Genomic DNA, 114,381 nt, shown 5'->3' with positions numbered 1-114,381 from the left:
ATCGCATTGGGGTGAACGGCGACGTCGGAATTGTAGGAGGCGTTCAGGCTGGTTGCGACTACCAATTTGCCAGCAACTGGGTGCTCGGGATCGCCGGCGATTTCACGGCCACCGATCTTCACGGCACCGCCAACGATCCCTTCTTCGCCGGCAAGACCGGCGCGCCCGCCACTCTATCGAGCCGCACCGATTGGGTCGCCAGCGTCACGGGTCGGCTCGGCTACACATGGGATCGCTTCCTCGCTTATGGCAAGGGCGGCGTCGGATTTGCGCATGACCGGTACAGTCTGAATAATTTCCCGACGATGGGGGGCTTCGTTTGTCCTGGCGTGGGATTCCTCGTTTTTGATCCCTGTAATTCAAGCGCCAGCACCGATCGCGTGGGCTGGGTGGCAGGTGCCGGTGTCGAATGGGCCTTCGCTCCCAACTGGTCGGCCTTGATCGAGTACACTCACTACGGCTTCGACAGCAAGCGCGTGGGATTCGCCAATCCGGTCGCCGCCACCACCGCATTGATCGATATTCGTCAGGACATCGACATCGTAAAGGTGGGCATCAACTATCGGTTTGGCGGATCACGCGTCGTCGCGAAATACTGATTGATCGCGTAAGGAGACAAGGGAGCGGCCGGGGCTCAACCCCGTGCCGCTTCCATGCGTTTCACGATGCGCTGCCCGATCGGGCTCTTCAACCAGGCCTGGAAACCGGGCCTGTCCCAGGTCATCCGACGCAACACCAGAAGTGATCCATCCGTGTGCGATCGCACGGGATTGTCGGGTTCTGGCTCGAGCGTCCAGCCGAGCTTCGACAGATACTCAATGGTGGTCTGGTTTCGCTCCAGCACGAACGCGCGGATGCGGCTCAGCTCGAGATCGTCGAACACGAACTTGAGCAGCGGGATGAAAGTGTTCACCGTCGCTCCGGCATTGCGATGTTCTTTTTCTCCGATCACGGCGCTGACCAGCGCTTCGCTGGCGGGCGCATCGATGTCGAGGCGGATGAAGCCGACATGCGCGCGGCTGCCGCGCTCGAACATCCCGAGCAGAAGCCGTTCGCGCTGATCGAAGGATTTGATGTATTCGACGATGTCGGCCTTGGTCATCGCACGCGGCGACGTGTTGAGCACGTGCACCGTCCAGGGATCGGAGAGCCAGTCCGCCCAGCGCTGCGAGGCATCATCCCGCTTGATCGTGCGCAGGAAATAGCGGCCGGCCGGAAACCACAATTGTTGCTTGGTGAGACGTTCGGCTTTGGCTGGCATGCTGCATCTAAGCAGCTTCGAGTCCGGCGAGCAATTTCAGAGCACGCGGACCAAGTTGCATTGATCCTGCCCAACTGCTCAAACGCAAACGGGCACGTTTTCGCGTGCCCGTTCGAAACTCTATCCGCGCGGAAAGCGCGTGTGCTCAGTGCACACTCACCGCTTGCAGCTCGTTGCTCCAGGCGTTGGCGATCGCGGCTTCGCGGCTGTCGGTCAGCATGATCGGCGTGCCGTCGGCGGCGTGGAGCGCGAACAGCTTGAGGCCTGGCGCAATCTTGGGCGCCTCGGGAAACAGGCCCGGTACGTCCTCGGAACGGATCTGCTTCACATAGGCGATATGACCTTCGCCCAGGGTTGCCAGCGTCTCCGGAGAGACATTCTTGGCTTCGTATTCGAACGCAACGTGACCTTCACTCATGGTCTCGACTCCTCTGGAACACTAAGCGGTCGAGTCCGCTACTCGTTCCATTATTCGTGCTCATTGATAGCGATTGTCTTAACGATCCTCTCCGGTTCAGGCCGGGCAAGATCGATCGACAACAGCCCGTTCTTCAGATCCGCGCCCAGCACCAGCATCCCCTCCGCCAGCACGAAGGTGCGCTGGAAGTGGCGCGCGGCGATGCCGCGATGGATGTATTGCCGGGACTTGTCGTCCTGCTGCCGTCCGCGGATCACGAGCTGGTTTTCCTCAATGGTTACATCGAGTTGGTCGCGGGTGAATCCGGCGACCGCCAGCGTGATGCGCAAACGCTCGGGCTGGTTGTCCGCGCCACTGCACCTCTCGATATTGTAGGGAGGATAGCCGTCGGCGCCTTTGACGACCCGATCGAGCACCCGCTCGATCTCGTCGAAGCCCAGCAGGAAGGGACTGGAGAGCGTTGGAACACGAGACATAGTTTACAAAGTCCTCTCGAAGCGACTTTGGTGCATCAGGGCCCGCGAGCGGCACCCCTTGATCAGCAATATGGGCATGTTCCCCTGCGGGTTCAAGCAGGTAGCGGGAAGCTGTGGATGGCCCGATTTCACCATCGATAGGCTCGATATAGCCTCAGGTGCGCCATGGCCGGGCTCGTCCCGGCCACCACGACCTTGCTCGCGGCACTGAGAACGTGGATGCCGGGGCGATCCGGGCGGGGCGAATTCGCGAGAAAATTTCTCCAATGAAAACAGGCCCTGCTCTACTGTGCATGGGGTTGTTTTCGTACTCTGGTTTCGGAACCAGCTCAGGCCTCGAGCCGCTTCCGCCCGTCGGCGCTGAACAGATGCAGCTTCGCCCGCGCTGCGGCGACGCGGATCCTCTGGCCGATGGCGGGCGCTTCCGTTCCGGGAATGCGGACGATGATCTCGCCGGGCGGCAGCTCGCCCGGGGTCGCGGCGACGCGCTGGTCTTCCTCGGCCCGCGCGCCGTAGATGAAGGTCTCCGCGCCCACGCGCTCGATCGCCTCCACGGTCAGCGGCAAGGCGACGCCGCCGGCCGGGGTCTGGTCGGTGATGACGAAGTCTTCCGGGCGGATGCCGAGGATGCCGGCGTCCGCGGCGTTGCTGCCGGCGAGCTGCGATCTGATCTCCTCGGGACGTGTCGACATCAGATTCATCGGCGGCGCGCCGATGAAGGAGGCGACGAAGGTCGTCGCCGGCTTCTCGTAGATCGCCAGGGGATTGCCGACCTGCTCAACCTGGCCGCCGTTCATCACGACCAGAATGTCGGCGAGCGTCATCGCCTCGAGCTGGTCGTGGGTGACGTAGATGGAGGTCGTGTTGAGCCGGCGCTGCAATTTACGGATCTCGACGCGCATCGCGATGCGCAGCTTTGCATCGAGATTGGAGAGCGGCTCGTCGAACAGAAAGACCTTCGGTTGGCGCACGATGGCGCGGCCCATGGCGACGCGCTGGCGCTGGCCGCCGGAGAGCTGGCGCGGCTTGCGCTCCAGCATGGCGGACAGTTCGAGCACGCGCGCGGCTTCCTCGACGCGGGTCTTGATCTCGGCTTCCGCCATGCCGCGGTTGCGCAGGCCGTAGGCCATGTTGTTGTAGACGCTCATATGCGGATAGAGCGCGTAATTCTGGAACACCATCGCGATGTCGCGATCGGCGGGCTCGATCTGGTTGACCACGCGCCCGCCGATGTCGATCTCGCCGCCGGTGACGGTCTCCAGCCCCGCGACCATGCGCAGCAGCGTGGACTTGCCGCAGCCGGAGGGGCCGACCAGCACGCAGAACTGTCCGTCGCCGACATCGACGTCGACGCCCTTGATGGCCTCGAAGCCGCCGGGATAGGTCTTGCGGACGTTGCGCAGGGTGACGTTAGCCATAAGTCTCTACTTTTCCGTCTCGACCAGTCCGCGCACGAACAGCTTCTGCATGACAACGACGACGAACACCGGCGGCAGCATGGCGAGCACGGCGGTCGCCATCACGATCGGCCATTCGGTGAGCGCATCGGTGGTGGTGATCATCTTGCGGATGCCGATCTGGATGGTCTGCATGTCGTCGCGCGTGGTGATCAGCAGCGGCCAGAGATATTGATTCCAGCCGAGGATGAACAGGATCACGAACAGCGCCGCCATGTTGGTGCGCGATAGCGGCAGCAGCGTATCCCAGAAGAAACGGAACGGGCCGGCGCCGTCGATGCGCGAGGCTTCCAAAAGCTCGTCCGGTACGGTCATGAAGAACTGGCGGAACAGCAGCGTTGCGGTCGCGGATGCGATCAGCGGCAGCGACAGGCCGGCATAGCTGTCGAGCATGTGCAGGTCGGCGACGATCTTGTAGGTCGGATAGATGCGCACCTCGACCGGCAGCATCAGGGTGATGAAGATGATCCAGAAGATCGCCATCCGGAACGGAAAGCGGAAATAGACGATCGCATAGGCCGAGATGATCGAGACCGCGATCTTGCCGATCGCGATCAGCATCGCCATCACCAGCGAGTTCAGCATCATGTTGCCGACTGGCTCGCGGGTGGAGCCGCTCGTGCCGACGAAGATCGTCTGGTAGTAGGTTTCGAGGAAATGGCCGCCCGGCAGCAGCGACATCTGGCCGTTGGCGATCACGGCGTTGTCCTGCGTGGAGGCGACGAAGGCGAGATAGACCGGGAAGGCGACGATCGCGATCCCGATCCAGAGGATGATGTGGGCGATGTAGCGCCGGAAGCCCTCTTCCTCCACCATCAGTAGGTCACCTTGCGTTCGACGAAGCGGAACTGGATTCCCGTCAGCACGATCACCATGATCATCAGAATCACCGATTGCGCGGCAGAGCTGCCGAGATTGCCGCCGAGCAGGCCGTCGGTATAGACCTTGTAGACCAGCGTCTCTGTCGACTTGCCAGGCCCGCCGCGGGTCATGGTGTCGATGATGCCGAATGTGTCGAAGAAGGCGTAGACGATGTTGACGACCAGCAGGAAGAAGATGGTCGGCGACAGCAGCGGAAAGGTCACGGTCCAGAACCTGCGCATCGGGCGCGCGCCGTCGATTGCGGCCGCCTCGAGCACGCTGCGCGGGATGCTCTGGAGGCCGGCGAGGAAGAACAGGAAGTTGTAGGAGATCTGTTTCCAGGCGGCGGCGAGGATGATCAGCGCCGCGGCCTGATCGCCGTCGAGCAGCGGATTCCAGTCGATGCCCAGGGCGCGCAAGTACCGCGCGAGCACGCCGAGCGAGGGATGCAGCATGAAGATCCAGAGCACGCCGACGACCGGCGGCGCCACCGCATAGGGCCAGATCAGCAGCGTGCGGTACAGCGTTCCGCCGCGCAGCGGCTTGTCCGCCATCACGGCGAGCAGAAGCGCGAAGGACAGCGAGGATACCGCAATGGCGAACGAGAAGAAGAAGGTCCGGACGATCGCCTCGAAATAGGCGCGCTCCTTGAACAGGTCGAGATAGTTCTCGAACCAGACGAAGCTGGTCGACAGGCCGAAGGCATCCTGGAGCAGGAAGGACTGGATCACCGCCTGCAAGGCCGGCCAGTAGAAAAAGATCAGCACGATCGCGAGCTGCGGCGCAACCAGCGCGTAGGGCAGCAGCTTTGATTGGAAAATGGCTTGCTTTTGCATGATGCCCGCAGGAGCGGCAGGCCGGCATCCCGGCCTGCCGTCGGTCGCCTTACTTCACGGCGGTCTTTTCGAACTGACGCAGCATCGTGTTGCCGCGCTCGACGGCGGCATCCAGCGCCTGCTTGGCGGTCTTCTTGCCGGCGAGCGCCTGCTCGATTTCTTCCGCCCAGACGTCGCGCAGCTGCACCATGTTGCCGAGGCGCAGGCCGCGGGAATTCTCGGTCGGCTCCTTGTTGGTCAGCTCGAGCAGCGGCGTCTCGAGATAGGGCTGATCCTTGTAGAAGCCCTCGGCTTTGGCCTTGTCATAGGCGGCCTTGGTGATCGGCAGATAGCCGGACGATTTGTGGATGAAGACCTGGCGATCGGTATCCGAGAGGAAGGTCAGGAATTTCGCCACGCCCTTGTATTCGTCGGCCGACTTGCCGCCCATCACCCAGAGCGAGGCGCCGCCGATGATCGAGTTCTGCGGTGCGCCCTTCGCGTCGGGATAATAGGGCATCGGCACCGCGGTGAAGGCGAACTTGGCTTGAGCCTTCACGTTGCCGAAGAAGGCCGACGAAGTCAGGTAGAGCGGGCATTCGCCGGACGTGAAGCGGCCTTCACCGGTGTTGGTGCGCCCAGCATAATCGTAGGTCTTGTCCTTCTGGAGCTCGACAAGGTTCTGGAGGTGCTTGACCTGCAGCGGCCCGTTGAAGGAGAGCACCGTGTCGAAGCCGTCGAGGCCGTTGGCCTTGCTGGCGAGCGGCACGTTGTGCCAGGCGGAGAGCTGCTCGAGATTGACCCAGGTGACCCAGGAGTTGGAGAACCCGCAGGTGGCATGGCCGGCCGCCTTCAGCTTCTTCGCCGCGTCGAACACTTCGGGCCAGGTCTTGGGAATCTCGACATTGGCCTTCTTCAGCGCGTCGAGATTGACCCACATCACCGTGGACGAGGAGTTGAAGGGGAAGGACAGCATCTCGCCCTTCGAGGTCGAGTAATAGCCGGTGATCGCGGGCAGATAGGCCTTGGGATCGAACTTCTCGCCGGCGTCCTGCATCAGCTTGTAGACCGGTTTAACCGCCCCGGTCGCGGCCATCATGGTCGCGGTGCCGACCTCGAACACCTGCATAATGTGCGGCGCGTTGCCGGCACGGAACGCGGCGATGCCGGCGTTCATCGTGTCGGCGTAGTTGCCCTTGTAGGTCGGGACCACCTTGTAATCGCTCTGCGCGGAGTTGAAGTCGCCGGCGAGCTTGACGATGACGTCGTTGTTCGCGCCGGTCATGGCGTGCCACCACTGGATTTCGGTGACGGCCAGCGCCGGCGAGGCCGCCATGCCAACGGCGACTGCGAAAGCCGCACCAAAGTGTCGAAGAGCCATCAAGAAAACCTCCCTTGCCCGTCACTAAAGAAGCGCTTGCGCTAGCAGCGCCATATGACGTTCACATGACTGTGTAAGCGGGAGAAACGAAAGCGGCAAGCGCAGGGAATGGGAAGCCGGAAAATAGGCGAATGCCGACGGCAGCCTTTTTCGTTCGCGCTGCACGTGCGTGCCTGCGCCGCAATGCGGCATGGATATCGGATGGAGAAGGCCGGCGACTTAGCGCTTGCGCTCGGGGCCGCAGACCGTGCCCTTCTCCAGCATCGAGTCGATCTCGGCCTGGGCGTAGCCGAACTCGCCGAGCACCTCCGTCGCGTGCTGGCTGAATTTCGGCGGCACGCGGCGCAGGCTCGGCTTGGTGCGGTCGAGCCGGATCGGCGAGGCCACGCCCTTGTACCAATCCTTCTCGATGATATCGCCGCGCGCGACGGTGTGCGGGTTGGCCAAGGCCTGATCGATCTTCTGCACGGGACCCGCGGGCAGGCCCGCCGCGAGCAGGCGGTTGCACAGCGGCTCGGCCTCGTGCTGGCTGAACACCGCGGCAAGCTCGGCGCGCAGCGCCTCGCGGTTGGCGATGCGGTCCTTGTTGCGGGCGAACCGCGGGTCGGTGCCGAGCTCGGGCTTGCCGATCTCCTTGACGAGCTTGCGGAACGTGCCGTCGTTTCCGACGCCGATGAAGATGTCGTCGGTCTTGGTCGGGAAGATCGCGTAGGGCACGAGGTTCGGGTGCTCGTTGCCGGTCAGCGAGGGCGGCTTGCCATGCATGAAATAATTCGCGGTGTGCGGATGCATGATGGCAAGGCCGGTCTCGTACAGCGTCGTCTCCAGGAACTGGCCCTTGCCCGACCGCTGCCGCTCCGACAGAGCCATTAGGATACCGATCGCCGCATAGAGGCCGGTGGTGATGTCGACCAGGGGCACGCCGATCCGCATCGGCCCGCTCTCGGGCGAGCCGGTCGCGGCGATCATGCCGGTCATCGCCTGGATGATGGCGTCATAGCCGGGATTGCCGCCGCGCGGACCGTCGGCGCCGAAGCCGCAGATCCGGCAATGCACGAGGCGCGGAAATTTCTTGCTGAGGATTTCGTTGCCGATGCCCCATTTCTCCAGCGTGCCCGGCTTGAAATTCTCGATCAGGACGTCGGCGGTCTCCAGCATCTTGAGCAGCACGGTACGGCCGCCCTCGGCGGCGAGGTCGAGGCCGATCGAGCGCTTGTTGCGGTTGATGCCGATGAAATAGGCCGCGTCCTCCTCGTGGAAAGGAGGGCCCCATTCGCGCACCTCGTCGCCCGCAGGCGGCTCGACCTTGATCACGTCGGCGCCATGGTCGGCGAGGATCTGGGTGCAGTAGGGACCGCCGAGCACGCGCGTGAGATCGATGACGCGCAATCCGCTCATGGCACCCAGAACGGCTTCAGAACCCGCGGCTTCAGAACTCATGCCTTCGCTTCCCCTGTGTCGACAATTGATTACAGGCCTAGCGAGGTTCGTGCATACCAGCAATGGCCCCGCGGGCAGGGGCGTATGCGCATTCCCCGGAATGGCAAATCGGCGGAAGCGGCCGGCCCGATGGGGATCCCGGGCCAGCCAATTCGCACGTCGGTCAGACGACCGTCAGGCGAACGTCGACGTTCCCGCGCGTGGCATTGGAGTACGGACACACCTGGTGCGCCTTCTCGACCAGCGCTTCGGCCTCGGCGCGGGCGAGGCCCGGCAGCGAGACGGCGAGGTCGATGTCGAGACCGAAGCCGCCCTCCGAGCGCGGGCCGATGCCGACGGTCGAGGTCACGGAGGCATCGGCCGGAACCTTGGGGCCGCCCTGCGAGGACACGAACTTCATCGCGCCGATGAAGCAGGCGGCATAGCCGGCCGCGAACAGCTGCTCCGGATTGTTGCCGGCGCCGCCGCCGCCGCCGAGCTCCTTCGGCGTGGTCAGCTTGACGTCGAGCGCGCCGTCGAGGGTTGCCGCATGGCCGTCGCGGCCGCCGGTCGCCTTGGCGCTGGTCTTGTAGAGGACGTTCACGGACATTTTCATCTCCCTTGGGGGTTCGGGTGGACAGGGTCCATATCGCAGACAATTAGATTGCGCGCAATCTAAATCGTTGGGTCTCACATTTAATTGTTCGCAATTGAATATGCGGCCGCCCGCCCCCACAATGCGGCAAATCCCTGTGAGATTCTCCATGGCCCGGAAACCATCGGCGGCGGACGCCCCGCTGCGGCTCGACAACCAGATCTGCTTCGCGGTCTATTCGGCCACGCATGCCTTCAACCGAGTCTACAAGCCGCTCTTGGACCGGCTCGGCCTGACCTATCCGCAATATCTGGTGATGCTGGTGTTGTGGGAGCGCGACGACGTGCCGGTGAAGGACATCGGCGAGAAGCTGTTCCTCGATTCCGGCACGCTGACGCCGCTGCTCAAGCGGCTCGAGGCCGCTCATCTCGTCAAGCGCACGCGGTCGAAAGAGGACGAACGTCAGGTGCTGATCGCCCTGACGCCGCAGGGCCACGCGCTGAAGGACAAGGCGCGCGCCGTGCCGCAATCGATCCTGGCGGCGTCGGATTGCTCGGTGTCGGAACTGGTCGCGATGAAGGACGAGATCGTCGCGCTGCGGGATCGGCTGAATGCGGTGATCGGGGAGTAGGGGGATCGGCCTAGGACAGCCGCTTCTTCGTGAAGGCGCGGCCCGAGTGGGATTTCAGATACGCCTCAAACGCGAGCGCTTTATGCTTGTCCGCGAAGGCGCAGTACCAGATCAACGTCCAAGGCTTGAACTTGGCGGTGTGGCTGGATTTGCCGGCATTGTGTTCCGGAATCCGCCGCTTCAAGTCTTGCGTGGCGCCGATGTATTCCTGCTCGGGAAATTCGATGCTGCGGAGGATGTAGACGTACCACATTGACGGCTATCGCCTGGGTGGTCGTTAGGTGGGGCCTCACTGGTCCGTCTTCGCCCTTCGGGCTTCGCCGGACACCACGCTTCGCCCTTCAGGCTCCCCGTGGCTGCGCCACGCGTAGCCCGAAGGGCGAAGCGTGGTGGAGCCAGGCGGGATCGAACCGCCGACCTCTTGCATGCCATGCAAGCGCTCTCCCAGCTGAGCTATGGCCCCTTAACCCTGAACGGGGTGAATCTGGTGGATCACCCCCTACCGGCGAGCCTTTCCGACTCGCGCGGTGCACCCTTTTTCACAGATCAGGACTGATCTCAAGTCTCTTCATCACCTCCGACATCACCAATGATGTCGGTCACGTCCTCATCGCCCTCTTCCTCGTCGGCAATAAAGGTCGAATCATCGTCATCGTCGTCGTCGAGGGTCTCGTCGACCTCGATGTCGTCCTCGGATTCGGGCACGACGGCCTTGACCTTGCCGGTGTTCTCCTCGGCATCGGCTTCCTCGAGCGAGACCATCTCTTCGGCCTCGGCCGGCTCCGGCGTAGTGTCCTGGGCCATGTTGCGCTCGGCGCCGCGGGACGCGCGTGCGGGGGCAACGGGCGCGATAGGCACCACCTCGCCGGTATAGGGCGAGATCACCGGATTCTTGTTGAGGTCATAGAACTTCTTGCCCGTGGTCGGGCAAATGCGTTTGGTTCCGAGTTCGGACTTGGCCACGGCAGGAATCCTGGGAATGTCTGAAAAGCGGTGCTTCACTTGGCTAGTTGGCGGCCCGCTGTCAATAGCGCATTACGGGAGAACGACATGCCCGTGACGGGGCACGGACCATGTGGTACCTGCGCCCCAGCGCCTCAGGGCTCATCCAAGGACACAATCTTGACTCATTCCGACCAACCGAGGCCGCTGCAGTCTCGCGCCAGCGGTCCCCTGACCGGGAAAGTACGGGTGCCCGGGGACAAGTCGATCTCGCATCGGGCCCTGATCCTGGGTGCGCTCGCGGTCGGCGAAACCAGGATTTCTGGCCTGCTAGAGGGCGAGGACGTCCTCAACACCGCCAAATCCATGCAGGCGCTGGGCGCCACGGTCGAGCGGACCGGCGATTTCGCCTGGAAGGTGAACGGCGTTGGCGTCGGGGGCTTCGCGCAGCCCAAGGCGGCGCTGGATTTCGGCAATTCCGGCACCGGCTGCCGGCTGGTCATGGGTGCCGTCGCGGGCTGCCCGATCTCGGCGGTGTTCGACGGGGATGCGTCGCTGCGCAGCCGCCCCATGCGCCGAATCCTCGATCCGCTCGAAAAGATGGGCGCCAAGGTCGTCTCGGGCAGCGAGGGCGGACGCCTGCCGCTGACCCTCCAGGGCGCACGCGATCCCCTGCCGATCACTTACAAGACCCCGGTCGCCTCGGCCCAGATCAAGTCGGCCGTGCTGCTGGCGGGCCTGGCCGCGCCGGGCACCACTACGGTGATCGAGAGCGAAGCCAGCCGCGATCATACCGAGCTGATGCTGAAGCACTTTGGTGCCGACATCACTTCAATTCAGGAAGGCCAGCACGGCCGCCGCATCACGCTGGCGGGCCAGGCCGAACTGCACGGCGCCAATGTCGTTGTGCCCGCGGATCCCTCCTCGGCAGCTTTCCCGGTCGTCGCCGCGCTGATCGCCGAGGGATCCGACGTCGTTCTGTCCGACGTCATGACCAATCCGCTGCGCACCGGCTTGTTCACCACACTGCGCGAGATGGGCGGCTCGATCGAGGAGAGCGAGGTGCGCGGCGACGCCGGCGAGCCGATGGCGCGCTTGCGCGTGCGCGCATCGAAATTGCGCGGCGTCGAAGTGCCCCCCGAGCGCGCGCCCTCGATGATCGACGAATATCTGGTGCTGGCGGTGGCCGCGTCCTTTGCCGAAGGCACCACGATCATGCGCGGCCTGCAGGAGCTGCGCGTCAAAGAATCCGACCGCCTGGAGGCCACTGCCGCGATGCTGCGCGTCAACGGCGTCAAGGTCGAGGTGTCAGGCGACGACCTCATCGTCGAGGGCCGCGGTCACGTTCCCGGCGGCGGCGTTGTCGCCACCCACATGGACCATCGCATCGCGATGTCGGCCCTGGTGATGGGCTGTGCCTCCGATCAGCCGGTGGGCGTCGACGATACCGCTTTCATCGCCACCAGTTTCCCGGATTTCATTCCGATGATGCGTTCCCTCGGGGCCGAGTTTTCATGAGGCCGCGGCCATGAGTGCAGCCTTCGACCGCGACGCCTTGCTGGATGCTTTCGATTCGATCGGCCGCGCCGCGGCCGATGCGGGAACCAAGCTTCAGATCGCGGTCTATGGCGGCTCCGCCCTCATGCTCGCCAGCAATTTTCGCTTTGCGACCGAGGACGTCGACGTATCGAAGCTCGAGCATCCGCTGCCAGACTGGCTGGAAAGAACGACGGCCGAAATTGCTGCCAAAAATGGATGGAGCGCCGACTGGTTCAATGATCATGTGGCATTCCACCTCAGCCCCCTCGCCGATCACGCCGCGGATCATCTGGAATTCGGCACTTTTCCGCGCGACGGCACGCCGCCAGGACTTGAGGTCTCGGTGCCCTCCGCCGCATATCTATTGGCGCTGAAATTGAAGGCGTTCCGGATCACGGACCCAGTTCGCGGAGAGACGGAGCGGCTGGATATTTTGAACTTGATGAAAGTGGTTGGAATCTCGACCGTGGAGGAAGCCATCGCGCTGCTCGGCCGGTATTTCCCGGTGAGCGCGGCATCTTCCGAGAAGCAGCGTTTCCTGCTGAAAAACATGGACGTGGCGGGAGGAGCGGATGCGCCCGAATACCCTCGCTGAAGCCGTCGATCGCATTTGCGCCGGTGCGCCGCAGGACACGACGTTGGCCGAATTCCTTGATGCCTTCGAGCTGGTGGGGACAGGCCTTGCTCAATATGAGGCGATCGCGGACGAGCCGGTACTGACGCGGAACGAACGGCTCGACGCCTTGGTCGGGGCGATTGCCGAATATCTGGCCAAACAACGTCGCCTTGGCCGGGTGCCGGCGTGGGTTTGCGATCCGGCTCGGCGCCTTGCAGAACCATGGTTCACGGCGTCGTCGCCATCCGACGCGATGCGCGAATATCTCACCTTTGCGAGTCCCGCCGAATTCGCGTCTCGCAACATTTTCACCGAAGAACGGCCATTGCGACGCGCCCGCGGGCCCCAGACAGCCAAGGTTTGAGTCACATGATCATCGCCATCGACGGGCCTGCGGCCTCGGGCAAGGGGACGCTCGGCAAGCGTCTTGCCCACCATTACGGTTATCGTCACCTCGATACCGGCGTGATCTATCGCGCGGTCGCCTATGCCCTCATGCAGTCCGGCCACGATCTCAACGACGAAGCGGCCGCGGTGCAAGCCGCTTTGGAGCTCGATCCCGAAAAATTCGGCAATCCGGCCCTGAAAACCCAATTGGCCGGCGAGGGTGCCTCGATCGTGTCGGCAATCCCAAGGGTCCGGGAAGCCCTCCTCAATTTCCAGCGGCAATTCGCCGCCGATCCGCCCGGCGCGGTGCTGGACGGCCGGGACATTGGAACCGTGATCTGCCCGCATGCCGACGTGAAGATCTTCGTCGTCGCCGACCCCAAGGTCCGCGCCCGCCGCCGGACCATGGAGGCCCGGGCGAGGGGCGAGGATGCGGACGAGGCCGCTGTGCTTGCCGACATCATCCAGCGCGACGAACGCGACAAGAACCGGCCGATTGCGCCTTTAAAACCGGCCCCGGATGCTTACTTGCTAGATAACTCTCAACTGGATATAGAAGGCGGCGTCCGGGCCGCCATCGACATTATCGAGGCCGTCCGAGCGGGCCGGTCGCGGGGTTAAGCCGCAGCCGTCATTGGAGGAAGTGCCCGCTCCCGCTCTTTGAGGTCGACACGTCAGGTCCCCGTTTGGGGCCGACGCGATCGAGGCTCCGGACAAAGAATTTTCCACGTATCGAACGCGCGGGCCTCAGCCGGCCCGTTTCCGCTGTTTCGGCGCCGCGCCGGAGCAGCGAGCGGTCGCTCGAAGGTTTTGCGGACCTTCCGACACTGCGCGTGCGATGCGCCCATGAACCCAACGGCCGGCACGACATCCGCAACTGGAGAACAAATGGCTTCGACTTCTGCTGATACCTATAGCCCCTCGCGCGACGATTTCGCAGCGATGCTCGACGAGTCCTTCGCAGGCGGGAACCTGCAGGAAAGCTCCGTCGTCAAGGGCAAGGTGGTTGCAATTGAAAAAGACATGGCCGTCATCGACGTCGGCCTGAAGACCGAGGGCCGTGTGGCCCTGCGCGAATTTTCCGGCCCCGGCCGCGACAGCGAGATCAAGGTCGGCGACGAGGTGGAAGTGTTCCTCGATCGCATCGAGAACGCCCTCGGCGAGGCTGTCCTCTCGCGCGACAAGGCGCGCCGCGAGGAGAGCTGGGGCAAGCTCGAGAAGGCGTTCCAGAACAACGAGAAGGTCAACGGGGTCATCTTCAACCAGGTCAAGGGCGGCTTCACCGTCGACCTCGACGGTGCCGTGGCCTTCCTGCCGCGCTCGCAGGTCGACATCCGTCCGATCCGCGACGTTGCGCCGCTGATGAACAACTCGCAGCCGTTCCAGATCCTCAAGATGGACCGCCGCCGCGGCAACATCGTGGTGTCCCGCCGCACGGTTCTCGAAGAGACCCGCGCCGAGCAGCGTCAGGAGCTGGTGCAGAACCTCGAAGAGGGTCAGGTCATCGACGGCGTGGTCAAGAACATCACCGATTACGGTGCGTTCGTTGATCTCGGCGGCATCGACGGCCTGCTGCACGTCACCGACATCGCGTGGCGCCGCGTCAACCACCCGACCGAGGTGCTCTCGATCGGCCAGACCGTGAAGGTCAAGATCATCAAGATCAACCACGAGACGCACCGCATCTCGCTGGGCATGAAGCAGCTGCTGGACGATCCGTGGCAGGGCATCGAAGCCAAGTACCCGCTGGGTGCCCGTTTCACCGGCCGCGTCACCAACATCACCGACTACGGTGCGTTCGTCGAGCTCGAGCCGGGCATCGAAGGCCTGATCCACGTCTCCGAGATGTCGTGGACCAAGAAGAACATGCACCCCGGCAAGATCGTGTCGACCTCGCAGGAAGTCGACGTGCAGGTGCTGGAAGTCGATTCCGTCAAGCGCCGCATCTCGCTCGGCCTCAAGCAGACCATGCGCAACCCCTGGGAGGTCTTCGTCGAAGGTCACCCGACCGGTTCGGTGGTCGAGGGCGAGGTCAAGAACAAGACCGAGTTCGGTCTGTTCCTGGGCCTGGAAGGCGACGTCGACGGCATGGTCCATCTCTCCGACCTCGACTGGAAGCTTCCGGGCGAGCAGGTGATCGACAACTACAAGAAGGGCGACATGGTGAAGGCCGTGGTGCTCGACGTGGACGTCGAGAAGGAGCGCATCTCGCTCGGCATCAAGCAGCTCGAAGGCGACCCCTTCGCCGAGCCGGGCGATGTCAAGAAGGGCGCGGTCGTGACCTGCGAGGTGCTCGAAGTGAAGGACAGCGGTATCGAGGTGAAGATCGCCGGTACCGACTTCAGCACCTTCATCAAGCGCTCCGAGCTCGCGCGTGACCGCAACGACCAGCGCGCCGAACGCTTCGCCGTCGGCGAGAAGGTCGATGCCCGCGTGATCCAGTTCGACAAGAAGGCCCGCAAGGTCCAGGTGTCGATCAAGGCGCTCGAAGTCGCCGAAGAGAAGGAAGCCATCGCGCAGTACGGCTCCTCCGATTCGGGCGCGACGCTCGGCGACATCCTTGGCACCGCGCTCAAGAACCGCGACAGCAAGTAAGCGAGACTTTCGTCTCGCTGCATCGAAGCCCCGGCGTGAGCCGGGGCTTTTTTGTTGCTGTCACCAGAAATTCCGCTGTCGGCCCGGACAAGCGCAGCGAAGCGGAGCGCTGATCCGGGACCCATAACCACAGGGAGAAGTTTGACGAGGATTCGGAGTTACCCGCTTCCTCCGACAAATACGCCCTGGGGTATGGATCCCCGCCTTCGCGGGGGTGACGACTGAGTTTGCGGCGGCTTGCTCACCCCGCCATCACAGCCTTGTTTTCTTCAAATTGCGCCGCAATTGATGTATCCAGATAAGCCGTTGGTCACGCCGTGACGGCACAACGCGCCCAATCTTTCATTTGGAGATATCTCGATGTCGCTCGATTCTGACATCATCGTGGATCGCCGCAGGATCCGCCGCAAGCTGACGTTCTGGCGCGTGATGGCTGCGTTGATCGCGATCGCGGCGATTGCGAGCGTTGCGCTGATCGCGACCCCAGGCGCGCGCGGCACCTTCGCATCTGCCGGCTCGATCGCGCGCGTCAACATCGAGGGCCTGATCCGCAGCGATTCCGAACGCACCCAGGCGCTGGAGCGGCTGGAGAATTCGCAGGCTGCTGCCGTCATCGTGCACATCAACTCGCCGGGCGGCACCACTGCCGGATCCGAGCAGCTCTATGACTCGCTCACCCGGCTGAAGGCGAAGAAGCCGCTGGTCGTCGTGGTCGAGGGCCTTGCCGCCTCCGGCGGTTACATCACCGCGATCGCGAGCGACCATATCGTCGCCCAGCAGAGCTCGCTGGTCGGCTCGATCGGCGTGCTGTTTCAGTATCCGAACGTCAGCGAGCTGTTGAAGACCATCGGCGTCAAGGTCGAGGAGGTGAAATCGTCGCCGCTGAAGGCCGCGCCCAATGGTTTCGAGCCCACCAGCCCGGAGGCGCGCGCCGCGCTCGACGCGCTGGTGAAGGATTCCTATTCCTGGTTCAGGGGTCTGGTGAAGGAACGGCGTGGCATGGATGACACGCAGCTGGAGAAAGTGGCCGATGGCCGCGTCTTCACCGGCCGCCAAGCGATCGACCTCAAGCTGATCGACCAGATCGGCGACGAGAAGACGGCGGTGACCTGGCTGGTTGAGAACAAGGGCGTGAAGAAGGGACTCAGCGTGCGCGATTACAAGCTCCAGCCGCGCTTGGGCGATCTGACGTTCCTCAGGACGGCCGCTGCCGTGACGCTGGAAGCGCTGGGTTTAGGCTCGATTGCGCAGCAAATCGGTCAAACCGGTGTCGTACAGGCTGTCGATCGGTTCGGAATGGATGGAATGCTGGCCCTGTGGCAGCCGGCCGCGTCAAACTGAGGGAACCAGGCGAGTTCCGAAGGTTTTTCCCGTCTCGCGCGTGCCGGGCCAGCCTGCTTTTTCGGCATTTGTCACGCATTTTCACGACGCTCAACCTTGATTTAGCGTCTTGACAGATCACGGTATTTTCACGGAAATGGTCATCCGACGCTTCCGGGTCCTATCTCTCGATGATCAAATCCGAACTTGTTCAGCGTATCGCCGAGCACAACCCGCATCTGTACCAGCGGGATGTCGAGAACATTGTGAATGCGATTCTCGAAGAGATCGTAGCGGCCCTCGCACGCGGTGATCGTGTCGAGCTGCGCGGCTTCGGTGCCTTCTCGGTCAAGCATCGCCCTGCACGCGCCGGCCGCAATCCGCGCACCGGCGCCCATGTGCCCGTCGACCAGAAGAGCGTTCCATTCTTCAAGACCGGCAAGGAAATGCGCGAGCGGCTGAACCGCGACCATCCGGATCCCGGCGCGGCAGATTGAGCCGGCGTCAGGGGAATCCCGGGGTCGCACACCACGCGGCCGGAAGCTTTGATTCAAGGCGAGCGAAGCGAGATGCGAAAGTTCCTGACCGCGCTGATCGTGATTCCGCTGGGCCTGATCCTTGTGACTTTCGCCGTCGCCAACCGGCAATTCGTCACCGTCTCCTTCGATCCCTTCATGACGGATGATCCGTCTCTTTCGGTCACCCTGCCGCTCTTCCTGCTCCTGACCCTGGTCACCGCCTTCGGCGTTCTGGCGGGGGGATGTGCCGTCTGGCTCGGGCAGCGGCATTGGCGGCGCGCTGCGCGACGGAATGATGCGGATGCCCGGGCGGCCAGGGGCGAACTGGCCGATCTGCGGGCCCGGATGGCCGCAGCAAGGCCCGAAGCCCAGCGCCTCCCGGTCCCCTCGGGGGTCGGCCTTTACGGGCCCATCGGGCGAGACAAGCAGCGCGCGACGTTGTAGAAGCGGCCCGACCTGAAAACCCGCTTCCCGGCCGCCGCTTGCGGCCTCCATTTGCTTTGAGACCATGTCCCTGCTCGTCAAGATCTGCGGCCTGTCCACGCGCGAAACGCTCGAAGTGGCGCTCGACGCGGGCGCCGACATGGTGGGGTTCGTGTTCTTCCCTCCGTCGCCCCGGCATCTGTCGCTCGAGATGGGACGCGACCTCGGCCGGCAAGTGAAACGGCGCGCGCTCAAAGTCGCGCTCACCGTCGATGCCGATGACGCCACCCTCGACAACATCATGGACGTGCTGTCGCCGGACATTCTGCAGCTCCACGGCAAGGAGAGCGTCGCGCGGCTGCGCGACATCAAGCAGAAGTACGGCCGCCCGGTGATGAAAGCCGTACCGGTTGCGACCACTGCCGATCTCACCGTGCTGCCCGGCTATGCCGCGATCGCCGACAGCATCCTGTTCGATGCGCGCGCGCCGAAGGACGCAACCCGCCCTGGCGGCCTCGGCGCGCCCTTCGACTGGCGCCTGCTCGAAAACCTCGATCTCAAATTGCCCTACATGGTCTCGGGCGGGCTTCAAGCCGATAACGTCGCGGAAGCCCTCCGCGTCACCCGCGCCGGTGGCGTCGATGTGTCCTCGGGTGTCGAGAGCGCTCCCGGCGTCAAGGATCCTGACATGATCAAGGCCTTCATCCGCGCCGCGCGCGCCATCCAAGAGTTGAGCGTACGATGAACATCGCCAAACCAAACTCCTACCGCAGCGGCCCCGACGACCGCGGCCATTTCGGCAATTTCGGCGGCCGCTTCGTCGCCGAAACCCTGATGCCGCTAATCCTCGACCTGGAGAAGGCCTACACCGCGGCCAAGGCCGATCCGGCCTTCCAGGGCGCGATGAACGGCTACCTCAAGAACTATGTCGGCCGGCCCTCGCCGCTGTATTTCGCCGAGCGTCTCACCGAGCATCTCGGCGGTGCCAAGATCTATCTCAAGCGCGAAGAGCTCAACCACACCGGTTCGCACAAGGTGAACAACGTGCTCGGCCAGATCATGCTGGCGCGGCGCATGGGCAAGAAGCGCATCATCGCCGAGACCGGCGCCGGCCAGCACGGCGTCGCCACTGCGACGCTGTGCGCGCGCTTTGGCCTCGAATGCGTGGTCTATATGGGCGCCGTCGACGTCGAGCGGCAGCAGCCCAACGTCATCCGCATGGAGATGCTGGGCGCCAAGGTGGTGCCGGTGCAGTCGGGCACGCGCACGCTGAAGGACGCGATGAACGAGGCACTGCGCGACTGGGTCACCAACGTGCACAACACGTTCTATTGCATCGGCACGGTGGCGGGCCCGCATCCCTATCCGACGCTGGTGCGCGACTTCCAGTCGATCATCGGCAACGAGACCAAGACGCAGATGCAGGAGATCGAGGGCCGCCTGCCGGATTCGCTGGTCGCATGCATCGGCGGCGGCTCGAACGCGATGGGCCTGTTCCATCCGTTCCTCGATGATCCCTCCGTCGAGATCTTCGGCGTCGAGGCCGCCGGCCATGGCCTGACCCAGCTGCATGCGGCCTCGATCGCGGGCGGCCGCCCGGGCGTGCTCCACGGCAACCGCACTTATCTGCTGATGGATGCCGACGGCCAGATCCAGGACGCGCATTCGATCTCGGCCGGCCTCGATTATCCGGGCATCGGTCCCGAGCATTCCTGGCTCCACGAGGTCGGCCGCGTGAATTATCTCTCCGCGACCGACGACGAGGCGCTCGCCGCGTTCCAGCTGCTCTCCAAGCTCGAAGGCATCATTCCCGCGCTGGAGCCCGCGCACGCCATCGCCAAGGTGATGGAGCTCGCCCCGAAGCGACCCCGGGATCACCTGATGGTCGTCAACCTCTCCGGCCGCGGCGACAAGGACGTCCCGCAAGTCGGCGACATCCTGAGGGGCAAGAGCAAGTGATCACGCGTATCGACACCCGTTTCGCTGAGCTAAAGAAGCAAGGCCGCGCGGCCTTCGTGACCTATGTGATGGCCGGAGATCCCGATCCGGCGACGTCGCTCGAGATCGTCAAGGCACTCTCGAAATCAGGCTCCGACGTCATCGAACTGGGCATTCCCTTCACCGATCCGATGGCGGATGGTCCCTCGATCCAGGCTGCAGGTCTACGTGCGCTCAAGGTCGGCATGACGCTGAAGAAGACGCTCGATCTCGTGCGCGACTTCCGCAAGGACGACAACCTCACGCCGCTGGTGCTGATGGGCTACTACAATCCGATCTACATTTACGGCGTCGACAAGTTCTTGGCGGATGCCAAGACATCAGGCGTTGACGGCCTGATCATCGTCGACTTGCCGCCGGAGGAAGACGACGAGCTCTGCATTCCCGCGCTGAGGGCGGGCCTGAACTTCATTCGCCTCGCGACCCCGACCACCGACGACAAGCGCCTGCCGGCGGTGCTCGCGAACACGTCAGGCTTCGTCTATTACGTCTCGATCGCCGGCATCACCGGAGCAGCGGCGGCGGACGCGAACGTGGTCGGCGAAGCCGTCGCGCGCATCAAGCGTCATACCAAGCTGCCGATCTGCGTCGGCTTCGGCATCCGCACGCCGGAGGCGGCACGCGCCATTGCCGAGAAGGCCGATGGTTCGGTGGTTGGCACCGCCTTAGTCGATGCACTGAAGAACAGCCTCGATGCCGAGGGACGGGCGACCGCCAAAACCGTTAACGCGGTGGCTGAGCTGACGGCGGCCCTGGCTCAGGGCGTCAAGGGCGCGCAACAGGCGGCTGAATAGGCCATAATTCCGCTGTTCGGGCGGGTGACACGGCGGCTTGCTGAGCAGGGGCCCGGCAGCCATATATCCTTTCAGGCAGCCCTACGCGGGTTCGCACATCGGAGCAAACCATGAACTGGCTTACCAATGTGGTCCGGCCGAAGATCCGCAACATGCTGCGGCGCGAGACGCCGGAGAATCTGTGGATCAAGTGCCCGGATTCCGGACAGCTCGTGTTCTACAAGGACGTCGAAGCCAACCAGTTCGTCATCCCCGGCTCGAACTACCACATGCGCATGGGCGCGGTGGCACGGTTGAAGTCGATCTTCGACAACGAAACCTGGTTCGACGTTGCGCTGCCCGAGGTCACACCCGACCCGCTCAAGTTCCGCGACGAGAAGAAATACGTCGATCGCGTCAAGGACGCGCGCGCCCGCACCAATTTGAATGATGCGATCAAGGTCGGCTATGGCAAGCTCGAAGGCGCTGCGGTCGTCGTCGCCGTGCAGGATTTCGATTTCATGGGCGGCTCGCTCGGCATGGCCGCGGGCGAAGCCATCGTTCGCGGCATGGAGCTTGCGGTCGAGAAGAACTCGCCGTTCATCGTGTTCGCCGCGTCCGGCGGCGCGCGCATGCAGGAGGGCATCCTGTCGCTGATGCAGATGCCGCGCACGACCGTAGCGGTGCAGATGCTGCGCGAGGCAAAGCTGCCCTACATCGTCGTGCTCACCAACCCCACGACCGGCGGCGTCACTGCGTCCTACGCGATGCTCGGCGACGTGCAGATCGCCGAACCCGGCGCGCTGATCGGCTTTGCCGGCGCGCGCGTGATCGAGCAGACCATCCGCGAGAAGCTCCCCGAAGGTTTCCAGCGCGCCGAGTACCTCAAGGAGCACGGCATGGTCGACATGGTCGTGCATCGCCACGAGCTGCGTCCGACCCTGGCGCGGCTCTGCCGCCTCTTGACCAAGGCGCCGGCGCAGGAAGGCGCATCGAAGTCCGTGCTGCCGGTCGCGAGCCCGGCGCAGATCGTCTCGGCCGCCGAGACGGCGCCGGCTGCGCCGCACGCGTGAACGCCTCCCCTGACAGTGCAAAGACAACGCTCGGCGAAGTGATCGGGCGGCTGTCGGTCCTGCATCAGCAGCGCATCGATCTCGGGCTGGAGCGGATGCACCGCCTGCTCGAGCGGCTCGGCCATCCCGAACGCAAGCTGCCGCCGGTGATCCACATCGCCGGCACCAACGGCAAGGGCTCGACGCTGGCCTATCTGCGCGCGACGCTGGAAGCCTCAGGCTTGCGCGTCCACGCCTATACCTCGCCTTACCTCGTCCGCATCAACGAATGCTTTCGGCTCGGCCGCGCCGGCGGCGGGGTGCTCGTCGGCGACGACGAGCTGCGCGCCGCGCTTGAAGAGGTTGAGCGCGTCAATGCCGGTGAAGCCGCAACCGTGTTCGAGCTGAAGACGGCGGCCGCCTTCCACTTGTTCGCGCAGAATCCGGCTGATGTGGTGCTGCTCGAAGTCGGCCTCGGCGGGCGCCTCGATTCGACCAACGTGGTCGACACGCCGGCGGCCTGCGTGATCACGCCTGTTAGCATGGATCACATGGAGTTTCTCGGGGATACCCTGGCGTCGATCGCCGGTGAGAAGGCCGCGATCATCAAGCGCGGCGTGCCCGTGATTTGCGCCGAGCAGGCGGCGGAGGCGATGGCGGTGATCGAGGCGCAGGCCAAACGCATGCGCGCGCCGCTGTTTGCCGCGAACGAGAGCTGGCACGTCAATGTCGAGCGTGGACGTCTGGTCTATTCCGACGATCGCGGCCTGATGGACCTGCCGGCACCGCGCCTGTTCGGCCGGCACCAATTCGCCAATGCCGGGCTTGCCATCGCCACGCTGCGCGCGCTTCCGGATCTGAAGGTCAACCACGCCGCCTTCGAGGCTGGCATCGTCGGCGCGGAATGGCCGGCGCGGATGCAGCGCATCACCTCGGGCGAGCTGCTCTCCTGGGGACCGCAAGGCTCGGAGATCTGGCTCGATGGCGGGCACAATGCCGAAGGCGGCCGGGTCGCGGCGGCAGCGCTGGGCGACCTCGAAGAGCGAGTGTCGCGCCCGCTGGTCGTGATATCAGGCATGATGGCGAATAAGGACGCGCAGGGTTTCCTCGCCAATTTCGCCGGCCTCACCCGTCACATCATCGCAGTGCCGATCCCCGATAACGAGAACGCGATGCCGGCCGACCGTCTCGCCGACGCCGCGCGCAGCCTCGGCATGCGCGTCGAGCCCGCGCCCGGCATCGAAGCCGCATTGCGCGGCCTGGCGAAGCTCGCCTATGAGGTGCCGCCGCGCATCCTGATCACGGGCTCGCTGTATCTGGCTGGCCACGTGCTCGCGATCAACGGCACGCCTCCTGCATGAGTCTCGGTGTCCCGGACGCGCGAAGCGCGAGCCAGGACCCAGAATGCCGCAATGGGCCCCGGCTCTGCAGCGCACCACTGCGCGCTGCGCTGCGTCCGGGGCACGAGAGTTGGGATAACAACAATGCGCTTCGCAGCGATTGCCGACGTCCACGGAAACCATCTCGCGCTTGAGGCTGTCCTCGCCGACATCCGCGCGCTCGGCATTGTCGACATCGTCAATCTCGGCGACATGTTGAGCGGGCCGCTCGATGCACGCCGCACCGTCGAGATCCTGATGCAGCTCGACGCCGTGCACGTGCTCGGCAATCACGACCGCTATCTGCTCGACCGTCCCCCGGAGAAGATGGGCTCGTGGGACCGTCCCGCCTATGAACAGCTCGACGCCAAGCAACTCGACTGGCTGCGCGCGCAGCCGATGACGCGGGTCTTCCGCGAGCAGGTGTTCCTGTGCCATGCGACGCCCGGCAGCGACGAGGTGTATTGGCTCGACACCGTGCACCCTGATGGCACGGTGGCGCTGTCGCCGCTCGATCGGATCGAGCAGCTCGCACAGGGCGTCACGCAGTCGCTGATCCTCTGCGCCCACACCCATCTCGCCCGCGCCGTGCGCCTGCGCGACGGTCGGCTGATCGTCAACCCCGGCAGCGTCGGCAGCCCCGGCTATCGCGACAAGCATCCGTATCCGCACGTGGTGGAGGCCGGTACGCCGCACGCGCGCTATGCGATCCTCGAGTTGGTGAACGGCGCTTGGCAAGTGACGTTCCGCCACGTCACTTATGATCACGAAGTCATGGCCGCGCTGGCGCGGCGCAACGGACAGCCGGAGCTGGCGAATGCGCTGGCGACGGGATGGATTGGGTAGTCACGGCTCGTGTCCCGGACGCGGCGCGGCATGAAATGACGCGAAGCAGAGCCGGGATCCAGGTCGGGGCTTCTAGGCCCCGGCTCTGCAGCGCACCGCGGAAGACGCGCTGCGCTGCGTCCGGGGCACGAGACCGCGTCACTTCAATAACTTCATCGGGTCGGCCGCCTTCTGCTTCAGCTGATCGAATGTGCATTGGCCCGGTGCCTTGTCGGGGCGCCAGCGCAGGATCGAGGTGCCGTGGCGAAAACGCTCGCCGCTGAAATGGTCGTAGCAGACCTCGATCACCAGCTTCGTCTTCAGCGGACACCATTTCGCGGAGCGCTCGGTCGACCACCGGCTCGGCCCGCCCGGCGCGTTGCCGGTGAAGCCGGGCTCGCCGATCAAGGCTTCGAGTCGATCGGTCAAGGCTGGCTTCGCCTCTGCCTTGATCGCCGAGGTGAAGCCGACATGGTGCAGCAAGCCATCGTCGTCGTAGAGTCCGAGCAGCAGCGAGCCGACGACGTTCCGGCCGGCGATCTTGTTGGTGGCATAGCGGAAGCCGCCGACCACACAATCGGCGCTGCGGAATTTCTTGATCTTTTGCATGCCGTCGCGATTGCCCGCCTGGTAGGGCAGGTCGATGCGCTTGGCGATGACGCCGTCCGAGCCGCCGCCGGATTGTGCCAGCCATTTTTTGGCCGTGGCGTAGCTCGTCGTCGACGGTGAGAGACGGAAGAGGCTGCCCTTGAGGGTGGACGTCGCAAAGGCGTCTAGCGCCGGCCGGCGTTCACGCAGCGTCTTCTCTGCCAAGCCTTTGTCTCGCGCCGTCGCGAGCAGATCGAACCCGAGATAGAGCGCCGGCGTTTCCTGCGAGAGCTTCTTCACGCGGCTTGCAGCCGGGTGAATCCGTTGCAGCAGGGCATCGAAGGAAAAGCTCTTGCCGTGCGGCACGACGATCTCGCCGTCGAGCGTGAAGCGGTCCGCGTTCAGCCCCAACGCAGCGTCGACGATTTCAGGGAAATAGCGCGCGAGGTCCTCGCCCGACTTCGAGCGCAGGTCGATGTTGCTGCCGCTCCGCGACAGCAGGCAGCGGAAGCCATCCCATTTCGGCTCATATTGCCATTCCTTGCCGCGCGGAATCTCGTCGACCGAACGCGCCTCCATCGCGACGAGAGAGGTGGCTTTGCGGTCGCGCTTTCGGGGAGGGGCTGGCAAGGGCGGGACTCGTCATACGCTGAACACGCCCCATCAACGCAGAACGGCCGGCATTTCGCCGGCCGTTGTCGAAAATAATTGGAAGCGGCGTGGATCAGACCGCGGAGGTGATCCACTGCTGCAGCTTCGCCTTCGGCGCAGCGCCGACCTGGCGCGAGGCCATCTCGCCGCCCTTGAAGATCATCAGGGTCGGGATCGACATCACGCCATACTTGGACGCGGTCTTCGGGCTCTCGTCGACGTTCAGCTTCACGATCTTGACCTTGTCGCCCATCGCGCCGGCGATCTCGTCGAGGGCGGGCGCGATCATGCGGCAGGGGCCGCACCATTCGGCCCAGAAATCGACGACCACGGGGCCGTTCGCCTTGAGCACTTCGGCTTCGAAATCGGCGTCGGAAACCTTGCTAACGGCCATTGGAGTACCTCACTCGGTTGAAAGAATCGGCGCGATCTGGAATCGCGCCCGGGATCATGGGGTGAACCTATGAACGGCTCCTTGCCGGGTCAAGGACGCTCACACCGAGATGAAGGGATGCCAGCGCCGCGTCCAGCGCGGGGGCCGAAATCTCCATATATTCAAGGGTCTCGGTCCAGAGCAGGGCGGCTCTGACAGGCTTTTGGGGATAAAGCCGCGACAGCACCGCCCGGTACAGCGCAAGCTGCCGGACATAGGCCGCCGGCGCCTCCGTCGCGCTCTTGGGTGCTGCCTGGTTGGTCTTGAAATCGACGATCAGGACCTCGTCGGGGCGGACGACCAGCCGGTCGATCTGGCCCGAGACCAGCGCGGGCGGCCGGCCCGGCCGGTCCAGCTTGCCGGCGATCGCGACCTCGGCCCGGCTGCCGGGACCGAAAACCGCGGCGAAACGCGGCTCGGTGATCAAGGCGAGCACCTTGTCGGCCAGCGCGGTGCGGTCGGCCTCCGGCCAGTCGGAGGCGTTGCGCGCCATGAAGCCGAGCGCGGCCTCGCGGCGGCGCTCGCTGGCCATGTCGGGCAGGGATTGCAGCAGCCGGTGCACCAGCGTGCCGCGTTGCAGCGCGAGCGCGCGGGACTGGACCGATTCGCCCGACCGCACCGCGCGCCCCTCCTCGGCAGGCTGGCCGGACGGGCGCACAGGATCATCGTCGGCGATCTCGCGTGGCGCCGGCAGACGCAGCCAATCGGGCAGGGCGATGGTCTGGTCGACGGACCTCGCCGGCGTGCCCAGCGCTGCGACATCCTCGGGACGGGCGAATCGAGTCACCTTGCCGAGCGGCGTCTCGATCACCTGCTTGTCGAGACCTGAGCTAGCGAGGCCGGTGTCGACGAGGTCGTACCAGCTCAGCTTGCGCACCGTCTTCATGTTGCCGGGCATGCAGCCGCCGACGATCAGACGGTCGGCCGCGCGCGTCATCGCGACATAGAGCAGGCGGCGGTATTCGTCCTCGGTCTCCTCGAGCATCGCCTTGCGCGCCTCGACGACGGGCTTCGGATCGTCGGCCTTACGGCCGGCCCAGACCACGACCTCGCCGCCATTGCCGCGCGGCACCTGGATCAACCGCAGCCGCTGCGAATCCGCGGGCGACGAGGTGGTGTCGACCATGAACACGACCGAGGCCTCCAGGCCCTTGGCACCGTGCACGGTCATCACCCGCACCTCGTCGCGCGAGATCTCCATGTCACGCTTCACCTCGGTATCAGCCGAACGCAGCCAAGCAATGAAGCCCTGCAGCGAGGCCGGCGCCTTGCGCTCGTAGCTCAGCGCCAGCTCCAGGAACTCGTCGAGCGCGTCATTGGCCTCATGGCCGAGGCGGCGCAGGATGCGCGCGCGCCCGCCGTCGCCGCCGAGCAGCCAGGCGTAGAACGCGAACGGCGTCTCCTCGCGCGCCCACATCTCGCAGGCTTCCAGGCAGCGTAATGCCGTGGCGAATTTCTCGCTTGTGCCTGCATGCTCGCCAAGCGCGCGGCGCAGCGAGCCCTTGCGGTCATGGGCCAATTGAAACAGGTCGTCGTCGTCGAGCCCGAACAGCGGGCTTTTCAGTGCCACCGCCAGCGCGAGATCGTCCTGCGGCAGTAGCAGCGCGTCGGCAAGGTTCATCAGATCGATGATGGCGATATGCTCGGTGAGCTTGAGGCGGTCGGCGCCGGCGACCGGCACGCCAGCGTGCTTCAGTGCCTGGATCACGGCATCGAAGGCATTGCCGCGGCGGCGCACCAGGATCAGCATGTCCCCATAACGCAAGGGACGGCGCTCGCCTTCATGCCCCGTCAGCGTGCCGCTCTCGACCAGCCGTTTGATCTCGGCCTGGATGCGGCGCGCGAGCTTCACCTCGGGGCTGGTGACAGCGACGCCGTCGAACGGTGCGCGCCAGCCTTCGATGTCCTGCCGCTCGTCGGCCTCCGCAAGATCCCACAGCTCGATCACGCTCGGCCCGGCATCGGCAAGCGCGTTGTGCAGGGGATGGCCGATCTCGACCGAATGGATGCTCTTGTAGATCTGGGGATCGCGGAAGACGTGATCGACCGAGTGCAGGATCGTGGCGCCCGAGCGGAATGAATATGTGAAGGCGACGGGATCGAACTTCAGCCCGGCCGCGGTGAACTTGCGATGCAGCTCGCGCCGCCGCGCATCGAATTCATGGGGGGCCGCGCCCTGGAACGAGAAGATCGACTGCTTCTCGTCGCCGACCGCGAACACCGTGCGGTTCAGCCCTTCGCGCGCGCCTTCTCCGGCTGTGAACTCGGAGATGATATGCGCGACGATATCCCATTGCCGCGGGCTGGTGTCCTGGGCCTCGTCGATCAGGACGTGATCGACACCGCGGTCGAGCTTGTAATGCACCCAGCCCGAGGCGATGCGATTGAGCATCGCCAGCGTCTTGTCGATCAGATCGTCGTAGTCGAGCAGCCCGCGCTCCTGCTTCTCGCGGCGGTAATTCGCGGCAGCGGCGGTCGCGATGTGCAGCAGGGCCGCGGTACGGTCGCGAACCGTCACGGCGCGACGCTTCTCGATCAACCCTGCAAGGCGCTGCGCCTCGGCTTCGAACAGGCGGGCCACGGACGGATTGTGATCGCAGAACTTCTTGGTCAACACCGCCTTGCGCGGCAGCTTGTCGTCGGTGAGGAAGACGCAGAGATAGGCATCGACCTGCGCGCCGCCGGAAAACACCTTTGCCTCGCGGAGCCGGCCGGCCTGGTCGTTATCGGACTTGCTGCCATCTTCGAGCGCAAAGGCGATGTCGTCCCAGCGCGAGCGCGGCAGGAACGGACCGTCCAGAATTTCCGTTTCGACGTCCTCGATGCGATCACTCACGTCAACGCCCAGCACCGCAGCCATCTGCGCTGCTGCGGATTCGGCATTGCCGGCTTCGTCGGTCCAGGCCATGAAATGGTCGCGGCTGAGACACGCCTCGCGCACGACCTCCTTGAAGGTGACGTCGGCGGCGCTCGCCATCGCCGTCAGCAGGGCGCGGCCGGTGACACTGTCAGGATCGCGCGCGGCCTCCAGCAGCACCTTCAGATTGGCGCGCTCCATCATGTCGGTCTGGTCGCGCTCGTCGATCACGGCAAAGCGCGCGGGAACGTTGGCCTCGAACGGAAACTGCTGCAGCAGGCGGGTGCACAGCGCGTGGATGGTCTGCACCTTCAGGCCGCCCGGCGTCTCCAGCGCGCAGGCGAACAGTTTTCGCGCGTCGCGCCGCAGCTTCGCGCTCGGATGCGGAATGCCGACGGCGCGAATTGCGGCATCGAGCGCGGCATCGTCCAGCGTCACCCAATGACCGAGCGTGATGAACACGCGCTCGGCCATGTTGGCGGCGGCGGCCTTGGTGAAGGTGATGCAGAGGATCTTTTCCGGCGGCACGCCTGCGAGTAGCAGACGGATCACCCGCTGCACCAGCACATGCGTCTTGCCCGAGCCGGCGTTCGCCGACACGAAGGCCGATGCGGTCGGATCGGATGCGCGCGCCTGACGCGCGCGGACTTCGTCGGGAATCGGGCGCGGCGCCTTCACCATTCCTCGATCCCCAATCCGCCGGCCGCCGACCATTCCTTGATGCGCGCGAGGTCATCATAGGCGCCGTAGCGATTCGTCCACATCGGCAGGTTCAGCGAGGTGTAGGGCTGATTGTCGTCCTCGAAGGCGCGGATCAGCGCTTCCAGCTTGGCCCGCGCTTCTGCGGCGGCCGTATCCGGCGGCTGTGGCTCCTCGCTCGGCTTGTACTTGAGCTCGAGGATGCGCTCCTCGCCTGGTGGATTGTTGCCGCTGAGGCGGACATAGACGAGCTGGCTTACGGAGGAGCCGGCATCGATATCGGGGAAGCCGCCTTCGCGCAGGATCGCGGCTTCCAGCGTGAGCTGCGGCGACAGGCCCATGCGGACCTGCTTGCCGGTCGGCGGCTGTCCGGTCTTGTAGTCGAGGATGGCGTAGCCGCCGCCCTTGCGGCGCTCGATACGGTCCGCGCGTGCGGAGAGGCGGAAACTACGCGCGTTGTCGAGCGTGATCGAGATCTCGCCGTGAGTCTCCGCCGTGATGGCCTCGATCGCATCGCGCCGCGCCGCCTCCCATTCGCCGAACCAGCGCGCGATGCGCTGGAAGCGCGGCCACCACAGCGCACGCGCCTCGGGGCGCTCCATCAGTGGTTCAAAATACTTCTGGCCTATCGCGCGCAGCACCCGCGCGGGATCGTCGGGCAGGTGAGCGGCGTAGGTTTCGGTGAACTCGCCGAGCGCATCGTGAATGGCCGAGCCGCGGTCGGCGGCGGACAGCGGCATGTCCACGGGATCAAGCGCATCGAGTCGCAAGATGTGCCTGGCGTAGATCGTGTAGGGGTCGCGCAGCCAATCCTCGATCGCCGTGACCGACATCTTTAGCGGCCGCACGGCGCGCGGCGGGCGCGGCTCGGGTTGCTTGATCGGCTTGACCTCGGCGGGCTGATCCAGAGCGGCGGCGAACTGCACGTATTTTTCGCCGGCGCGGATGGCCGCCTTCCAGAGCTCGTCGCCCGCAACCGCCTCCAGCCGATGCAGGAAGCGCGAGGCGACCGCCGGCGCGCCGCCGGCCTTGGCGGAATGGGTGAGGATGACCTCGCCGCCGCCGAGCAGCTGCGCGAAGTCGTGTGCGGACAGGCCGATGCGGCGCTCCGGCAGATCGAGGCCGAGCTCGTGCCGCATCGGCCGGCTGAGCCAGGGATCAATGCGCGGCGCCGGTGGCCAGACGCCCTCGATCAAGCTGCCGACGATGATGCGGTCGGCCTGCATCAGGCGCGATTCCAAGGGGCCGTAGATCTGCAGGCGGGCGCCCGGTCTGTCCCGCCGCCGCACCGCGCGATCACTGAACGCGGTCTGGAAGACGTCGGGGTAATCGGGCAGCGGCACCATCAGCCCGCTGGTCGTGCCGCCGCGCAGGAGATCGTCGAAGGCACTCGCGAGCGCCAGGCCTTCCCGCTCCTCGAACGCGAGCGAAAGGCCCTGCTCGTCGCGCGACAGCTCGATCATGATCTCGCGATGCCGGTGCGCAAGCTCGGCGAAGTCGTACGGCTTCGATGACGCCAGCCTCTCGATCGGTGCCAGTGCTTTTTGCAAGGTATCGATCAGCGACTGGATGCGATCGAGGTCTTCCGGCTTCAACCGCGCGCGCGGTTCGGCGCGATGCAGCGCGGATGTCTCGCTGCGCCACAGCTTTGCCAGCTCGTCGCGGAAACGATTGAATTCGCGGAGCAAGCCGGCCGTGCCTGCAGGCGGGCGTGTGCCGCGCAACACCGCGAGCTCGAGTCCCTCGATCGCCGCCTTCCATCCGCCGGGCAGCCGGCCGAGCCGGCACAGCGGATGTTTGAGCAGCGCCAGCAGCGTCGGCGGCTCCAGGCCCTTGGTCGCGGCCTCCGCGGTGAGCCGGGCAAACACGCCGGCCGAGGTTTCCATCAGCACGTCGCCGCCGGAATCGTCGAAGGCGAGGTCCCACCGGGTTAGCGCAGCCATCACTCGCCGTGCCAGCGCGCGGTCGGGCGTCACCAGCGCCGCCGATTTGTCGAGATGCCGGGCCTCGCGCATGGCGATCGCAATCGCGAGCGCTTCCATTTCAGGGTTGGGGGCTTCGACGACCTTGAGGTTCGTCATGCCGGCGGCGATCTTCGCGGCGACGTCAGGCTGCTTCAGACGGTCGTGCCAGACTTCCGTCTTGGCCGATGGCCGCATCGATTCCGATGCGAGCAGGTCGCGGCCGCCTTCGGCCGGCGGCTGGATGATCTCGACGTCGCCGCGCTTGATGCCGAAACGGTCCAGCAGCGCATTCATGGCGTATTGCGGATGGTTCGAGGCCGGATGCTCCACGAATTTGCCGAGCGCATCGCGCACGCCGCCGATGCTGCGCCAGGCGTCGTCGTCGAGATCGGTGTCGAGCCCCGGCAGCACCACCGCGCCATGCGGCAGCGATGCGACCGCATGGAGGAATTTTGCGGTCGCGGGCATCGAGCCGGTCGAGCCGGCCGCGATGACAGGCCCGTTCGGATGCGCGATCAGCCGTTTGGCTTCCGCCGCGATCAGGAGATCGCGCCGCGCCGCGGGCTCGATGCGGTTGATCTCGGCGAGATGGCCAGGCCAGGCAATGCGTGCGATGCGCAGGAATTCGAGCGAGTGCTGCCAATAGCGGTCGAGGTTGTCAGGCACGAGTCCGTCGAGCGCGCTCCAGTCTACGCCGCGCGTCACCATGTCGTCGATCAGGCGGGCGAGATCGGACGCCAGCGCCAGCGTCGAGGCGGGCCCGCCGACCACCAGCGGCGACAGCACCGGGCCCTTGGCCCAGGCCGCGACGAGCTGCGCCAGCGTCAGCCGCCGTTCGAGCTCGCCGAGCCGCGGCGGAATGTCGAGCGGCGTCGCACCGGAAAACTGCTCGCCCTCGTCGGCGAAAGCGAGTTCGTCCTCGTCGATGTCGCCGAGCGCGACGATGCGCGGCAGCACCACGGCGTCCGCCTTCATCTCGTCGAGGAAGATCTCGCGCACCACGCGCATCGCGCGCCGGGTCGGCAGATAGAGCGTCGCATCCGCCAGCCGCGCCGGTTCCTTGCGCGCCTCGAAGCCGTCGACCAGCCGGCCGTCGAGCAGCGCCGCGACGACCGTGCGCAGGAACGGAACTGAGATGGGAACGCTGAAAACGCGCATGGGCTGCCTGATTCGAAGATCAGGGCAATATAGGGAGGTGGACTCAAATGGTCATGGGTGCGGGTGAAGTCGTCCCCGCTGTTCGCAAGGACGCCGCTCTCGTGCCCCGGACGCAACGCAGCACGCAGTGATGCGCTGCTGAGCCGGGGCCCAGTCTGCTTTCCGCGAGTGAGAATGAAGTGGAGCGGCACCATAGCGTGTCGAAGACGCGCGTAAACGCGCTTATGGCGCCGCACCGCGTCCGGGACACGAGAGCCGGGCCCTACGCCACGCTCTCCAAAAACGCCTCTTCCGCCGCATGCACCGCGTCGGGCGTGCCGACATGCATCCAGACGCCGTCGAGGCGCAGGCCAAACAGCCGCTCCTGCTCGTTGGCGCGGTCGAACATCTTCGTCAGCGAGAACTCGCCCTTGGGCGCATCGGCGAAGATCGACGGCGACATGATCGCTGCGCCGGCATAGACGAACGGAACGACCTCTTTTTCCTTGCGCTTGCGCAGGGCGCCGTCGGCCAGCATGCCGTAATCGCCGCGGCCGCCATAGCCGATGCTGGTCGCGGTCGGCGCCATCAAGAGCAGGATGTCCATCCGCGCGGGATCGAAATTCTCTGCGAGCCGCGTCAGGTTCGAGCGCACGCCATCGATCCACAGCGTGTCGGAATTGACGTGGAAGAACGGTGCATCGCCGAGCAGCGGCAGCGCCTTGACCACGCCGCCGCCGGTGCCGAGCACCTGGTCGCGTTCGTCGGAGATGGTCACCCGCGGATGCTGGCGCGATGCGGTGTGATCGATGATCTGGTCCGGCAGGTAATGCACGTTGACCACCGCCTCGGTCACGCCGGCCTGGCCAAGCTTGTCGAGCACGTGATCGAGCAGCGGCTGGCCCGCGACCGGCACCATCGGCTTCGGCATCCTGTCCGTCAACGGACGCATGCGCAGGCCGAACCCTGCGGCAAGCACCATGGCTTTGGTCGGTTTGACGGACATCCTTGCTTTCTCAGATCCCTTGATTTCGCTTTCGCGGCAATCCTAGCATGAGCACCGGCCAATCGCACCGCATCCAACCGCCTTAATTGCCCGCCGTGACGGTTGTACGACGGGTGTTGCAGTCATGCTCCAACAGCTGTGGATCGGACCTTTTTCTTCTTGTCGCCCACTTTGAGGAAATTGACGCCGATCTGGTCGCCATTGACCCAGGCCAGCTCGCAGCGGCGGTACGCAAGTCCGGTGGACGACAGGAGCAGAAAAAATTCCTTCAGATGAAGCCCTTCCACCGAGCCGTCGATGGTCAGCTTGGCGCCGGTCTCGGAGACGTCCTCCATGGTGCAGTCGCGCCGCCAGGTGCCGTCGATGCCCATCATCTGGGCCGGAACTCCGCGCTCGAAAATAACCCGGCTATTTCCGCGCTGATCCGCTTTCGCCGCCATCTGCCCCGCTCCAGCCCCGTAATCATCTGGCTCCTCGCCGCCAGAATAGCGACATCTTGGCTAACGGCCGGTAAATCGTATCAGGATCAGCCTTGCGGCGGCGGGACGTTGGCGAGATACCAGTCGCGCAACGGGCCAAGCGTGGGATGCGCCAGCGAGCGCTGGAGATAGGTCCAGATCCGCGGCTGGTGACGCAGATAATGTGGTTTGCCGTCGCGGCGATTGAGGCGAGCGAAGGTGCCGAGCAGGCGCGTGTTGCGCTGCGCCGACATGATGGCGTAAAGCTCGGCGAAGCCGGCGGCGTCGAAGCCGGGGTCGTTCGCGCGGCGCGCCTTGATGTAGCGCGACAGCAGCGTCAGCTCGATATTCTCGGGCACGTCGATGCGGGCGTCCTGGAGCAGCGACACCACGTCATAGGAGTGCGGCCCGAGCACGGCGTCCTGGAAATCGATCACGCCGACGCGCTCGATGCCGCTGCGGTCCCCGAGCCAGATCAGATTGGGCGAGTGGTAGTCGCGGATCACCCACGTCCTCGGCGCCGCTAGCGGTTTCTTGAGCAGCTCGCGCCACATCGCGAAAAATTCGGCCCGCGCCGCTTCGCTCAGCGGCGCGTTGCGGTCGGGCAGATACCATTCCGGCATCAGGCCGATCTCGATCAAGAGCGCGTCGGTGTCGAAGACCGGGATGTCGTAGCTCTGGCCGGCCAGCGGCAGGGTTTCCGGCAGCGACTTGGCGTGCAGCATGGCCAGCACGTCCACCGCAGTTTCGTAACGTTCGGGAATCGGCCGCGGCGGCTCGCCTTCGATCACGCCGTCGCTGCCGAAATCCTCGGTGATCAGGAAGCCATGGTCGAGATCGGAATGATGGATCGCGGGCGCCGAAATGCCCTGTCCGCGCAGGCCTTCGTCGATCGCGACGAAGGGCTTTACATTCTCGGCAAGATGCACCGCGGCGCTGTAGGATTTTCCGTTGTACAGCGCTGCGCCATCAGGCCGCTGCGGAAAGCTCATGAGGATGACGATCTCGTCGTCGCGCAGCAGACGCGCATAGGAGCGGGTCGAGGCATCGCCCGGCATGCGCCTGCGCGTCGCATTCATGTAACCGGAGGCGTCGAGGAATTCGCGCAGCACCTGCAGCCGCGCGACCTGCGCGGCGCACTTGCCGTGACCGGTGACGTCGGCGGCGCGTGCATTCGAGCCCGCCGCCGGCCGATGCGTCAGTGCGATATCGATGCGGTCCTGCGGCATCGCCGAGGGCGCGCGCTCCGGCCATTCGATCAGGATGAGCGTGGCATCAGGCAGCGGCGACAGCCCGATCTCCTCGAGCTCGCTCTCGTCCTCGACGCGGTAGAGATCGGCATGCAGCACCGGGAAGGGCGGCAGCTCGTAGCCCTGCACCAGCGTGAAGGTCGGGCTCGGCACCTCCAGCGCGTCGTCGGCGGCGAGATAGCGGATCAGGCTGCGCGCCGCCGCGGTCTTGCCGGCACCGAGATCGCCGGTGAGGGTGATGACGTCGCCCGCGCCGACCAACAGCGCAAGGTCGGCCATCAATTGCGCGGTGGCCGTCTCGTTGTGAAGCGCGACGGAGAATGTGACGGGGCCGGTCATTCGGCGGCGTCGCGATGCGCCGCCTGGTCGGTCGGGAAATCGCAGATCACGACCGTCCCCCGGCCGACGATCGAATCCACCCGCACCTTGCCGCCATGCAGCTCGACGAAGGAGCGCACCAGCGACAGGCCGAGCCCGGCGCCGCGGTGACGCGACCCCTGCGAGCGGCTTTCGAACCAGTTGAACACCTTGTCCTTCATGTCGGCGGGTATTCCAGGTCCCGAATCTGTCACGGTGAAGACCACGCTGCGTTCGGTGCGGCGCGCGCTGATCCCGACGGTGGAATCCTGTGGAGAAAACCCGACGGCATTGGCGAGGAGGTTATAGAGCACCTGCACCACGCGCTTCTCGTCGCCGACGAAGCTGCCGACATCGGGGGCGATCTCGACCTTGAGGCGGATACGGTCGGTGGCGAGCCGGTCCTGGATGCCTTCGGCGGCGAGCTCGATGGTCTTGCTGACGTCGACCGGACCGAGCTCCAGCTTCATGGCGCCGGCATCGATGGTGGCGAGGTCGAGGATGTTGTTGGTCAGGGCCAGCAGTGCGTTGGTCGATTTGGTGACGTAGTCGAGATATTCGGCCTGTTTCGGCGTCAGCGGCCCGGTGGAGGGATCGCTGAGGAAATGCGCGAAGCCGATGATGGTGGTGAGCGGTGAGCGCAGCTCGTAGGAGACGTGGTGGACGAAATCCACCTTCATCTGGTCCGCAGCCTCCAGCGCCTCGTTGCGCTCGCGCAGCGCGCGCTCGACGTTCTCGGTGTCGGTGATGTCCTGGAACGTCAGCATGGTCGCGCCGTCATGCAGCGGGCGGATCATGCCGTCGAGCACGCTGCCGTCCTTGCGCTCCAGCTTCAGCGGCACGTCGGCGCGGTTCTCGATCGAGGTGATGGCCTCGCGGATCTGGCGCCAGACCGCGGGATCGTCGAACAGCTGATGGCACCAGCCCTCGACGGTCTGGATGTGCGGCTCGTCGCGCATGGCATCGGCGGACAGCTTCCACATCCGGACGAAGGCCGGGTTGAACAGCTGCGCCTTGCCGTTGCTGCCGAACACCGCGACACCCTCGGCGAGGCTGTCCAGCGTCTCGCGCTGGACACGGATCATGCCGTCGAAGCGGCGGGCGAGCTCGAGGCTCTCGGTGACGTCGTCGAACAGATAGGTGACGCCGCCCTCGGGGTTCGGCGTGGTGACGACGGACAGCGCGCGACCGTCGGGCAAGTACCAGGTGTCCTTGGCAGTCTCGACCGCGCGATAGGCCTCGTGCAGCTTGGCCTTCCAGGCGCGGAAGTCCGGCTGCTCGGGCAGCTTGCGCGCGGCGCGGAGCTGGTCGAGCACGCTGGAATCGTCAGGGTTGGCATCGAGGAAGCTGCGGTCGAGGTCCCACAGCCGGCGATAGGAATCATTGTAGAAGGCAAGGCGGCGCTGGCCGTCGAACACGGCGACGCCTGATGACAGCTGGTCCAGCGTGCGGCGATGCGCCTCCGCCATGCGCACGAGCGCCGAGCTCAGCGCATCCGCTTCGCTGGCATCGATGGCGACGCCGACGCTGCCGCTGCCGACATTGACCGCGCGCACGTCGTAGATGCGCCGCTCGCCACTGATGACGATCGGCAGTCGCGAATTGAAGCTGGCGGCATCCTTCAGGCCGCGCTCCATCGCGGTGCGGTCGGCGCTGTCGAGCAGCTCGAGCTTGCGCTCGTGGGCGTCGGTGATGCTGGCGGCCTCAGTCGCGCGGACATAGGCGGGATTGGCATAGGTCAACGCGCCGTTCTCGCTCTTGGCCCAGATCGGCCAGGGCGCGGCTGCGGCCAAGCCGCGCAGCATCTCGGTCTCGTCGGAGAGCGCCTTGTAGCGCAGATGGGTCTCGGCGAGATCGCGTCGCAGACCCGAAAGCTCGCGGATCCGGACGATGGCCTGGCCGCCGATGGCGCGGCCGATGGCTTCGAGAGTATGGCCATGCGCGGTCGTCAGCGTGAGCTGGAACCCGTCGCCGCGCTCGCGCAGTGCATCGACAGCGTGGTCCATCTGCAGCGCCGGTTCCGGCGGCAGCCAGGTTCCGAAAGCGAGCACGCGCTGCGGCGAGGAATCACGCGGCAGCACCATGGCGATGTCGCCGGAAATCTGCGCGCGATTGTCGCCGGCCGGCCAGGAGATCAGGATCTGGGGCTCAGCGAACAGCAGCGCGCCGAACCGGTCGGCCTGGAGCTGCAGTTCCCCGATCCGTGCGCGTAGCCGGGCCTCGTTTTTAGCGGTGCGCACGCGCGTGCGCATCAAAAGGATGGCCGCCATCACCGAGAAGCCGAGCAGGGCCAGCGCGGTGGCGAGCACCGCGAGTTCCTGCCGGTTGAAATCCAGCATGATGGAGAGGGTGTCGATGATGTCGGCGGCCTCAGCCGGCGCAGCCGGCAGCAGAGCCGCCAGAGCGCCTCCCAACAGGCCATTGCGCACGAGCGATGTGCACGACAGCAGCGTCCGACGCATCGACACGATCACGCCTGACATAGTTGCCCCAAGATCGCACGGATTTGCGCGCGACGACCCCCGTCGCGCGCGAATCAAAAGACAATACCCTCACCGTGACTCCGCCGGTAAGAGTCCAGATCGTGAACGTAAACGCGGCCCAAGAAAAATGCAGGATGCGTTGTTCAAGCCACGCAGTTCTTCGGATGATTCGGCTGGGATTGCCGTGCGTTAGCGGCCGGTCGAGCCGAAGCCGCCAGCACCGCGATCGGTTGTCGACAAGGTGGCGACGGGAACCAGCTCAGCCTGCACGACGGGGGCGATCACCACCTGGGCGATGCGCTCGCCGCGCTTGATCACGAATGGCGTCTGGCCGTGATTGATCAGGATCACCTTGATCTCGCCGCGGTAGTCGGCGTCGATCGTGCCGGGCGAGTTCAGCACGGTGACGCCGTGCTTGGCCGCAAGCCCCGAGCGCGGCCGCACCTGGGCCTCGTGCCCGGGCGGCAGGGCGATGGCGAGCCCCGTCGGCACCAGCGCGTATTGGCCCGGCGCGAGCGCCAGCGGCTCGTTCTCCGGCACGGCAGCCATCAGGTCGAGGCCGGCGGCCTCGACGGTCTGATAGGCCGGCAGCGGCAGGCCTTCGGCGTGGGCGAGGCGTTGCAGTTCGACGGTGACCTTCGTGCTCAAGATGCCGGCTCCGGGGATTTGTCGGTTACGCGCCTTGCGACATGCGCGACCAGTTCGATGGCGACCTGTTCCTTGGTCATCACCGGCCAGGAATCAACTGCGATCTCGCCGTCCTTCGCACCATTCTTGCGGCTGATGAGGTGGACGGTGTTGCGGTCGCCCCCCATCACGCCGGTGGCAGGCGAGACGTCGTTGGCGACGATCCAGTCGCAGCCCTTGCGCGCGAGCTTCGACTTGGCGTTGTCGATGAGATGCTCGGTCTCGGCGGCAAAGCCGATCACCAGCGGGGGGCGCTTGTCGGCGAGCTTGGAGATGGTGGCGAGGATGTCGGGGTTTTCGACCAGCTGAAGCGGCGGCATGCCGGCGGAAGACTTCTTCAGCTTCTGCTCGCCTTCATTGGCGACCCGCCAGTCGGCGACCGCGGCGGCGAAGATCGCGATGTCGGCGGGCAGGGAGGCCTGCACCTGCTCCAGCATCTGCCGCGCCGATTCGACATGCTTCACCGTCACGCCGGGGGGATCGTCGAGATCGACCGGGCCGCTGACCAGGATCACCTCGGCGCCCGCCGCCTGCGCGGCGGCGGCGATGGCAAAGCCCTGCTTGCCGGAGGAGCGGTTGGCGATGTAGCGCACCGGGTCGATCGGCTCGTGGGTGGGGCCTGCGGTGATCAGCACGCGCTTGCCGGCAAGCGGCTTCGGCACCGGCGGCCGCAGCAGCCGCTCGGCGGCATTGGCGATCTCGATGGCTTCCGACATGCGGCCGGTCCCGGCTTCGCCGGCTTCCGCCATCTCGCCGGAGTTAGGCCCAATCAGCACCGCGCCGTCGCGCTGGAGCAGGCCGACGTTGCGGCGTGTCGCTGCGTTGTTCCACATCAGCGGGTTCATCGCCGGCGCCAGCAGCACCTTGCGGTTGGTCGCGAGCAGGATGGCGCTGGCGAGATCGTCGGCATGGCCGTTGGCCATCTTGGCCATCAGGTCGGCGGTCGCCGGCGCCACCACGATCAGGTCGCAGTCGCGGGCCAAGCGGATATGGCCGGCGTCGAACTCGCTCTGAGGGTCGAACAAATCGGTATAGACGCGTTCATGCGACAGCGCGCTCACCGCCAGTGGCGTGACGAATTGCTGCGCGGCCTTGGTCAGCACGCAGCGGACCTCGATGCGACGCTCCTTGAGCCGGCGGATCAGGTCGAGCGATTTGTAGGCCGCAATCCCGCCGCCGATGATCAGGGTGACGCTGGCCTCGGGGAGGGTGACGCTGCGCTGGGGCGTCGGGGTGATGGACGCTGCCGGCGGCACGGCAAAGGGCGTCAGCGGCTCCTCGCGGCCCTCGATCAGCTCCCGCAGGATGACCCGGACCTCTTCCTCGACCGACCTGTGGTTCTTGGCCGAGCGCAGCCGCAAATAGGTTTTGACGCCCTCGTCGAGCTTGCGGATGGTCAGGCTTGCCATGACGCCCCTCCAGCACGGAATGATAGCGATGCTATCATTCGTATGATTGCAGTGCAATCATAGATTCCGGACGGCGATCAGGATTCCGATGAAGGTCGCGGCGATGATCCAGAGCGCCACCGTGCGCCAGCGGTTCTTGCGCCCCTCGCTGCGGCCCATCGCGGCGATGCTCTCCGGCGACAGCCGGATGCCCTCGCGGGTCATGGTCTCGAGTTGCTCGAGCACTTTCACCGAGCGCTCGGCGATCTCCGGCAGGCGCATCAGGACCCGCGCGATGTCCCCGGTCCCGGTAAGCGCGCCCTCGATGCGGCCGATCGGCCCGAGATTGCGCTCGATCCATTCGCGCACCACGGGGTCGGCGATCTTCCAGATGTCCAGCTTGGGATCGAAGCCGCGCGCCACGCCTTCGACCACCACCATGGTCTTCTGCAGCAGGATCAGCTCCGGCCGCGTCGTCATGTCGAACAGGCCGGTGACCTCGAGCAGCAGCGTCAGCAGCCGCGCCATCGAGATCTCCTCGGCGGTGCGGTTGTGGATCGGCTCGCCGATGGCACGGATGGCCTGCGCGAAATTCTCGACCGAATGATGCGCGGGCACATAGCCCGCCTCGAAATGCACCTCGGCGACGCGGCGATAGTCGCGGGTGATGAAGCCGAGCAGGATCTCGGCGAGGAAACGGCGCTCCTTCATGCCGAGCCGGCCCATGATGCCGAAATCGACCGCAACCAGGCGGCCGGCGTCATCGAGGAACAGATTGCCCGGATGCATGTCGGCGTGGAAGAAGCCGTCGCGCAGCGCATGCCGCAGGAAGCTCTGGATCACCTTGCGGCCGAGATCGGGCAGGTCGACCTGCGCCTCCGCCAGGCGCTTGTGATCGTTCAGCGCGATGCCGTCGATCCACTCCATCGTCAGCACATTGTGCGTCGTGCGGTCCCAGTCGACGGCGGGCACGCGGAAATCAGGATCGTCGCGCGTGTTCTCGGCCATCTCCGACAGCGCCGCGGCTTCCAGCCGCAGATCCATCTCCATGGCGACCGAGCGCGACATGGTGTTGATGACTTCGATGAGGCGCAGGCGCCGCGCCTCGGCCGAATAGGCCTCCGCCTTGTGTGCGACGAAGAAGAAATCGGAGAGGTCGCGGCGGAACCGCGCGGCGACGTTGGGCCTGAGCACCTTGATCGCGACCGACTTGCGGATGCCGTCGCGCAACACCTCGCCGCGGTGCACCTGCGCGATCGAGGCGGCCGCGACCGGTGGACCGAAGCTCGTGAACACGTCCTTCAGCGGCCGTTCCAGCGAAATGGCGATCGTCGCTTCCGCTTCCGCCTGCGGAAACGGCGGCAGGCGATCCTGCAGGCTTTCGAGGTCGCGCGCCATGATGACGCCCACCACGTCGGGGCGCGTCGCCAGGAACTGACCGAGCTTGAGATAGGCCGGCCCCATCCGCGTCAGTGCGCGCGAAATCCGTGGTCCCTGCTTGACGCCGCGGCGCTCAATGATGCGCGCCAGCTTGAGCGCTAGCTGTCCCGGCGGCGGCACCAGGCTCGGATCGACCGAACCGAACACGCCCTCACGCGCAAAGACGAGCGCGGCGCGGATCAGGCGCGTAATGTGGGTGATGGCAGAGATCACAAACGCCAGCCCGAATGCAGTGCGACGATGCCGCCCGAGAGCGTCTGCCAGCTGACGCGGGCAAAGCCGGCGTCGCGGATCATGTCGGCGAAGACGGCCGGCTTTGGAAACTTGCGGATCGACTCGACGAGGTACTGATAGGACTCGGCATCGCCCGTGACCATGCGGCCGAGCGGGGGGATCACCTTGAACGAGAACAAATCATAGAGCTTGTCGAGCCCGGGCATCTCGACGGTGGAGAACTCCAGACACAGGAAGCGGCTGCCCGGCTTCAACACGCGATAGGCCTCGCGCAGCGCAAGATCGATCTGCGGCACGTTGCGGATGCCGAAAGCGATCGTATAGGCGTCGAAGCTGCGATCGGCGAAGGCGAGTGCTTCGGCATTGCCCTCGACGAAATCGACCTTGCTTTCGAGATGCCGCTTGATGGCGCGCTCGCGCCCCACCGCCAGCATGTCGGTGTTGATGTCGCAGACCGTGGCATGGAAGCCGGCGCCGGCCGCCTTGGCGGCACGAAACGAGATGTCGCCGGTGCCCCCGGCCACGTCGAGCAGCGCGAACGGCCGGTCGCTCCTCGGCGGATCGAGCGCGCTGATCATGATGTCCTTCCAGACCCGGTGCAGGCCGCCGGACATCAGATCGTTCATCAGATCATAGCGCGAGGCCACGCTGTGAAACACATCGTTCACCAGCGTCTGCTTGTCCCCCAGGGGAACGTCCCTGTAGCCAAAATGCGTGGTTTCGCCCGGCCGATCCATTACTCTACTCCACTGGGCGGACCATAGCGCGCCCGCCGCAATGGCGCTATCACACCGCCCTCATAAGGTGAATGCCCGATCATGCCTGAATTGCCCGAAGTCGAGACCGTCCGCCGTGGCCTTCAGCCCGTCATGGAGGGTGCGAAAATCCTGGTCGCGGAGGCCCGCCGGCCGGATCTGCGCTTTCCGTTCCAGCCGGATTTCGTGGCGCGGCTCAAGGGGCAGGTCGTCACCGGGCTCGGACGGCGGGCAAAATATCTCATGGCCGATCTCGCCTCCGGCGACGTGCTGCTGATGCATCTGGGCATGTCGGGCTCGTTCCGCGTCATCAAGCCGGACAACGACGCGCAGCCCGGCGAGTTTCATTATCCGAAGGGCAAGGATTCCGCGCACGACCATGTGCTGTTTCGGATGTCCTCCGGCGCCGACATCGTCTTCAACGATCCACGCCGCTTCGGTTACATGAAGGTGATCGCGCGCAATGCGCTCGACGAAGAGCCGCTGTTGCGCGGGCTCGGTCCCGAGCCGCTCGGCAACGAGTTCGACGCCGCGATGCTGGCGCGGTCCTGCGCCGGCAAGACCACGAGCCTGAAGGCGGCGCTGCTCGACCAGCGCGTGGTGGCCGGGCTCGGCAACATCTATGTCTGCGAGGCGCTGCATCGCTCGCATCTGTCGCCGCGCCGGATCGCGGCGACCTTGTCAACGAAGAAGGGCGAGCCGACCGATCACGCCAAGCGATTGGTCGGCGCGATCCACACCGTGCTGAACGATGCGATCAAGGCCGGCGGCTCCAGCCTGCGCGACCATCGCCAGACCTCGGGCGAGCTCGGCTATTTCCAGCATTCCTTCAAGGTCTATGACCGCGAAGGCGAGACCTGCACGACGCCGCGCTGCGGCGGCACGGTCAAGCGGTTCACGCAAAATGGCCGGTCGACCTTCTGGTGTCCGAAATGTCAGAAGTGAGTGGGGGGCGTGCGCGAAGCGATCCGACCGGACTGGTGACCGGATTGCTTCGTCGCTGAGGTCCTTCCGGATGGTGAAGGCCGGCTGTCGCCTGAGCGATCGCCCCGCTCAGGACGCCAGTGTCGTGGTCTCGTCAGCCGAGAGCTCGGTGGCCGCATGCAGCATGCCATCGGCCGCCGACATGATCTGGTCGATCAGGACGCTGGTCGTGGCTTCGAGCTCGAGGCGGTTTTCGATCCAGCGCCAGAGGCCGCGGATCTCGTCTGCTGACTTGCCGTTCGGCGCGAATTCGCTCACCGCGAGGCCGTTCGCGAGCGAGTCCTGGTGATCGTTGCGCATGACGATCAGCGGCCGCGCGAGCACGTCGGAAAGATCGAGCGCGGCTTCCTCGGCGAGGGTGTTGGCGGCGTTGTCGATGCGCTGGCCGCGGATCGGCGTCTGGTTCAGCACGAAGCTGTAAGGCCGCTTCCAGGCCCGCGCGACGCTGAGCGTCGAGACGGTCGCCTCGATGTCGGCGAGGCTCGGGCGGGCCGGGATCAGGCAAAGGTCGGAATGACGGATTGCCGCGGTGGTGGCGGCGCTGAGACCGGCCGCGGTGTCGACGATCGCGAGTTGGAGGCCGCTGTCGGCCAGCATTTTCAGTCGCGGCGCGATGTCGGCGGCGTGATAGATCGGCTCGACCACGAGATCATCGGTGCTGCGGCGGCGCTGCCAGCTCGACAAGGTGCCCTGCGGGTCGGTCTCGATCAGGCGAACCGTGAAGCCGGCCTGCTTGGCGGCCAGCGCGAGGCCGATGGCGAGCGTGCTCTTGCCGCTGCCGCCCTTTTGGGTGGCCAGTACGATCGTGTGCATTGAAGGTCAATCCTTTGGAGTGCTTGGGTCAGGAAAACGCCACGCGAACGTGCATCGATCTCGATGCTGAGCTCTTCTCGCTCAGGACGTGCCGGCCCGATCCAAAGGGGATCGCGGTGGTCCGAATCAACAGCAACGATAATGGCGGAATAGGGAATGCCAGCTAATCCGTACCAATACTGGACCCGTAGAGGTACGTGAGATGGATGTGGGCCGACCCGTTGATCTCGTGCCCCGGACAAAGCGCAGCGCGAAGCGGTGCGCTGCAGAGCCGGGGCCCAGAAAGCCAAGAGCGCGACTGTTGGCGACATGGGTCCCGGCTCAGCGCAGCAGCGCAAGCGCTGCAGCGCGTCCGGGACACGGGAAGAGAGATGCTTGCAGCGCCCTATTTCCGCACGCAGATCACGCGGACGACGGCGGCTTTCGCATCGCTCGACGTGCCGTTGGCAGTGACGGCGTTCGCCTTGAGGAAATTGCGCACGGTCTCACCCGAGACCATCAGCGCCTGTGAGGCCGGCACCGTCGCGGGCCCTGCGACCATCGCCGGCTTCAATAGCGCGATCCCTGCGAACTTGCCGTCGGCGTCGATCGCCGGGCTGCCGGAGAAGCCGACCGGGGGCGGCGGCGACAGCGCGGCATTGCCGGGCGTCACCGGCGCCAGCGTCGCCTTGAGGCCCGACACGCCGGCTGCGCCGCCCTGGCTTTGTGGATCGGCAATGCCGATGACGTCGATCGTCGAGCTCGCTGCGCCGCCGGCAAGGCTGAGCGGCCTCAGGCCGCGTGCGCCGTAGATGCGCAGCAGCGCGAGATCGTGCTCCTTGCTTTCGGCGACGCGATCGGCATTGCCGTAGCCGCCGATCGTGATCGCGAGGCAGCCATCGGCGAGGAGGCGGTCGGTGACGATCGCGCCGTCGTCGCTGACGACGACGCCGGTGCCGTATTCGACGGTTTTGCGCGGCGGCGGTCCGGCCTGCGGTCCCAGCGGGAACGCAGTGAAGGCGCTCGACATCGCGATCACCACCGGCTCGACCGTATTCTCGGTTGCCTGATCGTAGAGGATCGTCATGGTGCGGACTTCGTCGCCCTTGAACGTGCCGCGGACGTAAAACTTCTTCTGGCCCTGCAATCCCGACAGCACGAAGAAGTCCGGCTTCACCACGGTGTAATCGACCTTGCGCCCGGACGGCTCCTTCTCGAGATCGGCAAGCTTGGCCGAGGTCGGGTTCACCTCCTTGCGGCGGCTGAGAACCACCTGCACCGTTCCTGTCGGCGACGTCCATTTCGATCCGTTGGCGTCGCTTGCCTGCTGCGGCACCAGCTTGCCGGGAATGCCGAGCCGTGCGCCGCTGGTCGGCTCGGTCACGATCTTCCAGCCGACGCTCTCCTGCTTCTTGCGGGCCGTCTCGGCGAGCGCGGCGCGCTCCTGCGGATTGAGCACGCCGGTCGGCTTGCCGCCCTTGGCCTTCTGGTACTCCTTGATGGCGCTGACCATGCGCTCGCTGACATCGCCGGTGATGGCACCGTTATATTGGCCGACCCAGGCGAGGTCGGACTGGAGCGAGAGCCGCTCTGGCTTGGTCATGGCATCGGCCGTTGCCGACGGCGTCTGTGTCGCCGGTGGCTTGACCGGAACGGTCTGCACCGTTTTTGGGGTGGTGCCGGGCACTTGGGACGTCGTCATCTGTGCCTGCGCGCCCGTGGCGGTCGCGAACATCAGTGTTGCCGCAAGCATCGATCTCATGACAAATCCTGCCAGCCCATTGAACGCCAAAACATTGAAAAGCATGCCATTGAAGCACATCTCGTTGGTCGCGAACAATGTAGCGGTGGTTCAGGCCCGAGGCCGGGCCAAGCAAACAGGCCCTCATCCTGAGGAGCGGCCTCTTGGCCGCGTCTCGAAGGATGGCAGCGGGCGAGATCGGGGCCTGCATGGTTCGAGACGCGCGTTCCACGCTCCTCACCATGATGGGAGAGAGCAAGGGCGTGTTAGGAGAGGCGTACGACGATGCTGAGCCCGGACGAACTCGAACGCTATGCCCGCCATATCGTCCTGCGCGATGTCGGCGGTCCCGGCCAGGCAGCGCTGAAACGGGCCTCGGTGCTGGTGATCGGCGCCGGCGGGCTCGGCGCGCCCGCTTTGATGTATCTGGCCGCGGCCGGCGTCGGCACGCTCGGCGTGGTCGATGACGACGTGGTGTCGCTGTCCAATCTGCAGCGTCAGGTGATCCATACGACGCCCGACATCGGCCGGCACAAGGTCGAGAGCGCGGCCGAGCGGATTGCGGCGCTCAATCCGCATGTTCGCTTCGTCGGACATGCCACCTGGCTCAACGTCGACAATGCGCTCAACCTGATCGGCGACTACGATCTCGTGCTCGACGGCTCCGACAATTTCTCGACGCGCTATCTGGTCTCGGACGCCTGCTTCTTCGCGAAGCGGCCTCTGATCACGGCGGCGCTCGGCACCTTCGACGGTTCGCTCACCACCATCCGCGCGCATGAGACGAACGAAGCGCGCGAATTCAATCCGACCTATCGCTGCCTTTTTCCGGAGGCGCCACCGCCCGGCACGGTGCCGGCCTGTGCGGAGGCCGGCGTCATGGGCGCGCTCGCCGGCGTGCTCGGCTCGATGATGGCGCTGGAGGCGATCCGCGAGATCGTCGGCTTCGGCGACGGCCTCGTCGGCCGCCTTCTGATGATCGATGCGCGCGCGATGCGCTTCGAGACACTGCGCTATTCGCGCGATCCCGCCAATCCGCTCAACGGCGATGGGCCTGTGATCACCGACCTCAGCGTCCATCGCACCTGACCGCGGCCGTTACTTCTCGCTGTCGAGATGCGCCATCTGCTCGGCTGCATAGCGCGTGCCCGCAGCAACGTTTGGCGGGAAAGCCTTGGCCAGCGCCGCCAGGTGAGCCTGTGTCAGCGTGACCTTGGTCACGCCGAGCGCTTCGGTGAGGCGGATGCGGGTTCTTGCGCCGACCAGCGGCACGATCTGCTTGCCCTGCGCCGCGACCCAGGCAATCGCAACTTGCGCCGCCGTTGCACCGATTTCGGTTGCGATCGCACGCAGGGAGTCCGCCAGCGCGAGATTGGCGTCGAGATTTGCGCCCTGGAAGCGCGGTGTCATCAGTCGGTAGTCCCTGCCGGCCTTGCCGCTGTCCCTGGTCCAGTGCCCGCTGATCAGCCCGCGCGCGAGCACGCCATAGGCGGTGATGCCGATGCCGAGCTCGCGGCAGGTCTTCAGGATATCGCGCTCGATGCCGCGCTCGATCAGCGAATATTCGATCTGGAGATCGGCGATCGGATGCACGGCGTGCGCGCGGCGGATGGTGTCGGAGCCCACCTCGGACAGGCCGATATGCCTGACATAGCCGGCCTTCACGAGATCGGCGAGGCCGCCGATTGTCTCCTCGATCGGCACGCTCGGATCGAGCCGCGCCGGACGGTAGATGTCGAGATAGTCCGTGCCGAGCCGTTGCAGCGAATACGCAAGGAAGTTTTTGGTCGCGGCGGGCCTCGTGTCCATTCCCGCGAATTCGCCGGCCGGGCCGCGCAGCGCGCCGTACTTGACGCTGAGCTGAACCTTGTCGCGCGGCACAACCCTCAGCGCCTCGCGGACCAGCATCTCATTGTGGCCCATGGCGTAGAAGTCGCCGGTATCGATCAGCGTGATGCCGCCATCGATCGCCGCCTGCACCGTCGCGATGCTTTCGCCGCGATCGGCCGGGCCATAGGCGTCCGACATGGCCATGCAGCCGAGGCCAAGGGCTGAGACGGTGGGGCCGGTCGAACCGAGTTTGCGCTGTTCCATGATGGCTTCTCCTCGAAAAGGCGGCCCACTGCGCCGCGTGACGAGGCCAAATATGCGCCCGCTTGATTGCATGGATAAGCTGGACAATCTGGAATGCCTTGTTCACATTGGCGAACAATGGCCGAGCCTGACCTGCGCGATCTCGATGTCTTCGTGGCGGTGGCCCGCACCCGCAATTTCCGGCGCGCGGCGGTCGAAATTCGCGTGTCGGTATCGATCCTTAGCCAGCGTCTGCGGGACCTGGAGGAGCGCCTTGGTGTCCGCCTGATGAACCGCACCACCCGCAGCGTCGCCCTGACCGAGGCGGGCGAACTATTACTGTCGCGGGTGGCGCCGGCTTTGCGCGATGTCGGCGACGCCCTGGACCAGGTCCGGGGCCTGCGCGAGGTCGCCGCGGGTCGCCTGCGCATCAACGCACCGCCGCCGGCGGTCGATCTGGTGCTGGCGCCGATGGTCGGGCCTTTCCTGCAAGCGCATCCGCAAGTCGATCTCGACATCGTCTCCGAGAGCGGGTTCGTCGACATCGTCAGCGCCGGTTACGACGCCGGCGTGCGCTATGGCGAGCATCTCGCACAGGACATGGTGGCGATCCCGCTGAGCGGCCCGCAGCACTATGTCGTTGTTGCATCGCCCGACTACATCGCGCGGCGGGGCAGGCCGAAACATCCGAAGGATTTGCTGGAGCACGATTGCATCCGCCCGCGCTACTCCAGCGGCGTCATGCACGATCTCGAGTTCGAGAAGGCTGGCCAGATCGTGAAGGTCGATCCGCCGGCGAAGTTGATCTCGACCAACATGAACCTCGCCATGCGCGCCGCGCTGGATGGCGTCGGCATCTGGGCAACGATGGATGGTTATGTGCACGAGGCCCTGAAGTCCGGTGCACTGGTCAGCTTGATGGAAGACTGGTGCGAGCCGTTTCCAGGACCGTTCCTGTACTATCCGAGTCGACGGCAGACGCCGCCGGCGCTGCGCGCGTTCATTGAGTTCGTCGCAGACTGGCGCAAGCGAAATGGACTTCGGTCTTAGATCCTCATGGTGAGGAGCGCGGAACGCGCGCCTCGAACCATGCAGGCCCGGATCTCGCCCGTGGCCATCCTTCGAGACGCCGCTTCGCGGCTCCTCAGGATGAGGACGGAAGCCTTGTCTCGCAGGTAAAACTCAAAGCATGCTCGGCAGCACGCGATCCGGCGGCTTGTGCGCGTCGAGGAAGGTGCGGATGTTGATGATCACCTTCTCGCCCATCTCGACGCGGCCTTCGATCGTGGCCGAGCCCATATGCGGCAGCAGCGTGACCTTGCCGGCCTTGGCGAGCCGTACCAGCTTCGGATTGACCGCGGGCTCGTGCTCGTAGACGTCGAGCCCGGCGCCACCGATCTCGCCGCCTTCGATCAGCTTGATCAGCGTGTCCTCGTCGGTGACTTCGCCGCGCGCGGTGTTGACGATGTAGGCGTCCTTGCGGATCAGCTTCAGCCGCCGCGCCGACAGCAGGTGATAGGTCGCCGGCGTGTGCGGACAGTTCACCGAGATGATGTCCATCCGCGCCAGCATTTGGTCGAGGCTTTCCCAATAGGTCGCGCCGAGCTCCTCGGCGATGACGGGGGCGACGGGGCGGCGGTTGTGATAGTGGATCTGCAGGCCGAAGGCGCGGGCGCGGCGCGCCACCGCCTGGCCGATGCGGCCCATGCCGATGATGCCGAGCCGCTTGCCGCCGATGCGGTGGCCGAGCATCCAGGTCGGCGACCAGCCCGCCCAGGGTTTTCCGTCCGTCAGGATCGAGGCGCCTTCGATCATCCGCCTGGGCACCGCGAGGATCAGCGCCATGGTCATGTCGGCGGTGTCTTCGGTCAGGACTTTCGGCGTGTTGGTGACGGTGATGCCGCGGGCATGCGCGGCCGCGACGTCGATATTGTCGACGCCGTTGCCGAAATTGGCGATCAGGCGGAGCTTGCAGTCGGGCTGATTGACGACCTCGGCACTGATGTGGTCGGTCACGGTGGGGACCAGCACGTCGGCGGTGCGCGCGGCCTCGAGGATCTGCTCGGCCGACATCGGGGTGTCGTCGAGATTGATCCGCGCGTCGAACAGCTCGCGCATCCGCGTCTCGATCGAATCCGGCAGCTTGCGCGTCACCACGACGAGGGGCTTTTTCTTCACCGACATGTCCTGCTCTCATGAAGCACCGCAAGCCGCCTTTGTCGCCAAAGGCCGGCCGTTCAGGCCTCATTAACCCGGTTGTTCGACACTGCCCTTGCCGTGTCGTCCCCGGCGTTTCCTTCAAGCTCTCCCGACAATTCCGGGCCGGAAAATCGGGGCAAACTGGTTGTTCTAGCGTCCGTCCTCTCTAGCAGAAGGCCGGGCCAAGACAAGAACCACGGGTTCGGGCTTCGGACCTGGCTTGGGAACACCCGCGTGGGGCGGGACAGGGCTGACGCGGCAGGGGTTTGGAATTTGGGGTGAGGGTCCGGCGAGCCGGGTCTTCGACAGGAGACGGTTGATGGCGTTGGGGCGTTTTTGTTCGGTGATGGCGCTCGTTTGCACCTTTTTGAGCGCCTCGGTCAGCCCCTCGCATTCGGCGAAGGACAACACGACCCAGAGCGCCAGCGGCCTGCCGGTGCCGCGCTATGTCAGCCTCAAATCGGATCACGTCAACGTTCGCGCCGGTCCGACCAAGGACAACGACGTGGCCTGGGTCTATACCCGCGCCGGCCTGCCGGTCGAAATCACCGCCGAGTTCGAGAATTGGCGCCGGGTGCGCGATTCCGAAGGTGCCGAGGGCTGGGTCTATCACTCGCTGCTATCGGGCCGCCGCACCGCGGTCGTCACCATGAAGCATAAGGACGACCTCGCGCCGATCTACGACCGTCCCGATCTCGACAGCGCAGTTGCGGCCAAGCTCCAGGCCGGTGTCGTCACGCAGGTGAAGAAGTGCACTGCAAGCTGGTGCTACGTCGCCGGCAACGGCTTTGAAGGCTGGATCCAGCAGGAGCGCCTCTGGGGCGTCTATTCGGACGAGAAGGTGAATTGACCCGAAGGGTCATCCCGGAGCGATGCGAAGCATCGAATCCGAGATCTCGAGATTCTCTGGTGGGCTAACGCGCACAATAGTTCGGTGCTGCGCACCGCCCGGAATGACGGTCCAAATGACGATGGCCGGGACAAGCCCGGCCATGACGATCTGAGTTCGATCCTAAGGCGACTTCAGCGCTTCTTGCGCAGGCGCACGACCATGTCGATGCGCGAGATCTCGTAACCCTCCGGCACCTCCGGCATCTTGGACAGCGCCAGATGCGGATCCTCGATGTCGACCAGCTCGTGGCTGTTCTCGAGGTAATAGTGGTGGTGGGTGGTGACGTTGGTGTCGAAATAGGTCTTGGTGCCGTCGACGCTGACCTGGCGGAGCAGACCGGCATCGGTGAGCTGGTTCAGCGTGTTGTAGACGGTCGCCAGCGACACCGGAACCTTGGCCAGGGTCGCTTCCTCGTAGAGCATTTCAGCCGTGAGGTGGCGTGCGCCCTTGCCGAACAGGAGCCAGCCGAGCGCCATGCGCTGGCGCGTCGGACGAAGCCCCGCGGACTGGAGCATTTCATTGACGTCATGCCACGGGCAACCCGTCAGCGCCGGCTGGCGCCCGGACAGGAGGGCCGCAGCGTGGACGTCGTCGTCGTGATAGGGCGCTGTATTCTCGCTCATTTCCAGATTTCGGGCACGCGTGAACAATATCTCTTTGCAATATAAGAACAGAAAGATGCAGATGCAAGTTTCTCGCAACTAGAGAGGTTCTAATCAGGCTTGGAACTGGGCAAGGAAGCCGTCATTTTACCCTCATGGACGCGCTTTGCCACCTGAATAGCCTGTGTTAGAGAGCGCGCGGTTCCGCCTAGCCGATTTTGGCGCAGCCGGGCATCGTGGCCCGGTCCGCAGTCCATTCGGGGCTTGCGGGAGCAGCATTTGACGGTAGCAATTGGCGTTGCTCACCGATTGAGACGGGACCCATTTTCGCCAAAAAACGTCGCTCAATCGGATTGAATAGAGGCTCGTGCATGCTGAACAGGCGCAACGGTTACGAATACGAAGATTTGCTGGCATGTGCCCGCGGGGAGATGTTCGGTCCGGGCAATGCCCAGCTGCCGCTGCCACCCATGCTGATGTTCGACCGCATCACGGAAATTAACGACAAAGGCGGCGAGTTCGGCAAGGGGGTGGTTCGCGCCGAGCTGGACGTGAAGCCCGACCTCTGGTTCTTCGGCTGTCACTTCAAGAACGATCCGGTGATGCCCGGCTGCCTCGGCCTCGACGCGCTCTGGCAGATGGTCGGCTTTTATCTCGGCTGGATCGGCGGCGAAGGTCGCGGCCGCGCGCTCGGCTTGAACGAGCTGAAATTCAGTGGTCAGGTGCTGACCGAAGCCCGCAAGGTTGTGTACAACGTCGATATCAAACGCGTGATGCGGGCAAAGCTGGTGCTCGGTATCGCCGACGGGTGGCTTTCGGTCGATGACCAGATTATTTATCGCGCCAAGGATCTGAAGGTCGGCCTGTTCAAGCAGGGCACGAGCCTGGGCTGAGCGCATTATCCAAGAAGACAACGATGAGGCGAGGCTGACATGAGGCGGGTTGTGGTCACCGGAATGGGCATCGTCTCGTCCATCGGAAACAACACCCAGGAAGTGCTTGCGAGCCTTCACGAGGCGAAGTCGGGCATTTCGCGGGCTGAGAAATATGCCGAGCTCGGCTTTCGTTCGCAGGTCGCCGGCGAACCTTCGCTCGATCCCGCAACGGTGGTCGACCGCCGCGCGATGCGTTTCCTCGGCCAGGGTGCCGCGTGGAATCACGTCGCGATGGAGCAGGCGATCCAGGATTCCGGCCTGTCGCCCGACGAGGTTTCCAACATCCGCACCGGCATCATCATGGGCTCCGGCGGGCCCTCGGCGCGCACCATCGTCGAATCCGCAGACATCACCCGCTCAAAGGGACCGAAACGCGTCGGCCCGTTTGCAGTGCCGAAGGCGATGTCGTCGACGGCCTCCGCGACGCTCGCGACCTGGTTCAAGATCAAGGGCGTGAACTATTCGATCTCGTCGGCCTGCGCGACGTCGAACCATTGCGTCGGCAACGCCTATGAGACGATCCAGATCGGTAAGCAGGACATCATCTTCGCCGGCGGTTGCGAGGAGCTGGACTGGTCCCTGTCGGTGCTGTTCGACGCCATGGGCGCGATGTCCTCGAAGTACAACGATACGCCCGCCACCGCCTCCCGTCCCTACGACGTCAATCGCGACGGCTTCGTCATTGCCGGCGGCGCCGGCGTGCTGGTGCTGGAAGAGCTCGAGCATGCCAAGGCGCGCGGTGCGCGCATCTATGGCGAGATCGTCGGCTATGGCGCGACCTCGGACGGCCACGACATGGTGGCGCCGTCGGGTGAAGGTGCCGAGCGCTGCATGCGCATGGCGATGTCGACGGTGAAGACCAAGGTCGACTACATCAACCCGCACGCGACCTCGACGCCCGCCGGCGATCCGCCGGAGATCGAGGCGATCCGAAAGGTGTTCGGCGTCGGCGAGAAGTGCCCGCCGATCTCCGCGACCAAGGCGCTGACCGGCCACTCCCTGGGCGCGACCGGCGTGCAGGAGGCGATCTATTCGCTGCTGATGATGAACAACGGCTTCATCTGCGAGAGCGCGCACATCCAGGAGCTCGATCCCGTGTTCGCCGACATGCCGATCGTGCGCAAGCGCATCGACAACGTCAAGATCGGCACCGTGCTGTCGAACTCCTTCGGCTTCGGCGGCACCAACGCCACTCTGGTGTTCAGCCGGCTGGATGCGTGAGGCCTTGCGTACGCATCGGTAGTTTTTCGTCATGGCCGGGCTCGTCCCGGCCATCCACGTCTTTGCTACCGGTTGCGGACAAACGTGGATGCCCGGGACGAGCCCGGGCATGACGGACAGCGGAGAGTAATCGCGAGATGGAAGGTTTGATGAAAGGCAAGCGCGGTCTGATCATGGGCATCGCCAATGATCATTCGATCGCCTGGGGCATGGCGAAGACGCTGCATGCCCACGGTGCGGAGCTCGCCTTCACCTTCCAGGGCGAGGCCCTGGGCAAGCGCGTCAAGCCGCTGGCGGAGCAGCTCGGTGTCGATCTGGTGCTGCCGTGCGACGTCGAGGACATCGCCAGCGTCGATGCGACCTTCGCCGCGCTCCGCGACAAGTGGGGCAAGCTCGACTTCGTGATCCACGCGATCGGCTTCGCCGACAAGAACGAGCTGAAGGGCCGCTATGCCGACACCAGCCGCGAGAATTTTTCGCGCACCATGGTGATCTCCTGCTTCTCGTTCACGGAAGTCGCAAAACGTGCCGCCGAGCTGATGACGGAGGGCGGCAGCATGATCACGCTGACCTTCGGCGCGTCGGAACGCGCGATGCCGAACTACAACGTGATGGGCGTGGCCAAGGCGGCGCTGGAAGCCTCCGTGCGCTATCTCGCCTCCGATTTAGGTCCGCGCGGCATCCGCGTCAACGCGATCTCCGCAGGTCCCATCCGCACGCTCGCCGGCTCCGGCATCGGTGAGGCGCGCGCGATGTTCGCCTACATGCAGAGGCATGCGCCGCTGCGCCGCGGCGTCACGCTCGACGAGCTCGGCGGCTCGGCGCTGTATCTGCTGTCGGACCTGTCCGGCGGCGTCACCGGCGAGATCCACTATGTCGATTCCGGCTACAACGTCATCCTGATGCCGAGGCCGGACGATTTGAAGACGCAGGACTAACCCGCCGCGATCTTCTCCGCGCGCTGGAATGCCGGGCGCGCCATGCAGCGCGCGAGATAGGCGTCGAAGGCCGGACGCGGCGGCACCATCTTGAACAGCCGCACCGCGAAGTTCAGGCCCGAGCCGACAGTGATGTCGGCCGCGGAAAATTCCTCGCCGAGAATCCACGGCCCCTTCTCGAGCGCGGCTTCGAGCACGTCGAACACTTGCCTTGCGCTGCCCCACGCTGCGGTGGAGGTCGGGATGTCGATCTTGGTGAAGATCTGGATGATGGCCGGCTCGATGCAGCCCGGCGAGAAGAACAGCCATTGCAGATAGCGCGCACGGCGCGGGTCGGTCACCGCAGGCGCGAGCCTGGCCTCGGGATAGCAATCGGCAATGTAGGCGCAGATCGCGGCGGCCTCGCCGAGCGCCGCTTCGCCGTCGGTCAGCGCCGGCACCTTGCCCATCGGGTTGACCTTGAGAAACTCCGGCGCCTTCTGCGCGCCAGTCGAGATGTCGGTCAGCACGCGCTCATAGGGCAAGCCGCTCTCTTCCATCAGCCAGAGCGTCGTGAACGAGCGCGAGCGGGGCGACCAATAAAGCTTGATCATGGCGTGGAACCTTTCGGGGGCGAGAGGCGAACAGCACGCAATTCATGCCGCGTTTGCGGCGCACTCGCAACGCACGACGCCTGGGTGGAAGCAAGCGGCATGAACAACATATAGGTCAACGTTGCTCAATGTCGCTTGGGCGTGCTGCGGGTCGACGTCCAAGCAAAAGCGGCAACGTCTTGTCGAGGCTTTCCGCCAGCATGGCGCGCACGCCGTCGCGCAGTGCCGGATTGGAGGCGGCATCTTCAGGGCGCGTTGGAAACGATTCTGCGGGCAACTCGCGATAAGGGCCGCCGACGAGCTTGCCCAAAAACCTCTGCACCGCCAGCGAATGATCCAGGTTGATCAGCGCAGAGCTCTGTCTGACGATGGCAAAGTCGCGCCCGTCAAAGATACGGATAAACGCCAGGGCGTGGAGAAAGATGCGACGCCCGAGCACCACATCCTGGTTGAGGATGCCAAAGCCGCGGACCGTATAGCTTGATGACCCGATCGGACTGATTGCATTGAGGATCTGGATGTAGTGTCGGCAATTCGTTCCTTTCACGGCCTCGCGCATGTATCCGGCCAGCTCCGCATTAGGATCGCGGAATAGCCTGTCTTTCAACGTGTCCTTGGACTCATCGCGGGGTGGAAATTTCGCCGAGTTGTAGGGGATTCTCAGAACGGACGCGCCGGCAGGGACCGCGGCGCGAGTCCGCGCAAAGATCAGATCGCTCAGTCCCCAGCCTGGGATCGGGACCACCGTCTTCCTGTTCTGAAATATGGTCAGGCCGGTCGTCTGCACGGCGAACTCATCGCCGGTGGTAACGACCACACCGAAGTCGCACGAGCCGCCGGCCACGGAAGCAGGCTTGCCCGTCGCTTCACGCGGCGTGGTTAACTTGCCATTGGCTTTTTTGACGGTTGGTTGTGCCGTCTCCGGTTGGGCTTGTGCCCGCGCCTGAGTTGAAAAACACCACAGGATGATCGTAATGACGAGCAGCCGGGCGATGATGCTGAATGCGGCTGTGTTCGCGGGCGCAGCCAAACTTGATCCTTTGGCGCGTCGTGTCGGCAAAGGCGCTTACTCTTCCTTCAGATAGCCGGGGAGGTTCCGGTCGAGCCTTTCTACGACGAGCGCACGCGTTCTCTCGCGCAACGCCGCATTGGTCGAAGCTGTCTCGGGCGGATCGGGAAACAGTGAGTTGTCGAGCTTGGTGATCGGGTCTTCAAACAGACGCATATTTGCGGCGAGGTTCGCGCCGATGTCCGTAAGGGGGCGCTTGATCTGCTCGTAGCTGCGGCCGTCAATCAGCGTGATCGCAACATTGGCGAATAGGTGCGAGTGTCGGATGATGTTGCCGAGCCCCTGATTGTAGGTGCCGATGCCGTTCAGCGTCATGTTTGAGTTCGGCAGCTTCGACTTGTATGTAGTTGCGACCAGATAGCGATCGCAATTCACATTCGCGGTGAACCCCTTCACGATCACCGGCAGAGTCTCTTTGGGGTCCGGGATGAAGATCGCCTTCGCATGATAGAAGGGATCGAAAGCGCCCTTGGGATAAGCGATCCTGCGTATCGAGGAATCGTTGTTCGTTGCGGCGCGCACGCGCGCGAAAACGAGATCATCGAGGCCCCAGTCGATCGGAACCTCTTTTGCTTCCGCCTCGAAGATTGTCACGCCGAACTTCTGTACGGAGTAATTCTCGCCGATGACCGAGATTACGCCGAGACGGCACGGACCGCTGTTCATCTGCTCGGCCGGTTTGACTGCCGCAGCTTTCGGCTTCGTCGCCGATTTTTTGACGGTCGGCTTTGAGGGAGGCGTGGTGGTTGCAGGAGGAGTTTGGGCTGCTGCCAGAGCTAGAGAAGACAGCAAAACGATCGCGGAAGCAGCAAATCGAATCATGGATTCCAGGGCATCAGCAGCGGGAGAATATCGATCACGCCACCCTAGATTAGGACGGTGACAACCGCAAGCTGTAGCAGAAGGATCGCTGCCTATTCCGCCGGTCGCGGCCGCTTCCACCCATAATACTTCATCATGAATCCGTTCGACGGCTCGACCTCTTCCTTCTCGTACACAAACCCTTCGCGCTCGTACCAGCGCCAGGCCTTTTCGTTTTCGCGCACGCAGCGCAAATACATTTCATCCGGCATTTGCGTGCGCGTGAAGGCAAGCAGCTTTCGTCCGAGCGATTGGCCCTGATAGTCGGGTGCGACGAACAGCATGTCGAGATAGAGCTTTGGCAGATGCAGCGCCAGCATGGCCGCGATCGTGCCGTGGTCGTCGGCAACGAACAGGCTCCAGCCGTTCTCGATCTCGCGCCTGATGCGCGCACGTAAGTTTGCCAGCAGGAAATCGCTCGCCTCGCCAAGTCCGGTCGAGACCCAGCTCTCCATCCAGACGCGGCCGACCTCATCATATTCGTCCGGGCGGGCGGAACGGATGACGGGTTGTGACATTCGCTCAATCCCGTTGGTTGCGCGCGGCCTGGCGTGGGCGCGCCTTGCCGGCCGACAGGCACACCACCTCGGAGATCTGCAGCAATTGCCGCGCCAGCGGGCTGGTCTTGCGCCAGACCATGCCGATGGTGCGCGATGGCTCGGGATCGCGGAAGCGCGACAGCGAGACCGAGGCCGACCGTGTCTCCACCGGCACCGCCATCTCCGGGATCAGCGTGACGCCGATGCCGGCACTGACCATCTGGACCAGCGTCGAGAGCGAATTGGCGTCCAGCATCTCGCGCGGCGGCGCCGCTTGCATGTTGCAGAAGGAGAGCGCCTGGTCGCGGAAGCAGTGGCCCTCTTCGAGCAGTAACAGCCGCATCTCCCGCATCATCTCGCGCGACGGCACCGGCGTTCCTTCGTCCGAGCCCGGCCGCACCAGCAAGAACTTCTCCTCGAACAGCGCGACCTCGGTGAGCGAAGGCTCGGACACCGGCAGCGCCACGATGGCGGTGTCGAGCCGGCCCTCGACGAGCTCCTGAATCAGCCGCGGAGTCATGGTCTCACGCACGCGGATGTCGAGCTCCGGATGCATGCGCGTGAGGTTCTTGGTGATCTTGGGCAGGAGGTAGGGTGCAATCGTCGGGATCATGCCGATGCGCAGGCGGCCGGCGAAACGGTCTTGTGACGCCCGCGCGAAATCGCCGAGCTCATCGACCGAGCGCAAGATGTCGCGGACGCGTTGCGCGAGCTCCTCGCCGAACCGGGTCAGGGCAACCTGCCGCGCGCTGCGCTCCAGCAGTAGGCCGCCGAGGGTTTCCTCCAACTCCTTGATCTGCATCGACAACGCCGGCTGCGAGATCGAGCAGGACTCGGCCGCGCGACCGAAATGGCCGTGGCGCGCCAGCGCATCGAAATAGCGGAGTTGGCGCAGCGTCAGGTTCATCATCAGAAAATCCTATCGCAGCGATCACTAAAGTCAACTTTACCTGATAGGAGGCGATGCTTAGAGTGGTTCTACCTGGTCAAAGGGCGCCGTCGGACGCCACCAGAGGAGGTAATTCATGGATGACACGTCGAAGTGCCCGTTCACGGGCGGAAAACCCACGCGCACGAACCGCGACTGGTGGCCAACCCAGCTCAACATCGAGGTCCTGCACAAGAACTCGGACAAGTCCGATCCGATGGACAAGGACTTCGACTACGCCAAGGAGTTCAAGTCGCTTGACCTGAACGCGGTCATCAAGGACCTGACCGCGCTGATGACGGACTCGCAGGAATGGTGGCCGGCCGACTTCGGTCACTATGGCGGCCTGATGATCCGCATGGCCTGGCACAGCGCGGGCACCTATCGCACCACTGACGGCCGCGGCGGCGCCGGCGCCGGTCAACAGCGTTTCGCCCCGCTCAACAGCTGGCCCGACAACGCCAACCTCGACAAGGCGCGCCGCCTGCTCTGGCCGATCAAGCAGAAATATGGCCGCAAGCTTTCCTGGGCCGATCTGATGGTGCTCGCCGGCAACGTCGCGCTGGAATCGATGGGCTTCAAGACCTTCGGTTTTGCCGGTGGTCGCGTCGATGTCTGGGAGCCGGAAGAGCTCTATTGGGGCCCCGAAGGCACGTGGCTCGGCGATGAGCGCTACAGCGGTGAGCGTCAGCTCGCCGAGCCGCTCGGCGCCGTGCAGATGGGTCTCATCTACGTCAACCCGGAAGGTCCGAACGGCAAGCCCGATCCGGTCGCTGCGGCCAAGGATATCCGCGAGACCTTCGCCCGCATGGCGATGAACGACGAAGAAACCGTCGCGCTGATCGCCGGCGGCCACTCCTTCGGCAAGACCCATGGCGCGGGCGACCCGTCGCTGGTCGGTCCGGAGCCGGAAGCTGGCGCGTTGGAAGATCAGGGCCTCGGCTGGAAGAGCAAGCACGCCTCGGGTCACTCGGGCGATGCCATCACCAGCGGCCTGGAAGTGACCTGGACGACGACGCCGACCAAGTGGAGCAACAACTTCTTCGAGAACCTGTTCAATTTCGAATGGGAGCTGACGAAGAGCCCGGGCGGTGCGAACCAGTGGACGGCCAAGGGCGCCGACGCGATCATCCCCGATGCCTTCGACAAGTCGAAGAAGCATCGGCCGACGATGCTGACGACCGACCTCTCGCTGCGCTTCGATCCTGCCTATGAGAAGATCTCGCGCCGCTTCCTGGAGAACCCCGATCAGTTCGCGGACGCCTTCGCCCGCGCCTGGTTCAAGCTCACCCATCGCGACATGGGCCCCATCCAGCGTTATCTCGGTCCCCTGGTCCCGAAGGAGACGCTGATCTGGCAGGATCCGATTCCGGCGGTGAATCACGAGCTGGCCAGCGATCAGGATATCGCCGCGCTCAAGACCAAGATCCTTGGGTCGGGCCTCTCGGTCTCCGAGCTGGTTTCGACCGCCTGGGCGTCGGCCTCGACGTTCCGCGGCTCCGACAAGCGCGGCGGAGCCAACGGCGCGCGCATCCGGCTCGCCCCGCAGAAGGATTGGGAGGTCAACCAGCCGGCCCAGCTCTCCAAGGTCCTCGGCAAGCTCGAAGCGATCCAGAAGGACTTCAACGCGTCGTCCGGCGCGAAGAAGGTCTCGCTCGCGGACCTCATCGTGCTCGGCGGCACCGCCGCGGTCGAGAAGGCCGCAAAGGATGCCGGCGTCGACGTCAAGGTCGGCTTCACGCCGGGCCGCATGGATGCATCGCAGGAGCAGACCGATGCGGCCTCGTTCGCACCGCTCGAGCCGCGGGCGGACGGCTTCCGCAACTACATCGGCAAGCGGCATCAGTTCATGCAGGAAGAAGAGGCGCTGGTCGATCGCGCGCAGCTTCTCAGACTCACCGGTCCGGAAATGACGGTGCTGGTCGGCGGCCTGCGGGTGCTCGGTGCCAACGCCAACGGGTCGAAGCATGGCGTTCTCACCGCGAAGGTGGGCACGCTCAGCAACGACTTCTTCGTCAACCTGCTCGACATGAGCGCGCAATGGACACCGGCGGCCGACGGCACCTATGAGGCGCGCGACCGCAAGACCAATGCGGTGAAGTGGACCGGCACGCGCTCCGACCTGATCTTCGGCGCGCACTCGCAGCTCCGGGCCTTCGCCGAGGTCTATGCCACCTCGGACGCCAAGGAGAAGTTCGTCAAGGACTTCGCCAAGGCCTGGACCAAGGTGATGAACCTCGACCGCTACGACATCGCGGCGTGAGTCCGGTCAGCAAGCGATAGACGAAAGGGCGGCCGAAAGGCCGCCCTTTTTTGTCTCTGATTGTCACACGTCGAGTGTGCCGGCCTTTGCGGCGGCGTAGCGCTCGCCCACGACCTTCCAGTTCACAATATTCCACCATGCCTTGAGATAATCGGCGCGGCGGTTCTGGTAGTTCAGGTAGTAGGCGTGCTCCCAGATGTCGTTGCCGAGCAGCGCCCGCTTGCCGTCCATCATCGGATTGTCCTGGTTGGGGCGCGTCTCGATCGCGAGCTTGCCATCCTTGCTGACGGTCACGAACACCCAGCCCGAGCCGAACACGCGGCCGCCGGCAGCGTTGAAGTCGGCCTGCAGTTTCTCCATGCCTCCGAGATCGCCGTCGATTGCGGTGAGCAAGGCACCGTCCGGCTTGCCGCCGTTCGGTCCCATGATCTGCCAGAACATGGTGTGGTTGGCGTGGCCGCCCATGTTATTGCGGACGCCGGTGCGGATGGCGTCCGGGACAGCGTCGAGGTTGCCCAGAACTTCGCCGACCGGCTTTCCCGCGATCTGCGGATTGTCCTTGGCGAAATTGTTCAGGTTGGTGATGAACGCCTGGTGATGGCGGTCATGATGGATTTCCATCGTCTTGGCATCGATATGCGGTTCCAGCGCATTCGCCGGATAGGCGAGCGGATCGAGCTTGAACGGCCCTGCGGGCGCCGCCGCGGCCTGCGCAAACGCCATGCGTGGGGCAGCGGCCGCCGCGACGAGGCCAGTTGCAGCGAACATGAGACGGCGCCGGGATAGGGATGACATGTGGTTCTCCTGTCTGGGACGATCCGCTGATGAAGCGCACGGCGGACAGGATAGATACGCGACAGCAACCATCGTGGGTTTCGATCCGATCTCTCCGGCGCTGCGGCGGAATCGCGCATGGCCAATCCGATCCTGCCGGCCGCAAACGGCCAACAAAAAGGGCGGCCTTTCGGCCGCCCTTCGTTTTCTGGACTGTCGCGAGACCTTACTCGCCGGCGGCTTCGCGCGGGGCCTTCTCGCCCTCGCCCTTATCCTTGCCTTCGAGGTCCTCGCCGGTGGTCTGGTCGACCACCTTCATCGACAGGCGGGTCTTGCCGCGGTCGTCGAAGCCGAGCAGCTTGACCTTGACCTTGTCGCCTTCCTTGACGACGTCGGAGGTCTTCTGCACGCGCGACGAAGCGAGCTGGCTGATGTGGACGAGACCGTCCTTGGAGCCGAAGAAGTTCACGAAGGCGCCGAACTCCATGACCTTGACGACGGTGCCGTCATAGATCTGGCCGACTTCCGGATCCGACGCGATCGACTTGATCCACTTGATCGCGGCCTTCATGGCTTCGCCGTCGCTGGAGGCGACCTTGACGGTGCCGTCGTCCTCGATGTTAACCTTGGCGCCGGTCTTCTCGACGATCTCGCGGATCACCTTGCCGCCGGTGCCGATCACTTCGCGGATCTTGTCGGTGGCGATCTTGAAGGTCTCGATGCGCGGTGCGTATTCGCCGAGCTCGGCGCGCGCAGCAGTCAGTGCCTTGGACATCTCACCCAGGATATGGATGCGACCTTCCTTGGCCTGGCCGAGCGCCACCTTCATGATCTCTTCGGTGATGCCCTCGATCTTGATGTCCATCTGGAGCGAGGTGATGCCCTGCTCGGTGCCGGCCACCTTGAAGTCCATGTCGCCGAGATGGTCTTCGTCACCGAGGATGTCCGAGAGAACCGCATAGCGCTTATCTTCGAGGATCAGGCCCATGGCGATGCCCGCGGTCGGCCGCTTCAGCGGCACGCCGGCATCCATCAGCGCCAGCGAGGCGCCGCAGACCGACGCCATCGACGAGGAGCCGTTGGACTCGGTGATCTCCGACACCACGCGCGTGGTGTAGGGGAACTCGTGGTGCGGCGGCAGCACCGGATGGATCGCGCGCCAGGCGAGCTTGCCGTGGCCGATCTCGCGGCGCTTGGTACCGCCGAGGCGGCCGGTCTCGCCGACCGAGTAGGGCGGGAAGTTGTAGTGCAGCAGGAACGTCTCCTTGTACGTCCCCGACAGCGCGTCGATGTACTGCTCGTCCTCGCCGGTACCGAGCGTGGTCACGACCATCGCCTGGGTCTCACCGCGGGTGAACAGCGCCGAGCCGTGCGCGCGGGGCAGCACGCCGACTTCGGCGACGATGTTGCGCACGGTCTTGCTGTCGCGGCCGTCGATGCGCTTGCCGGTGTCCAGGATGTTCCAGCGGACGATCTTGGCTTCGAGCTCCTTGAACACGCCGGCGACTCGCAGCTTGTCGTATTTCGGCTCCTGCCCTTCGGGGAAGTAGTGGGCGATCACCTTTTCCTTGACCTTGCCGACCGCGGCGTAGCGGTCCTGCTTCACCGGAATGGCGTAGGCGGCGCGCAGCTCCTGCTCGACGAGGCCGAGCATTTCCTTCTCGAGCGCCGAATTGTCGATGACGGTGACTTCGCGCGGCTCCTTGGCGGCCTTCTCTGCGAGCTCGATGATCGCGTTGATGACCGGCTGGAAGTGGCGGTGACCGAACATCACGGCGCCGAGCATGATGTCTTCGTTCAGTTCCTTGGCTTCCGATTCCACCATCAGCACGGCGTCGGCGGTGCCGGCGACGACGAGGTCGAGCTGGGTGTCGACCATCTCGTCGAGCGTCGGGTTGAGGATGAATTCGTCATTGGCGAAGCCGACGCGGGCGGCGCCGATCGGGCCCTTGAACGGCGCGCCGGACAGGGTCAGCGCAGCCGACGAGGCCACCAGCGCGACGATATCCGGATCGTTCTCCATGTCGTGCGACAGCACGGTGGCGATCACCTGGGTCTCGTTGCGCCAGCCGTCGACGAACAGCGGACGGATCGGACGGTCGATCAGGCGGGAGACCAGCGTCTCCTTCTCGGTCGGACGGCCCTCGCGCTTGAAATAGCCGCCGGGAATGCGGCCGGCAGCGTAGGTCTTCTCCTGATAGTCGACGGTCAGCGGGAGGAAGTCGACGCCTTCGCGCGGCGCCTTCGCCGCGACCACGGTGGCGAGCACCACGGTCTCGCCGTAGGTGGCGACGACGGCGCCGTCGGCCTGGCGGGCGATCTTGCCGGTTTCCAGCTTGAGCGGGCGTCCACCCCAGTCGATCTCGACGGAATGCTTATTGAACATGGAGGTCTTCTTTCATGGGTTCTCGAAAGAAGGGACGGCCCTCGAAAAACAAAAACCATGCGCAAGATTGCGGGACGCTGATCGGAGCGGATGATCAGCGTCCTGCGATCCTGCCATGGTTTTTGGATGTCGGATGGCGTCCATCCTTTCGGGTCATACGGGCGCCTTGCCCGTTGTGCCCAGCCGCCGGATTGCTGCTGGGCTGTCAGTCGGCACGAATGCGAACACCGAACCGCGGTCTTCGCCCATCATGCCCGGATGCAAGTCTTCAACGGCTCGCATCCGACGCGCACGCAGCCTCGATCAAAAACCTTTAAGGAAGCGCTTTCGTTCGAAACCACGCGCGAAAACGCGCGCCAATGGCGCGCGTTGGGAACACTTAACGACGAATGTTGTGCTTCTCGAGCAGCGCCTTGTACCGCGCCTCATCCTTCTTCTTGAGATAGTCGAGGAGCGAGCGGCGGGTCGAGACCAGCTTCAAGAGGCCGCGACGCGAATGGTTGTCCTTCACGTGGGTCTTGAAATGGTTGGTGAGGTTGTTGATGCGTTCCGACAGGATCGCGACCTGAACCTCGGGCGAGCCGGTGTCGCCGGCCCTGGTGGCATTGGTCTTGATGACTTCCGCTTTGCGTTCTGCGGCAATCGACATCGTCAATTTCTCTCGTTGCGACCGGCGCTGGCAGTCAGGCCGGTCAGGTTGAACACACGCTTGGGGATGATTTCGCCATTGCCAACTTCAGCAAGCGCCAAAAGACGGCCTGCCACCGTGACATAGACTGTGCCGCTACAAGTGGGCGCATCCCGTCCGCGCAACAAAACGGCCTGGCCCCGATGGAGCCTTGCCGCATCAGCCCGAGTGACGGCCAGTGCCGGGATGTCGTCCAGCGCGGTCTCAACGGGCATAAGCGCGTCCGCGAGGCTACCCTCGCCGGACGCGGCTCTATCGCACAAAGCCTCCAACTGATCCAGCGGAATCATGTCGTTTTCGCCAAATGGGCCGACCAGGGTCCGCCGCAGCGCGCAGATATGGCCATAAGTGCCGAGAATCCGGCCCATATCGCGGGCCAGCGCCCGGACATAGGTGCCTTTGCCGCATTCGGCCTCGAACACGGCCCGGTCGTTATCCGGTTGATCTACAAGGGTTAAATGGTGGATCTCGACGGGACGGGGGGCCAGTTCCACGACCTCGCCGTCGCGGGCGAGGTCGTAGGCACGCTCGCCCTGCACCTTGATCGCGGAATAGCGCGGCGGGATCTGCTCGATCACGCCGGTGAAGCGGGGCAGGAGGGCCAGGATGGCCTCCCGGGTCGGGCGCTGGTCCGAGGTCGCGGTGACCCGGCCCTCAATGTCGTCGGTGTCGCGCTCCTCGCCCCAGCTCACGGTGAACTGGTAGCGCTTGCGGCCGTCCATCACGAAGGGGACGGTCTTGGTGGCTTCGCCGAGTGCGATCGGCAGACCGCCCGAGGCGAGCGGATCGAGCGTGCCGGCATGGCCCGCGCGCTTGGCGTTGAACAGGCGCTTGAGCACGGCGACGGCCTGCGTCGAGGTCATGCCGATCGGCTTGTCGAGCACGACCCAGCCGTGGACGTCGCGGCGGTCGCGGCGAACCTGGTTGCCCTTTTGCTGCTGCTTGGCGCGCGGATCGTTGTTGACGCGGCGCGGCTCCCGATGTGGCTGCGAGTCGTTGCTCAGCTCCCCAAAATTATTTGTCTGCACGTCGCGCTGATCGGCCTGTTCGCCGCTGATCGTGTCGTGAGCCGGGTCCATCGTCATCGTTCTTCTTCCCGATCCGAATCCGGATCCTGTTCCAAGTCCTGTGCGACGCCCTGTTCGAGATCCTTCTGCACCGCAGGTGTTCGCAAAAGCTTCTCGATCCGTTCCGCTTCGTCGAATCGCTCGTCGACGCGGAAGCGAATGTCAGGTGCAAATTTCAGGTTAACGCGCCGCGCGACCTCGCCGCGCAAAAATTTCTTGTTGCGCTCGAGCGCACCGAGGACGATCCCGGTGTCGCGGCCACCGAGCGGCATCACGTAGATCGTCGCGAGCTTCAGGTCGGGCGACATCCGCACCTCCGGCACGGTGATGATGTGACCTTCGAGGTCAGCATCATGCACGTTGCCTTGCGCCAGAATCTCGGCCATCGCATGGCGAACCTGCTCGCCGACGCGCAACTGGCGTTGCGAGCCTCCGCCGGGCGCGGAACTCTTCTTCTGATGATGGCGTGGCATTCTCGAAAATCACCTCGTCATGCCCGTGCATGGGACACGGGCATTGTCGCTTGTCCTGTTGAAACGAAGAGGGGTGGATGGCCGGACAAAATCCGGCCATCGCACTCCCGCAATTCCAGTTCAAAATGATACGAACGCTTCGGTAAGATTTGGACTTACAGGGAGCGCTGGATCGTCTCCACGCGATAACACTCGATCACGTCACCGGCACGCATGTCGTGATAGTTCTCGAAGGCCATGCCGCATTCCTGACCGGACTGGACTTCCTTCACTTCGTCCTTGAAGCGCTTGAGCGTCGACAGCTTGCCTTCGTGCACGACGACGTTGTCGCGGATCAGGCGCACATTGGCGCCGCGTTCCACTGTGCCGTCGGTGACGCGGCAGCCGGCGACCTTGCCGACCTTGGAGATGTTGAAGATCTCCAGGATCTCGGCATTGCCCAGCATGGTTTCGCGCAAGGTCGGCGCGAGCAGACCGCTCATCGCCTTCTTCACGTCGTCCACGAGATCGTAGATGATGTTGTAGTAGCGGATCTCGATGCCGTTGCGCTTGGCGGCCGCGGCGGCCTCCTTGTTGGCGCGGACCGAGAAGCCGATGATCGCGGCGTTGAAGCCTTCCGCGAGCGTCACGTCTGATTCCGAGATGCCGCCGACGCCGGCGTGAAGGATACGCGCGGCGACTTCGTCGGTACCGAGCTTCTCCAGCGAGCCGAGGATCGCTTCCAGCGAGCCCTGCACGTCGGCCTTGACGATCAGCGGGAATTCCTTGCGGCCCGCCGTCTTCAATTGCGACATCATCTGCTCGAGCGAGCCGCGCATGCCGGAGATCGAGGCGGCCGCGTTCTCGCGCTTCTGGTGCGCGCGGTAGCTGGTGATCTGGCGGGCACGGGCTTCGTTCTCGACGACGGCCAGACGATCGCCGGCCTCCGGCGGACCATTGAAGCCGAGCACCTCGACCGGCACCGACGGACCGGCCTCCTGCACGGTGTCGCCCTGATCGGAGATCAGCGCGCGGACGCGGCCCATCTCGGCGCCGGCGACGATGATGTCGCCGACACGGAGCGTGCCGCGCTGGACCAGCACGGTCGCGACCGGACCACGGCCGCGATCGAGCTTGGCCTCGATCACGGTGCCTTCGGCCGGACGTTCCGAATTGGTCTTCAGGTCAAGGATTTCGGCCTGCAGCGCGATCATCTCGAGCAGCTTGTCGAGATTGGTCTTGTTCTTGGCGGACACCTCGACGTCGACGACTTCGCCGCCGAAGGATTCCACCTGAACCTCGTGCTGGAGCAGCTCGGTGCGAACACGCTCGGGCTTGGCATCGGGCTTGTCGATCTTGTTGATGGCAACGATGATCGGCACGCCGGCCGCCTTGGCGTGATTGATGGCTTCGACCGTCTGCGGCATCACGCCGTCATCGGCCGCAACCACCAGCACGACGATGTCGGTGACCTTGGCGCCGCGGGCGCGCATCGCGGTGAACGCGGCGTGGCCAGGCGTGTCGATGAAGGTGATCTTCTTGCCGCTCTCGGGCGAGAGCACCTGATAAGCGCCGATATGCTGGGTGATACCGCCGGCTTCGCCGGAGACCACGTTGGCATGGCGGAGCGCGTCGAGCAGCGAGGTCTTGCCGTGGTCGACGTGGCCCATCACGGTCACGACCGGCGAACGCGTCTCGGTGTCGGTGGAATCGTCGACTTGGTCGAACAGGCCTTCTTCGACGTCCGAGGCGGCGACGCGCTTGACGCTGTGGCCGAGCTCTTCGGCGATCAGCTGGGCCGTGTCGGCGTCGATCACGTCGGTGATCTTGTGCATCGCGCCCTGCTTCATCAGCATGCGGATGACGTCGACCGCCCGCTCGGACATGCGGTTGGCGAGTTCCTGGATGGTGATCGCTTCCGGAATCGTCACCTCACGGATGAGCTTTTCTTTGGGCTCGTTCGAGGCGTGGCCCTTGAGGCGCTGGGTGCGGCGGCGGAACGAGGCGATCGAGCGCTCGCGGACCTCGTCGGCATTGAGCGCGGTGACGACCGTCAGGCGGCCGCGCTCTTTCTGCGGGCCGGGCTTGTGGGTGGGCTTGGGGGCGACCACGGGACGCGCGGCGCCGCCGGGACCGCGGCGGATTTGTCGCGGACCGTCGTCCTCGTCCGGTCCAGCGGCGACCGCCGGAGCGCGACCGAGCGGGCCGCCTCCCGGCCTGGCCGTGGTCGTTCCGGGGCGCGCAGTCGTCGTTCCCGGGCGTGCCGTGGTCGTGGTGGTGCCGGGCCGCGCCGTGGGCGCGCCGGGTCGGGGCGCAGAAGCGGCCGGGGCGGCCGCAGCGGGGCGCGGAGCCGATGGCGGCTGCTCGCCTTCGCCAAAACGCTTCTTGGCCTCGGTCTCGGCCTTCCGCTTGGCTTCGTCCTCGTGGCGGTGGCGCTCGTCCTCGGCCTTGCGACGGGCCTCGGCGGCTTCGCGCTCGGCGCGTTCGGCGGCCTCGCGGACCGCGCGGCGCTGGGCCTCTTCTTCTGCCTGGCGACGCTCTTCGACTTCGCGCACCTTGGCATCGGCCAACGCGCTGGCGCGGGCGGAGCGTTCGTCCTCGGTCAGCGTGCGCAGCACCACGCCGGAACCAGCGTTGCGGGGCGGGGCAGCCTTCGGGGCGGGACGCGGCGCCGCAGCGGGCGCGGCCGGTGCGGGCTTGGCGACCTCGGCGGCCTGCGGCTCAGGCGCGCCGTCGATCCGGCGCTTGCCGCGCTTCTCGACCACGACCTGCTTGCTGCGGCCATGGCTGAAGCTCTGGCGCACGGTGCCCGTTTCGACGCGCGGCTTGAGCGATAGCGTCTTGCTCGGAACGCTCAGCTTCTTGTCGCCAGGGGTCTTGGTATCAACCATTCAGCAGTCCTAATCCTGATTTATCAGTGTTGTGCGGTTACCGCACCGTCCAATCGGGTCGTCGGTGTCTCTCAGAAATCCTGGCCGGGCTCTTCGGCAGTCTTGTCAGCGTCCGCCATCCGGTATCGGACCAGCATCTGGCTACGTGACAGGAATGACTTGCTCGCCGGGCCCGCGAGCAGGGCAGCATGTATCACATTTGACCGGGTCAGTGCCAAATCCAATTCTATCGATTTCAGTGCGGTGACGACGGGAATCTGCGGCTTGGCGCCGCGATTCCCGGCATTTTGCCGCGCCAGCATGTCCAATTTGCGGATTCCGTCCGCGGCCCCGTCGCTGGCGTGGATCAGGACCTCGACCGTGCCTTCCCGAAGGGCGCTTTCGACCTTGCCGAAGCCGGCCACGACCTGGCCCGCCTTGGCGGCGATCCCAAGGGCTTCCGTCACGCTCCGAACCAGGAGCGCCTCGATGTCGGCAGGAAGCGTCTGGGGGGTGCGCAGCTCGCGCTTGAAGGCTTTGCTAAATTGGTGACGCCGGACGGCTTCCGCAACCACCTGCCGGGAGGCGGTGACCCACATGCCGCGTCCGGGCAGCTTGCGCTTGAGATCGGGAACTATGTCGCCTTGCGGCGAGACGACGAAGCGGATCAGCTCGTCGATCGGCCGGACCTCCCGGCTGACCGCGCACATCCGCATGGTCGCGGACCTTTCGGTCCGCGGTCCATGGTCGAGTTCGTGGTCAGTATCTGCAAGCATGCGGGCGACATCCTCCGTTGCCCTTAAGCCGGCTGATCTTCGGTCGCTTCGGCCTCTTCCGGCTTGGCGAGATCGGCTTCGGTGATCCAGCCGGCCTTGACGCGGGCTTGCATGATCATCGCTTCGGCATCGTCACGGGTGATCTCGATGCCGTCGAGCGCACCGGCGTGCTTGGTCGGCTCGCTGCCTTCCTTGCGCTCGGTCCAGCCGACCAGATCGTCGGTGGCGCAGCCGGCGAGGTCGTCGACGGATTTGATGTCGTTCTCGCCGAACTTCACCAGCATCTTCGAGGTCACGCCGGGCACGTCCTTCAGGGCGTCCTCGACGCCGAGTTCCCTGCGCCTGGCCTCGAGCTCGGCTTCCTGCTGCTCCAGATATTCGCGGGCGCGGTTCTGCAGCTCCTGCGCGGTCTCCTCGTCGAAACCCTCGATGCTGGCGAGTTCCTTGACGTCAACCATCGCGAGCTCCTCGACCGAGGTGAAGCCTTCGGACGCCAGGAGCTGGCCGACCACCTCGTCGACGTTGAGCGATTCCATGAAGACGCGCGTGGAGTTCTCGAAGTCCGCCTGGCGGCGCTCCGATTCCTCCTGCTCGGTCAGGATGTCGATGTCCCAGCCGGTGAGCTGCGAGGCCAGTCGCACGTTCTGGCCGCGGCGGCCGATCGCCAGCGAAAGCTGGTTGTTGGTGTCGGGCACGACGACCTCGATGCGCTCGCGGTCCTCGTCGATGACGACCTTGGAGACTTCCGCCGGCGCCAGCGCGTTGACCACGAAGGTCGCGATGTCGGGCGACCACGGAATGATGTCGATCTTCTCGCCCTGCAATTCGTTCACCACGGCCTGCACGCGCGAGCCGCGCATGCCGACGCAGGCGCCGACCGGATCGACCGAGGAATCGCGGGAAATCACGCCGATTTTCGCGCGCGAGCCCGGATCGCGGGCCACCGCCTTGATCTCGACGATGCCGTCATAGATCTCCGGCACCTCCTGCGCGAACAGCTTCGCCATGAACTGCGGATGGGTGCGGGAGAGGAAGATCTGCGGACCGCGGGTTTCGCGGCGGACATCGAAGATGTAGGCGCGCACACGGTCGCCGTTGCGGAAGACTTCGCGCGGCAGCATCTCGTCGCGGCGGATGATGGCCTCGCCGCGGCCGAGATCGACGATCACGCTGCCATATTCGACGCGCTTGACGACGCCGTTGACGATGTCGCCGATGCGGTCCTTGAATTCCTGATATTGCCGGTCGCGCTCGGCCTCGCGCACCTTCTGCACGATCACCTGCTTGGCCGACTGCGCGGCGATGCGGCCATATTCCAGCGGCGGCAGCGTGTCGGCGATGGTGTCGCCGACCTGGGCGCCGGGATTGGCGCGCTGCGCATCCACCAGCGAGATCTGGTTGGAATGGTTTTCCACCTTCTCGACCACCAGCATGTGGCGCGACAGCCGCAGCTCACCCTTCTTCGGGTCGATCTCGGCGTGAACGTCAGTCTCACTGCCGTAGCGGGCCCGCGCCGCCTTGGCGATGGCGTCCTCCATCGCGGCGATGACGATGCCGCGGTCGATGGATTTCTCGCGCGCAACGGCGTCCGCGATCTGGAGCAATTCAAGTCGATTGGCGCTGACTGCCATGGCTAGTCTCCTTGGTCAGGATCGATCTCGCCGCGCCGCGCGCGTTCGGCGGCAAGGCGATGTTTCTTCGTATTGGTCGGAGCCGGCTTCTTCTTCGGCTTGGTGTTCTTGGTCGTTTTCTCGCTGATCTTGGCGTGCGGAGCCTGCGGCGGCTCCAGGCCCAGATTGCGGCGCATCTCGCGCGCCTCGGCCTTGCCGCGACGCATCGATTCCGCGATCAGCTCGTCGGTCAGCACCAGGCGTGCTTCGCCGATATCCTCCATGGTCAGGAGAACGTCGGGATCGTCGCCCGCCTTGACGTCGTCGCGATGCAGATGGACGCGATTGCCTTCGACGGCACCGATCATGCCGCGGAACCGCTTCCGCCCCTCATGGGCGACCGCCATCTCGACCTTCACCAGATGTCCGGCATAGCGCTCGAAATCGGAGCGGCGCACCAGCGGACGGTCGATCCCCGGCGAGGAGATCTCCAGTCGGTAGGCGCGATCGATGGGATCGGCGACGTCGAGCACGGGCGACAACGCCCGCGAGATCGCCTCGCAATCCTCGATCTGCATGGAGCCGTCCGGCCGCTCGGCCATGATCTGCACGGTGCAGCCGGCCTCGCCGGAAATACGGATCCGCACCAGGCGATAGCCCATGCCCTGAAGCACGGGCGCCGCGACCGCGGACACCCGTGCCGCGACGCCCGGCTCGACCACGAGCCGCGGCTCGGCCAGCAATTCGGCATCCGTGGAACCAGAGGTCGGTTCGGTCATGGCAGGGGTCAAGGCGCTCGTTGGGTTCAACGCTTGGGTTAAGGCTTGGTTAATCTCAAAGCCCGCTTCGGAACTCTCCCGACACGCGTCGGGCCGCATCTTCCGCCAAGCCGCGTTCAGGTAATAAAAAAGAGCGGGTCCTTTCGGGCCCACTCTCACTACGCGGATCGTATGAGAAGATGAATTGGCGCTGATATAGCCCTTTCCACACTCCCGGACAAGGCCCATTGCAGGGCCAAGCCGGCTTTTTGCGCCCTTCGGACGGCCCGCCGCGCAACGCTTCCTTCATCAAGCAGGCCTAGATTCCCTGATTGTGGGCCGGCTTGAGCTACGGCGCGCCCACGGCGTGCCAGATCCCGAGTTGCGTTTTCATGACCGTTGCCACGTCGCTCATTCCTGGACTGGACGATATCGTCAAGCGCGGCGATCCGAGACGTCGTGGCGAGATCGCCCGCGCCATCTCCCAGCTGTTCTTCCAGGACGCCGAGAACCTCCGCCCCGAGCTGATCGATCTCTTCGACAATCTCCTGATCGATCTCGTTCCGCATGCCGAGCTCGATTCGCGCGTCGATCTCGCCGAGCGCTTCTCGCGCCTGAACAACGCGCCGCCGCATCTGGTGAACCAGCTCGCGCGCGAGAACGAAATCTCGGTGGCGGGCCCCGTGCTGCGCCGCTCGCCCGTACTCGACGAGGCGGCCCTGGTCGAGATCGCGCGGCTGAAGGGCCAGGGTCATCTGCTGGCGATGACGGAGCGGCCGACGCTGCCTGTCGTCGTCACCGACGTGCTGGTCGAGCGCGGCGATCGCGACGTGGTGCGCCGTGCCGCCGGCAATGCCGGTGCGATGTTCTCGCCGGGCAGCTATTCCGAGCTGATCAAGCGCGCCGCGCAGGACGGCGTACTGACGCTCAAGATCGGCCAGCGCAACGATCTCTCGGGCGAGCACCTGAAGGAGCTTCTCAACGGTACGCTCGACGTCATCCGCCGCCGCCTCTCCAGCGTGGTCAATCCCGCGCGCCAGATCGAGATCAAGCGCGCCATGGCCGCCATCGAGGAGGCTTCGCTGCCGCCGGGGCCGCGCCGCGATTTCTCGGGGGCACAGCGCACGGTGCTGGGATTGCATCGCGAAGGTCATCTCGGCGAGAGCGCGCTGCTCGGTTTCGCCAAGGCACACAAATACGAGGAATCGATCGCTTCGCTCTCGGCGATGGCCGGCGTCCGTCTTTCGATTCTCGATCGTCTCATTTCGGGCGATCGCTATGATCCGCTTCTGATCCTCGGCCGCGTTCTGAATCTCGGCTGGCCGACGGTGCGCGCCCTCATCCTGCTCTGGTACGGCCCACACCGCACGCCCGCCGATGCGGACATCGAGGCCGCGCGTGTCAACTACACGCGCCTGATGCCGGCGACCGCCGAGCGCATCGTGAATTTCTGGCGCAATCGGCAGACGATTTAGAGCCGCCTGAATCGCAGGTAAGCCGCCTTGCGTCCCTCGCGCGCGGCCTTCCGGCCGTAGCGCGTCATGGTGTAGCCGTCCCAGGGCTGCCTGAAATCGTCGGCGCGCTCCGCGAGCCATTTGAAGTCCGAAGACCGCGCCAGATGCGACAGCGTCCAGGCGCAGTAATCGTCGATGTCGCAGACGAAGCGGAATTCGCCGCCGGGCTTGAGCACGCGCGCCATTGCGGCAATGGTCCTGTCCTGCACGAAGCGCCGCTTCCAATGTCGCCGCTTCGGCCAGGGATCGGGATGGATCAGGTCGATCCGCGACAGCGAGGCCTTCGGCAGCCAGGCCAGCAGCTCGGCGGCATCGCCGGCGAACAGGCGGATGTTGCCGATATTGGCCGCCTCGATCTGCGCAAGGATCTTAGCCATGCCGTTGACATAGGGCTCGCAGCCGATGAAGCCGGTCGTGGAGAAAGATTGTGCCTCGGCCGCGAGATGCTCGCCGCCACCGAAGCCGATCTCAAGCCGCACGTCCTCAGCCGCGGGATCGAAGATCTCGCGGGCATCCGCCGGTGCTTCGCCCTCGGTGTCGAGGGCAAGATGCGGCAGCAGCTGCTCGATCAATCCGGCCTGGTGTTGCCTGAGCTTGTGGCCCTTGCGGCGCCCGAAGAAGGCGCGCTCGGTGTCATCGCGCTCGGGATCTGACTTGCGCTCGCTCATCGCAGCGTCTGATACAGGCGATGGAGCAGCCGCGCACGCGGCGCGAGCGACGAGACGTAGAGCTGCTCATAATGGGTGTGTGCGCCCTTGCCGTCGACGCCGAGCCCATCGAGCGTCGCGGTATGCGCGGCGGTGAAATTGCCGTCCGAGCCGCCGCCGGTGTGGGTGTCGATCAGTTCGAAGCCAAGATCGGCCGCAAGGGCCTTCGCATGCTCGTAGAGCGAAGCGCCTGCATTGCTCTTCTCGTAAGGCGGCCGATTGAGCCCGCCAGTGACCTCGACGGTGACGCCGTCGGTCTTCGATGTGAGCGCGAGGATCTTGCCGACGAACTCGTCCGCGTCCTCGAGACTCACGACGCGCAGATCGACTTCGGCATAAGCCTCCTCCGGCGTGACGTTGGGACGCGTGCCGCCGCGCGCCACGCCGACATTGACGGTGACGCCTCGCTCGAGGTCGTTCATTCCTTCCAGCGCCAGGATCACGTTCGCGAGCTCGCGAACGGCGCTGCGTCCGTCTTCCGGCCGGGAGCCGGCATGCGCAGGCACGCCCTTGATGAAGACCTTGAAGCGTCCGACGCCCTTGCGTGCCGTGACGATCCTGCCGCCGTCGCGCGCCGGCTCCGTCACCAGCACGTATTTGGCCTTGCGCCCTTCCTGCTCGATCAGCGCGCGCGAGGTCGGGCTACCGATCTCCTCGTCGGAGGTGAACATGTGGGTGATGCCGAGTGGCGAGCGGTCGCCGCTCGCGCAGAGCGCGTGAAAGGCGTGATGGGCGACATAGGCGCCGCCCTTCATGTCATAGATGCCCGGGCCGAATGCGCTGTCGCCCTCGACCTTGAACGGCAGGCGCTCGATGAAGCCGAGGGGATGAACGGTGTCGAGGTGGCTCAGCACCAGGATGCCCGGCCGGTCCTGGCCCCAGCTCGAACGCGCCACAAGATGATCGCCGCAGCCATCGACGCCGGCGATGCGCTCGAGCGTGACGGGCAGATCGCGGTATTGCTCCGCGATCAGCGAGACCAGTTTGTTGACCTGTTCGGGCGCTTCCGTCGGCGTCTCGATCTCCACCCAGCGGCGGATGCCATCGAGAATGGTTTGGGTATCGAACCAATTGGAGCTGGCCATCAACGCATCTATGCCTCTGAATCGCATCATCGGAGAGGACGCGCACCGAGGCGCGCCGCAAATGACGACATAGGCCAGATTTGACGCAGTCTCAAATCGCCATTGAGGATGGCGTCAGCGCTTGTCGGGGCCTTCGCGGGCGGCGATCTGCTCGACGAGGTCGACGATGGAGCGGCGCATCTTGGAATCGGCTATTCGGGTGAACGCCTTGGTCAAGGCGAGTCCCTCCGATGTCGCGAGGAAATCCGAGACGTAAGAGGGCGAGGCGCCTTCGCTGAAGCCGTCCGGACCCGGTACGCCGCTCGGGCCGCCTTCGAACAAGAACGACACAGGCACCTGGAGAATTTCGGCGATCTGCTGGATGCGGCTCGCGCCGACCCGGTTGGTGCCCTTCTCGTACTTCTGAATCTGCTGGAAAGTCAGGCCCAAAGCTTCACCGAGCTTTTCCTGGCTCATGCCCAACATGATGCGGCGCATACGCACGCGACTGCCGACATATTTGTCAACAGGGTTGGGCGCTTTCGACATTTCCCCAGTCCTCCAAACATCACCTCCGGCGCAATCAACACGCGTGCCTCGGGTGCCAGCACCAACAAATCAAACCCTCTTATTGGGAAACATTGCGGAGAAATTTAGCAATGCCCACTGTCTTTCGCAGCCGGCGCAGAATGGGGAGCCCGCGTGCAGTCTGTCAACCGTGGGACTACGGTTGTCAAAGGTTTCCGGCTACTGCCGTGCGAGCGATCAGGGGTGTCGTTTGGCGACGCGGCGGCGGACTGCCACAATCACGGCGAGCGCGACGAGCATGATTGCTGGTACATCACCGACGCGCGCATAGATCGTCGGCGAGATCGCAGCGGGAAGACTTGCATCCAAAATGCCTTCGATTCCAAGGCCGAGACTGGCGATGGTGCGACCCATCGGATCGATCACTGCGGAGATGCCGGTATTGGCGGAGCGAACCAGCGGCAAGCCGAGCTCGATCGCACGCATCCGCGATTGCTCGAGATGCTGATAGGGACCGGTCGAGATGCCGAACCAGCCGTCATTGGTGAGGTTTACGATCCAGCCTGGACGTTCGTTGCGGCCTGCTACCTCGCCGGGAAAGATGGCTTCGTAACAGATCAGCGGCAGCGCCGGCGGTGCGCCGGCGACCGGTAGCGCATGCCGTACGGTGCCGGCAATGAAGCCCCCGCGCATGCGCGTCAATTGTTCGAAGCCGAGCTTCTCCATCAGCCCCTGGTAGGGAAGAAATTCTCCGAAAGGCACCAAATGCAACTTGTCGTACACAGCGACGACGCTGCCGTCGTGATCGATGACGTAAATCGAGTTATAGGCGCGCGTGATCGGCGTGCCCCGCGGCAGGTCGGGCGCGCGGACCGAGCCGGTGATCAGCACCGTGCCGTTCGGCAGGAGGTCGGCGATTTGCGCCATCGCGTCGGCTTCGCGCGTGAGGAAGAACGGAAAGGCGGATTCCGGCCAGATCAGGATGGTGGCATCGCGCACGCCGGTCGATTGTGGACCCGAGGCGCGATCGGACAGCGCCAGGTATTTCTTCATCACCTCCGCCTTGGCGGCGTAGTTGAATTTCACGTCCTGCTGGAGGTTCGGCTGCATCAGGCGCAGCTTGGCGCCTGCTACCATCGTGGTCGGATGCAGCGACAGGCGGATGGCGCCGAAAACGCCCATGACGATCAGCAGTGCAATCGCGGCGGCCGGCGCGCGCCATTGCAGGCGGCCATCGGGCGCGTGATCGATCAGCGTCGCAGGGCTGGCGAAGATCGCGACCGTCAGGAACGTCATGCCCCACAGGCCGATCAGCGATGCCGTCTGCGCCAGCGGCAGCGGCTCGGACAGCGCATAGCCGAACGCGTTCCAGGGAAAGCCCGTCAACGCGTGGCCGCGCAGCCACTCACTGATGGTGAGGCTTGCCGCGAGCGCCAGCACGCGCGTGGCGTTCTTGGTCCAGAGCAGCCGCGCGAGCGCGAAGCCGATGGCGGTGAAGATCGAAAGATAGGCCGGCAGGCCCAGCACGGCGAACGGCGTCAGCCAGGCGAACACGTCGGCATCGACGAAGAAGGCATAACCGATCCAATACAGGCCGGGCACGAAATAGCCGAGCCCGAACCAGTAGCCGGTCAGCGCCGCGGCAGGAACGCCGCCATAGCGGCCGGCGCCGGTGCCGTCGATCAGCCAGACCAGCACAGGGAAGGTGACAAACAGCACCGGGAAGAGGTTGAACGGTGCCAGCGCCAGCACCGACAGCGCTCCGGCCGCCATGGCGATGACGGCGCGCTTCCAGCCCCAGGTGAGGATGATGGCAAGCGCAATCTGCCGAAGCCGCTGGAGTGCGCTCACTGCGGACCGGCCCCGTCGCTCGGCGGCGGGGTGGGCGTGTCGCTGGCGGTCGATTGTCCGCTCTCCGGCGCAGCTTCGCGGCGCCGGCTCTCGCGCTGGGTGCGTGGCGCGGGACGCTCCTTCCGCGTCGAGATACGCAGCCGCTTGACGCGGCGCGGATCGGCATCGAGCACCTCGACCTCGTAAGTGCCGGGGCCCGAGATCACCTCGCCGCGCACCGGCAGGCGTCCGACGAAGCTGACGAGATAGCCGCCCAGCGTCTCCACCTCCTCGCCGGCCTCGCCGGTGACGAAATCCTCGCCGATCACCGAACGGACGTCGTCGAGGCTGGCGCGGGCGTCAGCGATGAAGGCGTTGTCGGGCAGGCGCACGATCGAGGGCGGCTCGTCGCTGTCGTGCTCGTCGTCGATCTCGCCGACGATCTGCTCGACGATGTCCTCGAGCGAGACCAGCCCGTCGCTGCCGCCATACTCGTCGACCACCAGCGCAAGGTGGATGCGCGTCGCCTGCATCTGCGCGAGCAAATCGATCGCCCGCATCGACGGCGGCACGTAGAGCAGCTTGCGGATGATGCGCGCTTCGTCGAGCGGCAGGGCAAGGTCCACGGCCTTCAGATCGAGGCCGGCCGGCAGCGGCTTCTTGCGCTTGGCCTTGGTCGCTTCCGTCACGCGCGCCCGCACGGTCATGAAGGCGAGCAGGTCGCGGATGTGGACGATGCCGACGGGATCGTCGAGCGTCTCGTTGTAGACGACCAGCCGCGAATGGCCGGCGCTCTCGAAGCGGTCCATCAATTCGCCCAGAGGGATGTCGCGCTTCACCGCGACGATGTCGGCGCGATGCACCATGACGTCGGCGATGCGGCGCTCGTGCAGGCCGAGGATGTTGCGCAGCATGGTGCGCTCGACCGCGGAAAAGCCGGTGTCATCAGGCGTCGACGCGTCGAGCACGACCTGGAGATCGTCGCGCACCGATCCCGCCTTCCAGCCGAACAGCGTCCGGATGGCGCGCAGTAACCAGCCTTCCGCGGTCGGGCGCATCACCTCGCCTTGCGTCACGACGGCGGGCAGATTGCGCGTCTCGCGAGGGTTGTCCTGGACTGGATCGGAATCAGGCATCTCAGTTCGTCCCCGGGCGGTCTGCATAGGGATCGGGGATGCCGAGATGCGCCAGGATCTGCGTCTCCAGCGCTTCCATCTCCTCCGCCTCGGCGTCGTTCTCGTGGTCGTAACCGATCAGATGCAGGAAGCCGTGCACGGCGAGATGGCTCAGATGATGCTCGAACGGCTTGTGCTCCTCGTCGGCCTCGCGCCGCATGGTCTCGTAGGCAATGGCGATGTCGCCGAGCATGCGCGGCGCATCGCCTGGCTTCCACTCGCCCTCCGGCTGCAGCGCGGGGAACGACAGCACGTTGGTCGGCTTGTCGATACCGCGCCAGTTGCCGTTGAGGGTGCGGATGCCGGCGTCATCGGTCAGCATCACGGCCACTTCGGCCTCGCCAACGTCTTCATCGACGCTCTCGGCGGCGGCCGCAACGGCGCGCTGGATCACGGCTTCGGAATCGGGCTCGTGCTGCCAGCAATCGGCGACGACGAGGACCTCTGTGATGGGCAGGTTGGGGTGGGACATTGTTTTGTCTGGGACGAAAGGCGCTGTTCGCGCCCTTGAGGTCCGATGTTGCCTCGTCAGGATTGACCGGAGGCCGGCCGCTGCGGCGACCCTTCGTAAGCGGCGACGATCCGCGCCACGAGTTCGTGGCGGATCACGTCCTCGGCCTTGAAATGAACTTGTGCGATGCCTTCGACGCCGCTCAGCAACCGGGTTGCTTCCGCCAGACCCGAGGTCTGGCCGTTCGGCAGGTCGATCTGCGAGGGATCGCCAGTCACGATCATGCGGCTGTTCTCGCCGAGGCGCGTCAGGAACATCTTCATCTGCATCGAGGTGGTGTTCTGCGCCTCGTCCAGGATGATGGCGGCATTGGTCAGCGTGCGGCCGCGCATGAAGGCCAGCGGCGCGATCTCGATCTCGCCGGTCTGGAGCGCGCGCTCGACGATGCGCGCGTCCATGAGGTCGTAGAGCGCATCGTAGATCGGACGCAGGTAAGGATCGACCTTCTCGCGGAGATCGCCGGGCAGGAATCCGAGCCGCTCGCCGGCTTCCACCGCCGGACGCGACAGGATGATCTTGTCGACCTCCTTGCGCTCGAACAGCTGCGCGGCATGTGCGACCGCGAGCCAGGTCTTGCCGGTGCCGGCGGGGCCGATGCCGAACACAAGCTCGTGGCGCTTCAGCGCGCGGATGTAGGAATCCTGCGCGGCGGTGCGCGCGCGCACCGGGCGCTTGCGCAGGTTGATGCTGTCGAAGTTGGACTTGGCCGATTTGGCATCGAACTCGAACAGCGAGCCCTGGGCGATGACGGCGCGGATCGCGCCCTCGACCTCGCCCTGGTCTAGATCCTGTCCCTTCGCGGCCTGCGCGTACAGCATCTCCAGCACGCGGCGCGCGGCGTCGCAGCCGTCGCGCGTGCCGCCGATGGTGATGTGGTTGCCCTTGGAGTCCACGACCACGCCGAGCCGCCGCTCGATCTGCGCAAGATGCTGGCCGTACGGGCCGACCAGCGCGGATGCGGCACGGTTGTCGTCGAAGTCGATGACGACCTGGGTCTCGGGCGGAACTTGCATGTCGCGGTCAAATTTGCGGCTGGGAGCGAACGAAGGCGAATCCGATGCGCTTTTTGGCAAGGGTTCAGGCTCCACTGGCTTGCGATAAAGCGGGCTCGCGCGCATTGCGCGGCGACACGAGCTCGCCGAGAAAGCTGTAGCGCTCGAGGCTGTCGATCCTGACAGGCAGGATCTGGCCGATGATGTCCGGCGAGGCCATCACATGGGCGGGCTGGAGGTAGGCGGTGCGGCCGACGATCTGGCCCTCCTTGCGGGCCGGACGCTCGAACAGCACATCGACCGTCGAGCCAATCGCAGCCTTGTTGAAGGCCGATTGCTGGCTGTCGATCAGTTCCTGGAGCCGCTCCAATCGCTGGTCCATCTCGGCGGGGGACACCGTCTCCTGCATATCCGCGGCCGGCGTTCCCGGCCGGGCCGAATATTTGAACGAATAAGCCGCAGCGTAGCCGATTTGCTTGACAAGCGCGAGGGTCGCGAGAAAATCTTGCTCGCTCTCGCCGGGAAAGCCGACGATGAAATCTGATGAAAAAGCAATGTCTTGGCGTGCGGCTCGGAAACGGTCGACGACGCGGCGGTAGTCATCGGCGGTATGCTTGCGGTTCATGGCGGCCAGAATCCGGTCTGCGCCGGACTGCACCGGCAGGTGCACGAACGGCATCAGGGCATCGAGATCGCGATGGGCCGCGATCAGGCTGTCATCGACGTCGCGGGGATGGCTGGTTGAATAGCGCAGCCGGGCGATGCCCGGGATCTTTGCCAAATGTTCGAGCAACTTGCCGAGCGGCCAGCTTGTCCCATCCGGGCCCTCGCCGTGATAGGCGTTGACGTTCTGACCGATCAGCGTGAGCTCGCGCACGCCGTTATCGGCGAGCCGCTTCACATCGTCGACGATCTTGGCGACCGGACGCGACACTTCGGCGCCCCGTGTATAGGGGACCACGCAGAAAGTGCAGAACTTGTCGCAGCCTTCCTGCACCGTGACGAAGGCGGAAATGCCGCGTGCGCGGATCGCGTCGGGCTTGGGCTGCGCGAGGAAGCCGAACTTGTCCTGGGCCGGAAACTCGGTCTCGATCGCGCGGCCTTCATCGCCCGCGCGCTTCAAGAGCTCCGGCAGATGATGATAGCTCTGCGGTCCAACCACGACGTCGACTACAGGCGCACGCCGTACGATCTCCTCGCCCTCGGCCTGCGCCACGCAGCCGGCAACCGCGATCTGCATCGCCCGGCCCGAACGCGCGGCCTCGTCCTTGGCAACGCGCAAGCGCCCGAGCTCGGAATAGACCTTTTCCGAGGCCTTCTCGCGGATATGACAGGTGTTGAGGATGACGAGGTCGGCGTCCTCGGCGCTATCAGTCTCCACGAATCCTTCCGGGGCCAGCGTGTCCACCATGCGCTGGGCATCGTAGACGTTCATCTGGCAGCCATATGATTTGATGTGCAGCTTGCGCGGCGGCGTCATGGAACCCGGAATGGAGGTGGAGGACGGCCCTCAGATATAGGCTGGAGGGACGAAAATCCAGCGAATGGAGCCTCTTGGCCGTCATTCCGGGGTGCGACGCAGTCGCGAACCCGGAATCCAGAGGTTTTAGCGCGAGATTGCGGGTCCACGCGCGTCGCACGTGTCCAGGAATGACGGTCTGAGGCACCAAATCAGCCCGCCAGGGCCTTGGCTCCCGCCTTCCGGACCAGATCCGGCAATTGTCGCATATCGTCGAATGTCAGGTTGGCGCCTGCGGCGCGCAGCCTCTCGGCGTGACCAGGCGGGCAGTGGCCGCCGCCATGAAAGCCCAAGACTGTCATCCCGGCGGCATGCGCGCCTGTGACCCCGGGGACGCTGTCCTCGATCACGAGGCACCGCTCCGGCGCGATGTTCATCTGCGCGGCGGCAAACAGAAACAGATCGGGCGCAGGCTTGCCGCGCGCGACCTGGCTCGCGGAAAAGATGTTCGGGGCGAGCAGGTCGTAGAGCCCGGCGCAAGTCAGCCCGTGATGGATCTTGTCCGGCGAGCCGCTGGACGCAACGCATTTGGGCAGATCGATAGCCGCGATCGCTGCCGCCACGTGGGTGATCGGCTGCAGATCGCTGGCGTAGAATTGCAGCGTCGCCGCATTGACCTGTTGCTCCAGATCGTCCGGGAGGCTGCGCCCGATTTCCTGCTCGACCATCCTCCGCGCGTCTTTCTCGGACACGCCGAGGAAGCGGACCAGCACCTGCTCCGACGTGATCGGATAGCCGTGCCGCGTCAGCACATCCGCATGCGCGCGACAGGAGATCACCTCGCTGTCCACGAGCACGCCGTCGCAATCGAAGATGATGAGATCTAAGGGCACTAAATCAAGACGTCGGCTTGTCGTCGTCGAGCGGGACGCAATAGAGCTCGAGCCGGTGATCCACCAGCTTGTAGCCGAGCTTGCGGGCGATCTCCGCCTGTAGCTTCTCGATCTCTTCGGAGGTGAACTCGATCACCTTGCCGTCGCGCAGGTTGATGAGGTGGTCGTGATGGCTGTCGCGCATCGTCTCATAGCGCGCGCGGCCCTCGCGAAAATCGTGGCGCTCGATGATGCCGGCATCCTCGAACAGCTTGACGGTGCGATACACCGTCGAGATCGAGATCTTGTCGTCGACGGCGACGCAGCGGCGGTACAGCTCCTCGACGTCGGGATGGTCGACCGCCTCCGCGAGCACGCGCGCGATGACGCGGCGCTGCTCGGTCATGCGCATGCCGGTGGCGGCACAGCGCGCCTCGATGCCGGAGGCCTTGGATGCGGCGGAAGCTTTAAGTCCAGTCATGTGTTGTCTGCCTGACGAGGGCGCTTTCTGCCACCGATGTTACGCCAAGTCACGCCGCATCAGAAGGGCGTTCAATTGTTCCCCGTTCGGCTGCTTATAGTAGCGTTCGCGGCGCCCGACCACCATGAATCCGGCCCGGTCGTACAGCCGGCGCGCCGGCTGGTTATTTTCCTCGACTTCGAGAAATATCGTGCGCACGCCGCGCCCGGCGAGATGGCCGAGATGGGTCATCAGCAGCGTGCGGGAGAGGCCGCGGCCGCGATGGTCCTGGTCGACCGCGATCGAGAGGATTTCCGCTTCGTCCGCGCCGATCCGCGACACCGCAAAGCCGATCGTCTTGCGGCCGAGACGTAAGCGATGCACCAGCGTGTTGCGCTCGCTGATCATGCCCTCGAACTCGCCTTCGCCCCAGCCGCGGGCGAAGGAGGCGCCGTGAAGCTGCGCCAGCCGCGCAGCGTCGCGCGCGGACGCGGGTTCGACGGCGGCGGTGCCGCCGCGCCACCATTGCGAAAGCCATCTCATCATGAGCTTGCGGCTTGTGCGAACGGCGGCAGCGCGGCAGGCTTGGCGTCGGGCGCCTTCAGGTAAAACGGCCGTGCCGGCGTGGTGTCGGGATTGGCGGCTGCGCCGAGCCACGCGACCCAGGCGATGTCGGGTGCGGCTTGCGCGTCGACGGCAACGGGCTGCGGCGCATCCTTCGGCCAGCGCTCGGCGAGGATGTTCGCGGCATTGCCGACCAGGTGCGGCGCGCCGAATTGCGAGGCCGCGATCGCCTCGGCGATGGGCGCGACGCGTGGCCGCACCAGCTGGCTGCCGTCGCCGGCGACGATCTGGAAATAGACGTGATCGTGCCGCGCGTCGATCGCCGAGATCACGGGCGCCGACCGGCTCTGGCCGACGATCGCGGCGGCGTAGGCCGACAAGGTGGTGAGGCCGACGGCAGGCTTGGCGGCGGCGAGCGCAAGGCCGCGCGCCGCCGAAATGCCGACGCGCAGGCCGGTGAAGCTCCCGGGACCGACGGTGACGGCGATGCGGTCGAGCGTGGTGAAGGCGAGATCGGCTGACTGCATCACCCGCGCGATCAGCGGCATCAGGGCTTCGGCATGCCCGCGCTTCATCGACAGCGATTCCTGCGCGCGCAGCTCGGCGGTTTCAGTGTCGAGCACGGCGGCCGCGCAGGCGTCGAGCGCAGTATCGATGGCAAGGATCAGCATGGAAAAGCGAATGGCGAGTGGCGAACGGCGAGCAGTCTAGCGAACCAGGCGCCTCTACGCCATTCGTCAGGCACGATTTGCAAGCCTCGAAATGCCATCCTACGACAACCGTCGTTCCGGGATGGTGCGTTAGCACCAGACCCGGAATCTCGAGATTCCGGGTCTGGTCCTACGGACCGCCCCGGAATGACGACTTCGTCGTCACATCGGCCGGACTTCGACCACGTCGGGCACGAAATGCTTGAGCAGGTTCTGGATGCCGTGCTGAAGCGTCGCGGTCGACGACGGGCAGCCGGAGCAGGCGCCCTTCATGTTGAGATAGACGATGCCGTCCTTGAAGCCGCGGAAGGTGATGTCGCCGCCGTCATTGGCGACCGCCGGCCGCACCCGGGTCTCAATTAGATCCTTGATCATGTCGACCGTCTCGGCGTCGGCCTCGTCGAAGAACTCGTCCTCGTCGTCGAGATCGGCATCGCCTTGCGCCGTACCGTCGGCGAGCAGCGGCGCGCCGGACATGTAATGCTCCATGATCGCGCCGAGGATCGCGGGCTTGAGCTGCTGCCATTCACCGCTCGCCTTGGTGACGGTGATGAAATCCGATCCGTAGAACACGCCGGTGACGCCGGGCACGTCGAATAGCTTTTCGGCCAGCGGCGAGCGCGTGGCGGCTTCGCGGCTCGAAAACTCCATCGGGCTGCCGTCGACCACGACGCGGCCGGGAATGAATTTCAGCGTGGCGGGATTGGGGGTGGCTTCGGTTTGAATGAACATGGTTTTCTCCAGACGTCGCCGGTTCAAGGCCGGCGCGTTGCCCTATCCCCTAGCAGATGGCGACGGGGAACGCACGATCAAGGGGAGAGAAGGGCGTTTCGCTGTCAAATCAGTTGGTTAGAGCGCCTAAACTCCGACATCGTCATGGCCGGGCTTGATGTTTAGACCGGGGACATGGCTGACACTTGTTCGGACACATCACTGACAGGTTGGCCGTGGGTCAAGTCGATTGATGCGACCTGCCAACTGGCAAAGAAGATGCCGTAACGGCCGTCGCGATCCAGCGGCCTACGACAGCGAATCCACGCTTTGGTCACTCAGCGCGCCGGAGATGATGGTCACGGGGATCGGGAACGCCCCCACCGCATGCGCAAGCAGGGCGACCAGAGGGCCCGGCCCTTCCGCGCCGGGATTGGCGGCGAGCACCAGCATGGCGATATCAGGGTCCTCGTCGATCACCCCTAGCAATTGTTCCATCGCGGCGCCTTCGCGGATCACCCGTTCCGGCGTGATCGCGGCGATGCCGTTGGCTCTCCCGGCGGCGCGGTCGAGCGCGGCTTCGGCGGCTTCCTGCGCCTCGGCGCGCATGATGTCGGCGACGCCAAGCCATTCCTGGCTCTGCTGCTCGGGCTCGATGATGCGCAGCATCACCACGCCGCCGCCAGCCCGGATCGCCCAGCGGCTGGCGTAATACACCGCCCGATCCCATTCGGCGGTGTCGTCGACGATGACGAGGCATTTGGGCTTGTGGCCCGGCTCGTAGCAAAGTCGCTTGCTGGTCATGCATGTCCCGGAATGTGCGCGATCGGCATGCTGCCACACTCCCTGCCGCTTTGGGAGAGGGGACGTCGGCCGGCGTCGCGGCGCCGGCCGAGTTTCGCCCGATCAGCGCCGGCGGATGAAGCCGACGATGTCCTTCGACTGCTTCATGGTCTCGTCGGCGATGGCGCGGGCGCGGCCGGAGCCGTCGTTCAGGATCGCGTCGATATGGGCGGGGTCGGCGACGAGGCGCTTCATCTCACCGGCGATCGGCGCGAGCTTGGTGACGCAGAGCTCCGCCAGCGCGTTCTTGAAGCTTGAGAACTGGCCCCCGCCGAAATCCCTGAGCACGTCGGCCTTGGAGCGGCCGGAGAGCGCGGCGAAGATGCCGACGAGATTGTCGGCTTCGGGCCGCGATTCCAAACCCTTCTCTTCGCTCGGCAGCGGCTCCGGATCGGTCTTCGCCTTGCGGATCTTCTGCGCGATGGTGTCGGCATCGTCGGTGAGGTTGATGCGCGAATTGTCCGACGCATCCGACTTCGACATTTTCTTGGTGCCGTCGCGCAGGCTCATCACGCGCGTCGCCGGGCCCGTGATCAAGGGTTCCGGCAGCGGGAAGAACAGGCCGTCATCGTGGCCCTGGGCGCGGATGGAATCGGCGAAATCGTTGTTGAACTTCTGGGCGATGTCGCGCGAGAGTTCGAGATGCTGCTTCTGGTCCTCGCCAACAGGCACGTGGGTGGCGCGGTACAGCAGGATGTCGGCCGCCATCAGCACGGGATAGTCGAACAGCCCGACCGATGCGTTCTCGCGGTCCTTGCCGGCCTTCTCCTTGAACTGGGTCATGCGTCCGAGCCAGCCCATGCGCGCGACGCAGTTGAAGATCCAGGCGAGCTCGGCATGGCCCGAGACCTGGCTCTGGTTGAACACGATTTGCTTCTTGGGATCGATGCCGGCCGCGATGAACGCAGCGGTCACCTCGCGCGTGCTGCGCGAGAGCACCTCCGGTCCGCCCCAGACGTCGACGCCTTGCGTGATCGCGTGCATGTCGACGACGCAGTAGATGCAGTTGTGGGTTTCCTGCAACTTCACGAAGTTGACGATCGCGCCGAGGTAATTGCCGAGGTGCAGATTGCCCGTCGGCTGGACGCCCGAAAAGACCCGTTCAATGAATGGCATGGTCAGCCTTCCCATAGGTATTCGGCCGTCGTTTCCAACAGCGGCGCTGCCCCGTCAAGGGTATTTCGCTTAGCCGGGCCGTTTCAACGCGTTAACCGCCTCGCGCCAGGAGGCGGCGCCGAGGATTTGCAACAGCAGGCCATAGACGGCGATCCCGGCGGCGATCTGCACGCCCAGCGCAACGAAGTGGATGAAGCCATGGGCTCCGGCAGGCACCAGACCCGTTGTCAGCCAGAGCAGGGCGCCCATGGCGATCGCGGCCAGCACGATCCGCGGTAATCGTGTGCGGGCGCTCGCATCGATCGAGAAGCCGAACGCGGCCGTGCCTTTGCGGAGCAGCGAGAGCGCGCTGCTCCAGGCACCAACCGCGATGCTCGCCGCGATCCCGGTCGCGCCAAAGACATGACCGAGCAGAACCGCCATCACGACCGTCACCACGAAGCCCCTGGCGGTCGCGAGCAGCGGCGTCATCGTGTCGCTGCGCGCATAGAAGGCCGGAGACAGCGCCTTGATCAGCACATGCGCAGGCAGGCCGAGCGCCAGCCACATCAGCGCCTGCGCTGTCGCCGCGCTGTCCTGTGCACCGAATGCGCCATGCTCGAACAACAGCCGCACGATCGGCTCGGCCAGCACGATCAGGCCGAGCGTGGCCGGCAGGGCCAGCCCCGTCGCAAGCTCCAGCGCACGGGATTCGGCATGCGCCACCGCATCGCGGTCGCCGCTTCCGACGGCGCGGGTCAGCTCCGGCACCAGCACCGTGCCCATGGCGACGCCGACGATGCCGAGCGGCAGCTCGATCAGGCGGTTGGCGAAATAGAGCCAGGACACCGCGGAGGGCGTCGCCGAGGCGATGATCGCGCCGGCCACCATCAGCCATTGCGGACCCGAGCTTGCGATCATGCCGGGGATCGCCTTGGCGAAAAAAGTGCGCATCTCCCGGTCGAAGCTGACGCGCAGCGGCGTCGCAAGGCGTGCGCTTCGTTGCGACAGCAACATCAGCAATTGCAGCAGGCCGGCGATGCCGACCGTGGCCGCCAGCATCCAGGCCGCAAACGTCGCATCGGCGTGCCAGCGCAGTAGAGCCGCAATCGCAGCGATCAGCGCGATGTTGAACAGCAGCGGCGAGAACGCGGTGAGGGCAAAGCGCCCCTGCGCGTTGAGCAATCCCATCAACACTGTGACCGGGCCGGCGAAGGCGAGATAAGGCAGCATCTGTCGCGCGTTGTTCACGGCGAGATCGAGCGTGCTGCTGCCGACAAATCCCGGCGCGATCACCATGATGATCAGCGGCATTGCGAGCGCGATGCCGATCGAGATCACAACCAGCGCCGCGCTGACCGTGCCGAGCACGCACCCCGCAAACGCCGCTGCGGCCGCCGCGCCGTCGCGGTCCCGGATTCGCAGCCAAGCCGGGATCAAAGCCGCATTCAGCGCCCCCTCGCTCAGCAGCCGCCGCACCACGTTGACGAGCTGGAACGCCGCCAGGAACGCATCCGCCACCGCGCCGGTGCCGAGCAGCGCCGCGATCAGGGAATCGCGCGCAAAGCCCAAAAGCCGCGAGGCCAGCGTTCCCGTCGAGACGGTCAGGAAGGAGCGGATCATTGCGCTTTGATAATACCGTTGCTTGCCCGCGGACGCCCGGTCGTGATAGGCCGCGAGGCAGATTTCAGGCCGACAGGAAGCGGATTTCCGCAGGGATCGCAATCCGCCAATCAGGATCAAGGTGAATGGCTGACGTGAAATATGACGTTCTCGGCATCGGCAACGCGCTGTTCGACGTGCTGGTCAGGACCGACGAGGCCTTTCTGGCCAAGCATGGCATGACCAAGGGCAGCATGTCCCTGATCGACGAGGCGCGGGCGGCGGCCATCTACAAGGACATGGGCCCGGCGACCGAGGTCTCGGGGGGATCTGCCGCCAACACCATCGTCGGCATCGGCAGCCTGGGGGCACGCGCCGCCTATGTCGGCAAAGTCAAGGACGACCAGATCGGCAAGCTCTACGTTCACGACATCCGCGCCGCCGGCGTCGCCTTCAACACCCCGGCCGCGAAGGACGGCCCCGCCACCGGCTGCTCCTACATCCTGGTCACCGGTGACGGCGAGCGCACCATGAACACCTATCTCGGCGCGGCGCAGGATCTGTCGCCCGCCGACATCGATCCGGCCGAGATCGCCGGCGCCGGCATCGTCTATCTCGAAGGCTATCTCTGGGACCCCAAGAACGCCAAGGACGCTTTCCTCAAGGCGGCCAAGATCGCCCATGATGCCAAGCGCCAGGTGGCGCTGACGCTGTCGGATTCCTTCTGCGTCGATCGCTATCGCGACGAATTCCTGTCCTTGATGCGCAACGGCACCGTCGACATCGTCTTCGCCAACGAGTCCGAGCTGCACGCGCTCTACATGACCTCGGATTTCGACGCCGCGCTGAAGCAGCTGCGCAACGACGTCAATCTCGGCGTGGTCACCCGCAGCGAGAAGGGCTGCATGGTGGTGTCGTCGGAAGACGCCGTCGCTGCCCCAGCCTTCCCGGTCGACAAGGTGGTCGACACCACCGGCGCCGGCGATCTCTTCGCCGCCGGCTTCCTCTACGGCCTCGCGCGCAATTTCGGCTACAAGCAATGCGGCGAGCTCGGCGCGCTCGCGGCCGCCGAAGTGATCCAGCACATCGGCGCGCGTCCGCAAGTGTCGCTGAAGGAGCTGGCCGGTCAGCGCGGGCTGACGGGGTAAGGTCCCGGTCTCCGTCATTGCGAGGAGCGTAGCGACGAAGCAATCCAGACCATCTCCGCGGTAGCAGACTGGATTGCTTCGCTCCGCTCGCAATGACGATGTGGAGACGGCTGTGCGTACCACTTACGCCGTCTTCGCCGCCTTCAATCCCAGCCGCTGCTCAACGGCATCGCGCATCAGGAATTTCTGGATCTTTCCGGTCACGGTCATCGGAAACTCGTCGACGAACTCGACGTAGCGCGGGATCTTGTTGTGGGCGATCTGGCCGTCGCAGAAGGCGCGTACTTCCTCGGCCGTCAGCGTTTCGCCTGGCCTGACGCGGATCCAGGCGCAGAGCTCCTCGCCGTAGCGGCTGTCCGCGACGCCGAAAATCTGCACGTCCTGGATCTTGGGATGACGATACAGGAACTCCTCGATCTCGCGCGGATAGAGATTTTCGCCGCCGCGGATCACCATGTCCTTGATGCGGCCGACGATGTTGCAATAGCCCTCGTCGTCGAGGATGGCGAGATCGCCGGTGTGCATCCAGCCGCTGGCGTCGAGCACGTCGGCGGTTTTCTCCTTCTCTTCCCAATAGCCCAGCATGATGCTGTAGCCGCGCGTGCACAGCTCGCCGCGTTCGCCGCGCTTGACGATCCTGCCTTCGAGATCGACGATCTTGACCTCGACGTGCGGATGGATGCGTCCGACCGTGGAGACGCGGCGCTCCAACGGATCGTCCACCGCGCTCTGGAAGCTGACCGGGCTGGTCTCGGTCATGCCGTAGGCGATCGTGACCTCCCGCATGTTCATCTCGGTGTTGACGCGCTTCATCACCTCGATCGGGCAGGGCGCGCCGGCCATGATGCCGGTCCGCAGCGACGTCAGGTCGAAGCTGGCGAATTCGGGGTGATCGAGCTCCGCGATGAACATGGTCGGCACGCCGTAGAGCGCCGTGCATTTCTCCTGTTCGATCGTGCGCAGCGTCGCGAGCGGGTCAAAACCCTCGCCGGGATAGACCATTGTGGTGCCGAGCGTCACGGAGGCGAGGTTGCCCATGACCATGCCGAAGCAATGATAGAGCGGCACCGGAATGCAGATGCGGTCCTGCTCGTTGAGGCGCATCGCGCGGCCGACGAAATAGCCGTTGTTGAGGATGTTGTGGTGAGTCAGCGTCACGCCCTTGGGCGATCCGGTCGTGCCGCTGGTGAACTGGATGTTGACGGGATCATCGAACTGCAGCTCCTGGCCGAGCGCGGCCAATTGCTGGCGGTGCCGGTCGCCGCCCATCTGCGCGACCTCGTCGAAAGCAATCGTGCCCGGCGCGGCCGGACCGCCGATCTGGATCACGTTGCGGAGGGCAGGAAGCCGCGCCGCTTGCAATTGCCCGGGCTTGGCGGCTGACAGCTCTGGCAACAGCGTGTTGAGCATCTCCATGTAGTTGCTGGTCTTGAACGCCGTCGCGGTGACGATCGCCGCGCAGCCGACCTTGCGCAGGGCAAATTCCAGCTCGCTCAGGCGATAGGCAGGATTGATCGTCACCAGGATCAGGCCGGCCTTGGCGGCGGCGAACTGGGTCAGCGTCCATTCCGGTCGGTTCAGCGACCAGATGCCGATCCGCTGGCCCCGTTCGAGCCCGAGCGCGAGAAAGCCGGCGGCGAGCGCATCGACCCGTTCGGTGAATTCCGACCACGTCCATCGCACGCCGTGGCTGGGCGAGACCAGCGCCTCGCGATTGGCCCAGCGCAACGCGGCCCGGTCGAGACTCCGGCCGATCGTGTCGCCGAGCAGCGGCGCGTCCGAGATGCCGCAAACGTAGCTGTCCGCTTTATCCGACAAGTCGAAGTCCTTTCGTCGCAGGATGAGCAGCTTGATCCTTTTCGGTCGTCATACCCGGGCTTGTCCCGGGCATCCACGTTCTTTGTGCCACGAGGCGAGCGTGGATGGCCGGGACAAGCCCGGCCATGACGCGTGGCGAGAGCACTCAGCCCCTCACGCCGCCTTCTTCCCGCTGCCGGCGGCGTCGAGCCCGGCATAGACCCCGCGCTCGAAGCCCGCGAACGCCTCCAGGCATTTTGCGTCGGCGAACGGCAAGAGCTGCATCAGGATCACGCCGGTGACGTCTCGGGCAGGATCAATCCAGTAATAGGTGTTGGCAAGGCCGGCCCAGGCGAGACTGCCTGCGCTGCGCCCTTCCGCCGTCTTCGCCGTGTTGATCATGAAGCTGAGGCCCCACTTTTTCACCTGCTCCGGATAGAGATCGACGTCGTTGGTGTACATCGGCGCCGCCGTGGTCATCTTGCCCATGGCGAGCTCGCCGATGTGGTTCTGCCCCATCGTCGCGACGGTCTCGGCCTTCAGCACCTGGTTGCCATTGCCGCGGCCCTTGTTGAGGATCATCTGAGTGAACTTGATGTAGTCGGCCGCAGTCGAGTAGAGGCCGCCGCCGCCCATGTGGAATTCCGGCTCCTGCTCGAGCTCGAACGGGATCGATGCGAGCTGGCCGTCCTCGCCGCGCGCATGCATGCCGACGAGGCGCGTGCGCATGTTGTCGGTGATCTTGAAGGCGGTATCGCTCATCCCGAGCGGTGCGAACAGATTATCGCGCAGATAAGCGTCGAGCCGCTTGCCGCTGGCGGCTTCCACCGCCTTGCCGACGAAGTCGATGTTGGTGCCGTATTCCCAGCGCGTGCCGGGGTCGGACATGATCGGCGTCTTCAGCGCCGCGTTCTGGCAGGTGGTGATGGCGGGAATGCCGTTCTTGTCGAGATAGACCGCGAGATCGCCGTTCCACATGTTGTAACAGAAGCCGGCGGTGTGGGTCATGAGCTGGCGCAGCGTGATCGGTCCCTTGGCCGGGCGGAGCTTGGCCTCGCCCTTGGCGTCGAAGCCTTCGAGCACCTGCGGCTTGGCGAGATCGGGCAGAACCTCGCCGATCGGCGCATCCAACGACAGCTTGCCCTGCTCGACCAGTTGCATTGCGCCGGCCGATGTCACCGCCTTCGTCATCGAGGCGATCCAGAACACGCTGTCAGCGGTCATGGCATCGGGCTTCGACAGATCCCGCTTGCCGAACGCGCCCTGATACAGCACGTCGTTACCGCTGGCGGCGATGGCGACGACGCCGGGAATTTCCTTGGCGTCGCTCTTCTGGCGCAGGATCTCGTCGATCTCGGCTCGGCTTTGCATCGTGTTTCCTCCGGTTTGATTATTGTTGGAAGTGATCGATTGTCCTCCCGCACGCCCCGCGCCGCAAGCGCGTCCGGATGCCCGTGGTGGTCGCGATGTCGTGACTTGACGGTCCCCGCCCGGCGCAGGACGACAAGGCGGCTGAACTGCAACACTCCGTCACAATCTGCGATGGATGACCGCGGCCCGCCGTGACCGTGGATGGGCACCGGCGGTATGTTTCGCGTGTTTGATTCACTTGAAACATTTTGTGCTTTGCGGCGTTTCAGCACGCGGCCCACGGCCGTGCGACGTTAAGACTTGATGCAAATTGGCGGCGGCTGACGGCCGCTTGGGGGACCTCAAATGATCTCGACCTGGAGCGAATGGAAGCGCTATCCCCGTCCTGGACGGGGCGACAATCTGGAGGCGCCGATCTCGCCCGGCATTTACGAGGTTCGCATCGCCGGCACCGGCGCACTCTATTCCTTCGGCGCGGTCGACAATCTGGCCCAATCCTTGGCGCTGTTGCCGGTCGGCTCGAAGTCCTGGTTCGGCCGCCGCGACCGCTCCGACGTACCCGATCTCGAATACCGGACCTGCGCGACCTCCTCGAAAGCCGATGCCAAGGCCGCGGCCGAGCGCATGATCGGCCGGCGCGAGACCTATATGAGCGGCGCGGCGTAAGGCCACGCTGCTCCGAGCCTAACTCCAAGCAGATGTGCGTTGCGGGGCGGTGCATTGCGCACCGCTTGCTCCTATATTCCGGGCCGATCCGATCGCCCCCCGTCCGATCGCCCAAGGGAGTACGCCATGACACCGACCGCCGCCGCACGCGCCCCTCAAGCCACCGCCACCTTGCGCGACCGGTTGAAGGACCCCTCGCTGCTGAAGGAGGCCTGTTACATCGACGGCGCCTGGGTCGGTACGCCGGTCTTTGCCGTCAACAATCCCGCAACCGGTGTCGAGCTGGCAAAAGTTCCGCAGCTTGGTGCTGACGAGACGACCAAGGCGGTCGAGGCCGCCGAGCGCGCCTTCCCGGGCTGGGCCAAGCACACCGCCAAGCAGCGCTCCAACATCCTGCGCAAATGGTTCGAGCTGATCACCGCCAACCGCGAGGACCTCGCGCTGATCCTCACCTCCGAGCAGGGCAAGCCGCTCACCGAGGCGCTCGGCGAGGTCGATATCGGCGCCGCCTATATCGAGTTCTTCGCGGAAGAAGCCCGCCGCGTCTATGGCGAGACCATTCCGACCCAGCGCGCCGATGCGCGCCTGCTCGCGATCAAGCAGCCGATCGGCGTCTGCGGCGCGATCACGCCGTGGAATTTCCCGAACTCGATGATCACCCGCAAGGTCTCGCCGGCGCTCGCGGCCGGCTGCACCGTGGTGCTCAAGCCCGCCAATGAAACACCGCTGTCGGCGCTGGCGCTGGCCGTGCTCGCCGAGAAGGCCGGCATTCCCAAGGGCGTGCTCAACATCATCACCGGCGACGCACCGCCGATCGGCAAGGTGCTGTGCGAGCACCCGGCGGTGCGCTTCGTCGGCTTCACCGGCTCGACCGCGGTCGGCAAGATCCTCTACCAGCAGGCTTCCGTCGGCGTGAAGCGGCTCGGCCTCGAGCTCGGCGGCAATGCGCCGTTCGTGGTGTTCGACGACGCCGACATCGATGCCGCGGTCGAGGGCGCCATCGTCTCGAAATACCGCAACATGGGCCAGACCTGCGTCTGCGCCAACCGCATCTATGCCCAGGACAAGATTTACGACGAGTTCGTGCAGAAGCTGTCGAAGAAGGTCGCGGCGATGAAGATCGGCGACGGTACCGAAGGCGGCGTCACGCAGGGCCCGCTGATCAACATGAAGGCGGTCGACAAGGTCGAGCGCCACATCGCCGACGCCGTCAAGCGCGGCGCCAAGGTCGTCACCGGCGGCAAGCGCAGCGAGCTCGGACGCTCGTTCTTCGAGCCCACGGTGCTCGCCGACGTCAAGCCGGATTCGCTGGTGTCGCAGGAGGAGACCTTCGGCCCGCTCGCCCCCGTGATCCGCTTCAAGGATGAGGCCGACGTCATCGCGATGTGCAACGCCTCGCCGTTCGGCCTCGCCTCGTACTTCTATTCCCGCGATCTCGGCCGCGTCTGGCGCGTCGCCGAGGCACTGGAATCAGGCATGGTCGGCGTCAACACCGGTCTCATCACCACCGAAGTCGCCCCCTTCGGCGGCGTCAAGGAAAGCGGCCTGGGGCGCGAAGGCTCGCGTCACGGCATGGAGGAATATGTCGAGATCAAATACGTGATGATGGCGGGGGTGTGAGAACGTCGCCGGTACCATCACGTATGTGAGCCCGGCAAGAATGCTGGAGAGGCGCATTGGTCCCTCCACGTCGTTGCGAGCGAAGCGAAGCAATCCAGAATCCCTCAGCGGAGGCAGCCTGGATTGCTTCGTCGCAAGGGCTCCTCGCAATGACGGAGCGCGCGGCGGCCGCGGAGCCTAGATCTTCAGCTCTTTCCCCGTCACGCGCCTGTAAGCTTCCAGATATCTCTTGCTGGTCGCGTCCACCACGCTTGCCGGCAGTGGCGGCGGAGGGGCGTCGCCGTTCCAGCGGCCGGCGCGGCGCTCGGCGTCGAGATAGTCGCGTAAGGGTTGCTTGTCGAAGCTCGCCTGCGGCTGGCCGGGCTTGTAGGCGTCGACCGCCCAGAAGCGAGAGCTGTCCGGCGTCATGACTTCGTCGATCAGGATGATGCGCCCGTCCTTGTCGCGGCCGAACTCGAACTTGGTGTCGGCGATGATGATGCCCTGCTCGCGGGCCAGCTCCTCGCCGAGCGTGTAGATCGCACGCGTCATGCTCTCCAGCGTGTAGGCGACCTCGTCGGCAACCACGGTGCGCATCTTCGCGATGGTGATGTTCTCGTCATGGCCGCTCTCGGCCTTGGTCGCCGGGCTGAAGATGGCAGGCTCCAGCTTCTCGCTCTCGACGAGGCCGGCCTTCAGCTTCTCGCCGGCGAGCGTGCCGCTCGCGGCATATTCCTTCCAGGCCGAGCCCGAGAGATAGCCGCGGATCACGCATTCGATCGGAAAGACCGTGGTGCGCTTGCACAGCATGGCGCGGCCGAGAATCTCGGCGCGGTGCGGCTTCAAGGCCGGTACGGCCGCGACAATCGCGTCGGTGTCGGCGCTGATCATGTGATGCGGCACCACGCCTTCGAGCTCGTCGAACCACCACGCGCTGATCTGGGTCAGCACCGCGCCCTTCATCGGAATGGTCTCGCCCATCACGACGTCGAAGGCGCTGATACGGTCGGTGGTGACGAGCAGCAGGCGGTCGCCGTCGACGTCGTAGATATCACGCACCTTGCCGCGTCCGATCTTAGGAAGCGGCAGGTCGCTAGAGAGCATGGTGGTCATCGGCAAAGCCTTCACACGGGACATCCGGCCGCGTCTGATGGCGCGGCCGGAGACCGGATTAGCCTATTCCGGCAGCGGAATGAACTCATGTTCCTGCGGAACTGCGGCGAAGCGGCCGGTTTTCCAGTCCTGCTTGGCCTGCTCGATCCGCTCCTTGCTGGAGGAGACGAAATTCCACCAGATGTGGCGCGGGCCCTCCAGTGCATCGCCGCCGAGAAACATCATCCGCGTCGCCTTCAGCGCCTTCACGGTGATGCGGTCGCCGGGGCGGAAGATCAGGAGCCGCGGCCCCTCGTAGCGCTCGTTCGCGATCTCGACCTCGCCGTCGACGACGTAGATCGCACGCTCCTCATGGTCGGGGTCGAGCGGCACGCTCGCGCCCGCTGCCGCCGTGACCTCGGTGTAGAACCAGGGCGACACCATCGAGACGGGCGAGGCGATGCCGAAGGCAGAGCCCGCGATCACGCGCGCAGTAAAGTCTCGCTCGGAGATCATCGGCAGCTCGCCGGCGGCATAATGCTGGAACGACGGCGCGACCTCCTCCGAACCGGCCGGCAGCGCGATCCAGCTTTGCAGGCCCAGCATCTTCTGGCCCGAGGCGCGCTGCGCGTCCGGCGTGCGCTCGGAATGGGCAATGCCGCGTCCGGCGGTCATCAGGTTCATCGCCCCCGGCGCGATCTCCTGGACATTGCCCTCGCTGTCGCGATGCATGATGGCGCCGTCGAACAGATAGGTGACGGTGGCAAGCCCGATATGCGGATGCGGCCGCACGTCCATGCCCTTGCCGGAGACGAACTGCACCGGTCCGAAATGATCGAAGAAGATGAAGGGGCCGACCATTTGCCGCTTGCCATGCGGCAGCGCCCGGCGCACCGCGAAGCCGTCGCCGAGATCGCGCGTGCGCGGCACGATGACGAGATCGAGCGCATCGCAGGACATGGGATCCCCGAGCACGGGATCGTTCGAGGGTTGCCAGCTCATGACGGACTCCTATTGGCTTTCGCGAGCCCTATCGTAGCAGGCTTTTACATCGTCGTCGCGGCAAAGCCCGGACGAGACGTCGCGGCGCGCCGCGACGCGACGCTGGTTCTACCTCCCCAGCTCCGTCGCCTTCGCCACACGGTCGAACCGCTCCAGCGTCATGATCGCATCGGCGAATTTCTCCGCGCGCGCGTTCAGCACCGGGCGGGCCAGTGTCAGAAACTTCTGCTGCATCGCCTGCGTGTCGGGAAACGAATTCGGCTCGCCGGAGGGATCGGCGTAGAGCCGCTCATGCACGCCGTCATCCGTGGTGATGCTGACACGGGCGCCGAAGGGATGGGTGCGGCCGACTTCCAGCCGGTCGTCCTGCACCACGTCGAACTTGTCCGCGAGCGCGTCGATCGCGGCGTCGCCAAGGCGGTTGTAATCGTCCCAGCCGAACGAGCCCTGACCGAGCGCGAGCGCGCCGGTGAAGAACATCGAGAACTGGCCGCCGACGATCGAGCGCGGATGCCGCTTGGTCGCGGCATCGCCCGTCAGCGTGATGCCGTTGCGGTGCAGGCCGATCTCGACGCGCTTGACCTGGTCCGGCGTCAGATTGTGCTCCCGCCGCATCGCGATCAGCGCGTCGATCGCCGCATGAGTATAGCGGCAGCTCGGATAAGGCTTCACCCCGATCTTCATCGTCTCATAGGTCTTGCCGAGCCCGGCGACCGCCTTGTCCGGATGCGCGTCGTCGGTATAGCCGGCGAGCAGGCCGTGCTTGCCCTCGACCGATTCAGTCGCGCCGACGAAATCGTTGCGCGCCAGCGTCGCGGCGATCACGCCGTTCATCGCGGCGGCGCCGACCTGGTAACGCTTGTTCCAGGCGCCGTTGACCAGGAATTGCAGCGAGCCGGCGGCCTGGCTGCCGGAGACGCCAAACGCCGCGATGATCTGCTTCTCACTGAGGCCGAACAATTTGACCGCGGCGGCTGCAGCGCCATAGGTGCCGGCGGTCGCGGTGGGATGGAAGCCGCGCGCGTAATGCGAGGTCGGGTCGAGCGCGTTACCGAGCCGGCAGCAGACTTCATAGCCCGCAACGATCGCCGTCAGCACGTCGCGCCCGGACGCGCCGACCATCTCGCCGACGGCGAAGGCAGCCGGCACCACCGGGGCGCTCGGATGCAGCGAGGAATCGGCATGCGTGTCGTCGAAATCGAGCGAATGTCCCAGCGCGCCGTTGAGCAGGGCTGCGACCGCCGGGGTCCAGGTCTTGCTGTCGCCGAACACGGTGGACTCGCCCTTGGTGTCGAGTGCAAGCGCTTCCAGCGTCTTCAGGATCGACGGGGTGGACTCCGCCTGGCCGCGGGCGCGGATGGCGCTGCCGAGGAAATCCAGCGTCAGCACCTTGGCGCGGTCCAGCACCTCCGCCGGAATATCCTGGTATTTCAGGTTGAAGACGTAGGCGGCGAGCGTTGCGGTTTCCTGAGCCATCGTGTTTCCTCGTTTTGGCCGGCACGTTAGGCGGGCTGATTTCGCCTTTCAAGCGGCCTTGGAGCCGCGGGGATCAGCTATGCTTTTGCCTGACTTGAGACGATCGGGATATTCCGTATGAGGCGCGCAAGAGAGCTGTTCGACCGGGTCCGCGCGCTCAGGACGCAGCTGGGACTGGCGATCCGGGTCACGGTGGCGGCGGTCGCGGCCTATGCCATCGCCTCGGCGCTGCATCTCTTGCTGCCGCTCTGGGCGGTGCTGGCCTCGCTGATCGTGACCCAGATGAGCGTCGGCCGCTCGCTCAAGGCGACGCGCGACTACATGCTTGGCACCATCGGTGGCGCCATCTATGGCGGCGCCATCGCGATCCTGATTCCCTATTCCAGCGAGGCCGGCTTGTTGGGGTTGCTGGTGCTGTCCGTCGCGCCGCTCGCCTTCATCGCCGCGATCAATCCGAGCCTCAGCGCGGCGACGGTCACGGCCGTGATCGTGCTCCTGGTCCCGACCCTGCATCACGCCGATCCCATGACCTCGGCGATCGATCGCGTCAGCGAGGTCGCGGTCGGCGCCATTACGGGTCTGGTCGTCTCGTTCCTGGTGCTGCCCTCGCGCGCGGTTCGACAGATTCGCGCCAGCGCGGCAAAGCTGCTCGAGCTGATCGCGGATGCCTTCATCGAACTGCTCGCGGGTCTGACGCGCGGCCGCGACAACGACGCGCTGCACCGGATCCAGGACGGCATTGGCACGGCGATGGTGAATCTCAACGCGATCGGCTCTGAGGCCGAGCGCGAGCGCGCCGCGCGCCTGTCGAGTGGGCCGGATACCGGACCGTTGCTGCGAACCATCCTACGACTGCGGCACGACGTCGTCATGATCGGCCGCGCCACTGTGGTGCCGCTGCCGGCCGACGTGCAGACGCGGCTCGCAGGTCCGCTGACGGAAGTCTCGACGGTGATCGCGCGTTTCCTGCGTTCGGCCGCTGCGGCCTTGCGCGAGGGCGCCGGCGCGCCGCCGATCCATCCCGTGCACGTCGCGCTCCAGCATTACGCCGAGGCCGTCGCCGCCGTGCGCCATGACGGATTGATTCTCGGTCAGCCCGCTGACACCGCTGAACGCTTCTTCGCGCTCGGCTTCTCGCTGGAGCAGATGCACCAGAATCTCTGCGATCTCGATCGCGTCGTCGGCGAATGGTCGGAGGCTTCGACCGATAAATCCGCACGCGTGGCAGAGTGAGTTAGGACGCGTCGTCTTCACGTCGTCTTTCGACAGCAACGCGCGTATGCGCAGCGCGACACTGATCGGCGGCCTGCGACTCTGCAGCACGCGACGGTTCCATCGGGTCATGTTGCTGACGCATTCTCTGTTTTAATCGGCGACAAGCTAAACACGACGTGAGGACCACCCCGGTTCTCACAACGGTTCCGTAGCCAGGGGTTGGCTCGAATCCGCAAACGCTTGGTGCAAGTTGATGAACGCTGCTGCGTTCGCTTGACCATGTTTGCGGTTCTGGAACCGGACAAACTAAAAAATCACAGGACTTATGATGCTATTCCGCTCGAGCGCCGCGATTTGCGGCGCCCTGGTTACGCTTGCCTTGTCTGTTGCCGTTGCTCGAAGTGAAACGCGTGGGGACCACTCAAGTGCCGCCGTCGATGCCGCCTCTGGTGAAGCGATCGTTGGTGCAGCGTCGACGTATAATCCGTTCAAGCCCGGCAAGGAGGAGGGCGGTCCGAAGACGGCCTCCGGCGAGCGTTATGATCCGTCTGCCTGGACGGCTGCCATCAAGACGAGTTTGCGCCGGAAATTTGGTGGGGTCGGATTTGGCGCGCGGCCCAAATATGCGCTCGTCGAGGCCGTGGGCAAGAAGGTCATCGTCAAGATCAACGACGTGGGGCCCTTAAGACCCGGCCGTATCATCGACTTCAATGAGCGGACGATGCGTCATTTCGATCCAAGCATGGATATCGGCGTCATTCCCGACGTGAAAGTCAGTCCGCTCGCAGGGGACAATTGGACTCCGGGGCCGGTGGGCTGAACACGGGCGTCCTCATCAATGTCGGTCCGCACGAATCATCGCGCCGGCTCCACGATCCGTCCCATCATGCTGCGGACCACGAGCTTGTGGAACGGCATGATCAGCGCGAGATAGGTGCGGCCAAGCAGATTGTGCGTGCGCACCAGTGTGGTCGAGGTGACCTGGCGATCCCTGCCATCGCCCGTCACGTCGACCACGATGCGGAAATCGAGATGATGATCGTCGAAGCCCGCGACCAGCCGCTCCGGTGTCTCACTCAGCACCGGAAACAGGCCGATCATGCCGTGGGGCGCCGGCGCGCTTTCGCCTGACGTCTTCAGCCCGAACGGCGTCACCAGAATGTTGCGCAGCTGGAGCAGCGCGTCGATCCAGCGCGGGCCATGCAGCACCATCCGGGTGCAGGCCTCGCGGGCGTTGATCGTCGCGGCTCCGATCTCCACGCGAAAGGCGTCGGCGAACTGCGCCCCGGTCAGCAGCGTGCCAGCATCGACATCGGGAGTGACTTCGCGGACCGTGCTCGTCATTCCATCAGTCTGCGCGCCAGCATGCGGAAGCGCAAGATCAGGAGGCCGGCATAGACGAAGGTGCCGACCGAGAACCCCACCCAGACGCCGGTCGCGCCCAGTCCCGTATGGAAGGCCAGCAGCCAGGCGGTCGGGAAGGCGACGCACCAATAGCCGATTGCCGCGAACACCAGCGTCATCCTGGTGTCGTTGATTCCGCGCAGCGCGCCGCCAATGATGGTCTGGAGGCCGTCACCGATGAAGAAGGTCGCGCCGACCACCAGCAGCGTCGCCGTCAGCTCGACCGTTGCCGCGCTGGCCTCGCTGCGGCCGAAGAACAGCCGCCCGAGCTCATAGCGGCCAAGAATGATCGCGACGGTCAGGGCGGAGACGAGCGCGATGCCGAGCACGGCTGCAACCAGGCCCGCGCGCCTCACCGCGACCATGTCGCCTCGCCCGAACGCATGGCCGACGCGCACCGTCGCCGCCATGCCGATGCCGAGCGGCACCATGAACAGCACGGCGGTCACCTGAAGCGCGATCTGATGCGCTGCGAGCGCCGTGGTCGAGATCAGCCCCATCAGCAGCGCGGCGGAAGAGAACAGGCCGTATTCCAGAAGCAGCGAAAACGAGATCGGCGCGCCGATCGCGATGAGCTGGCGCATCAAGGGCCAGTCGATCCGCCAGAGACGCGCCAGCGGATGATAGTCCGCAAACGGCTTCCGCCATGCGGCGATGGCGAGCGCGGCAAGGAAGGTGCCGAGATTGACCAGCGTGGTCCCGAGCCCCGCGCCGAGCAGGCCAAGCTTCGGCAGGCCGAACTGGCCGTGGATCAGGGCGTAGACGAGGACGGCATTGATCGGGATCGCCGCGACCGTGATCCAGAGCGGCGCCTGCGGCCGGTTCACCGCGCTCATCATGCTGCGCAGCGCGATGAAGCCGAGCGCCGGCGCGATGCCCCAGGCGAGGCCATTGAGATAACGCTGGGCGAGCGCGGCCGATTGCGGCACCTGACCCAGCGCGAGCAGGATCTGTTCGCCATAGAGGGGCGAGGCCATCATCGGCAGCGAGATCAGCAGGGCGACCCAGAGGCCGACCCGCAAGGAGCGGCGGATGAGCTTGGGGTCGCCAGCGCCAAAGGCTTGCGCGGCGAGCGGCGATACCGCCGACATCAATCCGAGCCCGAAGGTGAAGTTGACGAAATAGACCGTATGCGCGAGAGCCGCCGCCGCCACCGCGCTCTCGCCGAGGTGGCCGATCATCGCGAGATCGGTCGTGATCATCGCGATCTGTCCGAGCTGTGTCAGCATCAACGGCACGGCGAGGCGCAACGTCTCGGCGAATTCCGCCGCGAGATGATTTGGCGGCACGCCGGCTTGCGGCTGCGGACGGGGCTGGACGGTGTCGAGCATGGCCGGTGCTTAGCACAGCCCCGCGACGAAAACATGGTCCCACTCGCGTCACGGACGCGCGAAGCGCGAGCCGGGACCCGGAAGCCACGGGCGTGACGCATAGTCGCATGGGCCCCGGCTCAGCAGCGCATCACTTGCGTGCTGCGCTGCGCACGAGCCTCTGCGATCTATGCCACTTCTTCAAGGAGAGAAGCTGGAAAGCAGCCTCAGCCCTTCCGCTCCGGCACGCGCTTGATCTTCGCGCCAAGCGCGTTCAGCCGCTCCTCGATGCGCTCATAGCCGCGCTCGATCTGGTCGGCGTTGTTGATGGTGGAGGTGCCCTCGGCGCAGACGGCGGCGAGCAGCATCGCCATGCCGGCGCGAATGTCGGGCGAGGTCATGGTCGCGCCATGCAGCCGGCTCGGCCCGGCGATGATGGCGCGGTGCGGATCGCACAGCACGATGCGCGCGCCCATCGCGATCAGCTTGTCGACGAAGAACATCCGCGATTCGAACATCTTCTCGAACATCAGGATCACGCCCTCGCATTGCGTGGCGGTGACGATCGCGATCGACATCAGGTCGGCGGGGAAGGCCGGCCAGGGCTGGTCCTCGAGCTTGGGCACGTGGCCGCCGAAATCGTCCTGGATCTTCAATGTCTGATTGGAGGGCACGATGAGATCGTCGCCCTCGACGCGGCAGACGATGCCGAGCCGTTCGAACCCCATGCGGATCGAGCGCAGATGCTCGACGCCGGCGCGCACGATGCGCAACGGCGAGCGCGTCACTGCAGCAAGGCCAATCAGCGAGCCGACCTCGATATGGTCGGGCTGGATCGAATAGGTCGCGCCGCCCAGCGTCGCCTGGCCATGGATGATCATGGTGTTGGTGCCGATGCCCTCGATCTTCGCACCGAGCGCGACCAGGAAATTGGCGAGATCCTGCACATGAGGCTCGGACGCCGCATTGCGCAAATATGTAACGCCGTCGGCGGCGACCGCGGCGACCAGCGCGTTCTCGGTCGCGGTGACGCTGGGCTCGTCCAGGAACACGTCGGCACCGGCGAGCTTGGGCGCGCGGAATTCGAGACGGTCGGTCGCGGTGACCTTGGCGCCCAGCTGTTCCAGCGCCAGCACATGGGTGTCGAGCCGGCGCCGACCGATGACGTCGCCGCCGGGCGGCGGCAGCATCACCTCGCCGCAGCGGGCGAGCAGGGGACCGGCGAGCAGGATCGAAGCGCGGATGCGGACGCACAGCTCCGGATCGAGATCGGCCGCGCGGATACTCTTGGCGTGGATCTGCAGCGTGTTGCGGGCAGTCCATTCCGCGGCTGCACCGACCGACCGGATCAGCTCGACCAGCGTCTCGGTGTCGCGGATCCGCGGCACGTTCTGAAGCGTCACCGGATGCTCGGTGAGCAGGGCCGCCGCGATGATCGGCAGCGCCGAATTCTTGTTGCCGGACGGCTCGATCGAGCCCGAGAGCCGGTGACCGCCCTCGACGATGTATTGGATGGGCGCCACGTGGTTCTCGCTGTCCTGTTGGTGGGCGGGCTGTTTCGGGCGGAAACTACAGAGAATTGGGCGCGGGAGCAATTGTGCTGGGCAGGGCTCGCGCCCGTCCGTCTGGGGCTTGTGGCAAGCGGCTTTTAGAACAGCCCAATGATATTGCCGATCACATAGAGGATCGCAATCAGGATCAGCGCCCCCATCATGACGAAGGAGATTTCGATCGCGATGGCGCCGGTGCCGAGCGTGGCGGCAACTGCGGCAAGCAGCCGTTCCTCTCGGAAGATCATCGAGAGCACCGAGAACAGGATGGCGAGCAGGCCGAGCGAGATCGCGGTGACCGACGCGGTTTCGCTCCAGCTCCGCCCCGCGGGTTTCTCCACCTTCGGAGCCTGATACTCCCCGCCCTTCACCTTGGCGACGATGCGGTCCTTGATGCGCTGCCCGGTGTCGACGATCACCTTGTCCGCCGGCGGCGGCGGAAACACGATCGGCACCACCCAATGCGGCAGCACCGCCGCCATCAGCGCCAGCACGCCGACAATGCTGCCGATGATGCCAAGGCGGCGGGACGGCACGGCGGAACTGGGCGTTGCAGAGGCGATCATGGCGTGAGGGCTTCCCGGCCGGAATTGGCCAATGGGTTCATGCCACTTCGTCGCGATGGCGGGTGGTGAGGTTCAGGTCAGTGTTTGCAAGCGTCATGGCCGGGCTTGTCCCGGCCATCCACGTCTTGCTCCGCCGCACGAAGAACGTGGATGCGCGGGCCTTCGCCTCGCCGAAGCGGCTTTGGCCGCGCAGGCGGGACAAGCCCGGGCATGACGACCGTCTGAAGCCATTCGCCTCAAATATCGATCGTCGCGCTCAGCGAATGTTCCTGGATGAAGTCGCGGCGGGGCTCGACCACGTCGCCCATCAGCTTGGTGAAGATGTCGTCGGCCTCGTCGACCTCCTTGACCTTCACCTGCAGGAGCGAGCGTGCCTCGGTGTCGAGCGTGGTTTCCCAGAGCTGCTCCGGGTTCATCTCGCCGAGACCTTTGTAGCGCTGCAGCGAGATGCCCTTGCGCCCGGCCTCCGTGACCGCCTCGAACAGGTCGACCGGGCCGTGCACCACGTGCTCGGAGTCCTTGCGCCGCAGCTTGCCGGAACGGGCGTAGACGTCCTGGAGTTTCGGCGTGTACTCGTCGAGCTTGCGGGCCTCGGCCGAGCCGAGCAGCGCGTCGTCGATCATGGCGGCTTCCTTGACGCCGCGCACGGTGCGCTCGAACACGAAGCCCTGGCCTTCTAAGAATTGTCCGACCCAGCCACGCTCGACTTCCTCGGCCTGGCTGTCGAGCCTGGTCGCAATGTACTGCGCTGCGGCTGCGGCGTTCTCGGGGTTGCCGTAGACCGACTTGTTCAGCACGCCGGTAATGGCGGCCTGCTCGACCACTTTTCGGTTATAGCGGCTGTGCAGATTTCGCAGGATGCTGCGGACCACCCGGGCGTCGTCGACCAGGGCGCGCAGATCGCGGCCGGTGCGGTCGCCGCCGGTGCCGGGAATGAACACGCAGTCGTCGAGGCCGGCGTCGATCAGATAGTCCTCCAGCGCGCGCTCGTCCTTCAGATACTGCTCGGACTTGCCGCGTGAGACCTTATAGAGCGGCGGCTGAGCGATATAGAGATAGCCACCGTCAATGATGTCGCGCATCTGCCGGTAGAAGAAGGTGAGCAGCAGCGTGCGGATATGGGCGCCGTCGACGTCGGCGTCCGTCATCACGATGATCTTGTGATAGCGCAGCTTCTCGACCGAGAAGTCGTCGCTGATGCCGGTGCCGAGCGCGGTGATCAGCGTGCCGATCTGCTCGGAGGAGAGCATCTTGTCGGGGCGGACGCGTTCGACGTTCAGGATCTTGCCGCGCAGCGGCAAGACGGCCTGGAATTCGCGGTTGCGGCCCTGCTTGGCGCTGCCGCCTGCCGAGTCACCCTCGACGATGAAGAGTTCCGACTTCGCGGGATCCTTCTCCTGGCAGTCGGCGAGCTTGCCGGGCAGCGAGGACACCGAGAGCGGGCTCTTGCGCGTCAGCTCGCGCGCCTTTCGCGCGGCTTCGCGGGCGGCGGCGGCCTGGATCACCTTGCCGACGATCATCTTGGCCTCGGACGGATGCTCCTCGAACCAGGCCTGCAGCGCCTCGTTGAGGACGTTCTCGACCACGGGGCGCACCTCCGAGGACACCAGCTTGTCCTTGGTCTGCGACGAGAATTTCGGGTCCGGCACCTTCACCGAGAGAACCGCGGTGAGACCTTCGCGGCAATCATCTCCGGTGAGCGCGATCTTTTCTTTCTTGGCGTTGGCCTCGGCATAGCCGTTGACCTGGCGTGTCAGCGCGCCGCGGAAACCGGCCAGATGGGTGCCGCCGTCCCGCTGCGGGATGTTGTTGGTGAAGCACAGCACGTTCTCGTGGTAGCTGTCGTTCCACCACAACGCGGCCTCGACGCCGATGCCGTTGGCTTCCGAGCGCACCATGATCGGCGTCGGCACCAGGGCCTTCTTGTTGCGGTCGAGATATTTGACGAACTCCTCGACGCCGCCGGAATAGTGCATCTCCTCGCGCTTCTCGACCGCGTGGCGCATGTCGGAGAGGGCGATGTTGACGCCGGAATTGAGGAAGGCGAGCTCGCGCAGGCGATGCTCGAGCGTGGCGAAATCATATTCGATGTTCTTGAAGGTCTCGGTCGAGGCCAGGAACGTGACCTCGGTGCCGCGCTTGCCCGGCGCATCGCCGATCACTTTCAGCGGTGCCACGGCATCGCCATGGGCGAACTCGATATAGTGCTCCTTGTCGTCGCGCCAGATCCGCAGGCCGAGCTTGCTGGAGAGCGCGTTGACGACGGAGACGCCGACGCCATGCAGGCCGCCGGAGACCTTGTAGGAGTTCTGGTCGAACTTACCGCCGGCATGGAGCTGGGTCATGATGACCTCGGCTGCCGAGATGCCTTCGCCCTTGTGGATGTCCACGGGAATGCCGCGGCCGTCGTCGCGCACCGTGACGGAATTGTCTGCGTTGAGGATGACGTCGACGCGCGTGGCGTGGCCCGCCAGCGCCTCGTCGATCGCGTTGTCGACGACCTCGTAGACCATGTGGTGCAGGCCCGAGCCGTCGTCGGTGTCGCCGATATACATGCCCGGACGCTTGCGGACGGCGTCGAGACCCTTGAGCACGCGGATCGATTCCGCGCCGTAATCGCTCGCGTTGGAGGGCTCGTTTTCGGCAGGTGTCTGCCGAGCAGGTTCTGTCATGAGAGGCCTTCGAGATGTCGCCCGAATCAGCGGCGCAAAAGGCGCTGATTTGTGAGCCATTTGTGCCACGAAAGACCGCCTGCGCCTAGCGCAAAGTATCCTCTGGCAACCCTTTGAGCAGATAGGGTTTTTCAACGAGTTTTCAAGGCTTTTGCAGGCCGATTCCAAGGCTTGCGAAATGCTCGATTCGAGGGCGGTTTCCGCTCGCGAGAAGGCGTGCATTTTGCGGCCGGAACGGGTGTTCCGCAGCGCTACACAGATGCTGTCATGCCCGGGCTTGGCATCCGCGTCGTTGTGCGGACCGCAGAACGTTAATGGCCGGGACGAGCCCGGCCATGACGATCCACCTCAATACATCTGAAGCGGCAGCACGTCTCCGCTCGGGCCCACCAAGAGGCCCCAGGCCTCGCCCGCGGCGACGGTCAGGGTCTCCGTTTGGGCCGGGCGCCCCGGCACGCGTAGCGCGTATTGGTGCTTGCCGGGCGGCAGGTCGAGCATCGGGCCTTTTCCGGACTGCGGGCCACCGGCGCCGGCGGCGATCTTCACCGTCTGCTTGTTGATCGTCAGCGAGGCTTCGGCGGCGCCCATGTTTCCTAGCATGACCCTTGCCTGTCCCGCCTTCGGCATGATGTCGGCCTTGGCCGCGACATCCGCATTCCTCTGCGCCAGACTGACCGTGGTCTCGCCCTTGGCGCGGCCGAGCTTGAGCACGGCCGGACCTTGCGGCGAGGTGAAGTCGATCTGCGCGCGTTCTGCGGAAATCGCTGCACCTTCGGTCTTCTCCTGCCAGCCGAGCTTGGACAGCTCGGCACGGTAGAAGGCGAGGACGTCAGGCAGCGGCGCCGGAATGCTGGCCGTCAGCTCGCGGCGGAGCGGCGCCTCACCGCCGGGGATCTTGGTGCTGGCGAAGGATTTCGACGAACGCTGCGTCGGCACGGGCAATTGGGATTCGGTATCCGGCTGGAGCGGCTCGGACGACTTGGCCTGCACCTCCGCCTCCTCGCCGGCCGCAGGCTTGGCCGCTTCCGTCACCAGGCCCGACCCGTCGGCGCGGACATTCACCTTCGGGCCCATCTGCATCACGGTCATCGAGATCGACTTGCCGCTCTTGGAGAACGCCATCACCGCCATGTTGCGCTGGTTGATGACGGAGGGTTGCTCCTTCCAGCCTGCGCTCTTCAGCGCCGTGCGATAGAAGCTGCTGAGCGCCTTCACGCTCGACACCGAGGAGAATTCCAGCCGGCCATCGCCGCCCTCGAATGTCACGTCTTCGGCGCTTTCGGGCAGCGGCAGCGGCGTCTTGCCGTCGGCGAGCTCAGTGAGCGGCGCATCCGACAGAGCGGCGGCCTGCGCTTTGCGCCTGACCTCATCGGCGGCGATGAGCTGCTGAGCCGTACCCAAGGCATCGCTGAGGAACCTCGCATCGGCTTCCTTCTTCGCCTTGGCACGGGCCGCGAGCGCGGATTCCTTCACCTGCGCCGTCAGGCTGATCATGGTGAAATCATACTTGCGGCCGAGCCGCAGCACGCCGGTCTCCTCCGCCGAGGAGATCCTGAGCGCGACCTCGTCGCCGGGTGCGAGCGGCGCGTTGCCGTCCTCCTGCCAGCCGCGCGCGGCGAGCTCGCGATGATAGAAGGCGAGCACCGCGGGCAGCTCGGCCATCGCAGCGGCCGACATCTCGCGCTTGTTGGAGCTCGCGCTGCCGAGCCCTCGCGCGGATTTGGTCGGCTTGGGCCGCGGCAGGCCGGCCATGTCGTCGTCGGCCTCGAGCTCCGCCGGCAGCGCGAACGGCGCCACCCGGATCTCGACATGGGTGCGGCCGTCGTCGCGGCGCATCAAGGTCAGCATCACCGGCTTCTGCTTGTAGAACTGCGTCGTGTCGCCGCCGGGATGATCGTAGAAGACGCGCATGCCGCTCGGGACGGTCTCGCCGAGAACGGCGTTCGGCCAGCGCGATGCCGCCTCGGGGTTGAGCTTGCGCCACCCCATCGCCGCCATCTCCTTCGCAAAGAACACCGTGGTCGCATCGAGTGCGCCGTGCGCGATGCAGCCGAGATAGGGCCGGGTCTCGTCGAATACGAGATTGGTCGCGCCGTCCGGGAACGGCACGTTGGAATAGATCCGGCTCGGCGTGTAGGAGACGGCGGATTGGTCGGGACGCCCGCGCGCCTGCGTGAAGGAGACGCGCAGGCCCTGCCGCCCCTTCTTGAAATTCAGCGTGTTGCTCTTCTCGTCCAGCGGATACACATAGGGCACCCAGCCCTCGGCGCTCAGCAGCTTCCTGGCGGCGTCCGACGCGGCTGGTACGGCCGTCGGAACGGTGTAGATCACGCGATATTTGTCGGGACGCGAAGTGTCCTCCACTGCGCCGTCGAGCCGCGGCAACATATGGACGTCGACGATGCCGTCGTCCGCCGCGCTGGCCGGACGCGAGGCGCTCACCATTGCGAGAATGCCGCAGGCGAGCAGCAGCCATCTTGCCGGGACTTGCGCCCCGCGCCGGATCATCGGCATCGTCGAAACTCCCGGATGTCGCGCGGGTCGTCATGCCCTGCGCATTGGCAGGCTGCGGCGCCGTCGGCGCGCGGCCTCAGACGAGAAGTCGCGGCGGAAACCGGAGAGGTTCAACGGGCTCAATACAGCTGCAGCGGCGGCCAGGCGTCACCGTCGCGGCCGACCGTGAGCTCCCAGGTCTCGCCGGCGACGACGGTGAGGAAGTTCGTGGTGGCGGGATGGCCGGGCACGCCAAGCGTGTAGGGATATTCGCCGGGCACGAGGTCCAGCGCGACCGCGTTCGCACCAGCCGGGCGGGGGATGGTCCGCTCGTTGATCTCGAGCACGGCTTCCTTCTCGCCGATATTGCTGAACACCAGCTTGGCCTGGCCGGGCTCGGGCAGGACGTTTGCTCTGGTCGCGGTGTCCGCGTTCTTCTGCACGAGATGGACCGCGGTGCCGGACTCCTTGCGGTCGAGCTTCAGTGCGGCCGGTCCTAGCGGTGAGACGAAAGCGAGTTGGACGTGCGCGGTGCTGATCACGGCGCCATCAAGCTGCTCCTGCCAGCCGAGCTTGCCAAGTTCGGTGCGATAGAAGGCGAGTACGTCGTTCAGCCCCGCGGGCACGGTGGCCTCCAGCCTGACGCGGAGCGGCGCGTCGAAGCCCTGCATCAGCGTGGTGTGGATTCCTCTGTAGGTGTAGCGGGTCGGCGCGGGCAGCTCGGCATCGGAATCCAGCGTCAGCGTCGTCGGAAACAGCTGCGGCAGTGAGGCGCCGGCGCTGGCCGCGAGCATGCCCATCGCCAGCAGGACGAAGCCGCACGCAAACAACTGCCATCGTGCCGGGGCTTGCGCCCCATGCCTCACCGCCGTCATGCTCATGCTCCAAGGATATCGCGCATGTCCGAATGCTGCGCGATGGCCGCTTCTTGCGGCCTCAAGCAGCTAGTCGCGATCTGAAACCGGCGGGTTCAATGTCGCGGCTTACCTGCGCGCCGAGACTCGTCCGCTCTCGACGTCAAAGACTTCGCCGCCTGCGCCGATGTCGGCGAAGGCCGCAGGGTCCGCGCCGGTCAGCCACACCTGTGCGCCGAGCTTCTTCAGCTCGTCGAACAGCGCGGCGCGGCGGTTCGGATCGAGATGCGCGACCACCTCGTCGAGCAGCAGCAGCGGCACGATGCCGGTCATCTCGGCGACGAGGCTCGCATGCGCCAGCACGAGGCCGATCAACAGCGCCTTCTGCTCGCCGGTCGAGGCATCGCGCGCGGGCATGCTCTTGGGCGCATAGACGACCTGGAGGTCGGTGAGATGCGGGCCGTCGGTGGTGCGGCCGGCGATGGCATCGCGCGGTCTGTTGTCGCGCAGGATCTGGCGGTAGCGGTCCTCGACCGACGTCGCGGTCTCCTGCAGCAGCGCGTTCTCCATCCAGCCGTCGAGCGCGATTTTCGCCGAGGGGAAAGCGGATTCCTGCGCGCGCGCATTGAGCATCCCGGTCAGCCGCGCCGCGGTCTGGCCGCGCGTTGCGGCGACCGCGACCGCAAGCTCGGCGGTCTCGCGCTCGATCGCGTCACACCAATGATCGTCGTAATTGCGCGTCTCGAGCAAGCGGTTGCGCGAGCGCAGGGATCGCTCCAGTGCGGAGATGCGGCTGGAATGATCGCTGTCGATGGCGAGCACCAGGCGGTCGAAGAAGCGCCGCCGCTCGGACGCCGCGCCCATGAACAGCCCGTCCATCGCCGGCGTCAGCCATACCATGCGGATGTGGTCGCCGAAGCTGGTCGCCGAATTCACCGGCTCGCGGTCGATGCGGCAGCGCCGGCTGACGGAGGCGTCGGGCCGTGGCGGGTCGATGCCGGTGCCGAGCGTCGCCAGTCCCAGCGCGCCCTCGACCTGCGCCGACACTGCCCAGGAACCGTCGCCCTGGTTGTCGGCGACATCCTCCAGCGTCGCGCGCCTCAAGCCGCGCCCCGGCGACAGGAACGAGATCGCCTCGATGCAATTGGTCTTACCCGCCCCGTTCGGCCCGACCAGCGCCACCATGTCAGCCGCCGTCTCGAGCCCCGCCGCCCGATAATTGCGAAAATGCGTCAGCGTCAGGCGATGAATGCGGGAGGGGGTCATGGAATCCGCTTCTCGTCATGCCCGGCCTTGTGCCGGGCATCCACGTTCTCGACTCCGAAGACGTGGATGGCCGGGACAAGCCCGGCCATGACGGATGTAGTCACACTTCTGGGTGCCGGTAGGCCTCACACCCGCATCGGCATCAGCACGTACAGCGCGCTCTTGTCGTCGCGGTCTTGCACCAGGGTCGGGGAGCCGGGGTCGGCGAGGCGGAGCGTTGCGACGTCGCCTTCGATCTGGGCGGCGATGTCGAGCAAATAGCGGGAGTTGAAGCCGATATCGAGGGCATCGGAGGCGTACTCGACCTCGAGCTCTTCGGTCGCGCTGCCGGAATCCGGATTGGTCACCGACAGCACCAGCTTGCCCGCCGACAGCGACAGCTTGACCGCGCGGCCGCGCTCGCTCGAAATCGTCGAGACGCGGTCGACCGCGTTCTCGAAATCCTTCTTGTCGACCACGAGCTCCTTGTCGTTGTTTTGCGGAATGACGCGGCCGTAGTCGGGGAAGGTGCCGTCGATCAGCTTCGAGGTCAGCACCACATTGCCGATGGTGAAGCGGATCTTGGCCTGCGACAGCTCGATCGTCATCTCGGCCTCGGTGTCCTCGATCAGGCGCTGCACCTCGCCGACGGTCTTGCGCGGCACGATCACGCCGGGCATGCCTTCGGCGCCCTTGGGCTGCACCAGGTCGAGCTGGGCGAGACGATGGCCGTCGGTGGCGACGCCGCGCAGGGTGGAGGCCTTCGCCGTGCCGGCAGCATGCAGATAGATGCCGTTGAGATAATAACGCGTCTCTTCGGTCGAGATCGCGAACTGGGTGCGGTCGATCAGCCGCTTGACGTCCTTTGCGGCGAGCGAGAAGGAATGCGACATGTCCCCGGCGGCGAGATCCGGGAAATCATTCTCCGGCAGGGTCTGCAGCGTGAAGCGGGAGCGGCCGGCGCGGATCGCCAGCACCGCGCGGTCGCCGTCGGCCTCCAGCACGATCTGCGAGCCGTCGGGCAGCTTGCGCACGATGTCGTAGAACATGTGCGCCGGCACGGTGGTGGAGCCCGCGGTCGCGGTTTCCGCCGGCAGCGTCTCGGTCACCTCGAGGTCGAGGTCGGTCGCCTTCAGCGACAATTTCGCGTTCTCGGCGCGGACCAGCACGTTGCCGAGGATCGGAATCGTGTTGCGGCGCTCGACCACGCGGTGGACATGGCCCAGCGACTTCAGGAGTTGCGCGCGTTCGACCGTAACCTTCATTGCACTACTCGCCCGATCCCCAAGAAACACAGTTGGAAAGGCCGGGCTGCGGGACGCGCGCCACGGCACCGAAGACCCCGAAAAGCCGGATCATCCAGCCGATATGATCAAAGCCGTCAGGGTCGCGCAAGGTGGCGCGGATGGCCCCGGGATTCAAGGGATTGCGGGCAGTTCCCCACGGTTTACCGCCCAAAACGAAGACCGCCGCCCAGCTCGGCCGGGCGGCGGGAGAATTGCCAGGAGAGCCTAGGCCTTTATTCCTGAAGCTGGCGCTTCAGCGACTCCACTTCCTCCGACAGCGCCGTGTCCTTGGAGACCAGGGACTCGATCTTGCGTACGGCATGCAGCACCGTGGTGTGGTCGCGTCCGCCGAAGCGGCGGCCGATCTCGGGGAGCGAGCGCAGCGTCAGCGTCTTGGCGAGATACATCGCCACCTGCCGCGGGCGGACCACGTTGGCGGTGCGGCGCGAGGACAGAAGGTCGGAGCGGCTGACATTGTACTGCCGCGCCACCACGCGCTGGATGTCCTCGATCTTGATCCGCTTCGGTTCCTGCGGCCGGACCAGGTCGCGCACCTCGCGCTCGGCCATCTCCAGCGTCACCGGCTGGTTGTTCAGCTTGGAATGCGCCAGCAGCCGGTTGATCGCGCCTTCGAGATCGCGGCCGTTATGGGTGATGGTGCGCGCCAGATAAAGCAGCACCTCCTCCGGCACGTCGAAGGTCGCATGATGGGCGCGGGCGGCGGCGACGCGCGACTTGAGGATGCCGTGCCGCAGGTCCTCGCCGAGCGAGGCCATCTCGACCACGAGGCCGCCGGCAAGCCGCGAGCGGACGCGATCGTCCAGGCTTTCGAGATCGGACGGCGGACGATCGGCCGCGATCACCACCTGACGGCCGGCGTCGATCAGCGCGTTCAGCGTGTGGCAGAATTCGGCCTGCG

103 protein-coding genes, 1 tRNA gene and 1 pseudogene (2 of these 105 running past the window's edge) are annotated in these 114,381 nt (G+C 65.2%); 30 read left to right on the top strand and 75 right to left on the bottom strand.

Going from position 1 to position 114,381, the window contains the following annotated elements; all coding sequences use genetic code 11:
• Nucleotides 1–599, top strand: partial view of an outer membrane protein gene (locus LPJ38_RS03900; protein ID WP_231088570.1) — the 3' portion only. The gene continues 325 nt to the left of window position 1, outside the view; only the last 599 of its 924 coding nucleotides appear in the window; its start codon lies off the left edge, out of view; its stop codon occupies nt 597–599.
• Between the two features lie 35 nt (nt 600–634).
• Here LPJ38_RS03900 and LPJ38_RS03895 read toward each other — a convergent pair whose 3' ends face one another.
• The 9 genes from LPJ38_RS03895 to LPJ38_RS03855 all read right to left on the bottom strand — a co-directional run bounded on the left by LPJ38_RS03895 (nt 635) and on the right by LPJ38_RS03855 (nt 8,698).
• Complete coding sequence (locus LPJ38_RS03895; protein WP_145630461.1) at nt 635–1,261, bottom strand: GNAT family N-acetyltransferase; 627 nt, start codon at nt 1,259–1,261, stop codon at nt 635–637.
• A 145-nt stretch (nt 1,262–1,406) separates the two neighbouring features.
• A complete protein-coding gene (locus LPJ38_RS03890) occupies nt 1,407–1,679 on the bottom strand; it encodes a BQ00720 family protein (RefSeq protein ID WP_007598581.1) in 273 nt (90 codons plus the stop codon).
• Nucleotides 1,680–1,729: 50 nt separating this feature from the next.
• Nucleotides 1,730–2,155, bottom strand: coding sequence for an Hsp20 family protein (locus LPJ38_RS03885; protein ID WP_145630462.1), 426 nt, complete (start codon nt 2,153–2,155; stop codon nt 1,730–1,732).
• Between the two features lie 329 nt (nt 2,156–2,484).
• Entirely contained in the window at nt 2,485–3,573 is a 1,089-nt protein-coding gene (locus LPJ38_RS03880; protein ID WP_145630463.1) for a sn-glycerol-3-phosphate import ATP-binding protein UgpC, read from the bottom strand.
• A gap of 6 nt (nt 3,574–3,579) precedes the next feature.
• A complete protein-coding gene (ugpE, locus tag LPJ38_RS03875) occupies nt 3,580–4,428 on the bottom strand; it encodes a sn-glycerol-3-phosphate ABC transporter permease UgpE (RefSeq protein ID WP_145630464.1) in 849 nt (282 codons plus the stop codon).
• Nucleotides 4,428–5,309: a sn-glycerol-3-phosphate ABC transporter permease UgpA gene (ugpA, locus tag LPJ38_RS03870; RefSeq protein ID WP_145630465.1), complete on the bottom strand. Its 882-nt coding sequence runs from the start codon at nt 5,307–5,309 to the stop codon at nt 4,428–4,430. The genes ugpE and ugpA overlap by 1 nt, the downstream gene beginning before the upstream one ends.
• A gap of 49 nt (nt 5,310–5,358) precedes the next feature.
• Nucleotides 5,359–6,669 carry a sn-glycerol-3-phosphate ABC transporter substrate-binding protein UgpB gene (gene ugpB / locus LPJ38_RS03865; protein ID WP_145630466.1) on the bottom strand — a complete coding sequence of 437 codons (1,311 nt, stop codon included), beginning with the start codon at nt 6,667–6,669 and terminating at the stop codon, nt 5,359–5,361.
• Between the two features lie 219 nt (nt 6,670–6,888).
• Nucleotides 6,889–8,109 (bottom strand): CaiB/BaiF CoA transferase family protein, encoded by a 1,221-nt coding sequence (locus LPJ38_RS03860; RefSeq protein WP_145630467.1) that lies wholly within the window; start codon nt 8,107–8,109, stop codon nt 6,889–6,891.
• Between the two features lie 163 nt (nt 8,110–8,272).
• On the bottom strand, nt 8,273–8,698 hold the full coding sequence (locus tag LPJ38_RS03855) for an organic hydroperoxide resistance protein (protein WP_018323436.1): 426 nt from the start codon (nt 8,696–8,698) through the stop codon (nt 8,273–8,275).
• Nucleotides 8,699–8,852: 154 nt separating this feature from the next.
• Here LPJ38_RS03855 and LPJ38_RS03850 point away from each other — a divergent pair, with 154 nt between their 5' ends.
• The gene (locus LPJ38_RS03850) at nt 8,853–9,314 is read left to right on the top strand and encodes a MarR family winged helix-turn-helix transcriptional regulator (protein WP_167520347.1); all 462 of its coding nucleotides are present in this window, start codon (nt 8,853–8,855) and stop codon (nt 9,312–9,314) included.
• Nucleotides 9,315–9,324: 10 nt separating this feature from the next.
• Here LPJ38_RS03850 and LPJ38_RS03845 read toward each other — a convergent pair whose 3' ends face one another.
• The 3 genes from LPJ38_RS03845 to LPJ38_RS03835 form a co-directional block, all read right to left on the bottom strand.
• A complete protein-coding gene (locus tag LPJ38_RS03845; protein WP_145630469.1) occupies nt 9,325–9,567 on the bottom strand; it encodes a GIY-YIG nuclease family protein in 243 nt (80 codons plus the stop codon).
• A 134-nt stretch (nt 9,568–9,701) separates the two neighbouring features.
• Nucleotides 9,702–9,777 (bottom strand) — tRNA-Ala (locus LPJ38_RS03840).
• 95 nt (nt 9,778–9,872) lie between these two features.
• Nucleotides 9,873–10,277 (bottom strand): TIGR02300 family protein, encoded by a 405-nt coding sequence (locus LPJ38_RS03835; RefSeq protein WP_145630470.1) that lies wholly within the window; start codon nt 10,275–10,277, stop codon nt 9,873–9,875.
• Between the two features lie 159 nt (nt 10,278–10,436).
• Here LPJ38_RS03835 and aroA point away from each other — a divergent pair, with 159 nt between their 5' ends.
• The 14 genes from aroA to LPJ38_RS03765 all read left to right on the top strand — a co-directional run bounded on the left by aroA (nt 10,437) and on the right by LPJ38_RS03765 (nt 23,702).
• Nucleotides 10,437–11,774 (top strand): 3-phosphoshikimate 1-carboxyvinyltransferase, encoded by a 1,338-nt coding sequence (aroA, locus tag LPJ38_RS03830; protein WP_167520348.1) that lies wholly within the window; start codon nt 10,437–10,439, stop codon nt 11,772–11,774.
• A 10-nt stretch (nt 11,775–11,784) separates the two neighbouring features.
• Complete coding sequence (locus LPJ38_RS03825) at nt 11,785–12,390, top strand: hypothetical protein (RefSeq protein WP_145630472.1); 606 nt, start codon at nt 11,785–11,787, stop codon at nt 12,388–12,390.
• 43 nt (nt 12,391–12,433) lie between these two features.
• Nucleotides 12,434–12,775, top strand: a complete 342-nt coding sequence (locus LPJ38_RS03820; protein ID WP_231088569.1) for a hypothetical protein — start codon at nt 12,434–12,436, stop codon at nt 12,773–12,775.
• 5 nt (nt 12,776–12,780) lie between these two features.
• Complete coding sequence (gene cmk, locus LPJ38_RS03815; protein WP_145630474.1) at nt 12,781–13,419, top strand: (d)CMP kinase; 639 nt, start codon at nt 12,781–12,783, stop codon at nt 13,417–13,419.
• 267 nt (nt 13,420–13,686) lie between these two features.
• Entirely contained in the window at nt 13,687–15,393 is a 1,707-nt protein-coding gene (rpsA, locus tag LPJ38_RS03810) for a 30S ribosomal protein S1 (protein WP_167520349.1), read from the top strand.
• Between the two features lie 360 nt (nt 15,394–15,753).
• On the top strand, nt 15,754–16,734 hold the full coding sequence (gene sppA, locus LPJ38_RS03805) for a signal peptide peptidase SppA (protein ID WP_145630476.1): 981 nt from the start codon (nt 15,754–15,756) through the stop codon (nt 16,732–16,734).
• 170 nt (nt 16,735–16,904) lie between these two features.
• The gene (locus LPJ38_RS03800; protein WP_008539997.1) at nt 16,905–17,210 is read left to right on the top strand and encodes an integration host factor subunit beta; all 306 of its coding nucleotides are present in this window, start codon (nt 16,905–16,907) and stop codon (nt 17,208–17,210) included.
• 72 nt (nt 17,211–17,282) lie between these two features.
• Nucleotides 17,283–17,675: a DUF1049 domain-containing protein gene (locus LPJ38_RS03795; protein ID WP_145630477.1), complete on the top strand. Its 393-nt coding sequence runs from the start codon at nt 17,283–17,285 to the stop codon at nt 17,673–17,675.
• 64 nt (nt 17,676–17,739) lie between these two features.
• The gene (locus LPJ38_RS03790; RefSeq protein WP_145630478.1) at nt 17,740–18,399 is read left to right on the top strand and encodes a phosphoribosylanthranilate isomerase; all 660 of its coding nucleotides are present in this window, start codon (nt 17,740–17,742) and stop codon (nt 18,397–18,399) included.
• Complete coding sequence (gene trpB, locus LPJ38_RS03785; protein WP_145630479.1) at nt 18,396–19,613, top strand: tryptophan synthase subunit beta; 1,218 nt, start codon at nt 18,396–18,398, stop codon at nt 19,611–19,613. The genes LPJ38_RS03790 and trpB overlap by 4 nt, the downstream gene beginning before the upstream one ends.
• Nucleotides 19,610–20,446 carry a tryptophan synthase subunit alpha gene (trpA, locus tag LPJ38_RS03780; protein WP_145630480.1) on the top strand — a complete coding sequence of 279 codons (837 nt, stop codon included), beginning with the start codon at nt 19,610–19,612 and terminating at the stop codon, nt 20,444–20,446. Before trpB ends, trpA begins: the two co-directional genes overlap by 4 nt.
• A gap of 110 nt (nt 20,447–20,556) precedes the next feature.
• Entirely contained in the window at nt 20,557–21,498 is a 942-nt protein-coding gene (accD, locus tag LPJ38_RS03775) for an acetyl-CoA carboxylase, carboxyltransferase subunit beta (protein ID WP_145630481.1), read from the top strand.
• On the top strand, nt 21,495–22,838 hold the full coding sequence (locus LPJ38_RS03770; protein ID WP_145630482.1) for a bifunctional folylpolyglutamate synthase/dihydrofolate synthase: 1,344 nt from the start codon (nt 21,495–21,497) through the stop codon (nt 22,836–22,838). The genes accD and LPJ38_RS03770 overlap by 4 nt, the downstream gene beginning before the upstream one ends.
• 123 nt (nt 22,839–22,961) lie before the next feature.
• Nucleotides 22,962–23,702, top strand: a complete 741-nt coding sequence (locus LPJ38_RS03765; protein ID WP_145630483.1) for a metallophosphoesterase family protein — start codon at nt 22,962–22,964, stop codon at nt 23,700–23,702.
• A gap of 138 nt (nt 23,703–23,840) precedes the next feature.
• Here LPJ38_RS03765 and LPJ38_RS03760 read toward each other — a convergent pair whose 3' ends face one another.
• The 12 genes from LPJ38_RS03760 to ubiE all read right to left on the bottom strand — a co-directional run bounded on the left by LPJ38_RS03760 (nt 23,841) and on the right by ubiE (nt 42,050).
• Entirely contained in the window at nt 23,841–24,848 is a 1,008-nt protein-coding gene (locus LPJ38_RS03760; RefSeq protein WP_145630625.1) for an ATP-dependent DNA ligase, read from the bottom strand.
• Nucleotides 24,849–24,993: 145 nt separating this feature from the next.
• Nucleotides 24,994–25,314, bottom strand: coding sequence for a thioredoxin (gene trxA / locus LPJ38_RS03755; RefSeq protein ID WP_008540017.1), 321 nt, complete (start codon nt 25,312–25,314; stop codon nt 24,994–24,996).
• A gap of 67 nt (nt 25,315–25,381) precedes the next feature.
• Nucleotides 25,382–28,891, bottom strand: a complete 3,510-nt coding sequence (addA, locus tag LPJ38_RS03750; protein ID WP_167520350.1) for a double-strand break repair helicase AddA — start codon at nt 28,889–28,891, stop codon at nt 25,382–25,384.
• Nucleotides 28,885–32,031, bottom strand: a complete 3,147-nt coding sequence (gene addB, locus LPJ38_RS03745; RefSeq protein WP_145630485.1) for a double-strand break repair protein AddB — start codon at nt 32,029–32,031, stop codon at nt 28,885–28,887. Before addB ends, addA begins: the two co-directional genes overlap by 7 nt.
• A gap of 262 nt (nt 32,032–32,293) precedes the next feature.
• Nucleotides 32,294–33,016, bottom strand: a complete 723-nt coding sequence (locus LPJ38_RS03740; protein WP_145630486.1) for a nucleotidyltransferase family protein — start codon at nt 33,014–33,016, stop codon at nt 32,294–32,296.
• A gap of 122 nt (nt 33,017–33,138) precedes the next feature.
• On the bottom strand, nt 33,139–33,456 hold the full coding sequence (locus LPJ38_RS03735; RefSeq protein ID WP_008540042.1) for a PilZ domain-containing protein: 318 nt from the start codon (nt 33,454–33,456) through the stop codon (nt 33,139–33,141).
• Between the two features lie 86 nt (nt 33,457–33,542).
• Nucleotides 33,543–35,063 (bottom strand): tRNA (adenosine(37)-N6)-threonylcarbamoyltransferase complex ATPase subunit type 1 TsaE, encoded by a 1,521-nt coding sequence (gene tsaE / locus LPJ38_RS03730; RefSeq protein ID WP_145630487.1) that lies wholly within the window; start codon nt 35,061–35,063, stop codon nt 33,543–33,545.
• On the bottom strand, nt 35,060–37,564 hold the full coding sequence (locus LPJ38_RS03725) for a PAS domain-containing sensor histidine kinase (protein WP_145630488.1): 2,505 nt from the start codon (nt 37,562–37,564) through the stop codon (nt 35,060–35,062). Before LPJ38_RS03725 ends, tsaE begins: the two co-directional genes overlap by 4 nt.
• 189 nt (nt 37,565–37,753) lie before the next feature.
• Entirely contained in the window at nt 37,754–38,212 is a 459-nt protein-coding gene (gene dut, locus LPJ38_RS03720; RefSeq protein ID WP_145630489.1) for a dUTP diphosphatase, read from the bottom strand.
• On the bottom strand, nt 38,209–39,660 hold the full coding sequence (gene coaBC / locus LPJ38_RS03715) for a bifunctional phosphopantothenoylcysteine decarboxylase/phosphopantothenate--cysteine ligase CoaBC (RefSeq protein ID WP_145630490.1): 1,452 nt from the start codon (nt 39,658–39,660) through the stop codon (nt 38,209–38,211). Before coaBC ends, dut begins: the two co-directional genes overlap by 4 nt.
• Nucleotides 39,661–39,717: 57 nt before the next feature.
• Nucleotides 39,718–41,292 (bottom strand): 2-polyprenylphenol 6-hydroxylase, encoded by a 1,575-nt coding sequence (gene ubiB, locus LPJ38_RS03710; RefSeq protein WP_145630491.1) that lies wholly within the window; start codon nt 41,290–41,292, stop codon nt 39,718–39,720.
• Nucleotides 41,289–42,050, bottom strand: a complete 762-nt coding sequence (gene ubiE, locus LPJ38_RS03705) for a bifunctional demethylmenaquinone methyltransferase/2-methoxy-6-polyprenyl-1,4-benzoquinol methylase UbiE (RefSeq protein WP_145630492.1) — start codon at nt 42,048–42,050, stop codon at nt 41,289–41,291. The genes ubiB and ubiE overlap by 4 nt, the downstream gene beginning before the upstream one ends.
• 81 nt (nt 42,051–42,131) lie before the next feature.
• Here ubiE and mutM point away from each other — a divergent pair, with 81 nt between their 5' ends.
• Nucleotides 42,132–43,013: a bifunctional DNA-formamidopyrimidine glycosylase/DNA-(apurinic or apyrimidinic site) lyase gene (gene mutM / locus LPJ38_RS03700; protein ID WP_145630493.1), complete on the top strand. Its 882-nt coding sequence runs from the start codon at nt 42,132–42,134 to the stop codon at nt 43,011–43,013.
• 108 nt (nt 43,014–43,121) lie between these two features.
• On the opposite strand, the gene LPJ38_RS03695 is transcribed toward mutM, so the two are convergent.
• Both LPJ38_RS03695 and LPJ38_RS03690 read right to left on the bottom strand, forming a co-directional pair.
• The gene (locus tag LPJ38_RS03695; RefSeq protein ID WP_145630494.1) at nt 43,122–43,865 is read right to left on the bottom strand and encodes a ParA family protein; all 744 of its coding nucleotides are present in this window, start codon (nt 43,863–43,865) and stop codon (nt 43,122–43,124) included.
• A 385-nt stretch (nt 43,866–44,250) separates the two neighbouring features.
• The gene (locus tag LPJ38_RS03690) at nt 44,251–45,606 is read right to left on the bottom strand and encodes a serine protease (protein WP_167520351.1); all 1,356 of its coding nucleotides are present in this window, start codon (nt 45,604–45,606) and stop codon (nt 44,251–44,253) included.
• A gap of 264 nt (nt 45,607–45,870) precedes the next feature.
• Here LPJ38_RS03690 and LPJ38_RS03685 point away from each other — a divergent pair, with 264 nt between their 5' ends.
• Entirely contained in the window at nt 45,871–46,674 is an 804-nt protein-coding gene (locus tag LPJ38_RS03685; RefSeq protein ID WP_145630495.1) for a HesA/MoeB/ThiF family protein, read from the top strand.
• Nucleotides 46,675–46,683: 9 nt separating this feature from the next.
• Here LPJ38_RS03685 and LPJ38_RS03680 read toward each other — a convergent pair whose 3' ends face one another.
• Nucleotides 46,684–47,679: an aldo/keto reductase gene (locus tag LPJ38_RS03680; RefSeq protein WP_145630496.1), complete on the bottom strand. Its 996-nt coding sequence runs from the start codon at nt 47,677–47,679 to the stop codon at nt 46,684–46,686.
• Between the two features lie 117 nt (nt 47,680–47,796).
• Between LPJ38_RS03680 and LPJ38_RS03675 the strand changes: the two genes are divergently transcribed.
• A complete protein-coding gene (locus LPJ38_RS03675) occupies nt 47,797–48,708 on the top strand; it encodes a LysR family transcriptional regulator (protein ID WP_145630497.1) in 912 nt (303 codons plus the stop codon).
• Nucleotides 48,709–48,840: 132 nt separating this feature from the next.
• Here LPJ38_RS03675 and LPJ38_RS03670 read toward each other — a convergent pair whose 3' ends face one another.
• On the bottom strand, nt 48,841–49,842 hold the full coding sequence (locus LPJ38_RS03670; protein WP_145630498.1) for a 2-hydroxyacid dehydrogenase: 1,002 nt from the start codon (nt 49,840–49,842) through the stop codon (nt 48,841–48,843).
• Between the two features lie 334 nt (nt 49,843–50,176).
• Between LPJ38_RS03670 and LPJ38_RS03665 the strand changes: the two genes are divergently transcribed.
• Nucleotides 50,177–50,707, top strand: a complete 531-nt coding sequence (locus LPJ38_RS03665) for an SH3 domain-containing protein (RefSeq protein ID WP_145630499.1) — start codon at nt 50,177–50,179, stop codon at nt 50,705–50,707.
• Nucleotides 50,708–50,880: 173 nt separating this feature from the next.
• On the opposite strand, the gene irrA is transcribed toward LPJ38_RS03665, so the two are convergent.
• Nucleotides 50,881–51,372 carry an iron response transcriptional regulator IrrA gene (gene irrA, locus LPJ38_RS03660; protein ID WP_145630500.1) on the bottom strand — a complete coding sequence of 164 codons (492 nt, stop codon included), beginning with the start codon at nt 51,370–51,372 and terminating at the stop codon, nt 50,881–50,883.
• 350 nt (nt 51,373–51,722) lie between these two features.
• Between irrA and fabA the strand changes: the two genes are divergently transcribed.
• The 3 genes from fabA to fabI all read left to right on the top strand — a co-directional run bounded on the left by fabA (nt 51,723) and on the right by fabI (nt 54,445).
• Entirely contained in the window at nt 51,723–52,244 is a 522-nt protein-coding gene (gene fabA, locus LPJ38_RS03655; protein WP_008540104.1) for a bifunctional 3-hydroxydecanoyl-ACP dehydratase/trans-2-decenoyl-ACP isomerase, read from the top strand.
• A gap of 39 nt (nt 52,245–52,283) precedes the next feature.
• A complete protein-coding gene (fabB, locus tag LPJ38_RS03650) occupies nt 52,284–53,507 on the top strand; it encodes a beta-ketoacyl-ACP synthase I (protein ID WP_145630501.1) in 1,224 nt (407 codons plus the stop codon).
• A gap of 137 nt (nt 53,508–53,644) precedes the next feature.
• Nucleotides 53,645–54,445 (top strand): enoyl-ACP reductase FabI, encoded by an 801-nt coding sequence (fabI, locus tag LPJ38_RS03645; RefSeq protein WP_145630502.1) that lies wholly within the window; start codon nt 53,645–53,647, stop codon nt 54,443–54,445.
• Here fabI and LPJ38_RS03640 read toward each other — a convergent pair.
• From LPJ38_RS03640 to LPJ38_RS03620, 5 genes are all read right to left on the bottom strand, one after another.
• On the bottom strand, nt 54,442–55,038 hold the full coding sequence (locus LPJ38_RS03640) for a glutathione S-transferase family protein (protein WP_145630503.1): 597 nt from the start codon (nt 55,036–55,038) through the stop codon (nt 54,442–54,444). The genes fabI and LPJ38_RS03640 overlap by 4 nt on opposite strands.
• Before the next feature lie 115 nt (nt 55,039–55,153).
• Nucleotides 55,154–56,068 carry a hypothetical protein gene (locus LPJ38_RS03635; RefSeq protein ID WP_145630504.1) on the bottom strand — a complete coding sequence of 305 codons (915 nt, stop codon included), beginning with the start codon at nt 56,066–56,068 and terminating at the stop codon, nt 55,154–55,156.
• Nucleotides 56,069–56,104: 36 nt separating this feature from the next.
• Entirely contained in the window at nt 56,105–56,929 is an 825-nt protein-coding gene (locus LPJ38_RS03630; RefSeq protein WP_145630505.1) for a hypothetical protein, read from the bottom strand.
• A gap of 92 nt (nt 56,930–57,021) precedes the next feature.
• Entirely contained in the window at nt 57,022–57,486 is a 465-nt protein-coding gene (locus tag LPJ38_RS03625; protein WP_145630506.1) for a GNAT family N-acetyltransferase, read from the bottom strand.
• A gap of 4 nt (nt 57,487–57,490) precedes the next feature.
• Complete coding sequence (locus LPJ38_RS03620; RefSeq protein WP_145630507.1) at nt 57,491–58,417, bottom strand: hydrogen peroxide-inducible genes activator; 927 nt, start codon at nt 58,415–58,417, stop codon at nt 57,491–57,493.
• 115 nt (nt 58,418–58,532) lie between these two features.
• Here LPJ38_RS03620 and katG point away from each other — a divergent pair, with 115 nt between their 5' ends.
• Nucleotides 58,533–60,698 carry a catalase/peroxidase HPI gene (gene katG / locus LPJ38_RS03615; RefSeq protein WP_145630508.1) on the top strand — a complete coding sequence of 722 codons (2,166 nt, stop codon included), beginning with the start codon at nt 58,533–58,535 and terminating at the stop codon, nt 60,696–60,698.
• A gap of 63 nt (nt 60,699–60,761) precedes the next feature.
• Here the strand turns inward: katG and LPJ38_RS03610 are convergent, their stop codons facing one another.
• From LPJ38_RS03610 to rimP, 9 genes are all read right to left on the bottom strand, one after another.
• The gene (locus tag LPJ38_RS03610; RefSeq protein WP_145630509.1) at nt 60,762–61,493 is read right to left on the bottom strand and encodes a superoxide dismutase; all 732 of its coding nucleotides are present in this window, start codon (nt 61,491–61,493) and stop codon (nt 60,762–60,764) included.
• Nucleotides 61,494–61,698: 205 nt separating this feature from the next.
• The gene (gene pnp / locus LPJ38_RS03605) at nt 61,699–63,858 is read right to left on the bottom strand and encodes a polyribonucleotide nucleotidyltransferase (protein WP_145630510.1); all 2,160 of its coding nucleotides are present in this window, start codon (nt 63,856–63,858) and stop codon (nt 61,699–61,701) included.
• A 379-nt stretch (nt 63,859–64,237) separates the two neighbouring features.
• Nucleotides 64,238–64,507, bottom strand: a complete 270-nt coding sequence (gene rpsO / locus LPJ38_RS03600) for a 30S ribosomal protein S15 (RefSeq protein ID WP_145630511.1) — start codon at nt 64,505–64,507, stop codon at nt 64,238–64,240.
• Between the two features lie 2 nt (nt 64,508–64,509).
• A complete protein-coding gene (truB, locus tag LPJ38_RS03595) occupies nt 64,510–65,631 on the bottom strand; it encodes a tRNA pseudouridine(55) synthase TruB (RefSeq protein WP_167520352.1) in 1,122 nt (373 codons plus the stop codon).
• On the bottom strand, nt 65,628–66,086 hold the full coding sequence (gene rbfA, locus LPJ38_RS03590; RefSeq protein ID WP_145630512.1) for a 30S ribosome-binding factor RbfA: 459 nt from the start codon (nt 66,084–66,086) through the stop codon (nt 65,628–65,630). The genes truB and rbfA overlap by 4 nt, the downstream gene beginning before the upstream one ends.
• Nucleotides 66,087–66,241: 155 nt before the next feature.
• Nucleotides 66,242–68,956, bottom strand: a complete 2,715-nt coding sequence (infB, locus tag LPJ38_RS03585; protein ID WP_145630513.1) for a translation initiation factor IF-2 — start codon at nt 68,954–68,956, stop codon at nt 66,242–66,244.
• Nucleotides 68,957–69,027: 71 nt separating this feature from the next.
• A complete protein-coding gene (locus tag LPJ38_RS03580; RefSeq protein WP_145630514.1) occupies nt 69,028–69,711 on the bottom strand; it encodes an RNA-binding protein in 684 nt (227 codons plus the stop codon).
• Between the two features lie 23 nt (nt 69,712–69,734).
• A complete protein-coding gene (gene nusA, locus LPJ38_RS03575; protein ID WP_145630515.1) occupies nt 69,735–71,342 on the bottom strand; it encodes a transcription termination factor NusA in 1,608 nt (535 codons plus the stop codon).
• Nucleotides 71,343–71,344: 2 nt separating this feature from the next.
• Nucleotides 71,345–72,100: a ribosome maturation factor RimP gene (rimP, locus tag LPJ38_RS03570; protein WP_145630516.1), complete on the bottom strand. Its 756-nt coding sequence runs from the start codon at nt 72,098–72,100 to the stop codon at nt 71,345–71,347.
• Between the two features lie 371 nt (nt 72,101–72,471).
• Between rimP and LPJ38_RS03565 the strand changes: the two genes are divergently transcribed.
• On the top strand, nt 72,472–73,554 hold the full coding sequence (locus tag LPJ38_RS03565) for a DUF2336 domain-containing protein (RefSeq protein ID WP_145630517.1): 1,083 nt from the start codon (nt 72,472–72,474) through the stop codon (nt 73,552–73,554).
• On the opposite strand, the gene trmB is transcribed toward LPJ38_RS03565, so the two are convergent.
• The 17 genes and pseudogenes from trmB to murJ form a co-directional block, all read right to left on the bottom strand.
• A complete protein-coding gene (trmB, locus tag LPJ38_RS03560; protein WP_145630518.1) occupies nt 73,551–74,261 on the bottom strand; it encodes a tRNA (guanosine(46)-N7)-methyltransferase TrmB in 711 nt (236 codons plus the stop codon). The two genes, LPJ38_RS03565 and trmB, sit on opposite strands and share 4 nt — an antisense overlap.
• The gene (locus LPJ38_RS03555) at nt 74,258–75,415 is read right to left on the bottom strand and encodes a M20 family metallopeptidase (protein ID WP_145630519.1); all 1,158 of its coding nucleotides are present in this window, start codon (nt 75,413–75,415) and stop codon (nt 74,258–74,260) included. The genes trmB and LPJ38_RS03555 overlap by 4 nt, the downstream gene beginning before the upstream one ends.
• Before the next feature lie 84 nt (nt 75,416–75,499).
• Nucleotides 75,500–75,913: a helix-turn-helix domain-containing protein gene (locus LPJ38_RS03550; protein WP_008540161.1), complete on the bottom strand. Its 414-nt coding sequence runs from the start codon at nt 75,911–75,913 to the stop codon at nt 75,500–75,502.
• 216 nt (nt 75,914–76,129) lie between these two features.
• Nucleotides 76,130–77,743: an apolipoprotein N-acyltransferase gene (gene lnt / locus LPJ38_RS03545; RefSeq protein WP_145630520.1), complete on the bottom strand. Its 1,614-nt coding sequence runs from the start codon at nt 77,741–77,743 to the stop codon at nt 76,130–76,132.
• Nucleotides 77,740–78,858: a hemolysin family protein gene (locus tag LPJ38_RS03540; RefSeq protein WP_167520353.1), complete on the bottom strand. Its 1,119-nt coding sequence runs from the start codon at nt 78,856–78,858 to the stop codon at nt 77,740–77,742. The genes lnt and LPJ38_RS03540 overlap by 4 nt, the downstream gene beginning before the upstream one ends.
• A gap of 1 nt (nt 78,859) precedes the next feature.
• On the bottom strand, nt 78,860–79,369 hold the full coding sequence (gene ybeY, locus LPJ38_RS03535; RefSeq protein WP_145630522.1) for an rRNA maturation RNase YbeY: 510 nt from the start codon (nt 79,367–79,369) through the stop codon (nt 78,860–78,862).
• 56 nt (nt 79,370–79,425) lie between these two features.
• Nucleotides 79,426–80,421: a PhoH family protein gene (locus LPJ38_RS03530; protein WP_145630523.1), complete on the bottom strand. Its 996-nt coding sequence runs from the start codon at nt 80,419–80,421 to the stop codon at nt 79,426–79,428.
• A 64-nt stretch (nt 80,422–80,485) separates the two neighbouring features.
• Entirely contained in the window at nt 80,486–81,880 is a 1,395-nt protein-coding gene (miaB, locus tag LPJ38_RS03525; RefSeq protein ID WP_145630524.1) for a tRNA (N6-isopentenyl adenosine(37)-C2)-methylthiotransferase MiaB, read from the bottom strand.
• A 191-nt stretch (nt 81,881–82,071) separates the two neighbouring features.
• Nucleotides 82,072–82,752, bottom strand: coding sequence for an HAD family hydrolase (locus tag LPJ38_RS03520; RefSeq protein ID WP_145630525.1), 681 nt, complete (start codon nt 82,750–82,752; stop codon nt 82,072–82,074).
• A 4-nt stretch (nt 82,753–82,756) separates the two neighbouring features.
• Complete coding sequence (locus LPJ38_RS03515; protein WP_008540193.1) at nt 82,757–83,212, bottom strand: Fur family transcriptional regulator; 456 nt, start codon at nt 83,210–83,212, stop codon at nt 82,757–82,759.
• 39 nt (nt 83,213–83,251) lie between these two features.
• Nucleotides 83,252–83,737, bottom strand: a complete 486-nt coding sequence (rimI, locus tag LPJ38_RS03510; RefSeq protein ID WP_145630526.1) for a ribosomal protein S18-alanine N-acetyltransferase — start codon at nt 83,735–83,737, stop codon at nt 83,252–83,254.
• The gene (gene tsaB, locus LPJ38_RS03505; protein WP_145630527.1) at nt 83,734–84,426 is read right to left on the bottom strand and encodes a tRNA (adenosine(37)-N6)-threonylcarbamoyltransferase complex dimerization subunit type 1 TsaB; all 693 of its coding nucleotides are present in this window, start codon (nt 84,424–84,426) and stop codon (nt 83,734–83,736) included. Before tsaB ends, rimI begins: the two co-directional genes overlap by 4 nt.
• Nucleotides 84,427–84,627: 201 nt before the next feature.
• Complete coding sequence (locus tag LPJ38_RS03500) at nt 84,628–85,197, bottom strand: NifU family protein (protein ID WP_145630528.1); 570 nt, start codon at nt 85,195–85,197, stop codon at nt 84,628–84,630.
• 161 nt (nt 85,198–85,358) lie between these two features.
• Nucleotides 85,359–85,487: pseudogene (locus LPJ38_RS03495) on the bottom strand (IS481 family transposase); the annotation flags it as partial.
• Nucleotides 85,486–85,980 (bottom strand): universal stress protein, encoded by a 495-nt coding sequence (locus LPJ38_RS03490; protein ID WP_167520355.1) that lies wholly within the window; start codon nt 85,978–85,980, stop codon nt 85,486–85,488. The pseudogene LPJ38_RS03495 and the gene LPJ38_RS03490, both read right to left, overlap by 2 nt.
• A gap of 102 nt (nt 85,981–86,082) precedes the next feature.
• A complete protein-coding gene (trpS, locus tag LPJ38_RS03485) occupies nt 86,083–87,135 on the bottom strand; it encodes a tryptophan--tRNA ligase (RefSeq protein ID WP_145630530.1) in 1,053 nt (350 codons plus the stop codon).
• A 69-nt stretch (nt 87,136–87,204) separates the two neighbouring features.
• A complete protein-coding gene (gene murJ / locus LPJ38_RS03480) occupies nt 87,205–88,737 on the bottom strand; it encodes a murein biosynthesis integral membrane protein MurJ (protein ID WP_145630531.1) in 1,533 nt (510 codons plus the stop codon).
• A gap of 125 nt (nt 88,738–88,862) precedes the next feature.
• Between murJ and LPJ38_RS03475 the strand changes: the two genes are divergently transcribed.
• The gene (locus LPJ38_RS03475) at nt 88,863–89,864 is read left to right on the top strand and encodes an adenosine kinase (protein WP_145630532.1); all 1,002 of its coding nucleotides are present in this window, start codon (nt 88,863–88,865) and stop codon (nt 89,862–89,864) included.
• A gap of 123 nt (nt 89,865–89,987) precedes the next feature.
• Here LPJ38_RS03475 and LPJ38_RS03470 read toward each other — a convergent pair whose 3' ends face one another.
• Both LPJ38_RS03470 and LPJ38_RS03465 read right to left on the bottom strand, forming a co-directional pair.
• Complete coding sequence (locus LPJ38_RS03470) at nt 89,988–91,682, bottom strand: AMP-binding protein (RefSeq protein ID WP_145630533.1); 1,695 nt, start codon at nt 91,680–91,682, stop codon at nt 89,988–89,990.
• Nucleotides 91,683–91,835: 153 nt separating this feature from the next.
• A complete protein-coding gene (locus LPJ38_RS03465) occupies nt 91,836–93,032 on the bottom strand; it encodes a serine hydrolase domain-containing protein (RefSeq protein WP_145630534.1) in 1,197 nt (398 codons plus the stop codon).
• 345 nt (nt 93,033–93,377) lie between these two features.
• Between LPJ38_RS03465 and LPJ38_RS03460 the strand changes: the two genes are divergently transcribed.
• Nucleotides 93,378–93,698: a hypothetical protein gene (locus LPJ38_RS03460; RefSeq protein WP_145630535.1), complete on the top strand. Its 321-nt coding sequence runs from the start codon at nt 93,378–93,380 to the stop codon at nt 93,696–93,698.
• A 126-nt stretch (nt 93,699–93,824) separates the two neighbouring features.
• The gene (locus tag LPJ38_RS03455) at nt 93,825–95,318 is read left to right on the top strand and encodes an NAD-dependent succinate-semialdehyde dehydrogenase (protein ID WP_145630536.1); all 1,494 of its coding nucleotides are present in this window, start codon (nt 93,825–93,827) and stop codon (nt 95,316–95,318) included.
• A gap of 177 nt (nt 95,319–95,495) precedes the next feature.
• On the opposite strand, the gene LPJ38_RS03450 is transcribed toward LPJ38_RS03455, so the two are convergent.
• The 3 genes from LPJ38_RS03450 to LPJ38_RS03440 all read right to left on the bottom strand — a co-directional run bounded on the left by LPJ38_RS03450 (nt 95,496) and on the right by LPJ38_RS03440 (nt 98,867).
• Nucleotides 95,496–96,410: a phosphoribosylaminoimidazolesuccinocarboxamide synthase gene (locus LPJ38_RS03450; RefSeq protein WP_145630537.1), complete on the bottom strand. Its 915-nt coding sequence runs from the start codon at nt 96,408–96,410 to the stop codon at nt 95,496–95,498.
• A 63-nt stretch (nt 96,411–96,473) separates the two neighbouring features.
• A complete protein-coding gene (locus LPJ38_RS03445) occupies nt 96,474–97,391 on the bottom strand; it encodes a pirin family protein (RefSeq protein WP_145630538.1) in 918 nt (305 codons plus the stop codon).
• A 108-nt stretch (nt 97,392–97,499) separates the two neighbouring features.
• The gene (locus LPJ38_RS03440) at nt 97,500–98,867 is read right to left on the bottom strand and encodes an MmgE/PrpD family protein (RefSeq protein WP_145630539.1); all 1,368 of its coding nucleotides are present in this window, start codon (nt 98,865–98,867) and stop codon (nt 97,500–97,502) included.
• 117 nt (nt 98,868–98,984) lie between these two features.
• Between LPJ38_RS03440 and LPJ38_RS03435 the strand changes: the two genes are divergently transcribed.
• Entirely contained in the window at nt 98,985–100,100 is a 1,116-nt protein-coding gene (locus tag LPJ38_RS03435) for an FUSC family protein (protein WP_145630540.1), read from the top strand.
• 307 nt (nt 100,101–100,407) lie between these two features.
• Nucleotides 100,408–100,902 carry a septal ring lytic transglycosylase RlpA family protein gene (locus LPJ38_RS03430; protein WP_208750514.1) on the top strand — a complete coding sequence of 165 codons (495 nt, stop codon included), beginning with the start codon at nt 100,408–100,410 and terminating at the stop codon, nt 100,900–100,902.
• 35 nt (nt 100,903–100,937) lie between these two features.
• Here LPJ38_RS03430 and LPJ38_RS03425 read toward each other — a convergent pair whose 3' ends face one another.
• The 10 genes from LPJ38_RS03425 to dnaA form a co-directional block, all read right to left on the bottom strand.
• The gene (locus LPJ38_RS03425) at nt 100,938–101,426 is read right to left on the bottom strand and encodes a DUF2867 domain-containing protein (protein ID WP_145630542.1); all 489 of its coding nucleotides are present in this window, start codon (nt 101,424–101,426) and stop codon (nt 100,938–100,940) included.
• Nucleotides 101,423–102,817: an MATE family efflux transporter gene (locus LPJ38_RS03420; RefSeq protein ID WP_145630543.1), complete on the bottom strand. Its 1,395-nt coding sequence runs from the start codon at nt 102,815–102,817 to the stop codon at nt 101,423–101,425. Before LPJ38_RS03420 ends, LPJ38_RS03425 begins: the two co-directional genes overlap by 4 nt.
• A gap of 206 nt (nt 102,818–103,023) precedes the next feature.
• Nucleotides 103,024–104,319, bottom strand: a complete 1,296-nt coding sequence (gene murA, locus LPJ38_RS03415; RefSeq protein ID WP_145630544.1) for a UDP-N-acetylglucosamine 1-carboxyvinyltransferase — start codon at nt 104,317–104,319, stop codon at nt 103,024–103,026.
• Nucleotides 104,320–104,444: 125 nt separating this feature from the next.
• On the bottom strand, nt 104,445–104,912 hold the full coding sequence (locus LPJ38_RS03410) for a hypothetical protein (RefSeq protein ID WP_145630546.1): 468 nt from the start codon (nt 104,910–104,912) through the stop codon (nt 104,445–104,447).
• A gap of 236 nt (nt 104,913–105,148) precedes the next feature.
• Nucleotides 105,149–107,584: a DNA topoisomerase (ATP-hydrolyzing) subunit B gene (gene gyrB, locus LPJ38_RS03405; protein ID WP_145630547.1), complete on the bottom strand. Its 2,436-nt coding sequence runs from the start codon at nt 107,582–107,584 to the stop codon at nt 105,149–105,151.
• Between the two features lie 348 nt (nt 107,585–107,932).
• Nucleotides 107,933–110,098: a hypothetical protein gene (locus LPJ38_RS03400; protein WP_145630548.1), complete on the bottom strand. Its 2,166-nt coding sequence runs from the start codon at nt 110,096–110,098 to the stop codon at nt 107,933–107,935.
• Between the two features lie 119 nt (nt 110,099–110,217).
• Nucleotides 110,218–110,952: a hypothetical protein gene (locus LPJ38_RS03395; RefSeq protein WP_145630549.1), complete on the bottom strand. Its 735-nt coding sequence runs from the start codon at nt 110,950–110,952 to the stop codon at nt 110,218–110,220.
• A gap of 108 nt (nt 110,953–111,060) precedes the next feature.
• Nucleotides 111,061–112,197 (bottom strand): DNA replication/repair protein RecF, encoded by a 1,137-nt coding sequence (gene recF / locus LPJ38_RS03390; protein ID WP_145630550.1) that lies wholly within the window; start codon nt 112,195–112,197, stop codon nt 111,061–111,063.
• A gap of 125 nt (nt 112,198–112,322) precedes the next feature.
• Nucleotides 112,323–113,441, bottom strand: a complete 1,119-nt coding sequence (dnaN, locus tag LPJ38_RS03385) for a DNA polymerase III subunit beta (protein ID WP_145630551.1) — start codon at nt 113,439–113,441, stop codon at nt 112,323–112,325.
• Nucleotides 113,442–113,695: 254 nt separating this feature from the next.
• A protein-coding gene (gene dnaA, locus LPJ38_RS03380; RefSeq protein WP_145630552.1) for a chromosomal replication initiator protein DnaA crosses the window boundary here: on the bottom strand, nt 113,696–114,381 show its end. The gene runs 724 nt beyond the window's last position; the window shows 686 of its 1,410 coding nt (coding positions 725–1,410); its start codon lies off the right edge, out of view; it ends in the stop codon at nt 113,696–113,698.

Origin of the sequence: Bradyrhizobium daqingense, from assembly GCF_021044685.1 — a bacterium.
GTDB classification, from domain to species: Bacteria; Pseudomonadota; Alphaproteobacteria; order Rhizobiales; family Xanthobacteraceae; genus Bradyrhizobium; species Bradyrhizobium daqingense.
This window is presented reverse-complemented; position numbering and strand designations above follow the sequence as displayed.

Coding starts and splice junctions, on each gene's coding strand:
- LPJ38_RS03895 (WP_145630461.1), bottom strand. CDS start 1,261: ATGCCAGCCAAAGCCGAACGTCTCACCAAGCAACAATTGTGGTTTCCG.
- LPJ38_RS03890 (WP_007598581.1), bottom strand. CDS start 1,679: ATGAGTGAAGGTCACGTTGCGTTCGAATACGAAGCCAAGAATGTCTCT.
- LPJ38_RS03885 (WP_145630462.1), bottom strand. CDS start 2,155: ATGTCTCGTGTTCCAACGCTCTCCAGTCCCTTCCTGCTGGGCTTCGAC.
- LPJ38_RS03880 (WP_145630463.1), bottom strand. CDS start 3,573: ATGGCTAACGTCACCCTGCGCAACGTCCGCAAGACCTATCCCGGCGGC.
- ugpE (WP_145630464.1), bottom strand. CDS start 4,428: ATGGTGGAGGAAGAGGGCTTCCGGCGCTACATCGCCCACATCATCCTC.
- ugpA (WP_145630465.1), bottom strand. CDS start 5,309: ATGCAAAAGCAAGCCATTTTCCAATCAAAGCTGCTGCCCTACGCGCTG.
- ugpB (WP_145630466.1), bottom strand. CDS start 6,669: ATGGCTCTTCGACACTTTGGTGCGGCTTTCGCAGTCGCCGTTGGCATG.
- LPJ38_RS03860 (WP_145630467.1), bottom strand. CDS start 8,109: ATGAGTTCTGAAGCCGCGGGTTCTGAAGCCGTTCTGGGTGCCATGAGC.
- LPJ38_RS03855 (WP_018323436.1), bottom strand. CDS start 8,698: ATGTCCGTGAACGTCCTCTACAAGACCAGCGCCAAGGCGACCGGCGGC.
- LPJ38_RS03850 (WP_167520347.1), top strand. CDS start 8,853: ATGGCCCGGAAACCATCGGCGGCGGACGCCCCGCTGCGGCTCGACAAC.
- LPJ38_RS03845 (WP_145630469.1), bottom strand. CDS start 9,567: ATGTGGTACGTCTACATCCTCCGCAGCATCGAATTTCCCGAGCAGGAA.
- LPJ38_RS03825 (WP_145630472.1), top strand. CDS start 11,785: ATGAGTGCAGCCTTCGACCGCGACGCCTTGCTGGATGCTTTCGATTCG.
- cmk (WP_145630474.1), top strand. CDS start 12,781: ATGATCATCGCCATCGACGGGCCTGCGGCCTCGGGCAAGGGGACGCTC.
- rpsA (WP_167520349.1), top strand. CDS start 13,687: ATGGCTTCGACTTCTGCTGATACCTATAGCCCCTCGCGCGACGATTTC.
- sppA (WP_145630476.1), top strand. CDS start 15,754: ATGTCGCTCGATTCTGACATCATCGTGGATCGCCGCAGGATCCGCCGC.
- LPJ38_RS03800 (WP_008539997.1), top strand. CDS start 16,905: ATGATCAAATCCGAACTTGTTCAGCGTATCGCCGAGCACAACCCGCAT.
- LPJ38_RS03795 (WP_145630477.1), top strand. CDS start 17,283: ATGCGAAAGTTCCTGACCGCGCTGATCGTGATTCCGCTGGGCCTGATC.
- LPJ38_RS03790 (WP_145630478.1), top strand. CDS start 17,740: ATGTCCCTGCTCGTCAAGATCTGCGGCCTGTCCACGCGCGAAACGCTC.
- trpB (WP_145630479.1), top strand. CDS start 18,396: ATGAACATCGCCAAACCAAACTCCTACCGCAGCGGCCCCGACGACCGC.
- accD (WP_145630481.1), top strand. CDS start 20,557: ATGAACTGGCTTACCAATGTGGTCCGGCCGAAGATCCGCAACATGCTG.
- LPJ38_RS03765 (WP_145630483.1), top strand. CDS start 22,962: ATGCGCTTCGCAGCGATTGCCGACGTCCACGGAAACCATCTCGCGCTT.
- LPJ38_RS03760 (WP_145630625.1), bottom strand. CDS start 24,848: ATGGAGGCGCGTTCGGTCGACGAGATTCCGCGCGGCAAGGAATGGCAA.
- trxA (WP_008540017.1), bottom strand. CDS start 25,314: ATGGCCGTTAGCAAGGTTTCCGACGCCGATTTCGAAGCCGAAGTGCTC.
- addA (WP_167520350.1), bottom strand. CDS start 28,891: ATGGTGAAGGCGCCGCGCCCGATTCCCGACGAAGTCCGCGCGCGTCAG.
- addB (WP_145630485.1), bottom strand. CDS start 32,031: ATGCGCGTTTTCAGCGTTCCCATCTCAGTTCCGTTCCTGCGCACGGTC.
- LPJ38_RS03740 (WP_145630486.1), bottom strand. CDS start 33,016: ATGTCCGTCAAACCGACCAAAGCCATGGTGCTTGCCGCAGGGTTCGGC.
- LPJ38_RS03735 (WP_008540042.1), bottom strand. CDS start 33,456: ATGGCGGCGAAAGCGGATCAGCGCGGAAATAGCCGGGTTATTTTCGAG.
- tsaE (WP_145630487.1), bottom strand. CDS start 35,063: ATGACCGGCCCCGTCACATTCTCCGTCGCGCTTCACAACGAGACGGCC.
- LPJ38_RS03725 (WP_145630488.1), bottom strand. CDS start 37,564: ATGTCAGGCGTGATCGTGTCGATGCGTCGGACGCTGCTGTCGTGCACA.
- coaBC (WP_145630490.1), bottom strand. CDS start 39,660: ATGGCAAGCCTGACCATCCGCAAGCTCGACGAGGGCGTCAAAACCTAT.
- ubiE (WP_145630492.1), bottom strand. CDS start 42,050: ATGGATCGGCCGGGCGAAACCACGCATTTTGGCTACAGGGACGTTCCC.
- mutM (WP_145630493.1), top strand. CDS start 42,132: ATGCCTGAATTGCCCGAAGTCGAGACCGTCCGCCGTGGCCTTCAGCCC.
- LPJ38_RS03695 (WP_145630494.1), bottom strand. CDS start 43,865: ATGCACACGATCGTACTGGCCACCCAAAAGGGCGGCAGCGGCAAGAGC.
- LPJ38_RS03690 (WP_167520351.1), bottom strand. CDS start 45,606: ATGAGATCGATGCTTGCGGCAACACTGATGTTCGCGACCGCCACGGGC.
- LPJ38_RS03685 (WP_145630495.1), top strand. CDS start 45,871: ATGCTGAGCCCGGACGAACTCGAACGCTATGCCCGCCATATCGTCCTG.
- LPJ38_RS03680 (WP_145630496.1), bottom strand. CDS start 47,679: ATGGAACAGCGCAAACTCGGTTCGACCGGCCCCACCGTCTCAGCCCTT.
- LPJ38_RS03675 (WP_145630497.1), top strand. CDS start 47,797: ATGGCCGAGCCTGACCTGCGCGATCTCGATGTCTTCGTGGCGGTGGCC.
- LPJ38_RS03670 (WP_145630498.1), bottom strand. CDS start 49,842: ATGTCGGTGAAGAAAAAGCCCCTCGTCGTGGTGACGCGCAAGCTGCCG.
- LPJ38_RS03665 (WP_145630499.1), top strand. CDS start 50,177: ATGGCGTTGGGGCGTTTTTGTTCGGTGATGGCGCTCGTTTGCACCTTT.
- irrA (WP_145630500.1), bottom strand. CDS start 51,372: ATGAGCGAGAATACAGCGCCCTATCACGACGACGACGTCCACGCTGCG.
- fabA (WP_008540104.1), top strand. CDS start 51,723: ATGCTGAACAGGCGCAACGGTTACGAATACGAAGATTTGCTGGCATGT.
- fabB (WP_145630501.1), top strand. CDS start 52,284: ATGAGGCGGGTTGTGGTCACCGGAATGGGCATCGTCTCGTCCATCGGA.
- fabI (WP_145630502.1), top strand. CDS start 53,645: ATGGAAGGTTTGATGAAAGGCAAGCGCGGTCTGATCATGGGCATCGCC.
- LPJ38_RS03640 (WP_145630503.1), bottom strand. CDS start 55,038: ATGATCAAGCTTTATTGGTCGCCCCGCTCGCGCTCGTTCACGACGCTC.
- LPJ38_RS03630 (WP_145630505.1), bottom strand. CDS start 56,929: ATGATTCGATTTGCTGCTTCCGCGATCGTTTTGCTGTCTTCTCTAGCT.
- LPJ38_RS03625 (WP_145630506.1), bottom strand. CDS start 57,486: ATGTCACAACCCGTCATCCGTTCCGCCCGCCCGGACGAATATGATGAG.
- LPJ38_RS03620 (WP_145630507.1), bottom strand. CDS start 58,417: ATGATGAACCTGACGCTGCGCCAACTCCGCTATTTCGATGCGCTGGCG.
- katG (WP_145630508.1), top strand. CDS start 58,533: ATGGATGACACGTCGAAGTGCCCGTTCACGGGCGGAAAACCCACGCGC.
- LPJ38_RS03610 (WP_145630509.1), bottom strand. CDS start 61,493: ATGTCATCCCTATCCCGGCGCCGTCTCATGTTCGCTGCAACTGGCCTC.
- pnp (WP_145630510.1), bottom strand. CDS start 63,858: ATGTTCAATAAGCATTCCGTCGAGATCGACTGGGGTGGACGCCCGCTC.
- rpsO (WP_145630511.1), bottom strand. CDS start 64,507: ATGTCGATTGCCGCAGAACGCAAAGCGGAAGTCATCAAGACCAATGCC.
- truB (WP_167520352.1), bottom strand. CDS start 65,631: ATGACGATGGACCCGGCTCACGACACGATCAGCGGCGAACAGGCCGAT.
- rbfA (WP_145630512.1), bottom strand. CDS start 66,086: ATGCCACGCCATCATCAGAAGAAGAGTTCCGCGCCCGGCGGAGGCTCG.
- infB (WP_145630513.1), bottom strand. CDS start 68,956: ATGGTTGATACCAAGACCCCTGGCGACAAGAAGCTGAGCGTTCCGAGC.
- LPJ38_RS03580 (WP_145630514.1), bottom strand. CDS start 69,711: ATGCTTGCAGATACTGACCACGAACTCGACCATGGACCGCGGACCGAA.
- nusA (WP_145630515.1), bottom strand. CDS start 71,342: ATGGCAGTCAGCGCCAATCGACTTGAATTGCTCCAGATCGCGGACGCC.
- rimP (WP_145630516.1), bottom strand. CDS start 72,100: ATGACCGAACCGACCTCTGGTTCCACGGATGCCGAATTGCTGGCCGAG.
- LPJ38_RS03565 (WP_145630517.1), top strand. CDS start 72,472: ATGACCGTTGCCACGTCGCTCATTCCTGGACTGGACGATATCGTCAAG.
- trmB (WP_145630518.1), bottom strand. CDS start 74,261: ATGAGCGAGCGCAAGTCAGATCCCGAGCGCGATGACACCGAGCGCGCC.
- LPJ38_RS03555 (WP_145630519.1), bottom strand. CDS start 75,415: ATGATGCGATTCAGAGGCATAGATGCGTTGATGGCCAGCTCCAATTGG.
- LPJ38_RS03550 (WP_008540161.1), bottom strand. CDS start 75,913: ATGTCGAAAGCGCCCAACCCTGTTGACAAATATGTCGGCAGTCGCGTG.
- LPJ38_RS03540 (WP_167520353.1), bottom strand. CDS start 78,858: ATGCCTGATTCCGATCCAGTCCAGGACAACCCTCGCGAGACGCGCAAT.
- ybeY (WP_145630522.1), bottom strand. CDS start 79,369: ATGTCCCACCCCAACCTGCCCATCACAGAGGTCCTCGTCGTCGCCGAT.
- LPJ38_RS03530 (WP_145630523.1), bottom strand. CDS start 80,421: ATGCAAGTTCCGCCCGAGACCCAGGTCGTCATCGACTTCGACGACAAC.
- miaB (WP_145630524.1), bottom strand. CDS start 81,880: ATGACGCCGCCGCGCAAGCTGCACATCAAATCATATGGCTGCCAGATG.
- LPJ38_RS03515 (WP_008540193.1), bottom strand. CDS start 83,212: ATGACTGGACTTAAAGCTTCCGCCGCATCCAAGGCCTCCGGCATCGAG.
- rimI (WP_145630526.1), bottom strand. CDS start 83,737: ATGATGAGATGGCTTTCGCAATGGTGGCGCGGCGGCACCGCCGCCGTC.
- tsaB (WP_145630527.1), bottom strand. CDS start 84,426: ATGCTGATCCTTGCCATCGATACTGCGCTCGACGCCTGCGCGGCCGCC.
- LPJ38_RS03500 (WP_145630528.1), bottom strand. CDS start 85,197: ATGTTCATTCAAACCGAAGCCACCCCCAATCCCGCCACGCTGAAATTC.
- LPJ38_RS03490 (WP_167520355.1), bottom strand. CDS start 85,980: ATGACCAGCAAGCGACTTTGCTACGAGCCGGGCCACAAGCCCAAATGC.
- trpS (WP_145630530.1), bottom strand. CDS start 87,135: ATGCCATTCATTGAACGGGTCTTTTCGGGCGTCCAGCCGACGGGCAAT.
- murJ (WP_145630531.1), bottom strand. CDS start 88,737: ATGATCCGCTCCTTCCTGACCGTCTCGACGGGAACGCTGGCCTCGCGG.
- LPJ38_RS03475 (WP_145630532.1), top strand. CDS start 88,863: ATGGCTGACGTGAAATATGACGTTCTCGGCATCGGCAACGCGCTGTTC.
- LPJ38_RS03465 (WP_145630534.1), bottom strand. CDS start 93,032: ATGCAAAGCCGAGCCGAGATCGACGAGATCCTGCGCCAGAAGAGCGAC.
- LPJ38_RS03460 (WP_145630535.1), top strand. CDS start 93,378: ATGATCTCGACCTGGAGCGAATGGAAGCGCTATCCCCGTCCTGGACGG.
- LPJ38_RS03455 (WP_145630536.1), top strand. CDS start 93,825: ATGACACCGACCGCCGCCGCACGCGCCCCTCAAGCCACCGCCACCTTG.
- LPJ38_RS03450 (WP_145630537.1), bottom strand. CDS start 96,410: ATGACCACCATGCTCTCTAGCGACCTGCCGCTTCCTAAGATCGGACGC.
- LPJ38_RS03445 (WP_145630538.1), bottom strand. CDS start 97,391: ATGAGCTGGCAACCCTCGAACGATCCCGTGCTCGGGGATCCCATGTCC.
- LPJ38_RS03440 (WP_145630539.1), bottom strand. CDS start 98,867: ATGGCTCAGGAAACCGCAACGCTCGCCGCCTACGTCTTCAACCTGAAA.
- LPJ38_RS03435 (WP_145630540.1), top strand. CDS start 98,985: ATGAGGCGCGCAAGAGAGCTGTTCGACCGGGTCCGCGCGCTCAGGACG.
- LPJ38_RS03430 (WP_208750514.1), top strand. CDS start 100,408: ATGATGCTATTCCGCTCGAGCGCCGCGATTTGCGGCGCCCTGGTTACG.
- LPJ38_RS03425 (WP_145630542.1), bottom strand. CDS start 101,426: ATGACGAGCACGGTCCGCGAAGTCACTCCCGATGTCGATGCTGGCACG.
- LPJ38_RS03420 (WP_145630543.1), bottom strand. CDS start 102,817: ATGCTCGACACCGTCCAGCCCCGTCCGCAGCCGCAAGCCGGCGTGCCG.
- LPJ38_RS03410 (WP_145630546.1), bottom strand. CDS start 104,912: ATGATCGCCTCTGCAACGCCCAGTTCCGCCGTGCCGTCCCGCCGCCTT.
- gyrB (WP_145630547.1), bottom strand. CDS start 107,584: ATGACAGAACCTGCTCGGCAGACACCTGCCGAAAACGAGCCCTCCAAC.
- LPJ38_RS03400 (WP_145630548.1), bottom strand. CDS start 110,098: ATGCCGATGATCCGGCGCGGGGCGCAAGTCCCGGCAAGATGGCTGCTG.
- LPJ38_RS03395 (WP_145630549.1), bottom strand. CDS start 110,952: ATGACGGCGGTGAGGCATGGGGCGCAAGCCCCGGCACGATGGCAGTTG.
- recF (WP_145630550.1), bottom strand. CDS start 112,197: ATGACCCCCTCCCGCATTCATCGCCTGACGCTGACGCATTTTCGCAAT.
- dnaN (WP_145630551.1), bottom strand. CDS start 113,441: ATGAAGGTTACGGTCGAACGCGCGCAACTCCTGAAGTCGCTGGGCCAT.